Annotated in this window: 114 protein-coding genes, 3 tRNA genes and 1 pseudogene (1 of these 118 cut by a window edge); 66 read left to right on the top strand and 52 right to left on the bottom strand. The window is 63.4% G+C overall.

Annotated elements, in window-relative coordinates; genetic code table 11:
• Window positions 1-272 precede the first annotated feature (272 nt).
• Window positions 273-1,235, bottom strand: coding sequence for a helix-turn-helix transcriptional regulator (locus BM374_RS31120; RefSeq protein ID WP_092301606.1), 963 nt, complete (start codon window positions 1,233-1,235; stop codon window positions 273-275).
• Window positions 1,236-1,425: 190 nt separating this feature from the next.
• Here BM374_RS31120 and BM374_RS31115 point away from each other — a divergent pair, with 190 nt between their 5' ends.
• From BM374_RS31115 to BM374_RS31105, 3 genes are all read left to right on the top strand, one after another.
• Entirely contained in the window at window positions 1,426-2,946 is a 1,521-nt protein-coding gene (locus BM374_RS31115; protein ID WP_092301603.1) for a caspase family protein, read from the top strand.
• 84 nt (window positions 2,947-3,030) lie between these two features.
• Window positions 3,031-4,287 (top strand): FAD-dependent oxidoreductase, encoded by a 1,257-nt coding sequence (locus BM374_RS31110; protein WP_177248659.1) that lies wholly within the window; start codon window positions 3,031-3,033, stop codon window positions 4,285-4,287.
• 177 nt (window positions 4,288-4,464) lie between these two features.
• The gene (locus tag BM374_RS31105; protein ID WP_092301597.1) at window positions 4,465-5,232 is read left to right on the top strand and encodes an outer membrane protein; all 768 of its coding nucleotides are present in this window, start codon (window positions 4,465-4,467) and stop codon (window positions 5,230-5,232) included.
• A gap of 92 nt (window positions 5,233-5,324) precedes the next feature.
• Here the strand turns inward: BM374_RS31105 and BM374_RS31100 are convergent, their stop codons facing one another.
• From BM374_RS31100 to parE, 4 genes are all read right to left on the bottom strand, one after another.
• Window positions 5,325-6,095, bottom strand: coding sequence for an SDR family NAD(P)-dependent oxidoreductase (locus BM374_RS31100; RefSeq protein WP_092301594.1), 771 nt, complete (start codon window positions 6,093-6,095; stop codon window positions 5,325-5,327).
• A 21-nt stretch (window positions 6,096-6,116) separates the two neighbouring features.
• The gene (locus BM374_RS31095; RefSeq protein ID WP_092301591.1) at window positions 6,117-6,302 is read right to left on the bottom strand and encodes a hypothetical protein; all 186 of its coding nucleotides are present in this window, start codon (window positions 6,300-6,302) and stop codon (window positions 6,117-6,119) included.
• Window positions 6,303-6,758: 456 nt separating this feature from the next.
• A complete protein-coding gene (locus BM374_RS31090; protein WP_092301588.1) occupies window positions 6,759-7,547 on the bottom strand; it encodes an outer membrane protein in 789 nt (262 codons plus the stop codon).
• A gap of 418 nt (window positions 7,548-7,965) precedes the next feature.
• The gene (parE, locus tag BM374_RS31085; RefSeq protein ID WP_092301585.1) at window positions 7,966-10,014 is read right to left on the bottom strand and encodes a DNA topoisomerase IV subunit B; all 2,049 of its coding nucleotides are present in this window, start codon (window positions 10,012-10,014) and stop codon (window positions 7,966-7,968) included.
• Window positions 10,015-10,289: 275 nt separating this feature from the next.
• Here parE and BM374_RS31080 point away from each other — a divergent pair, with 275 nt between their 5' ends.
• The 4 genes from BM374_RS31080 (at window position 10,290) to argC (BM374_RS31065) (ending at window position 13,865) form a co-directional block, all read left to right on the top strand.
• The gene (locus BM374_RS31080) at window positions 10,290-10,820 is read left to right on the top strand and encodes a DedA family protein (protein WP_092301582.1); all 531 of its coding nucleotides are present in this window, start codon (window positions 10,290-10,292) and stop codon (window positions 10,818-10,820) included.
• Between the two features lie 286 nt (window positions 10,821-11,106).
• Window positions 11,107-11,790, top strand: a complete 684-nt coding sequence (locus tag BM374_RS31075; protein ID WP_092301579.1) for an FMN-binding negative transcriptional regulator — start codon at window positions 11,107-11,109, stop codon at window positions 11,788-11,790.
• Window positions 11,790-12,839 (top strand): N-acetyl-gamma-glutamyl-phosphate reductase, encoded by a 1,050-nt coding sequence (argC, locus tag BM374_RS31070; protein WP_092301576.1) that lies wholly within the window; start codon window positions 11,790-11,792, stop codon window positions 12,837-12,839. The genes BM374_RS31075 and argC (BM374_RS31070) overlap by 1 nt, the downstream gene beginning before the upstream one ends.
• Window positions 12,840-12,881: 42 nt before the next feature.
• A complete protein-coding gene (gene argC / locus BM374_RS31065; protein ID WP_092301573.1) occupies window positions 12,882-13,865 on the top strand; it encodes an N-acetyl-gamma-glutamyl-phosphate reductase in 984 nt (327 codons plus the stop codon).
• A gap of 128 nt (window positions 13,866-13,993) precedes the next feature.
• On the opposite strand, the gene BM374_RS31060 is transcribed toward argC (BM374_RS31065), so the two are convergent.
• Entirely contained in the window at window positions 13,994-14,392 is a 399-nt protein-coding gene (locus BM374_RS31060) for an MAPEG family protein (protein WP_092301570.1), read from the bottom strand.
• A gap of 62 nt (window positions 14,393-14,454) precedes the next feature.
• Entirely contained in the window at window positions 14,455-16,284 is a 1,830-nt protein-coding gene (locus BM374_RS31055) for a PHA/PHB synthase family protein (protein ID WP_092301567.1), read from the bottom strand.
• A gap of 253 nt (window positions 16,285-16,537) precedes the next feature.
• On the opposite strand from BM374_RS31055, the gene BM374_RS31050 reads away from it, so the two are divergent.
• From BM374_RS31050 to BM374_RS31030, 5 genes are all read left to right on the top strand, one after another.
• Window positions 16,538-16,813: a hypothetical protein gene (locus tag BM374_RS31050; protein ID WP_092301564.1), complete on the top strand. Its 276-nt coding sequence runs from the start codon at window positions 16,538-16,540 to the stop codon at window positions 16,811-16,813.
• Window positions 16,814-17,029: 216 nt separating this feature from the next.
• The gene (locus BM374_RS31045) at window positions 17,030-18,250 is read left to right on the top strand and encodes an LL-diaminopimelate aminotransferase (RefSeq protein WP_092301561.1); all 1,221 of its coding nucleotides are present in this window, start codon (window positions 17,030-17,032) and stop codon (window positions 18,248-18,250) included.
• 29 nt (window positions 18,251-18,279) lie between these two features.
• Window positions 18,280-19,596, top strand: a complete 1,317-nt coding sequence (locus tag BM374_RS31040) for a homoserine dehydrogenase (RefSeq protein WP_092301558.1) — start codon at window positions 18,280-18,282, stop codon at window positions 19,594-19,596.
• A gap of 138 nt (window positions 19,597-19,734) precedes the next feature.
• Window positions 19,735-20,736, top strand: coding sequence for a class II fructose-bisphosphatase (gene glpX / locus BM374_RS31035; protein ID WP_092301555.1), 1,002 nt, complete (start codon window positions 19,735-19,737; stop codon window positions 20,734-20,736).
• 123 nt (window positions 20,737-20,859) lie between these two features.
• On the top strand, window positions 20,860-21,579 hold the full coding sequence (locus BM374_RS31030) for a haloacid dehalogenase type II (RefSeq protein WP_092301552.1): 720 nt from the start codon (window positions 20,860-20,862) through the stop codon (window positions 21,577-21,579).
• Here BM374_RS31030 and BM374_RS31025 read toward each other — a convergent pair.
• Entirely contained in the window at window positions 21,576-22,217 is a 642-nt protein-coding gene (locus BM374_RS31025; protein WP_092301549.1) for a glutathione S-transferase family protein, read from the bottom strand. The two genes, BM374_RS31030 and BM374_RS31025, sit on opposite strands and share 4 nt — an antisense overlap.
• A gap of 112 nt (window positions 22,218-22,329) precedes the next feature.
• Window positions 22,330-22,995: a GntR family transcriptional regulator gene (locus BM374_RS31020; RefSeq protein ID WP_092301546.1), complete on the bottom strand. Its 666-nt coding sequence runs from the start codon at window positions 22,993-22,995 to the stop codon at window positions 22,330-22,332.
• A gap of 116 nt (window positions 22,996-23,111) precedes the next feature.
• Between BM374_RS31020 and BM374_RS31015 the strand changes: the two genes are divergently transcribed.
• The 10 genes from BM374_RS31015 to BM374_RS39580 all read left to right on the top strand — a co-directional run bounded on the left by BM374_RS31015 (window position 23,112) and on the right by BM374_RS39580 (window position 34,902).
• Window positions 23,112-23,906 (top strand): enoyl-CoA hydratase/isomerase family protein, encoded by a 795-nt coding sequence (locus BM374_RS31015; protein WP_092301706.1) that lies wholly within the window; start codon window positions 23,112-23,114, stop codon window positions 23,904-23,906.
• 9 nt (window positions 23,907-23,915) lie between these two features.
• Entirely contained in the window at window positions 23,916-25,175 is a 1,260-nt protein-coding gene (locus BM374_RS31010) for a CaiB/BaiF CoA transferase family protein (RefSeq protein WP_092301543.1), read from the top strand.
• 54 nt (window positions 25,176-25,229) lie between these two features.
• Window positions 25,230-26,222 (top strand): tripartite tricarboxylate transporter substrate binding protein, encoded by a 993-nt coding sequence (locus tag BM374_RS31005; protein WP_092301703.1) that lies wholly within the window; start codon window positions 25,230-25,232, stop codon window positions 26,220-26,222.
• Window positions 26,223-26,237: 15 nt separating this feature from the next.
• Window positions 26,238-26,720, top strand: coding sequence for a tripartite tricarboxylate transporter TctB family protein (locus BM374_RS31000; protein WP_092301540.1), 483 nt, complete (start codon window positions 26,238-26,240; stop codon window positions 26,718-26,720).
• 10 nt (window positions 26,721-26,730) lie between these two features.
• Window positions 26,731-28,269, top strand: a complete 1,539-nt coding sequence (locus BM374_RS30995; protein ID WP_092301700.1) for a tripartite tricarboxylate transporter permease — start codon at window positions 26,731-26,733, stop codon at window positions 28,267-28,269.
• Window positions 28,266-29,273: a 4-hydroxythreonine-4-phosphate dehydrogenase PdxA gene (locus BM374_RS30990; RefSeq protein ID WP_092301537.1), complete on the top strand. Its 1,008-nt coding sequence runs from the start codon at window positions 28,266-28,268 to the stop codon at window positions 29,271-29,273. Before BM374_RS30995 ends, BM374_RS30990 begins: the two co-directional genes overlap by 4 nt.
• Before the next feature lie 94 nt (window positions 29,274-29,367).
• Complete coding sequence (locus BM374_RS30985; RefSeq protein WP_244552759.1) at window positions 29,368-30,381, top strand: L,D-transpeptidase family protein; 1,014 nt, start codon at window positions 29,368-29,370, stop codon at window positions 30,379-30,381.
• Window positions 30,382-30,692: 311 nt separating this feature from the next.
• Complete coding sequence (locus BM374_RS30980) at window positions 30,693-30,914, top strand: hypothetical protein (RefSeq protein ID WP_092301534.1); 222 nt, start codon at window positions 30,693-30,695, stop codon at window positions 30,912-30,914.
• 639 nt (window positions 30,915-31,553) lie between these two features.
• Window positions 31,554-34,391, top strand: coding sequence for an adenylate/guanylate cyclase domain-containing protein (locus tag BM374_RS30975; protein WP_244552758.1), 2,838 nt, complete (start codon window positions 31,554-31,556; stop codon window positions 34,389-34,391).
• 67 nt (window positions 34,392-34,458) lie between these two features.
• Complete coding sequence (locus tag BM374_RS39580; protein WP_244552757.1) at window positions 34,459-34,902, top strand: hypothetical protein; 444 nt, start codon at window positions 34,459-34,461, stop codon at window positions 34,900-34,902.
• Window positions 34,903-35,031: 129 nt separating this feature from the next.
• Here the strand turns inward: BM374_RS39580 and ftsH are convergent, their stop codons facing one another.
• Both ftsH and BM374_RS30965 read right to left on the bottom strand, forming a co-directional pair.
• Window positions 35,032-36,879 (bottom strand): ATP-dependent zinc metalloprotease FtsH, encoded by a 1,848-nt coding sequence (gene ftsH, locus BM374_RS30970; protein WP_092301531.1) that lies wholly within the window; start codon window positions 36,877-36,879, stop codon window positions 35,032-35,034.
• Between the two features lie 384 nt (window positions 36,880-37,263).
• Window positions 37,264-38,340, bottom strand: a complete 1,077-nt coding sequence (locus BM374_RS30965; protein WP_092301528.1) for a methyl-accepting chemotaxis protein — start codon at window positions 38,338-38,340, stop codon at window positions 37,264-37,266.
• Window positions 38,341-38,617: 277 nt separating this feature from the next.
• On the opposite strand from BM374_RS30965, the gene recJ reads away from it, so the two are divergent.
• The 3 genes from recJ to BM374_RS30950 all read left to right on the top strand — a co-directional run bounded on the left by recJ (window position 38,618) and on the right by BM374_RS30950 (window position 42,203).
• Window positions 38,618-40,459: a single-stranded-DNA-specific exonuclease RecJ gene (gene recJ, locus BM374_RS30960; RefSeq protein ID WP_092301525.1), complete on the top strand. Its 1,842-nt coding sequence runs from the start codon at window positions 38,618-38,620 to the stop codon at window positions 40,457-40,459.
• Between the two features lie 43 nt (window positions 40,460-40,502).
• Entirely contained in the window at window positions 40,503-41,312 is an 810-nt protein-coding gene (locus BM374_RS30955) for an SDR family NAD(P)-dependent oxidoreductase (RefSeq protein WP_177248658.1), read from the top strand.
• Window positions 41,313-41,408: 96 nt separating this feature from the next.
• Entirely contained in the window at window positions 41,409-42,203 is a 795-nt protein-coding gene (locus BM374_RS30950) for an aldolase (RefSeq protein ID WP_177248657.1), read from the top strand.
• A 6-nt stretch (window positions 42,204-42,209) separates the two neighbouring features.
• Here BM374_RS30950 and BM374_RS30945 read toward each other — a convergent pair whose 3' ends face one another.
• Entirely contained in the window at window positions 42,210-43,439 is a 1,230-nt protein-coding gene (locus BM374_RS30945; RefSeq protein ID WP_092301516.1) for a lytic murein transglycosylase, read from the bottom strand.
• Between the two features lie 125 nt (window positions 43,440-43,564).
• Here BM374_RS30945 and BM374_RS30940 point away from each other — a divergent pair, with 125 nt between their 5' ends.
• Together BM374_RS30940 and BM374_RS30935 are read left to right on the top strand one after the other, a co-directional pair.
• Window positions 43,565-43,819, top strand: coding sequence for a hypothetical protein (locus BM374_RS30940; RefSeq protein ID WP_092301514.1), 255 nt, complete (start codon window positions 43,565-43,567; stop codon window positions 43,817-43,819).
• 60 nt (window positions 43,820-43,879) lie between these two features.
• Entirely contained in the window at window positions 43,880-44,131 is a 252-nt protein-coding gene (locus BM374_RS30935) for a hypothetical protein (protein ID WP_092301511.1), read from the top strand.
• A gap of 19 nt (window positions 44,132-44,150) precedes the next feature.
• Here the strand turns inward: BM374_RS30935 and BM374_RS30930 are convergent, their stop codons facing one another.
• Entirely contained in the window at window positions 44,151-44,681 is a 531-nt protein-coding gene (locus BM374_RS30930; RefSeq protein ID WP_092301508.1) for a MarR family winged helix-turn-helix transcriptional regulator, read from the bottom strand.
• Between the two features lie 54 nt (window positions 44,682-44,735).
• On the opposite strand from BM374_RS30930, the gene BM374_RS30925 reads away from it, so the two are divergent.
• Entirely contained in the window at window positions 44,736-45,203 is a 468-nt protein-coding gene (locus tag BM374_RS30925) for a carboxymuconolactone decarboxylase family protein (RefSeq protein WP_092301505.1), read from the top strand.
• Between the two features lie 15 nt (window positions 45,204-45,218).
• Window positions 45,219-45,722, top strand: a complete 504-nt coding sequence (locus tag BM374_RS30920; protein ID WP_092301502.1) for a cupin domain-containing protein — start codon at window positions 45,219-45,221, stop codon at window positions 45,720-45,722.
• Between the two features lie 60 nt (window positions 45,723-45,782).
• On the opposite strand, the gene BM374_RS30915 is transcribed toward BM374_RS30920, so the two are convergent.
• Window positions 45,783-47,402: a M23 family metallopeptidase gene (locus tag BM374_RS30915; RefSeq protein ID WP_092301499.1), complete on the bottom strand. Its 1,620-nt coding sequence runs from the start codon at window positions 47,400-47,402 to the stop codon at window positions 45,783-45,785.
• 18 nt (window positions 47,403-47,420) lie between these two features.
• The gene (gene efp, locus BM374_RS30910) at window positions 47,421-47,987 is read right to left on the bottom strand and encodes an elongation factor P (protein ID WP_092301496.1); all 567 of its coding nucleotides are present in this window, start codon (window positions 47,985-47,987) and stop codon (window positions 47,421-47,423) included.
• Window positions 47,988-48,149: 162 nt separating this feature from the next.
• On the opposite strand from efp, the gene epmA reads away from it, so the two are divergent.
• Genes epmA through BM374_RS30895 form a run of 3 tightly spaced genes read left to right on the top strand, consistent with a single transcriptional unit; the run spans window position 48,150 to window position 50,590 of the window.
• On the top strand, window positions 48,150-49,202 hold the full coding sequence (gene epmA / locus BM374_RS30905; RefSeq protein WP_092301493.1) for an EF-P lysine aminoacylase EpmA: 1,053 nt from the start codon (window positions 48,150-48,152) through the stop codon (window positions 49,200-49,202).
• Window positions 49,199-50,293, top strand: a complete 1,095-nt coding sequence (locus BM374_RS30900) for a lysine-2,3-aminomutase-like protein (RefSeq protein ID WP_092301491.1) — start codon at window positions 49,199-49,201, stop codon at window positions 50,291-50,293. Before epmA ends, BM374_RS30900 begins: the two co-directional genes overlap by 4 nt.
• Before the next feature lie 45 nt (window positions 50,294-50,338).
• Window positions 50,339-50,590 carry a hypothetical protein gene (locus tag BM374_RS30895; RefSeq protein ID WP_092301695.1) on the top strand — a complete coding sequence of 84 codons (252 nt, stop codon included), beginning with the start codon at window positions 50,339-50,341 and terminating at the stop codon, window positions 50,588-50,590.
• 69 nt (window positions 50,591-50,659) lie between these two features.
• Here the strand turns inward: BM374_RS30895 and BM374_RS30890 are convergent, their stop codons facing one another.
• The 5 genes from BM374_RS30890 to BM374_RS30870 form a co-directional block, all read right to left on the bottom strand.
• Window positions 50,660-51,745 (bottom strand): 3-deoxy-7-phosphoheptulonate synthase, encoded by a 1,086-nt coding sequence (locus BM374_RS30890; protein WP_092301488.1) that lies wholly within the window; start codon window positions 51,743-51,745, stop codon window positions 50,660-50,662.
• A 234-nt stretch (window positions 51,746-51,979) separates the two neighbouring features.
• Entirely contained in the window at window positions 51,980-52,558 is a 579-nt protein-coding gene (locus tag BM374_RS30885) for an HdeD family acid-resistance protein (protein WP_092301485.1), read from the bottom strand.
• Between the two features lie 69 nt (window positions 52,559-52,627).
• Window positions 52,628-53,668 (bottom strand): PrsW family glutamic-type intramembrane protease, encoded by a 1,041-nt coding sequence (locus BM374_RS30880; protein WP_092301482.1) that lies wholly within the window; start codon window positions 53,666-53,668, stop codon window positions 52,628-52,630.
• Window positions 53,669-53,917: 249 nt separating this feature from the next.
• Complete coding sequence (locus BM374_RS30875) at window positions 53,918-54,160, bottom strand: hypothetical protein (protein ID WP_092301479.1); 243 nt, start codon at window positions 54,158-54,160, stop codon at window positions 53,918-53,920.
• 104 nt (window positions 54,161-54,264) lie between these two features.
• The gene (locus BM374_RS30870) at window positions 54,265-54,891 is read right to left on the bottom strand and encodes a PilZ domain-containing protein (protein ID WP_092301476.1); all 627 of its coding nucleotides are present in this window, start codon (window positions 54,889-54,891) and stop codon (window positions 54,265-54,267) included.
• 407 nt (window positions 54,892-55,298) lie between these two features.
• On the opposite strand from BM374_RS30870, the gene BM374_RS30865 reads away from it, so the two are divergent.
• Window positions 55,299-56,744, top strand: coding sequence for a glycosyltransferase (locus BM374_RS30865; RefSeq protein ID WP_177248662.1), 1,446 nt, complete (start codon window positions 55,299-55,301; stop codon window positions 56,742-56,744).
• A gap of 24 nt (window positions 56,745-56,768) precedes the next feature.
• Window positions 56,769-58,412, top strand: coding sequence for a hypothetical protein (locus tag BM374_RS30860; RefSeq protein WP_092301471.1), 1,644 nt, complete (start codon window positions 56,769-56,771; stop codon window positions 58,410-58,412).
• A 10-nt stretch (window positions 58,413-58,422) separates the two neighbouring features.
• On the opposite strand, the gene BM374_RS30855 is transcribed toward BM374_RS30860, so the two are convergent.
• Window positions 58,423-58,497 (bottom strand) — tRNA-Glu (locus tag BM374_RS30855).
• 226 nt (window positions 58,498-58,723) lie between these two features.
• Here BM374_RS30855 and BM374_RS30850 point away from each other — a divergent pair.
• Window positions 58,724-58,978 (top strand): PilZ domain-containing protein, encoded by a 255-nt coding sequence (locus BM374_RS30850; protein ID WP_092301468.1) that lies wholly within the window; start codon window positions 58,724-58,726, stop codon window positions 58,976-58,978.
• A 52-nt stretch (window positions 58,979-59,030) separates the two neighbouring features.
• Entirely contained in the window at window positions 59,031-59,279 is a 249-nt protein-coding gene (locus tag BM374_RS30845; protein WP_092301692.1) for a hypothetical protein, read from the top strand.
• Between the two features lie 122 nt (window positions 59,280-59,401).
• On the opposite strand, the gene BM374_RS30840 is transcribed toward BM374_RS30845, so the two are convergent.
• The 7 genes from BM374_RS30840 to BM374_RS30810 all read right to left on the bottom strand — a co-directional run bounded on the left by BM374_RS30840 (window position 59,402) and on the right by BM374_RS30810 (window position 65,510).
• Complete coding sequence (locus BM374_RS30840; protein WP_092301463.1) at window positions 59,402-60,040, bottom strand: glutathione S-transferase family protein; 639 nt, start codon at window positions 60,038-60,040, stop codon at window positions 59,402-59,404.
• 319 nt (window positions 60,041-60,359) lie between these two features.
• Entirely contained in the window at window positions 60,360-60,812 is a 453-nt protein-coding gene (locus BM374_RS30835; RefSeq protein ID WP_092301460.1) for a VOC family protein, read from the bottom strand.
• A gap of 96 nt (window positions 60,813-60,908) precedes the next feature.
• Window positions 60,909-61,355 carry a pentapeptide repeat-containing protein gene (locus tag BM374_RS40330; protein ID WP_502689471.1) on the bottom strand — a complete coding sequence of 149 codons (447 nt, stop codon included), beginning with the start codon at window positions 61,353-61,355 and terminating at the stop codon, window positions 60,909-60,911.
• The gene (locus BM374_RS30825) at window positions 61,277-62,026 is read right to left on the bottom strand and encodes a pentapeptide repeat-containing protein (RefSeq protein WP_092301454.1); all 750 of its coding nucleotides are present in this window, start codon (window positions 62,024-62,026) and stop codon (window positions 61,277-61,279) included. The genes BM374_RS40330 and BM374_RS30825 overlap by 79 nt, the downstream gene beginning before the upstream one ends.
• A 384-nt stretch (window positions 62,027-62,410) precedes the next feature.
• Window positions 62,411-63,577, bottom strand: coding sequence for a hypothetical protein (locus BM374_RS30820; RefSeq protein WP_092301451.1), 1,167 nt, complete (start codon window positions 63,575-63,577; stop codon window positions 62,411-62,413).
• The gene (locus BM374_RS30815) at window positions 63,574-64,812 is read right to left on the bottom strand and encodes a hypothetical protein (RefSeq protein ID WP_092301448.1); all 1,239 of its coding nucleotides are present in this window, start codon (window positions 64,810-64,812) and stop codon (window positions 63,574-63,576) included. Before BM374_RS30815 ends, BM374_RS30820 begins: the two co-directional genes overlap by 4 nt.
• A gap of 44 nt (window positions 64,813-64,856) precedes the next feature.
• Complete coding sequence (locus BM374_RS30810; RefSeq protein WP_143270285.1) at window positions 64,857-65,510, bottom strand: hypothetical protein; 654 nt, start codon at window positions 65,508-65,510, stop codon at window positions 64,857-64,859.
• 84 nt (window positions 65,511-65,594) lie between these two features.
• Between BM374_RS30810 and BM374_RS30805 the strand changes: the two genes are divergently transcribed.
• Entirely contained in the window at window positions 65,595-65,804 is a 210-nt protein-coding gene (locus tag BM374_RS30805; protein WP_143270284.1) for a hypothetical protein, read from the top strand.
• Between the two features lie 404 nt (window positions 65,805-66,208).
• Entirely contained in the window at window positions 66,209-66,355 is a 147-nt protein-coding gene (locus BM374_RS38880; RefSeq protein ID WP_177248656.1) for a hypothetical protein, read from the top strand.
• Between the two features lie 235 nt (window positions 66,356-66,590).
• On the opposite strand, the gene BM374_RS30795 is transcribed toward BM374_RS38880, so the two are convergent.
• Window positions 66,591-67,214, bottom strand: a complete 624-nt coding sequence (locus BM374_RS30795) for a CGNR zinc finger domain-containing protein (RefSeq protein ID WP_092301436.1) — start codon at window positions 67,212-67,214, stop codon at window positions 66,591-66,593.
• A gap of 30 nt (window positions 67,215-67,244) precedes the next feature.
• Here BM374_RS30795 and BM374_RS30790 point away from each other — a divergent pair, with 30 nt between their 5' ends.
• Window positions 67,245-67,964 (top strand): AzlC family ABC transporter permease, encoded by a 720-nt coding sequence (locus tag BM374_RS30790; RefSeq protein ID WP_092301433.1) that lies wholly within the window; start codon window positions 67,245-67,247, stop codon window positions 67,962-67,964.
• Window positions 67,957-68,256, top strand: a complete 300-nt coding sequence (locus tag BM374_RS30785; RefSeq protein ID WP_092301429.1) for an AzlD domain-containing protein — start codon at window positions 67,957-67,959, stop codon at window positions 68,254-68,256. The genes BM374_RS30790 and BM374_RS30785 overlap by 8 nt, the downstream gene beginning before the upstream one ends.
• A 77-nt stretch (window positions 68,257-68,333) precedes the next feature.
• Here BM374_RS30785 and BM374_RS30780 read toward each other — a convergent pair whose 3' ends face one another.
• From BM374_RS30780 to BM374_RS30765, 6 genes and pseudogenes are all read right to left on the bottom strand, one after another.
• Entirely contained in the window at window positions 68,334-69,209 is an 876-nt protein-coding gene (locus tag BM374_RS30780) for an enoyl-CoA hydratase-related protein (RefSeq protein ID WP_210188609.1), read from the bottom strand.
• Between the two features lie 498 nt (window positions 69,210-69,707).
• Window positions 69,708-69,872, bottom strand: a complete 165-nt coding sequence (locus BM374_RS38875; RefSeq protein WP_177248653.1) for a hypothetical protein — start codon at window positions 69,870-69,872, stop codon at window positions 69,708-69,710.
• Window positions 69,873-70,033: 161 nt separating this feature from the next.
• The gene (locus tag BM374_RS40325; RefSeq protein WP_502689470.1) at window positions 70,034-70,573 is read right to left on the bottom strand and encodes a tannase/feruloyl esterase family alpha/beta hydrolase; all 540 of its coding nucleotides are present in this window, start codon (window positions 70,571-70,573) and stop codon (window positions 70,034-70,036) included.
• Between the two features lie 6 nt (window positions 70,574-70,579).
• A pseudogene (locus tag BM374_RS40320) lies at window positions 70,580-71,464 on the bottom strand (tannase/feruloyl esterase family alpha/beta hydrolase); the annotation flags it as partial.
• Window positions 71,465-71,852: 388 nt separating this feature from the next.
• The gene (locus BM374_RS30770) at window positions 71,853-72,170 is read right to left on the bottom strand and encodes a PilZ domain-containing protein (RefSeq protein ID WP_502689469.1); all 318 of its coding nucleotides are present in this window, start codon (window positions 72,168-72,170) and stop codon (window positions 71,853-71,855) included.
• Window positions 72,171-72,372: 202 nt separating this feature from the next.
• Window positions 72,373-72,594: a hypothetical protein gene (locus BM374_RS30765; protein ID WP_092301417.1), complete on the bottom strand. Its 222-nt coding sequence runs from the start codon at window positions 72,592-72,594 to the stop codon at window positions 72,373-72,375.
• A 136-nt stretch (window positions 72,595-72,730) separates the two neighbouring features.
• On the opposite strand from BM374_RS30765, the gene BM374_RS38870 reads away from it, so the two are divergent.
• A complete protein-coding gene (locus BM374_RS38870; protein ID WP_177248652.1) occupies window positions 72,731-72,883 on the top strand; it encodes a hypothetical protein in 153 nt (50 codons plus the stop codon).
• A 6-nt stretch (window positions 72,884-72,889) separates the two neighbouring features.
• Window positions 72,890-73,054 (top strand): hypothetical protein, encoded by a 165-nt coding sequence (locus tag BM374_RS38865; RefSeq protein WP_177248651.1) that lies wholly within the window; start codon window positions 72,890-72,892, stop codon window positions 73,052-73,054.
• A gap of 48 nt (window positions 73,055-73,102) precedes the next feature.
• Here BM374_RS38865 and BM374_RS30760 read toward each other — a convergent pair whose 3' ends face one another.
• Window positions 73,103-73,405, bottom strand: coding sequence for a hypothetical protein (locus tag BM374_RS30760; protein ID WP_092301414.1), 303 nt, complete (start codon window positions 73,403-73,405; stop codon window positions 73,103-73,105).
• Window positions 73,406-73,550: 145 nt separating this feature from the next.
• On the bottom strand, window positions 73,551-75,107 hold the full coding sequence (locus BM374_RS30755) for a carboxylesterase/lipase family protein (RefSeq protein WP_092301689.1): 1,557 nt from the start codon (window positions 75,105-75,107) through the stop codon (window positions 73,551-73,553).
• Window positions 75,108-75,202: 95 nt separating this feature from the next.
• On the opposite strand from BM374_RS30755, the gene BM374_RS30750 reads away from it, so the two are divergent.
• The 3 genes from BM374_RS30750 to BM374_RS38860 all read left to right on the top strand — a co-directional run bounded on the left by BM374_RS30750 (window position 75,203) and on the right by BM374_RS38860 (window position 76,943).
• Complete coding sequence (locus tag BM374_RS30750) at window positions 75,203-75,994, top strand: AraC family transcriptional regulator (protein ID WP_092301686.1); 792 nt, start codon at window positions 75,203-75,205, stop codon at window positions 75,992-75,994.
• Window positions 75,995-76,170: 176 nt separating this feature from the next.
• Complete coding sequence (locus BM374_RS30745; protein ID WP_177248650.1) at window positions 76,171-76,467, top strand: HU family DNA-binding protein; 297 nt, start codon at window positions 76,171-76,173, stop codon at window positions 76,465-76,467.
• 335 nt (window positions 76,468-76,802) lie between these two features.
• Window positions 76,803-76,943: a hypothetical protein gene (locus tag BM374_RS38860; protein WP_177248649.1), complete on the top strand. Its 141-nt coding sequence runs from the start codon at window positions 76,803-76,805 to the stop codon at window positions 76,941-76,943.
• 211 nt (window positions 76,944-77,154) lie between these two features.
• On the opposite strand, the gene BM374_RS40020 is transcribed toward BM374_RS38860, so the two are convergent.
• Both BM374_RS40020 and BM374_RS30735 read right to left on the bottom strand, forming a co-directional pair.
• Window positions 77,155-77,280: a hypothetical protein gene (locus tag BM374_RS40020; RefSeq protein WP_092301407.1), complete on the bottom strand. Its 126-nt coding sequence runs from the start codon at window positions 77,278-77,280 to the stop codon at window positions 77,155-77,157.
• Window positions 77,281-77,353: 73 nt separating this feature from the next.
• Window positions 77,354-77,584, bottom strand: a complete 231-nt coding sequence (locus tag BM374_RS30735) for a hypothetical protein (RefSeq protein WP_092301404.1) — start codon at window positions 77,582-77,584, stop codon at window positions 77,354-77,356.
• A gap of 284 nt (window positions 77,585-77,868) precedes the next feature.
• On the opposite strand from BM374_RS30735, the gene BM374_RS30730 reads away from it, so the two are divergent.
• Complete coding sequence (locus BM374_RS30730) at window positions 77,869-78,150, top strand: hypothetical protein (RefSeq protein ID WP_092301683.1); 282 nt, start codon at window positions 77,869-77,871, stop codon at window positions 78,148-78,150.
• A gap of 71 nt (window positions 78,151-78,221) precedes the next feature.
• Here the strand turns inward: BM374_RS30730 and BM374_RS38855 are convergent, their stop codons facing one another.
• A complete protein-coding gene (locus BM374_RS38855) occupies window positions 78,222-78,386 on the bottom strand; it encodes a hypothetical protein (protein ID WP_164933808.1) in 165 nt (54 codons plus the stop codon).
• Window positions 78,387-78,660: 274 nt separating this feature from the next.
• Between BM374_RS38855 and BM374_RS30725 the strand changes: the two genes are divergently transcribed.
• The 3 genes from BM374_RS30725 to BM374_RS30715 all read left to right on the top strand — a co-directional run bounded on the left by BM374_RS30725 (window position 78,661) and on the right by BM374_RS30715 (window position 80,891).
• The gene (locus BM374_RS30725; protein WP_177248648.1) at window positions 78,661-79,422 is read left to right on the top strand and encodes an SIR2 family NAD-dependent protein deacylase; all 762 of its coding nucleotides are present in this window, start codon (window positions 78,661-78,663) and stop codon (window positions 79,420-79,422) included.
• A gap of 199 nt (window positions 79,423-79,621) precedes the next feature.
• On the top strand, window positions 79,622-80,254 hold the full coding sequence (locus BM374_RS30720) for a cold-shock protein (RefSeq protein WP_177243663.1): 633 nt from the start codon (window positions 79,622-79,624) through the stop codon (window positions 80,252-80,254).
• A 151-nt stretch (window positions 80,255-80,405) separates the two neighbouring features.
• The gene (locus BM374_RS30715) at window positions 80,406-80,891 is read left to right on the top strand and encodes a DUF192 domain-containing protein (protein WP_092301401.1); all 486 of its coding nucleotides are present in this window, start codon (window positions 80,406-80,408) and stop codon (window positions 80,889-80,891) included.
• Between the two features lie 41 nt (window positions 80,892-80,932).
• On the opposite strand, the gene BM374_RS30710 is transcribed toward BM374_RS30715, so the two are convergent.
• The 3 genes from BM374_RS30710 to BM374_RS38850 all read right to left on the bottom strand — a co-directional run bounded on the left by BM374_RS30710 (window position 80,933) and on the right by BM374_RS38850 (window position 82,129).
• Window positions 80,933-81,009: transfer RNA gene (locus BM374_RS30710), tRNA-Pro, on the bottom strand.
• Window positions 81,010-81,138: 129 nt separating this feature from the next.
• Window positions 81,139-81,564, bottom strand: a complete 426-nt coding sequence (locus BM374_RS30705; RefSeq protein WP_092301398.1) for a hypothetical protein — start codon at window positions 81,562-81,564, stop codon at window positions 81,139-81,141.
• A 271-nt stretch (window positions 81,565-81,835) separates the two neighbouring features.
• Window positions 81,836-82,129: a hypothetical protein gene (locus BM374_RS38850; RefSeq protein ID WP_177248647.1), complete on the bottom strand. Its 294-nt coding sequence runs from the start codon at window positions 82,127-82,129 to the stop codon at window positions 81,836-81,838.
• A 229-nt stretch (window positions 82,130-82,358) separates the two neighbouring features.
• Here BM374_RS38850 and BM374_RS30700 point away from each other — a divergent pair, with 229 nt between their 5' ends.
• Window positions 82,359-82,553: a hypothetical protein gene (locus tag BM374_RS30700; protein WP_092301395.1), complete on the top strand. Its 195-nt coding sequence runs from the start codon at window positions 82,359-82,361 to the stop codon at window positions 82,551-82,553.
• A 16-nt stretch (window positions 82,554-82,569) separates the two neighbouring features.
• Here the strand turns inward: BM374_RS30700 and BM374_RS30695 are convergent, their stop codons facing one another.
• Both BM374_RS30695 and BM374_RS30690 read right to left on the bottom strand, forming a co-directional pair.
• The gene (locus BM374_RS30695; RefSeq protein WP_177248646.1) at window positions 82,570-82,995 is read right to left on the bottom strand and encodes a translational machinery protein; all 426 of its coding nucleotides are present in this window, start codon (window positions 82,993-82,995) and stop codon (window positions 82,570-82,572) included.
• Window positions 82,996-83,158: 163 nt separating this feature from the next.
• Window positions 83,159-84,337 carry an OpgC domain-containing protein gene (locus BM374_RS30690; protein WP_092301389.1) on the bottom strand — a complete coding sequence of 393 codons (1,179 nt, stop codon included), beginning with the start codon at window positions 84,335-84,337 and terminating at the stop codon, window positions 83,159-83,161.
• Window positions 84,338-84,619: 282 nt separating this feature from the next.
• Between BM374_RS30690 and BM374_RS30685 the strand changes: the two genes are divergently transcribed.
• Window positions 84,620-84,925 carry an ETC complex I subunit gene (locus BM374_RS30685; RefSeq protein WP_092301386.1) on the top strand — a complete coding sequence of 102 codons (306 nt, stop codon included), beginning with the start codon at window positions 84,620-84,622 and terminating at the stop codon, window positions 84,923-84,925.
• A 98-nt stretch (window positions 84,926-85,023) separates the two neighbouring features.
• Window positions 85,024-85,518 carry an Lrp/AsnC family transcriptional regulator gene (locus tag BM374_RS30680; RefSeq protein ID WP_092301383.1) on the top strand — a complete coding sequence of 165 codons (495 nt, stop codon included), beginning with the start codon at window positions 85,024-85,026 and terminating at the stop codon, window positions 85,516-85,518.
• 63 nt (window positions 85,519-85,581) lie between these two features.
• Here BM374_RS30680 and BM374_RS30675 read toward each other — a convergent pair whose 3' ends face one another.
• Entirely contained in the window at window positions 85,582-86,619 is a 1,038-nt protein-coding gene (locus tag BM374_RS30675; RefSeq protein ID WP_092301380.1) for an AraC family transcriptional regulator, read from the bottom strand.
• Window positions 86,620-86,788: 169 nt separating this feature from the next.
• On the opposite strand from BM374_RS30675, the gene BM374_RS30670 reads away from it, so the two are divergent.
• Genes BM374_RS30670 through BM374_RS30655 form a run of 4 tightly spaced genes read left to right on the top strand, consistent with a single transcriptional unit; the run spans window position 86,789 to window position 92,467 of the window.
• A complete protein-coding gene (locus tag BM374_RS30670; protein ID WP_092301677.1) occupies window positions 86,789-87,916 on the top strand; it encodes an isovaleryl-CoA dehydrogenase in 1,128 nt (375 codons plus the stop codon).
• Between the two features lie 25 nt (window positions 87,917-87,941).
• Window positions 87,942-89,546 (top strand): carboxyl transferase domain-containing protein, encoded by a 1,605-nt coding sequence (locus BM374_RS30665; RefSeq protein WP_092301377.1) that lies wholly within the window; start codon window positions 87,942-87,944, stop codon window positions 89,544-89,546.
• 4 nt (window positions 89,547-89,550) lie between these two features.
• On the top strand, window positions 89,551-91,554 hold the full coding sequence (locus BM374_RS30660; RefSeq protein WP_177248644.1) for an acetyl-CoA carboxylase biotin carboxylase subunit: 2,004 nt from the start codon (window positions 89,551-89,553) through the stop codon (window positions 91,552-91,554).
• Window position 91,555: 1 nt separating this feature from the next.
• A complete protein-coding gene (locus BM374_RS30655) occupies window positions 91,556-92,467 on the top strand; it encodes a hydroxymethylglutaryl-CoA lyase (RefSeq protein WP_092301370.1) in 912 nt (303 codons plus the stop codon).
• Between the two features lie 79 nt (window positions 92,468-92,546).
• On the opposite strand, the gene BM374_RS30650 is transcribed toward BM374_RS30655, so the two are convergent.
• The 3 genes from BM374_RS30650 to BM374_RS30640 are packed head-to-tail and all read right to left on the bottom strand — an operon-like array spanning window position 92,547 to window position 95,475.
• On the bottom strand, window positions 92,547-93,905 hold the full coding sequence (locus BM374_RS30650) for a TRAP transporter large permease (protein WP_092301368.1): 1,359 nt from the start codon (window positions 93,903-93,905) through the stop codon (window positions 92,547-92,549).
• On the bottom strand, window positions 93,902-94,456 hold the full coding sequence (locus BM374_RS30645; protein ID WP_092301364.1) for a TRAP transporter small permease: 555 nt from the start codon (window positions 94,454-94,456) through the stop codon (window positions 93,902-93,904). The genes BM374_RS30650 and BM374_RS30645 overlap by 4 nt, the downstream gene beginning before the upstream one ends.
• Complete coding sequence (locus BM374_RS30640) at window positions 94,453-95,475, bottom strand: TRAP transporter substrate-binding protein (RefSeq protein WP_092301361.1); 1,023 nt, start codon at window positions 95,473-95,475, stop codon at window positions 94,453-94,455. The genes BM374_RS30645 and BM374_RS30640 overlap by 4 nt, the downstream gene beginning before the upstream one ends.
• 312 nt (window positions 95,476-95,787) lie before the next feature.
• Between BM374_RS30640 and BM374_RS30635 the strand changes: the two genes are divergently transcribed.
• A complete protein-coding gene (locus BM374_RS30635; RefSeq protein WP_092301358.1) occupies window positions 95,788-96,024 on the top strand; it encodes a pentapeptide MXKDX repeat protein in 237 nt (78 codons plus the stop codon).
• A gap of 156 nt (window positions 96,025-96,180) precedes the next feature.
• Here BM374_RS30635 and BM374_RS30630 read toward each other — a convergent pair whose 3' ends face one another.
• On the bottom strand, window positions 96,181-96,528 hold the full coding sequence (locus BM374_RS30630) for a DUF6481 family protein (RefSeq protein WP_092301355.1): 348 nt from the start codon (window positions 96,526-96,528) through the stop codon (window positions 96,181-96,183).
• A 265-nt stretch (window positions 96,529-96,793) separates the two neighbouring features.
• On the opposite strand from BM374_RS30630, the gene BM374_RS30625 reads away from it, so the two are divergent.
• From BM374_RS30625 to BM374_RS30605, 5 genes are all read left to right on the top strand, one after another.
• Window positions 96,794-97,030, top strand: a complete 237-nt coding sequence (locus BM374_RS30625) for a hypothetical protein (RefSeq protein ID WP_092301352.1) — start codon at window positions 96,794-96,796, stop codon at window positions 97,028-97,030.
• Between the two features lie 67 nt (window positions 97,031-97,097).
• Window positions 97,098-97,334 carry a DUF2273 domain-containing protein gene (locus BM374_RS30620; RefSeq protein WP_092301349.1) on the top strand — a complete coding sequence of 79 codons (237 nt, stop codon included), beginning with the start codon at window positions 97,098-97,100 and terminating at the stop codon, window positions 97,332-97,334.
• Window positions 97,335-97,534: 200 nt separating this feature from the next.
• Window positions 97,535-98,317 (top strand): hypothetical protein, encoded by a 783-nt coding sequence (locus tag BM374_RS30615; RefSeq protein WP_092301346.1) that lies wholly within the window; start codon window positions 97,535-97,537, stop codon window positions 98,315-98,317.
• Between the two features lie 246 nt (window positions 98,318-98,563).
• Entirely contained in the window at window positions 98,564-98,716 is a 153-nt protein-coding gene (locus tag BM374_RS38845; RefSeq protein WP_177248643.1) for a hypothetical protein, read from the top strand.
• Window positions 98,717-99,239: 523 nt separating this feature from the next.
• Complete coding sequence (locus BM374_RS30605; protein WP_092301651.1) at window positions 99,240-100,517, top strand: hypothetical protein; 1,278 nt, start codon at window positions 99,240-99,242, stop codon at window positions 100,515-100,517.
• Window positions 100,518-100,569: 52 nt separating this feature from the next.
• Here BM374_RS30605 and BM374_RS30600 read toward each other — a convergent pair whose 3' ends face one another.
• Together BM374_RS30600 and BM374_RS30595 are read right to left on the bottom strand one after the other, a co-directional pair.
• Window positions 100,570-100,776 carry a hypothetical protein gene (locus BM374_RS30600; RefSeq protein ID WP_244552756.1) on the bottom strand — a complete coding sequence of 69 codons (207 nt, stop codon included), beginning with the start codon at window positions 100,774-100,776 and terminating at the stop codon, window positions 100,570-100,572.
• Window positions 100,777-100,971: 195 nt separating this feature from the next.
• Window positions 100,972-101,048 (bottom strand) — tRNA-Arg (locus BM374_RS30595).
• A 402-nt stretch (window positions 101,049-101,450) separates the two neighbouring features.
• Between BM374_RS30595 and BM374_RS30590 the strand changes: the two genes are divergently transcribed.
• From BM374_RS30590 to BM374_RS30575, 4 genes are all read left to right on the top strand, one after another.
• On the top strand, window positions 101,451-106,655 hold the full coding sequence (locus tag BM374_RS30590; protein WP_092301337.1) for an alpha-2-macroglobulin family protein: 5,205 nt from the start codon (window positions 101,451-101,453) through the stop codon (window positions 106,653-106,655).
• Window positions 106,656-106,792: 137 nt separating this feature from the next.
• Window positions 106,793-108,853: a penicillin-binding protein 1C gene (pbpC, locus tag BM374_RS30585; RefSeq protein WP_177248642.1), complete on the top strand. Its 2,061-nt coding sequence runs from the start codon at window positions 106,793-106,795 to the stop codon at window positions 108,851-108,853.
• A 50-nt stretch (window positions 108,854-108,903) separates the two neighbouring features.
• Window positions 108,904-110,646, top strand: a complete 1,743-nt coding sequence (locus tag BM374_RS30580) for an ArnT family glycosyltransferase (protein WP_092301332.1) — start codon at window positions 108,904-108,906, stop codon at window positions 110,644-110,646.
• A gap of 1 nt (window position 110,647) precedes the next feature.
• A protein-coding gene (locus BM374_RS30575; protein WP_092301329.1) for a phosphatase PAP2 family protein crosses the window boundary here: on the top strand, window positions 110,648-110,894 show its start. 599 nt of this gene lie beyond the right edge of the window; 247 of the gene's 846 nt are visible here — the first part of the coding sequence; its start codon is at window positions 110,648-110,650; its stop codon lies beyond the right edge, outside the window.

Here is a 110,894-nt window from a genome sequence, read left to right as displayed (position 1 = left end):
GTCGAAACCGCCGTTCGGAATCGAAGGTAAAAAGGCTGTCGCGTTCCACCCCGAAACGGCGCGCTCTCAAAGAAGCTGGGGGTGCTGACTCACGCGAACAAAGCGCAAGGCTCAGGAATCGCTCTTCGATCTGAGCCGCGTCGACCCGGAACATAGGGAGGAATCCGCCAAAGTCAATGGAGCGGGCGCGGGAAGGTCCTAAAAACCCTAAGGTTTTTGCTCAAATCACGGGCGCGGCTTGGCTTTTCGGCAGCAAGCGGCCAGGCGGGTGGTTAACGCGATCCTGCGGCCTTGGCCCGAAAATCGCCGGGCGCCATGCCATAGGCGGCGTTGAAGACCCGGTAATACGTCGCCAGGCTCTCGAAGCCGCAGGCGGCGGCGATATCGGCGATCCGCCGGTCCGGTGCTTCGCGCATCAAGAGGCGGCTTCGCTTCAGCCGCTCCTCGGTCACGGTCTGGGAGAAGCTGCGGTCGGCCGCCTCGAACAGCATGTGCAAGTGCCGCACCGAGACGCCGAGCAGATCGGCCACCCGCGACGGCGCCAGATCGGCGTCCTGCAAATGGCGCGCGATCAGGCGCCGCGCCAGCGACAGGCGGGCCGTCCGGAGCGCGGCCTGTCCGCGCCGGCTGCCCGGCCTGACGATACCGCGCTCGATCAACGCCAGATGACCCAACGCCTGCACCAGCGGCCCGGAGTCGGGAGAGGCTTCGTTCGCAGCCGCCTCGCCGAGATCGGCGAAGCAGGCATCGAGCAGGGCGTGTAGAGCGGGATCGTTGAAAGGTTTTGGCGCAAGCTCCCGCATGCGCCTGTCCTGGGTCGCGAGGCCGTGGACGGGAATCTTCAGGATCCGCAGGTGAAAGCCGGCAGCGCCCAGCGGTCTGGTGCGGTAGGGCAGGTCGGTATGGCTGGTGGCGAAGCTGCCATTGGCGATCGCGAAATCGCTGGAGCGCATGCCGCCGAACCAGCCACCGCCGCCGAGCTGTTGGTAGACGCAGATGCTGTCACCCGGCGCGCGGCCGATGTCGGCCTGGCTCCGTTCCACCGCGTATGGCGAAGCCTTCAGCTCGACCAATCCGCCGCCACCGACCTGGCTCAGCGAGAACTCACCATGGAAGTCGCCGCGCCGTTCGCGATCGAGTTCCGCCGTAACCCCGAACAACCCTTTGGCGCGGACCTCGCGCCAATAATCGAAGCGTTCGTGTGGCTCGACCTCGTCGGTGCACCAGCGATACACGGCGGCCCCTCGTCCCCAATACAATGCCCCTCAGAATGAGCAGATTCCGCGGGAATCTGCCATAGGCGAGATGGTGAATGGACAAGCTCCGGGCGGTTGAACCCTCGATGCGATTGGACCGACTATCACATCAACGGCGTAGGGTTCCGCTGGGGCTGCGGGGGGAGCCGTTCGGAAGGGGAATGTCACGATGACGCGGCGGTTTTTGAGGACTCTGGCAGCGCTTGGCCTGGCGGCGAGCCTCAGCGGTTTCGCAGGCATGGCCCATGCCGAAAAGCGCGTCGCGCTCGTCGTCGGCAACAATGACTACAAGAACGTTCCAAAGCTCCTGAAGGCCGTCAACGACGCCCGCACCATGGGCGATACGCTGAAACAGCTCGGCTTCCAGGTGATGGTGGCTGAGAACCAGAACCGTCAGCAATTCACCGAGACGCTGCTCGCCTTCGACCGGGCGATCGAGCCCGGCGACACCGCCTTCTTCTTCTATGCCGGCCACGGCTTCGAAATCGCGGGGCAGAACTATCTGCTGCCGACGGACGTGCCGGCGGCGACCGAAGGCCAGGAGGAGCTGGTGCGCGATGCCTCCATTCTGGCGGATCGCGTGGTGGAGCGTCTCCAGAACAAGAAGGCACGCACCTCGATCCTGGTGTTCGACGCCTGCCGCAACAATCCGTTCGAACGATCAGGCACGCGCGCGGTGGCCGGTGGCGGCGGGCTTGCGCCGATGACGCAGCTGCCCGAGGGCGTATTCTCGGTGTTCTCGGCCGGCCCGCGCCAGACCGCGCTCGACCGTCTCTCCAACGACGATTCCAACCCTAATTCCGTGTTCACCCGCACCTTCGCCAAGGAGCTGCTGCAGCCCGGCGAAAACCTCGTGCAGGTCGCACAGCACACGCGCCGCCTCGTCAGCGAGATGGCCGACACCGTCAAGCACAAGCAGGTGCCGGTTTATTTCGATCAGATGGTCGATGATGTCTTCCTCAGCGGTGCCGCCAAGGACGTAGCCGCCGCAGCGAGACCGGCCGATCCGCCGCCGCAGAAAGTCGCGGCGCTACCGCCGGTCTCGGTGCCGCGCGTGCCGCGGGAGGAGACCACCAACGCACCGATCGCGAGCTTCTCGCGCCACAATGGCGGCTGGAGCGTGACGTTCTCCTTCGCCGATCCCACCATCGGCATTTCCTGGCGCATGGCCGGTCACGGCGACTTCCGCGAGACCGGTTTCATCGACACGCTCGATCCGCGCACCCGCAAGCGGCTGCCGAACCCGTCGATCGAGCTGCCGCCGGATGCGCAGGCCGGCACCATCGAGGTTCGTTACGTCGATGCTTCCGGCGATATGCAGGGCCCGTTCCCGATCAAGTTCGATCCCGAAGCCGCGTTGATCCGCGATCAGCGCAAGATCCTCGACATGACGGCCACGAGCTGGCTGTCGTTCCGTCAGTTCAACGGACTACTGGTCTATTACACGCATCTCGTCTCGTATCGTTGCGCGATCCGCGAGGTGCGGATCGGCATTGACACGGCGGTGCCGGACAAGGTGCTGAAGATGCCGCCTTGCGATCTCAGGGATCCGACGGCGATCTCGGCCGGTATGCTGCTCTACGAGAAGCTGCCACCCGCGACGCAGTTCATGTCCGTCGAATTGACGTATCGCGACGGCAGCGTGTCGGAGGTCAAGAGCTTCCGCACGGCCAACCGCAGCAATAATTGAGCGGTTCCTCCCGATCGCATTGAGCCTTTGGCGTGGACGGGCGTTACAATCCCACGTTGGATCGAAATGCCAGGAATCCGGATCATGGACGCAGCCACGCCTCCACAATCCCCCTTACGTTCCATGAAAGTCCGCTGCTGCATCGTTGGCGGGGGACCTGCGGGCATGATGCTCGGCTATCTCCTGGGACGCGCCGGCATCGATGTCTTGGTGCTGGAGAAGCACGCCGATTTCTTCCGCGACTTTCGCGGCGACACCGTGCATCCCTCGACGCTGCAGGTGATGGACGAGCTCGGCCTGATCGACGGCTTCCTCAAACTGCCGCATCAGCGCCTGCAGACGATGGACGGCCTGATCGGCGGAACCAGGGTGCGGATCGCCGACCTTAGCCGGCTGCATACGAAGTACCCGTTCATCGCCTTCATGCCGCAATGGGACTTTCTGAATTTCTTGCGCGAGGCCGGCAAGCGCTTCGCCTCGCTCAAGGTGCTGATGAACACGGAGGCGGTCGACCTGATCCGCCACGGCGAGATCATCGCCGGCGTACGCGCCAAGACGGGCGACGGCATTGTCGACATCGAGGCCGATCTCACCATCGCTTGTGACGGCCGGCATTCGACGGTGCGCGAGCGCGCGGGGTTCAGCGTGGAGGAGATCGGCGCGCCGATGGACGTGCTGTGGTTCCGGGTGGGGCGAACGCCTGGCGAGACCGAGAATTTGTTCGCACGTGTCGAGCCCGGCAAGATGATGGTCACCTTCGATCGCGGCGACTATTGGCAATGCGCCTATGTCATCGCCAAGGGACAGTACGATGCGGTGAAGGCGAGGGGACTACAGGCGCTGCTCGACGACGTCGTGCGCATGGCGCCGATCCTCAAGCACGGCGTCGCCGATGTGAAGAGTTTTGACGACGTCAAATTGCTGACGGTCGCGATCAATCGCTTGAAGCGTTGGACGCGACCCGGACTCCTCTGCATCGGCGATGCCGCGCATGCGATGTCGCCGGTCGGCGGCGTCGGCGTCAATCTGGCCGTTCAGGATGCGGTCGCGACCGCAAACCTGCTTGCGGACAAATTGACACGCGGCTGTCCAACCGAGGATGAGCTCGATGCCATCAGGCGGCGCCGCGCGTTCCCGGTGAAGATGACGCAAGCGATGCAGGTCGTCGTGCAGAACAACATCATCAGCGGCGCGCTGAAGGGCGGCGATCGGCCGCTCAAGGTGCCGCTGATCGTGCGCCTGATCACCGCCCTGCCATGGCTTCAGAGCATCCCGGCGCGCTTCATCGCGATCGGTGTCCGGCCCGAGCACGTGCATTCGACCGCCGCGCGGCAATCCTAGCGCGGGGATTCGGTAGGGATAACGTCGGGTTAAGCTGCTCCTTTAGCGTTGCGCAGGTGCAACAGCATAAACGATTCAAGGGCCACCAGGGGGCAATCCCGCGCCTTAACTTTCTTGATTCAAATTTGAGTAAGAACTGCGTGTGAGCGTGCGCCCATCAAGGACACGGGGTGTACCATGCGTAACAAATTGATTGCTGCCTTTGCCTGCACGACTGCTCTGGTTTCGGCCGGCGCTGCTTCCGCCGCCGATCTCGCCGCGCGTCCCTACACCAAGGCTCCCGCTTATATCGAGCCGCTTTTCAACTGGACCGGTTTCTATGTTGGCGGCCACATCGGTGGCGCCTGGACCAACGAGCAGTTCATCAACAACGGCACGGGCGCTAGGTTCGGCGATCTGACGCCGGGCCAGGGCTATCGTCAGCGCAACTCGGGCGTCATGGGTGGCGCCCAGATCGGCTACAATTGGCAGGCCAACAACTACGTGTTCGGCATGGAAGGGACGATCTCCGGTCTCGACAACAAGGGCACGGTCGTGAACACCGCGTTCGCTCCGGCCGGCAACGTCTTCAGCTGGCGCGCCAACGTGCTCGCAACGGTGGTCGGCCGCGCCGGCTTTGCCGTGCAGAACAACCTGTTCTACATCAAGGGCGGCTATGCCGGCGTGAACAACCGTCTGTCGGTGACCGACACGGTCGGAGTGACCGGCTCGGGTGGTCAGACCCACTGGGCCAATGGTTGGACCGTGGGCGCCGGTTGGGAATACGGCATCACCCGCAACTGGATCGTCGGTCTCGAATACAATTACGCGGCGTTCGGCAGCCAGACCTATCAGCTCGGCGGCACCGCGGGCAACTACACCTTTGACGCCAAGCCGCGCGACATTCAGTGGGCTGTCGTGCGCGCGAGCTACAAGTTCGACGCACCTGTGATCGCGCGCTACTGAGCAACAAACGACCAATCAGAAAAGATCACGACCAGATTAAAAGCCCCGGCTTCCACCGGGGCTTCTTTTTTGCGCGCGGCCGAGGCTGCGCCTCAGGCCATCACCGAGAACCCGCCATCGACGGGGATCGCGGTGCCCGTGACGAAGTTCGAGGCTGAGGAGGCGAGGAAGACGGCAATGCCGGCGAAGTCGTCGATGTCGCCCCAGCGTCCCGCGGGCGTACGTGCCAGCACGCGCTCGTGCAGGCCCGAGACCTGCTCGCGCGCGCCTCGGGTGAGATCGGTGTCGATCCAGCCCGGCAGGATGGCGTTGACCTGGATATTGTCGGGCGCCCAGGCGTTGGCGCAGGCACGCGTGTACTGGACGATGCCGCCCTTGCTCGCGGCATAGGCGGTCGCAAAGCTCGCACCGAAGATCGACATCATAGACCCGATATTGATCACCTTGCCGTTGCCGGACGCCTTCAGCGCCGGATAGGCCAGCTTCGAGCAGACGAAGGCGCTGGTGAGGTTGGTGTCGATCACCTTGTTCCACTCGTCGAGCTCGAGTTCGTGCGGCGGCTTGCGGATGCTCATGCCGGCGTTGTTGATCAGGATGTCGATGCGGCCGAGCTCGCTGACGACGCAGTCGATCATGGCAGCGACCGCCACCTTGTCGGTGACGTCGGTGGTTACCGAGATCGCTTTCACGCCGCGTGCCCTAAGGTCCGCGACGGCTGCGGTCGACTTGGCTTCATTGCGTCCGACCACCGCGATATCGGCGCCGGCATCCGCGAGCCCGTGGGCGAGGCCGAGCCCGATGCCGCCATTGCCTCCTGTGACGATCGCGACCTTGCCGCGAAGATCGAACCGGTTGGATGTCATGCTTTCACGTCCTGGTTTCTTCTATTGGTTGCTCTGCCAGATCAGCACCAGCCCGAAGCCCGCCATGGCGGCGCCGTAGCCGGCCCATTGCAGCTGGTTGATCATGAAGCTCGATCGCGGCCAGGCGACGGTGCCGGTGCCTTGTCCGATCCAGAGCAGCCCGACGGCGAGGGCAAACAGGCCTGCGACAAGCAGAAATCTGCGCATTCATTCCTCCCCATTGGACGGCTTCTGTCGCGGCCCACGGCACAAACGATCGCCGCGGGTCGCGAAAACTTCCCGCGAGACTAGCCGTAGCTTCGGTTCAGATACAATGGCGGACGCAGGCCCGCGGAAAGGCAGCCTATCCGAGTCAAGAAGAAGCCGCGGACCAGGCCGGGGTTTCTACTGTTCAGGCTGAGGCGCTTCAGTACTTCGCGACCACCGGGCTGGCGTTGAAGCGATAGTCCAGCGCCGTGCTGATGGTCTGCACCCAGGGTCCGTCGAAATGGCTGTTACCGGCCGGCAACAAGACGAGAAGCGGGGTAGGGCTGTTGCGGCGTCTTTCGACTTTGCCCGCCTGTGTCATCACGGTGGGAGGGGGCGTTTCGGTTGTGCCTGTCGCAACAACGAAAAAGCCCCGGGGCGATGCCCGGGGCTTTGACGTCTGAAGTTTGGATCAGCTCAGTACTTGGCGACGACCGGACCGGTCCAGTTGAAGCGGTAGACCAGCGAGGTCGAGATCGTCTGGTTCCAGCTGTTGGCGCGGATGTCGCGGCCGACGAGGGCGTTGGTGCCGTCGACCAGCTCGTTCGAGGTCTTGGCGCTGTAGAAGGCCGAACGATACTCGGTCTTCATGAACCAGCCGGGCGAGGTAATGCCGAAGATGTTGAGGCTGTTCTCGACGCCGCCGCCGATGAACCAGCCGTTGCGGTTGTAGCTGTTGAGGTGGATACCGGCCGGAGCGCCAGCCAGCGTCAGGAAGTTGGTCTGGCCGAAATGAGCGCCAGAGTAACCGCCATTGACGTAGGACAGAACGTTCGGAGCAACCAGCCAGCCGAGGCGCACACCGGCAGCCCACGAGTCTTCCAGCTTCTGCGAACCAGTGAGGCCGCCAACAGCGACCGGATCCTGGATGGTGGCGCGGATGCTGCCGAACTGACCGTCAGCGAACACGCCGGCGACCCAGGTGCTGTTGAACTGCCAGTCGTAGCCGAGGCCGACGGTGCCGAACCAGCCCGAGCCACCCTGGCGCTGGTCGATGGTCAGCGGGATCGCGCCGACAGTCGTCTGGACATGCTGGTCAGCGTTCGAAAGACCGCCGCCGCCGCCGCCGAAGATGTAGAAGCCGGTCCAGTTGGCGACGGGTGCAGCCATCGGAGCCTTGACGTACGGACGGGCCGCGAGGTCGGCGGCCGAAGCCGAACCGGTCATTGCCGCGATCGCGGTCAGCGCGAGAGCAATCTTCTTCATGATAAGTCCCCAACCTTCATTCGTAGCAGCGCGAGCGCACTGAAGTCCGTGTCATCTGATGCCCGGACTATAGACGGTTCTCACCGAAATGCTGTTGCTGGGCAGGCACAGTCGCCGGAAAACGCCCGTTCGTCGCGTTTGGGAGTGTCACCGTCTGTTCAATAAAAATCGAAGTACTTTCAGTCACTTAAGTGAATTTCCGGTTCTCGCGTCCGAGTAGGATTTCGTTAGGAATTCGCGCTCGTTCGAAATGGAGGCAATCCTGCCCCAGCCCTTTCGCGTGACGCCGGCACCGTGAGTCGTTGGCCGAGTCGTGCCTTTGCGAGGCGGATTGATCGCACAAGTGGCGCTATCGTGGCCTCAAACGAAAAAGCCCCCCGGCCTCGGGCCGGGGGGCTTTTGAGCACAAATTGTGCCTTCAGACGTCCAGCAATTCCTCGTTGGCAAATTCAGCCTTGTCGGAAATGAAGGCAAAGCGCGCCTCCGCTTTGGTGCCCATCAACCGCTCGACCGAATCCGCGGTGGTGTCACGATCATCCGCAAGCAGCACCACCTTGAGCAGCGTCCGCTTGCTCGGATCCATGGTGGTTTCCTTGAGCTGCGCCGGCATCATCTCGCCGAGGCCCTTGAAGCGGTTCACCTCGACCTTGGCGTTGGCATTGAACGCGCTCTTGATCAGCTCGTCCTTGTGCTTGTCGTCGCGCGCATAGACCGATTTGGTGCCGTGGGTCAGCTTATAGAGCGGCGGCACGGCGAGGAAGAGGTGGCCCTCGTCGATCAGTCGCGGCATCTGCCGATAGAAGAAGGTGATCAGGAGCGAGGCGATATGGGCGCCGTCGACATCGGCGTCGGTCATGATGATGATGCGCTGATAGCGCAGGTCCTCCTCGCGATACTGCGCAAGCGTACCGCAGCCGATCGCCTGAACGAGATCGGAGAGCTGGGCGTTCGCCGTCAGCTTGTCCTTGCCGGCGGAGGCGACGTTGAGGATTTTGCCGCGCAACGGCAGCACCGCTTGCGTCTTGCGATCGCGCGCCTGCTTGGCGCTGCCGCCGGCCGAGTCGCCCTCGACGATGAACAGCTCGGAGCCTTCGGTGCCGGCATCGGTGCAATCGGCGAGCTTGCCGGGGAGGCGCAGCTTCTTGCCGGCGGTTTTGCGCGCGGTCTCTTTCTCCTGCCGCCGCCGCAGCCGTTCCTCGGCGCGGTCGATCACGAAGTCGAGCAGCCGGTTGGCCATGTGCGGATTGCCCGACAGCCAATGGTCGAACGGATCCTTCATCGCCTGCTCGACGATGCGCTGCGCTTCTGCAGTGGCGAGGCGATCCTTGGTCTGGCCCTGGAACTCAGGCTCGCGCACGAACACCGAGAGCATCACGGCCGCCCCCACCATCACGTCTTCCGATGTGATGGACGAAGCGCGCTTGCCCTGGCCGACTCGCTCGGCGTGGTCCTTCAGGCCGCGGAGCAGCGCGCTGCGCAGGCCGGACTCGTGCGTGCCGCCATCGGGCGTCGGCACGGTGTTGGTGTAGGAGGACAGGAAGCCGTCGGCGTCCGCGGTCCAGGCCACGGCCCATTCGCAGGCGCCGTGGGCACCGTTGCGGCCGGACTTGCCGGAGAAGATGTCGGGATGCACCAACGTGTCGGCGTGGATGGCGGCGGCCAGATAGTCCTTGAGGCCGCCGGGGAAGTGGAAGGTGGCTTCCGCCGGCACGTCCTCGATGCCTTTGAGCAACTCGGGTGCACAGTTCCAGCGGATCTCGACGCCGCCGAACAGATAGGCCTTCGAGCGCGTCATCTTGAACAGGCGCTGCGGCTTGAACACGGCCTTCGCGCCGAAGATGTCGGTGTCGGGCTTGAAGCGCACGCGCGTGCCGCGGCGGTTGTTGACCTTGCCGAGATCCTCGAGCTTGCCCTTTGGATGGCCGCGCTCGAAGGTCATGCGATGCAGCTTCTGTCCGCGCGCGACCTCGACCTCGAGACGTGAGGAGAGGGCGTTCACCACGGAGATGCCGACGCCGTGCAGACCGCCCGAGGTCTCGTAGACCTTGCTGTCGAACTTGCCGCCGGAATGCAGCGTGCACATGATCACTTCGAGCGCCGACTTCTTCGGGAACTTCGGATGCGGATCGACCGGAATGCCGCGACCGTTGTCAGTGACGGTCAGGAATCCGTCGGCGGAGAGTTCGACGCCGATGAAGGTCGCGTGCCCGGCAAGCGCCTCGTCCATCGAGTTGTCGATCACTTCGGCGAACAGATGATGCAGCGCCTTCTCGTCGGTGCCGCCGATATACATGCCCGGCCGGCGCCGAACCGGTTCCAGGCCTTCGAGCACCTCGATGTCGGCTGCGGTGTAGTCGGCTTCTCCGCCGCTGCCGCGCGGCGCCGCCTTCGCGCTGCTGCTGCGCCCCTTGGGCTCGTTGCCTTCGAACAAATCGTCTTTGGCTTTGGTTTTCAATTGCTTGGACATATATCTTGATGCGTTTTGAGGGTCGCGCAGGCGGCGAATCGGTTTCGCGCGACTATGCCATGGCTGGCCGGCAAAGGTCACCGCCGGGCCGCCAGTGAGGCGTCGTTGGGAGCCAATGCCGGCGATTTTACGCCGCAAGCCGAGCTATTCCCGGCAATTTGACGTCTCGGTCCGGTCAGGGCCGGATTTTGTGACTTGATGTCACACAAGTGCTTGGCTTACCAGTCATTTTCATCGAGCAGCACCTTGAGACAGGGCGGGAAGGCTATTTTGGAATGGAGCAATTTGCGCACGCCCTGGCCGATTTCGTGCGCGTTCACCAGGCCTGGGCGGCTCCGATCGTGTTCCTGCTCGCCTTCGGGGAGTCGCTGGCCTTCATCTCGCTGCTGATCCCGGCGTGGGGCGCCCTGGTGGCCATCGGCGCCCTGATTGGGGCAAGCGGCATCAGCTTCTATCCGGTCTGGATTGCCGGAGGCCTTGGCGCCGCGCTGGGCGACTGGGTCTCGTACTGGTTCGGTTATCGCTACAAGGAGCATGTCGCCCAGATGTGGCCGCTCTCGCGCTATCCGGAACTGCTGCCCAGGGGCGAGGCCTTCGTGCGGAACTGGGGGATACCCAGCATCTTCATCGGCCGCTTCTTTGGCCCGTTGCGCGCTTCGGTGCCGCTCGCGGCCGGCGTCTTCGAGATGCCCTATTGGAGCTTCCAGGCGGCTAATTTCGTCTCGGCCCTGGTCTGGTCGGCGGCCCTGCTGCTGTTCGGTGACGTGATCGCGAAGATCATGGAATGGATCTGGCGGGTGATCTAGGACCTGTCATTCCGCCGATTCGCGAAGCGGGTTCGATGCTCTGCATCGCCCCGGAATGACGGCCGTCACCTTGACGGGAACCGCATCTCGCCTTATAGCCCCGCGCCATGATCAACGCCGCGACCATCCTGTTCGCCCGTCGCCGCCGCCGCTCTTTAGCGGTTTGGGCGATCGATCGCGTTTGAGATCATCGTCTTTGCCGCTGGATCCGATCCGCGGCATTCTCTCTCCTGTCAGCGCGATCTGATCCGGCGGCTCCCAAAAGGAGGCCCAGCAGGAGACCACGATGTATACGCCACCTCATTTCAAGCAGGACCGCGCCACGAGCCTGAAATTCGCCGACGAGCGCGGCTTCGGCACCATGTGTGCCTTTGACGGCAACAAGCCGGTCGCATCGTCGCTGCCGTTCTATCTGAGCTATGCCGATGACGGCACGCCGCACGCGGCCTTTCATGTCGCCCGTCACAATCCGCTGGTAAAGCTGGCGGACGGCGCGACGTCCTGGTTGCTCGCGGTCAACGGCCCCGATGCCTATGTATCGCCGGACTGGTACGTGTCGCCCGATCAGGTGCCGACCTGGCTTTATCAGTCGGTGCATCTGACCGGGCCGGTGCGGCTGTTATCGGACCATGAACTGTCGGTGCAGGTCGATACGCTCAGCGACAAGTTCGAGACCTGGCTGCTGCCGAAGAAGCCATGGACGTCAGGGAAGATGACGGCGGGCCGGCTCGAGGCGATGAAGAAGGGAATCGTGGGTCTGGTCATGACGGTTGAAGAGGTCGAAGGCAGCTTCAAGCTCAACCAGCACAAATCAGAGGCCGACTACGCGGCGGTCGCGAATGCGCTGGGCTCGCAGACGGATGCGGACTCGCGCACGATTGCAGGCCTTATGCGCGAAGCGAGACCGTTGGCCTTCGCAACAGATGCAGTACAAGCACAACGAGCGGTTACGCGCGAAGGGGGCGTGTGATGAACACCAGGAAGAAGATCGGCATTCTCGGCGCGTCCGGCTACACCGGAGCCGACGCAGTGCGCCTGCTGGCGCGGCATGCGAATGTCGAGATCACGGCGCTCACCGCCAACACCCATGCAGGCAAGGCGATGAGCGAGGTGTTTCCGCACTTCTTCATGCTCGACCTGCCAAAACTCGTGGAGTGGGAAAAGGTCGACTGGACCAAGCTCGACGCGGTGCTCTGCGGGCTGCCGCACGGCACCACGCAGGAGATCATCGCGGCCGTGCTCAAGGCCAATCCTGAGATCAAGATCCTCGACATGTCCGCGGATTTCCGGCTGCGCAACGAGGACACCTATGCGGAATGGTATGGCCATGAGCATCGCGCGCTGGAATTGCAGGGCGAGGCTGTCTATGGGTTGACCGAATTCTACCGGGAGAAGATCACTTCCGCGCGGCTCGTTGCCTGTCCCGGCTGTTATCCGACCGCCGCGTTGCTGGCGCTGGTTCCGCTGGCGAAGGCCCGGCTTATCGACGTTGATGACATCATCATCGATGCGAAATCGGGTATCACCGGCGCCGGCCGCGGGCTGAAGCAGAACACGCTGTTCAGCGAAGCGGGCGAGGGGCTGTCGCCCTATTCGGTCGGCACTCACCGGCACGCGCCTGAAATTGAGCAGGAAATCAGCCTCGCGGCGGGCTCGGCGGTGAAGGTGAATTTCACGCCGCATCTGATTCCGATGGCGCGGGGCGAGTTCTGCACCTGCTACGTCAAGCTCAACGGTGCAACGCCCGACGATCTGCGGGCGGCGCTGCAGAATGCTTACGCCAACGAGCCGTTCGTGCATGTCGCCAAGAAGGGCGTGCTGCCGCAGACGCAGAACGTGCGCGGCTCCAACTATGTTCAGATCGGCGTCGTCGCCGACCGCATCAAGGATCGGGCGATCGTGCTTTCGACGCTCGACAATCTGGTGAAGGGCTCGGCCGGTCAGGCGATCCAGAATATGAACCTGATGTTCGGATTTCCTGAAACCACGGGCCTGGAGCAGGTCGCGCTGTTTCCATAAGGCGAGGAGCCACGACACGAACATGCTCGAAAGGAGCGTATCATGAGCCTTACGGACACCACCAAAGCCCCGACGGCCGCAGCGCCCAAAAGGCCCGCCACCGTCTTCGTCGACGGCGGCTCCGGCACCACGGGTCTTGGCATCAACGAGCGGTTGAAGCTCCAGAGCGACGTCGCCGTGAAGACGATTGCCGACGACCAGCGCAAGGACCCCGCGGCGAAGAAGGCGCTGATGGAGGAGGTCGATCTCGTCATCCTCTGTCTGCCCGACGATGCCGCCAGGGAGACGGTTGCTCTCGTCGACAGCATGGGCGCCTCTGCGCCGAAAGTGCTGGACGCCTCGACCGCCTACCGGGTTGCGCCGGACTGGGCCTACGGTTTTCCCGAGCTGGCTCCGGACCAGGCCGCCAAGGTCAAGGCCGCCAAGAAGGTCTCAAATCCCGGCTGCTATCCGACCGGCGCGATCGCGCTGTTGCGGCCGATCGTCGATGCAGGCCTGCTGCCTTCCGATTATCCCGTCACAGTCAACGCGGTGAGCGGTTATTCCGGCGGCGGCAAGTCGATGATCGCGAGCTTTGAAGACGGCAGCGCGCCGTCCTTCGAGATCTATGGCCTCGGCTTCGAGCACAAGCATTTGCCGGAGATGCAGCTCTATTCGAACCTCACGCGGCGGCCGATCTTCATTCCCTCGGTTGGCAACTACCGGCAGGGCATGCTGGTCTCTGTGCCGCTTCAGCTGGACACGCTGCCGGGCAAGCCCAGCGGTGCCGATCTGCAGGCTGCGCTCGCCAAGCGCTACGCCGGCTCGAAATACGTCTCGGTGATGGCGCTCCAGAACGAGGCGACCAAGGGCGGCCGGCTCGAGCCGGAAGCGCTCAACGAGACCAACATGCTCGAGCTCCACGTCTTCGCCAGCGACAAATATCACCAGGCCGTCCTGGTCGCCCGGCTCGACAATCTCGGCAAGGGCGCATCCGGCGCGGCCGTGCAGAACATGCGGCTGATGCTGGGTCTGCCGGAGGAGTAGGGCAGTCTCGTGCCCCGGACGCAGCGCAGCGCCTCTTGGCGGTGCGCTCGAGAGCCGGGGCCCAGGCTTCTTGCTCGTTTGCGGCATTCTGGGTCTCGGCTCGCGCTTCGCGCGTCCGGGACACGAGACTAAAACACCCCGAAGATCGCCAGCGCCAGCACGGCCTGCGCGAGAAAGCCAACGGTGAAGGCGAGGGTGCGGAACACCGGGATGCCGAGCGCATAGACGATCAGATGCGCGACACGCGCCCAGAAATAGACCGCGCAGGCGAGCACCGTCCATTTCGAGGAATAGTCGATCGCATTCAAAATCAGGACCAGCGGCGCGAAGATCACGAGATTCTCGACCGCGTTGTCATGCGCGAACATCAGGCGGTTGGCCCACTCGGCCTGGGGCTTGTCGCCGCGCGAGGGGTTGGCCATCGCGCCGCTGAGGCCCCGAACCTGGCAGCGGTTGATGGTGTAGGGAATCCAGAGGATCCCGGTCAGGATCACCGTGCACGTCAGCCAGAACAATTCACGCGTCATAACCCGATCCCCTTTGTCGTCGCTGCCTTGAGAGTGAGTTTATACAAGCGCGGGAGATTCTGCTACGCGCGGACCCTGACATAGCTGCCGGGCGCGTCCTCGATCGGGGGCAGCGCCTCGCTGCCGACGCTGCGCGCAGGCACTTCCTCCGGATCGAGGCTGCCCAGCCATTCGCGCCAATCCGGCCACCACGAGCCCTTGTGCTCCACCGCGCCTTTCATCCACTCGGCGACACTGGCAGCCTTGATGTTGTCGTTGGTCCAGTACTGGTACTTGTTCGAAGCAGGCGGATTGACGACGCCGGCGATGTGGCCGGAGCCGGACAGCACGTATTTCACGGGACCGCCGAAGAATTGCGAGCCGTACAGCACCGATTCCGCTGGCGCGATGTGGTCCTCGCGGGTGGCGAGATTATAGACAGGCACCTTGACCTTGGAGAGGTCGAGCAGGGTGTTGTCGAGCACCATCGTGCCCGTCGAGAGCCGGTTCTCCAGATAGCAGTTGCGCAGATAATAGGAATGGTTCGCCTGCGTCATGCGCGTCGCATCGGAATTCCAGTGCAGCAGGTCGAACGCGCTCGGTTGCTGGCCTTTGAGGTAGTTGCTGACCACGTAAGACCAGATCAGATCGTTTGAGCGCAGCATGTTGAAGGCCATGGCCATCTTGGAGCCTTCGAGCACGCCTGACGCTTTCATGTCCTGCTCGAGTGCTGCGATCTGCTCCTCGTCGACGAACACCAGGAGGTCGCCGGCATGGGTGAAGTCGACCTGGGCGGCAAAGAAGGTCGCCGAGCTCACGCGCTGGCGCCGCTTCTCGGCGAGCCAGGCCAGCGTGGTCGCGAGCATGGTGCCGCCGACGCAATAGCCGGCGGTGTGCACCTTCATCTCGCCGGTGACCTTCTCGATCACGTCCATCGCCGTGAGCGGGCCTTCCTTCATGTAGTCTTCCCAGCTCTTGGCGCCCAAGCGCTTGTCCGGATTGACCCATGAGATCACGAATACTGTGATGCCCTGGTCGACGCACCACTTGATGTAGGATTTCTCCGGCTTGAGATCGAGAATGTAGAACTTGTTGATCCAGGGCGGCACGATCAGCAGCGGCGTGCGCAGCACCTTCTCCGTGGTCGGAGCATACTGGATCAGCTGCATCATCTCGTTCTGGTAGATCACCTTGCCGGGCGTCGTCGCCATGTTGACGCCGACGACGAGGTTGTCCGGGTTGGATTGGCGGATCTTCAGCATGCCCTTGCCGGCAGCGATGTCCTCCGCCAGCATCGTCAGGCCGCGCGCGAGATTCTCGCCGCTGCTTGCGACGGTCTCGCGCAACACCTCCGGATTGGTCAGCACGAAGTTCGACGGCGAGATCGCGTTGGTGATCTGCTGGATGTAGAATTCGGCCTTGCGGCGGGTCTGCGCATCGAGCTCGGCGTCGCGCACGAGCTCGTGCGCCCATTTGGTCGTGAGCAGATAGAGCTGCATCATGAAGTCGAAGAACTGGTTCGACTTCCATTCCGGATCGGCAAAGCGCTTGTCGCGCGGCGAGGGCGTGATCGCGGGCGCGGCGTCTTGTCCGGCCATGCGGCGCGCTGCCGAGCCCCAGAGATCGAGATAGTCCTTGGCGAGCTTGGTTTGGAGGTCGGACGATCGCGACTGGTCGGACAGCCAGTATTCGGCGACCGAGGTGAAGGTCTTGACGACCTCGGTGAGCTCGGTCGGCGGACGGTCCTGCACCTCGCCGCTCTCGCGCGGCTTCAGATACGCGGCGAGCGCCTTGCCGCCGCTCTCCATCGCCCGCGCGACATTCATCGCGAAGGCTTCCGCATCGAACTTGGTTTCAGACTTTGTCCCGGACGTTGACCCGGGCTTGGGCGTGTCGGTCGTGACGGTACTCATGAAGAGGACAGTAACGATTCATTCCGTATTCGTCACCGCGAAGCTCGCTGGTTTCGCGTTAAACAGACGCGAAGATGTGCTGCACTGCGATAAGGCTTCTTGCTTTTGTCACAATCGAAGTGCACTTCTCATGCCGTGGGCCTTGGATGATTTCTCGCTCGTGCCATTTGTGGGCAGCAATGGTTTGAGCTTGGGCAGGTTGTTGATTAAGCTATCGGCAGCCTTGCGTTGGGACGAGTAGGGGATTTCCCAAGTGTTGGTGTTGTGGGACCTGCAAAAGACGCGGCTTGCGTGCTGCGCGCTGCTGATGGCTGCCTTTGCGTTGAGCGGCTGCTCGAGCCAGCTCGCGGATATGTCGGCCGCCGATACGCTTGGCCATCCCAGGGAGCCCGGAGGCTACCTCCCTGTGCACGACTTGCCCCCGGATCGTGACGAGGCAATCATCCCGCCCGACCAGCGCGCCAAGATCGAGGCAGAGCTGGCCGCCGCGCGCGACCGCCAGGCCATTGCTGCCAAGGACGCGAAGTAGCGCAGCGCAACGTAATCGCTGGCGCCCTCGTCTTGCCGTGCTAAAAGACCTCAGTTCAGCCGAGAGTCAGGGCGAACGACTTCAGTCTCCGTCGTCGCAAATCACTCTAAGTATCTGATTTTGAGTGATTTTGATGCGTGGGGCCGATGCCAGTCGGAATGGCCCAATTGGCCAGGTCGATTCTGTCCTGACCGGTTGCCCGGAGCCCAGAGAGCCATGGACGAATTTTACCGCATCCGCCGCCTTCCGCCTTACGTATTCGAGCAGGTCAACCGGGCCAAGGCGGCCGCGCGGAACGCCGGCGCCGACATCATCGATCTCGGCATGGGCAATCCGGACCTGCCGGCGCCGCCGCATGTGCTGGAGAAGCTGAAGGAGACGCTCGGCAAGCCGCGCACCGACCGCTACTCGGCGTCCCGCGGTATCCCCGGCCTGCGCCGGGCCCAGGCCGGCTACTACGCGCGCCGCTTCGGCGTGAAGCTCAACCCCGACACCCAGGTGGTGGCGACGCTCGGCTCCAAGGAGGGCTTCGCCAACGTGGCGCAGGCGATCACGGCGCCCGGCGACGTCATCCTCTGCCCGAACCCGAGCTATCCCATTCACGCCTTCGGCTTCCTGATGGCGGGCGGCGTGATCCGCTCGGTGCCGTCGGAGCCGACGCCGCAATTCTTCGAGGCGGTGGAGCGGGCGATCGTGCATTCGATCCCGAAGCCGCTCGCGCTCGTCGTCTGCTATCCGTCGAACCCGACCGCTTATGTCGCGAGCCTCGACTTCTACAAGGACCTCGTTGCCTTCGCGAAGAAGCACGAGATCCTGATCCTGTCCGATCTCGCCTACGCGGAAGTCTATTTCGACGAGAACAATCCGCCGCCCTCGGTGCTCCAGGTGCCCGGCGCGATGGACGTCACCGTCGAGTTCACCTCGATGTCGAAGACCTATTCGATGGCCGGCTGGCGTATGGGCTTTGCCGTCGGCAATGAGCGCGTGATCGCAGCGCTCGCCCGAGTCAAATCCTATCTCGACTACGGTGCCTTCACGCCGGTGCAGGTCGCAGCCACCGCCGCATTGAACGGTCCGGACGACTGCATCAAGGAGATGCGCGACACCTATCGCAAGCGCCGCGACGCGCTGGTGGAATCGTTCGGCCGGGCGGGCTGGGAGATTCCGCCGCCGGAAGCCTCGATGTTCGCCTGGGTGCCGCTGCCGGAAGCATTCCGCAGCGTCGGCAGCATGCAGTTCGCGACCCTGATGGTGGAGAAGTCAGGCGTTGCGGTCTCGCCCGGCGTCGGTTTCGGCGAGCATGGTGAAGGATATGTCCGCATCGCCATGGTGGAAAACGAGCAACGGATCAGGCAGGCCGCGCGCGGCGTGCGCCGCTTCCTTGAAAGCGGCATCGAAACGTTGCACAACGTCGTTCCGCTCGCCAACAGGCGCTGATTTCTCTTCGACAGGTTCACTCAAGCATCATGGTTGCACCCCTGAAAGTGGGCATAGCGGGGCTCGGCACCGTGGGCGCCGAAGTTGTCCGTTTGATTGAAACGCAGGCGCGCGTGCTCGCGGGCCGCAGCGGCCGCGGCGTGCGCGTCGTCGCCGTCACCGCGCGTTCGAAAGCGAAGAAACGCGGCATCGATCTGCGCGGCGTCGAATGGGCCAGGGATCCGCTGGCGCTTGCCACGCACCCCGAGGTCGATTGCTTCGTCGAACTGATGGGCGGTGCCGGCGATCCTGCGCTGTCCGCCGTCGAAGCCGCACTCGCCGCCGGCAAGTCGGTGGTTACGGCCAATAAGGCGCTGCTCGCCAAGCACGGTATCAAGCTGGCGAAATCAGCCGAAAAGCATGGCGGTGCGCTGAATTTCGAGGCAGCCGTCGGCGCCGCAATTCCTGTCATCAAGACGTTGCGCGAAGGTCTTGCCGGAACGGGCATCAACCGCGTCTACGGCATTCTCAACGGCACCTGCAATTACATCCTGACCCGCATGGAGCAGGAAGGCCTGTCGTTCGCAGAGTGCCTCAAGGATGCGCAGCGGCTCGGCTATGCCGAGGCCGATCCGTCCTTCGACGTTGATGGGCACGACACCGCACAAAAGCTCGCTATTCTCGCCAGCCTCGCTTTCGGCACGAAAGTTGCTCAAAGCGCGGTGTATGTCGAAGGCATCTCCTCCATCGCTCCGGAAGACCTGCGCGCAGCCGCGGATCTCGGCTACCGCGTCAAGCTGCTCGGCGTTGCCGTTCGCACCGCCAAGGGCATCGAGCAGCGCGTGCATCCGACCATGGTTCCCAAGACCTCGTCGATCGCGCAGGTGATGGGTGTCACCAACGCAGTCACGATCGATGGCGAGGGCATTCCGCCGATTACGCTGGTGGGGCCTGGCGCCGGTGGTGCGGCGACCGCGTCGGCCGTCGTTGCCGATATCGCGGATGTTGCGCGCGGCATCCGCGCCAATCCATTCGGCCGTCCGGTCGCCCAGCTCCGCGACACCAATAAGGCGCCGATGGAGCGTCACGAAGGCGGCTATTACATCCGCCTTCTGGCGCGCGATTTCCCGGGCACCGCGGCTGCGATCGCGACCCGGCTCGCAGAGCAGAAGATTTCGATCGAGTCGATCGTGCAGCGTCATCCCAATGGCGGCGTCGCGCCGGCGAACGGAAAAGCGGTGCCCGTGCCCGTCATCCTGATCACCTATGCCACACACGAGGACGCCGTGCGCCGCGCGCTCGCCGCCGTGCAGAAGGACAAGGTGATCAGCGGACGGCCGCAGGTCATCAGGATTGAGAAGAACTAGAGCATGCTCCCGAAAAGTGTGAAGCGGTTTTCGGGAAAGAGCATGCTCAAGACGTAAAACAGTTCGAACGAACTGTGGGTGTTACGAGTTGATGCGGACGGAGATGTCCGTCCCAAACTGTTTCGAAGGAGTTAGCCGATGTCGACCCATATTTCAGTGCCGCCGCAAGCATTGCTCGAGCGTATTCTCACGCTGGAGATCGTGCGCGTGACTGAGCGTGCGGCGGTGTCGTCGGCGCGGTTGCGCGGGCACGGCAACGAGAAGGCGGCCGACCAGGCCGCCGTCGATGCCATGCGCCGCGAGCTCAACAAGCTGCCGATCCAGGGCACGATCGTGATCGGCGAGGGCGAGCGCGACGAGGCGCCGATGCTCTTCATCGGAGAGAAGGTTGGCGTGAACGCCGGCCCCGAGGTCGACATCGCAGTCGACCCGCTCGAAGGCACCACGCTGTGCGCCAAGAACATGCCAGGCTCGATCGCCACCATGGCGATGGCCGACGGCGGCACGCTGCTGCACGCGCCCGACGTCTACATGCAGAAGCTCGCGATTGGCCCCGGCTACGACAAGGGCGTCGTCGAGCTCGATGCCAGCCCTGCCGAGAATGTCCGCCGCCTTGCCAAGGCCAAGGGCGTCAAGCCCGAGGGCATCACCGTGCTCGTGCTCGACCGTCCGCGCCATGCCAGCATCATCGAGAGCGTCCGATCGACCGGCGCTGCCGTGCGCCTGATCACCGATGGCGACGTCGCCGGCGTGATCCACACCGCCGATCCTGAGAACACCGGCGTCGACATGTATCTCGGCACCGGCGGTGCGCCGGAAGGCGTGCTAGCGGCGGTGGCGCTGCGCTGCATCGGCGGCCAGATGCAGTGCCGGCTGATTCTCGATTCCGGCGAGAAGGTCGAGCGCGCCGCCAAGATGGGCGTCAACGATCCCAAGATGATCTACGGCATCGAGGACATGGCGCGCGGCGACTGCCTGTTCGCCGCCACCGGCGTCACCACGGGCTCGCTGCTGTCAGGCGTGAAATTCCGCAAGGACGGCGTGATCGAGACCGAGACGGTGGTGATGCGCTCCGTCACGGGCACTGTGCGCTACATCAAGGCCGAGCATCGCGAGCTCGCCAAGTTCCATTTGGACTGATGTTCTCTGTCGTTCCGGGTCTCGCGAAGCGAGAACCCGGAATCGCGCGCCACAACTTCTGGATTCCGGGTTCGATGCCGCGCATCGCCCCGGAATGACAACAAGAACAACAGGGAAGCGCCCATGTCCGATCTCTCCGCCGTCAAAGCCCTCATCTTCGACGTGTTCGGCACGGTCGTCGATTGGCGCACCAGCCTGATCACCGACTTCATGTGGTGGGGAAAGCAGCGCGGCATCTCCGCCGATTGGACCGCGCTCGTCGACGGTTGGCGCGGCATGTACGTCGCGTCCATGGACGACGTGCGCAAGCATCCCGAGCGCGGCTATGTCATCCTCGACGATCTGCACCGCCGCTCGCTGGAAAAGCTGGTCGAGAAATTTGCCATCAAGGGCCTGACCGACGCCGACCTCGACCACCTCACCAAGGGCTGGCACCGCCTCAATCCCTGGCCCGACAGCGTCGCCGGCCTGACCCGGCTCAAGACGAAATTCGTGATCTCGCCGCTGTCGAACGGCAACGTCGCCCTGCTTACCAACATGGCGAAGTTCGCTGGGCTCCCCTGGGACCTCATCATGTCGGCAGAGTTGTTCGAGCACTACAAGCCCGATCCCGAAACCTACCTCGGCGCCGCAAAGTTGCTCGGCCTCAAGCCCGAGCAGGTAATGATGGTCGCCGCCCACAACGGCGATCTCGCCGCCGCGCAGAAGAACGGGCTCAAGACCGCCTTCGTGGCGCGGCCGACCGAGTACGGTCCGCATCAGAAGGTCGATTTTGAGGCCACCGGCGTCTGGGACATCGTCGCCAAGGATTTTGGCGGGATCGCCGACAAGCTCGGGTGCTAGACTTGCGGCAATCGCGGCATGGTGGCCGCGAACGCGGGTCTCGCCGAGAACTCTAACCACCAATCATTGAGCCTTCCATAATTCCGGAGAAGCGCTCCACCTTCGTCCGCCAGGACGAAGTAGCCAATCATCGGCGCGAGATGGATGTCGGCCAGTGACAGGTGATTGCCGCAGAGGTATCGCCCCCCGCCAGCAATTGTCTCCAGTGCCGCGAGCACTCTCGGCGCAGCTTCGAGTCCTCTTTGAAACTCGCTCGCATCCACGGGATGGCTCATGGCCGGTCTGAAAACCCCTTGAGAGAAAACTTGCCTCACGAGAGGCCAATAGGCGTAGCTGTCCGCGATCGAGACGATCTGATTGCAACGCGCTCGCGCTCTCGGCTCCACGGGTTGAAGCCTGGGGCCTTCGAAAGCTTCATCCACGTAGCGCGTGATGGCGCCCGTTTCGTAGAGGACGAAGTAAGCGTCAATTAGGGCCGGCACGCGCTTGAAGGGATGCGTTGCAAGGTAGCCTACGGGTATATTCTCGACGAAGGGATTTACCTCGACCCAACGGTACGCCACGCCCTTTTCATGGAGAGCCAGCCGGGCGATCCAGGAATAGACGCTGTATTGGTAGCCGTGCAGCTCGATCGTCATGCGCTGAGGTCCTGTCCTGCCACGGTCAGGATTGCCTGTTCTATGCAGGTTTACAAGCCGTCGCGACTTCTGGTGGCGGCAGTGGTCCGAAAGGGAGCGACAATGGTTTTCCTCACGCGATCTTCAGCGTGAGCTCGCTCCCTTCCGTCTCCGCAAAGCCCGCCTGCAACACCTCTTCTCGCTTGTGGCGCAGATGCGCGCGCAGGATGTGCGCGAGGCCGGTGCCGTCGCGCCGCTGCAGCGCGTTCAGGATGGCTTCGTGCTCGCTGACGGCCAGCGCCCAGCGCTGCGGCGTCATCGGCGTGACGTAGCGCGCGCGGCGGATGCGCGCGGTCACGGACGCGTAGAGCCCTGACAGCACGGGATTGCCGGCGGCGTTGACGATGCCCTCGTGAATGGCGCGGTTGCCGCGATAATACTGGATCAGGTCGCCGTCGCGATAATGCTGCACCATGGCCGCGTGGGCGGCGGCGATGTCAGCGATGTCAGCGTCCGTGATGCGCTCGCAGGCGAGTTCGCCGGCCAAAGCTTCCAGACCCTGGCAGACCTCGAACAAGTCGCGCATGTCCTTGTCGGTCAGCTTTGCCGCGCGCGAGCCGCGATGGGGCAGGAGCTGCACGAGGCCTTCCGCGGCCAACACCTTGAGCGCTTCACGCAGCGGCGTGCGCGAGACGTCGAGCCGTTCGCACAGCTCGCGCTCGGGAATCCGCGCGCCCGGCGGAATCTCGCCGTCGAGCAGAATGTCGCGGATGCGGCCGACGACCTCCTCATGCAGCATGGGCTATCTCAAATTTTGAATGCAAAAATGGTCCAGTAGACGAAAGTTAGACAATTATATCTTGAAAATCCAAAATTTTGCATTCAAAAATGCAAAAAACAGATGGGATCGAGGAAATGGACCAGGCCGTAGCGGCGGACGACCTTGTTTTTGAATGCAGGGACGGGATCGGGCGGATCACCTTCAACCGTCCGCAGGCGCGCAACGCCTTCACCTTCACCATGTACGAGCGGCTCGCCGCCATTTGCGAACAGGCGAACGGCGACCTGTCCATCAAGGTGCTGGTGCTGCGCGGGGCCGGGGACAAGGCCTTTGCCTCCGGCACCGACATCAACCAGTTCCGCGCTTTTAGGACGCCGCAGGACGCGATCGACTACGAGAACCGCATCGACCGGGTGCTGACCACGCTCGAGCAATGCCGGGTGCCGACGATTGCCGCCATTAACGGGTTCTGCACCGGCGGAGGGGCGGGCATTGCCGCGGCCTGCGACCTGCGCATCGGCACGCGCAGTGCGAAAATCGGATTTCCCATCGCGCGGACGCTCGGCAATTGCCTGTCGATGTCCAATGTCAGCCGTCTCACGGCGCTGATCGGCGCGGCCCGGGTCAAGGACCTCATCTTCACCGCGCGCCTTGTCGATGCGGCGGAGGCCGCCAGCGTCGGCTTGCTCGGCGAAGTCGTCGACGATCTCGCCGCGCTCGACCAGCGCGCTGACGAGATCGCGCGCCTCGTCGCCGGCCACGCGCCGCTGACGCTGAACGCGACCAAGCAGGCCGTCGCCCGGTTGCAACGGCGGCTGACGCGGGACGAGGGCGAAGACCTCATCCTGATGTGCTACACGAGCCAGGATTTTCGCGAAGGGCTCGACGCTTTCCTCAGCAAGCGCGCCCCGCAGTGGCGCGGTCAATAGGACGCTCCGATGCCAAGCGATCGATCGCAATCCACCTCGCGCCGCTCCGGTCCGCTCGCCGGCCTCAAGGTCATCGATCTCACCCATGTCATGGCGGGGCCGACCTGCACCTTGATGCTCGCCGATATGGGCGCCGACGTCATCAAGATCGAGAAATGGCCAAACGGCGATGACACCCGCCATTCGGTGCCGCCGAAGATCGGCGATGAGGCCGCGTCCTTCCTGATGATGAACCGCAACAAGCGCGGCATCGTGCTGGATCTCAAGACCGAGGGCGGCAAAGAGGTGCTGCGGCGCCTGATTGCGGACGCCGACGTGCTGGTCGAGAACTTTGCGCCGGGCGCGATGGAGCGCCTGGGTTTTGGCTACGAGGAGCTGCACAAGCAGTATCCATCGCTGATCTACTGCTCGCTATCGGGCTTCGGCCGCACCGGACCGTACAAGGATCGCCGCGGTTTCGACCTCGTCGCGCAGGCCATGAGCGGCATCATGAGCTTCACCGGCGAGCGCCCCGATGGACCGCCGGTGAAATGCGGCCCGCCGCTGTCGGACATCACCGCCGGCCTGCTCGCGAGCATGGGCATCCTCGCCGCCTACACGCACCGCCTCAAGACCGGGGAGGGGCAGTGGGTCGAGACCTCGCTCTACGAGGCGGCGCTGGTGCAGACCTATTGGCAGTCGACCATTGCGCTCGCCGCCGGGACGGCGCCGCGTGCCATGGGCTCGGCCCACCCGCTCAACGCGCCATACCAGGCGTTCGAAGCCTCCGACGGCTGGCTCGTGGTCGGCGGCGCCAACAAGAAGCACTGGCTCTTGATGCTGGAGGCGCTCGGCGCGAGCGAGCTTGCCGCCGATCCGCGCTTCGTCACTGGCGCCGACCGCATGGCCAATCTGAAGGAGCTCGAAGCGGTCCTGAGCCAACGCTTCCGCACCCGAACGCGCGCGCATTGGCTCGTCGCGCTGGACGAGAAGGGCGTCCCGTGCGGCCCCGTGCACGACATGCTGGAGGCGCTGAGCGATCCGCAGACGCTGGCGCGCGAGATGGTCGTCGAGGTCGAGCACTCCACGCTCGGCCCGGTCAAGACGATCGGGCTCCCGATCAAGTTCTCGGAAACGCCGGGCAAGGTCGCATCAGGCGCGCCTGTTTATGGCGAGCATACGCGGGAGGTGCTGGCCGAGCACGGGTTCGACCAGAAGCAAATCGAAGCGCTCGAGCAACAAGGCGCAATCGTCTCGGCGTCAGGGAGGCGTGAGGAGCGCGTCGCCTGAGCGAACTTCGGCACGACTGATCAAGCAAAACAGAAAAATCGATTGGAGGACATCATGCGTGGGACATCTCTCTTCCTGTTGTCGGTCAGCGTGGCCGTGCTCGCAGCGAATGCGCCGGCATGCGCGGCCTGGCAGCCGCAGAAGCCGATCGAGTTCGTGGCAACCGCGGGGCCGGGCGGCGGCACCGACAATCTCGCCCGCGCGGTGCAGAACGTCATCGCCAAGCACAAGCTGACGGATCAGCCGATCGTCGTCGTCAACAAGGGCGGCGGCAGCGGTGCGGAGGGCTATGTCTACGGCAAGGCCTCCGCCGGCGATCCCTACAAGGTGATCTTCGGCACCTCGAACGCCTGGCAGCAGCCGCTCGTCTCCAAGGTCGCCTTCAACTACACCGATCTCACCCCGATTGCGGCGATGGCGCAGGACGAATTCCTGCTCTGGGTCAAGCAGGACGCGCCCTACAAGACCGCGGGAGACTACCTGAAGGCGGCCGCGAGCGGCCAGTTCAAGATGGGCGGCGCGCAGTCCAAGGACACCGACGAGGTGCTGACGCGCATGATCGAGAAGGTCGGTCACGTCAAGCTGACCTACATCCCGTTCAAGAGCGGCGCCGAGGCCGCCGTGCAGCTCGCCGGCGGGCACATCGATTCCCACGTCAACAATCCCAGCGAAAGCCTCGGGCAATGGCGTGGCGGCACGCAGCGTCCGCTCTGCGTCTTCAGCCCGAAGCGGCTGCCTGAGGGACCCAAGATCACGGCGACCGAAGGCTGGAGCGACGTTCCGACCTGCGTCGAGCAGGGCCTCGACATCAAGCAATACGAGCAGCCGCGCACGGTCTGGCTGCCCGGCAAGGTCACGCCGGAGCAGGCCGCCTATTACGTCGACCTCATGAAGAAGGTGCAGGCGACGCCGGAATGGAAGGACTACATCGAGAAGACCTCGCAGGTCGACACGTTCCTGACCGGCGCCGAGTTCGACAAGTTCATCAAGCAGGATCTCGAACACGTCAAACAGGTCGCGAGCGAGCAGGGCTGGCTGGTCAAGTAGAGCGGGCACCACGTCATGATCTCACGCCGCGCCCTCGAACTTGCCACCGCCATCCTCACCGGCGGTTTTGGGGTGGCGGTGGTGGTCCAGAGCCTGGACAACGGCATCGGCTGGTCCAGCGAGGGCGTTGAATCAGGCACATTCCCTTTCCTGACCGGCATCATCATCATCGCCGGCAGTCTCTACAATCTGGCGCGCGGAATCGTGCCGGCCGGGACATTGGCGAATGTCCCCATCGCGATCACGTCGATTGAGCTGCGGCGGCTGGCCGGCCTGTTCTTGCCGGCCGCGATCTTCGTGGCGGTGATCCCGCTGCTCGGGATGTACGTTGCCTCGGCGGTCTACATTTTCGCGGTGCTGGCCGTCCCCGAGCATCAATCCGTGCTGCGTTCGGCGGCCACGGCCGCGGCAACGGCGCTGGCGCTCTACGTCGTGTTCGAACGCATGTTCCAGGTCAGCCTGCCGCATGGCGCGCTCGCAGCAGCGCTCGGGTTCTGAGGAAGGGGCGATGGACAATCTCTCAGAGCTCCTGCACGGCTTCAGCATCGCGGTCACGGTGCCGCATCTCGTGCTGATGGCCGTCGGCGTGCTGCTCGGCATTCTCGTCGGCGTGTTGCCGGGGCTGGGCGCACCGAACGGGGTGTCGCTGCTGCTGCCGCTGACCTTCGGCATGCAGCCGGTCTCGGCGATCATCCTGCTCTCCAGCATGTATTGGGGTGCGCTGTTCGGCGGTTCGGTGACCTCGATCCTGTTCAACATTCCCGGCGAGCCGTCCTCGGTCGCGACCACCTTCGACGGTTATCCTATGGCGCGCGATGGAAGGCCGACCACGGCGCTCGCCACCGCGTTCGGCTCGGCGGCGTTCGGCGCGCTTGTCGGCGTCATCCTGATCACCTTCCTGGCGTCCTGGGTGGCGCAGGTCGCGCTCGCTTTCGGCCCACCGGAATATTTCGCGGTCTATTTCCTCGCCTTCGCAAGCTTCGTCGGCATGGGCGGCGCGGCGCCGATCAAGACCGTGGTGGCGCTTGCAATCGGCTTTGCGATCGCCGCGATCGGCATCGATACGGTCTCGGGTAGCGTGCGTCTCACCATGGGAATCGACGAGCTGGTCAAGGGCGTGAATTTCGTCGTCGCTGTCATGGGCCTGTTCGGCATCGGCGAGCTCTTGGTTGCGGTCGAAGAGGAGTTTCATGCCCGCGCCGTGTCCTCCAGGATCGATTGGGCCGAAGTATTTCGAGCGGTCGTCCGGTTGCCGCGCCATGGCGTTGCGCTGCTGCGGAGCGCCGCGATCGGCTGCTGGATGGGGATCACGCCGGGTGGTCCGACCGCGGCCTCCTTCATGAGCTACGGCATCGCCCGCCGCTTCTCGCGCCGCGGCCGCTATTTCGGCACCGGCGAGGTCGAAGGCATCATCTCGCCGGAGACTGCCGACCATGCCGCCGGCACCAGCGCGCTGCTGCCGATGCTCTCGCTCGGCATTCCCGGCTCCGCGACCGCCGCCGTGATGATGGGCGGACTGATGATCTGGGGCCTCAATCCCGGGCCGATGCTGTTCGTCGACCAGAAAGATTTCGTCTGGGGCCTGATCGCCTCGATGTATGTCGGCAACATCGTCGCGGTGGCGCTGGTGCTGCTCACAGTGCCTGTGTTCGCCGCCCTGATGCGGATTCCATTCGTCGTGATCGCGCCACTGATCGTGATCATCTGCGTCGTCGGCGCTTATTCGGTCTCGAACTCCTATCTCGACGTGGTGATGATGCTCGGCTTCGGCATCGTCGGCTATCTCTTCAAGAAGCTGTTCTACCCGTTGGCGCCCTTGGTGCTCGCCATCGTCATCGGCGACAAGGCGGAGGATGCGTTCCGGCAGTCGATGCTGATGTCGAAGGGATCGCTCGGGATCTTCTTCGCCAACAAGCTGGTGACGTGCCTGGTGATCGCAGGCATCGCGCTGTTGCTGCTTCCACTGGTGTTGCAGCTTGCACGGCCCTTCCGCAAATCCACGTCGCCCACGGCCGAGGCGCCGGCCCAGGAAAAGGTAATCATATGACCGCAAAGCCGCTCATTGCTCTCGCGATGGGAGACCCCGCCGGTATCAGCCCGGAGCTGACGGCAAAACTCGTGTCGCTCGACGAAATCCGCGCCCGCGCCCGCCTCGTCGTGATCGGCGACCGCCGTATCTTCGATGAGGGCGCGAAGATCGCGCGTGTCACGCCGGACCTGACCGCGGTGGAGCAGGGCGCCGATTTCGATGAGCTGCCTGATGATGCGCTATTCCTCGATCTCGGCCACCTCGCTCCCGCGCGGGTCGAGCGTGGCGTGGCGAGCCTTGCGGGCGGGCAATTTGCGCTGGCCAATTATCAGCGGGCGCTCGAATTCGGCAGGGATGGCCGCGTCGATGCCGTCTGCTTCACGCCCTTCAACAAAGCCGCCATGCGCCTCGCCCGTGCCGACTATGACGACGAGATCGCGTTCTCCGCGGAGGTCGTCGGTCTGAGGACGCCGGCCAGCGAATTCAACGTGCTCGGAGAGCTCTGGAATGCGCGCGTCACCTCGCACATTCCGCTGCGGGACGTTGCTGCCAAGCTGTCCAGCGAGCGCATCCGCCGCGCGCTCATGCTGACGGATGCCTGCATGCGCAAGGCGGGCTTTGCGCGGCCGCGCATTGCCGTGGCGGGCCTCAACCCGCATGCCGGGGACGGCGGCAATTTCGGCCGCGAGGAGATCGACGTCATCGCGCCGGTGGTCGAAGCCGGCAAGCGCGAGGGCATGGCTGTGGAGGGACCGTTCCCCGCCGACACCGTGTTCCTGCGCGCCAAGGCCGGCGCCTTCGATGCGGTGCTGACCATGTATCACGACCAGGGCCAGATCGCGATGAAGCTGATGGGGTTTGATCGCGGCGTGACCCTGCTCGGCGGCTTCCCGTTCCCGATCTGCACGCCCGCGCACGGCACGGCCTACGACATCGCGGGCCAGGGGCTTGCGTCGCTCGGCGCCAGTCGCGCTGCCGTGCTGCTCGCGGCGGAGATGGCCGTGCGTCGGGCCGCCTGGTAGGTCGCCGCGCTTTCTCCCTTCAGGAAAAACTGGAAACTTCCAGCCTCGAATCGAGTTGCCAAGGCGTCAAACGTTTCCACGTCGGAGCTGGACCATGGCCGAGGCGAGGCCGCTGCCTGCGGCCGCAAAGATTGCATTTGTCGTCACGCTGCTCGCCTTGACGGCCACCCCAGGGCTCGCCGCCGGGATGGATCCGGCCGCCATCGCGTCTGCCCAGCCATCGAAGAAGACCCTTTCGAAGGACAAGCCGACCCCGGCGGGGGTGCACTTGCAGGTTCTGCTGGACCGGGCCCATTTCTCGCCGGGCGAGATCGACGGCAAGTTCGGCGAGAACGCCAGGAAAGCGCTGCGCGCTTTTGCGGAAGCGCGGCAATTGCCTGCTTCGGACGAGGTCACCGATGATCTCTGGAAAGCCCTTCAGACGGACGACCGGCCGCCGACGACCACCTACACCATCACCGACAAGGACATCGCAGGCCCGTTCCTGCGCAAGCTTCCGGCCAAGATGGAGGACATGAAGGACATTCCGAAGCTCGGTTACACCAGCCCGCGCGAGGAGTTGGCCGAGAAGTTTCACATGAGCGAGCAGCTGCTGACGGCCCTCAACCCGGGACGCCATTTCGACCGTGCCGGTGAGACCATCGTCGTCGTCGATACCAGCGACGGCGGCAGCGCTCCGCCCATCAAGGCCGACAGGGTCGAGATCGACAAGGCGAGGCAAACCGTCAAGCTGTTCGACAAGTCGAATGCGCTGATCGGTTTCTATCCGGCGAGCGTCGGCAGCGAGGAGAAGCCATCACCCTCAGGCACGCTGAAAGTCACCGAGATCGATCAAAACCCGACCTACCGCTATAATCCCGCCTATCATTTCAAGGGCGTTCATGCCCGAAAACCCTTCAAGATCATGCCCGGCCCGAACAACCCGGTCGGGACGGTGTGGATCAACCTCTCCGCCGACGGCTACGGCATCCACGGTACGCCGTCCCCGCAAAATATCTCCAAGGGCCAATCGCATGGCTGCGTGCGGCTGACGAATTGGGACGCTCAGCGCGTGGCCGCAAGTGTCTCGAAGGGCACGCCGGTCGTCTTCGTCGAGGGCACCAGTTGAGTCCCGGGCGAGAGTGCGTGCGACAGAGCTGTTCCTCGCAACAGATGCCGTGGAACGAGCGTAGGGCATTTGCGCGTCTGAGCGCGCGCCTCCCTTCGAGACGACTGCGCCGCAGTCTCCTCAGGATGAGGCTAAGCGGCCTCGGTGCCCGCTGAAACTGCTGCCGTGCACGCGATCGTCATCCTGACGGCCCGCCAAAGGCGGGCGTCTCGAAGGATGGCCGCAGGCGAGAAATCCTCATATGCGATTGTCCTGGAACGGAGCGGGACGGACGACGTTCTCTGCTCCGGCAGCTTGGGTGGGCGACATCAATGGACGACTATCGTGATCTCGTGACGACCGCTCTTGTGCTGCTCTGCGCCGGCATCATGCTGGTGGCGGGCCAGCTCTATGTCGAGCACTATGCGCCGGACTTCGGGCGCAAGGCGATCGAGACCCCGGCCCAGCCCGCAGCGCCGCCCATGGTCTCGCACGCTCCGCAGCAGAACATCAGCGAGCCCGCTCAGGCTCTCGCCGGAAGGCGACCGACGTGAAGCTGTAGCCTGGACGGGCTGCACCAACAGTATGGCCCCGTCGGTGTTTACGTTGCCCGGAATGCTCGCGCGCTATTTCCTAACGGTTGGTCAACAAAATCAGCTTCGCAGCGGTGGCCACCTCAACGCAAGCGTTGCGAATTCTCGATGTTATCGTCCGCTCCGCCGTTGTCCTTAGTCAGAAAAGCGCTTGGTCGATTTTGCTCCAGCCGCCGAGGATCAGCGATAGCTACTGACGGCGCTGGACAATCGGCCGTTCTGCCGGCTTGTGCTCGCGGCCCAGGTAATTTCTTCATGTTGACTCAGGCGAGCCAAATCAGCTCGGCGTTTGCCGCGATTGGCACATCAATCTCTCAGCTGCGTGTCTCCAAATAAGAGCATTCAGATTGCCGAGCGTTCTATTGCTCGGGGAAAACAGCCTCGTGTCGCGTCGGTTGAACCCAGCAGGGTTACGCGCGCGTTCGTAAGTTGCGCATTCCGACGAACTCGGCCGTGGATTCCGAGCGAAGCTGGCCGCCTGTACCGATCGAAGCCGGTCGGCGCTACGTGCTGACGTGATCGACCCAAAGCGGTCATTTCCGTAGACAGGCTGCCTCGCCCGGGGAATGATGGAGCGCCAGGCGAACCCGGAGCGCCGTCATGGATCTCGGAGGTTGGCTGCGGAGGCTGGGCCTCGAACAATATGAGGCGGCATTCCGCGAGAATGAGATCGACGATACGGTCCTGCCGAACCTGACGGCGGAGGACTTGAAAGACCTTGGTGTCGGACTCGTCGGGCATCGCCGTAAGTTGCTCGACGCCATCGCCGCCTTGCGTGCTGAAGCGGGCACACCTGCGCCCCTATCCGACGCTCGTTCGGCAACCTGCAAAACCGCCAAGGACACCGCCGAGCGCCGCCAGGTCACCGTGATGTTCTCGGACCTGGTCGGTTCGACGTCGCTTTCCGCTCGTATGGACCCGGAGGACCTGCGCGAGATCATTTCGGCGTATCAAACGTGCGTCGCCGATACGGTGCGCCGCTTCGGGGGCTTCGTTGCGAAGTATATGGGCGATGGCGTGTTGATCTATTTCGGCTATCCGCAGGCTCACGAGGACGACGCTGAGCGAGCCGTTCGCGCAGGATTGGAAGCGATTGGCGCGGTTGGTGCGCTCGAGTTTTCAGTTCCGATGCAAACCCGTATCGGTATCGCGACCGGCCTGGTCGTCGTCGGCGACTTGATCGGCACGGGATCGGCACTGGAGCAGGCGATCGTCGGCGAGACCCCAAATCTTGCTGCACGGCTTCAGGGCGTCGCCAAACCGAACGCCGTGATCATAGCTGAGAGCACGCGAAGACTGCTCGGGAACCTGTTCGATTTGGCGGACCTCGGATTGCAGGACCTCAAGGGCATCGATGCGCCAACGCGAGCCTGGGCAGTGCTGCAAGTGAGTTCGGTGGAAAGCCGTTTCGAGGCGCTCCACGGAAGCGGGTTGACCGAGCTGGTCGGACGGCAAGAAGAACTCGATTTGCTGTTACGGCGATGGCGGCGGGCGGCGAGCGGTGAAGGTCAGGTCGTGCTGCTTGCTGGCGAGCCGGGTATCGGCAAGTCGCGATTGATTGCGGCGCTCCAGGAGCGACTTCAAACCGAGCTGCACATCGGCCTTAGGTACTTTTGCTCACCGCAGCGCGTCGACAGTGCGTTCTATCCGATTGTTACGCAGCTGGAGCGCGCTGCCGGATTTCTACGCGAAGATACGCCCGAGGCGCAGCTTGACAAATTGGCGGCGCTGTTGGTGTCGGCCTCAACGCAGCAAGAGGATCAGGCGTTGCTGGCTGAGCTGCTGTCAATCCCGTTCAAAGGCCGTTTTCCACCTCTCCAGCTAACGCCAAGGGGCAAAAAGGAAAAAACTTTCGCGGCGCTGCTTCGGCAGCTCCACGGTTCAGCGCGGCAACGACCAGTGTTGATGCTCTTTGAGGACGTGCACTGGATCGATCCCAGTTCGCGCGAGCTGCTCGACCTTGTCGTCGAACGGGTCCAGCATCTACCGGTGTTGCTCGTCATTACATTCCGTCCCGAGTTCGAGCGGATCTGGGCCGCGCAGGCGCACGTCACAATGCTGTCTCTTAGCCGGCTCGACCGGCGCGAGGGCGCTGCCTTGGTTCAGCGGGTTATCGGCGAGGGGACGCTAGCGAGCGATGTCGTTTCAGAGATTGTCGAGCGCACGGATGGGGTGCCGCTATTCCTCGAGGAGCTGACAAAGGCGGTGCTGGAGGCAGATGATCGCGGCGCCAGAACCGCGCACTCGCGTGTTTCGAGGACGGCGCTTGCCATTCCGGCCACTCTGCAAGCCTCGCTGATGGCGCGCCTTGATCGGCTCGGTTCACCCGCCAAAGAGGTGGCGCAGGTGGGCGCGGCCATCGGTCGGGAGTTCTCCCACGAACTGCTACGGGCCGTAGCGCAGCGGAACTCAGCCGAGGTGGATGAAGCGTTGGACCAGCTGGTATCTGCCGAATTGATTTTCAGGCGCGCAATGCCAGCAGACGCGGAATACAGCTTTAAGCACGCCTTGGTGCAGGATGCGGCCTACGGCACGCTGCTGCGGGGAGCCCGTCACAAACTACATGCAGGTATTGCCAAAGCGCTCGAACGGCTCTTTCCCGAGCGTGCCAGCATCGAACCCGAGTTGCTGGCGTACCATTTCACAGAGGCCGGACAGGCAGAGACCGCCATTTCATATTGGTTGAAGGCCGGGCGCCGTGCGGCGGAGCGCTCCGCCGACGAGGAGGCCGTGCGTCATCTCAGACGGGGCCTGGAGATGTTAATGACGCTGCCGCATTCGATCCAGAAGGATCAGCAGGAACTCGAATTCCAGCTCGCCTTGGGCACGCCTTTGGCGGCTCAGCACGGGTATGGCAACCCACTCGTCGGAGCTGCACGCGATCGCGCCATTGCCTTGTGTGAGAAGTTAAGCGACACGGAGCACCTGTTGCCGAGCCTCTACGGGCAGTATGGCTATTGCATAGCGAGCGGCAGGATCCCGAAGGCACTTGAGTATTCGCGGCGCTGCCAATCACTGGCCGCGCACACCGGCGACCGCGTGGCGCGACTGATCGCGCACCGCGCCATGGGCGCATCGCTGCTTGAAATGGGCGAGTTCGAGGCCGCGAAAGCCCAGCTGGGGCAGATCCTTGCAATCGACAGGGTCGAAACGGACCAAGCTCTTTCGGTGCTTTACCTCGCGGATCCGCACGCGACAGGTCTTGCCTATCTGGCCCTGAGCCTGTGGGCCTTGGGATACCCCGACCAGGCAGTCGCAGCGCGCCAAAAGGCAATCAAACATGCCCTCGACGCAAACCACGCGAATACGAGCGGCATCGTTGGCATCTATGCTGGCGCACAGTTGTCCGTGTTGATCGGCAAGATGGCCGACGTCAAGAATTACGTTGAAAACCTGAACGCACAACTTGGATCGCGCGTGCCACTCCTGGGCTATTAGTTGTGGTCAAATACTGAGCGGTTGGGCGATCGGGTGTGAAGGGAAGCTAGAGGACGGCATTGCTCTGATGAAACAGGGAATACATGTCGCCGAACAGCAGGTTCGATTTCATTCGCCGCACTACCATTCACTCCTTGCGGTTCTGCAAGCACGCGCTGGAGATATGCAGGGCAGCCTGAGCGCGATCGGAAACGCCAACGACTTGATAGCCGAAACAGGCGAATATCTCTGGCAGGCCGACGTGCTCAGAATTGAAGGTGAACTCCGGTTGCTTTTCGGAGCATCCATGGAAGCGGAAGCAAGCCTTGTTCAAGCTCTCGAAATCGCCCGCAAGCAGCGGGCAAAATCGTTTGAGCTGCGCGTCGCTATGAGCATGGCGCGGCTCTGGCGCGATCGAGGCAAGCGGAATGAGGCGCGCGAGCTGCTCGCGCCGATCTACGGTTGGTTCACCGAAGGCTTCGATACCCGCGATTTGAAGGAAGCGAAGGCGCTGCTCGAGGAACTCACGTGAAAGGCGACGGCTTGCGAGTCTAATGATGCCCCATTGCGAAGATCGCGGTGCGGCCGGGAAGTCGGCACTTGAGACAAGACCGGAAATGCACGCGAGGAGCCAAAGTCGACCTCCGCGATGTCCATGGGTCTACACCGCCCGCAGGCCGTCCTTGGACATCTCCTTGGGCATCTCGCGGATCAGCGCGTCGATATCGCTCTGCTCCAGCGTCTCCTTCTCCAGCAGCTTCTTTGCGGCGCGGTCGAGGATGGATCGCCGCATCGTCAGGAGGCCCTGGGTTCGCTGGAACACATCGTCCACGATCACCCTGACCTCGCCATCGACCGCGGCTGCGGTCTCCTCGGCATATTCGCGCTCGCGGGTGGGGTAGGGCCGGTCGGCGCCGGCCAGGAAGTTACCGGGATCGCGTTCATAGGCGATGCTGCCGAGCCTCTCGGACATGCCGTAGCGCGTCACCATGCTGCGGGCGATGTCGGTGACGCGGCGCAGGTCGTCGGCTGCGCCCGTCGAGAGATGACCGAACACGATCAGTTCGGCGGCGCGGCCGCCGAGCAGGACCGCCATCTTGTTCTCCAGTTCCTCCTTGGTCATCAGGAAGCGATCCTCGATCGGCCGCTGAATGGTGTAACCGAGCGCGCCCACGCCGCGAGGGATGATCGAGACTTTGTGGACGGGATCGACCCCGGGCAGCGAGAGCGCGATCAGCGCGTGACCCATCTCGTGATAGGCCACGATCTCGCGTTCCCTGGGATTGAGCAGGCGGTTCCGCTTCTCGAGGCCAGCGACCATCCGTTCGACGGCGTTGTTGAAGTCGCTCATGCCGACGGCCTGTGCGCCCCGCCGGGTGGCCAGCAACGCCGCCTCGTTGACGAGGTTCGCGAGGTCGGCACCGGTGAATCCCGGCGTCAGCGCGGCGACCGCATCCGCATCGACATCGGCAGCGAGGCGCACCTTGGTCATGTGCACCTTCAGGATCTCGATTCGGCCCTTCTTGTCGGGGCGATCGACCAGCACCTGGCGATCGAAGCGGCCGGCGCGGAGCAGGGCGGGATCGAGGATTTCGGGACGATTGGTCGCGGCGAGGATGACGAGGCCGGAGCGCGAGTCGAAGCCGTCGAGCTCGACCAGCAGCTGGTTGAGCGTCTGCTCCTTCTCGTCATGGCCGCCCGCGAACGGACCGATGCCGCGCGCCCGGCCCAGCGCGTCCAGCTCGTCGATGAAGATGATGGCAGGCGCCTTCTCATGCGCCTGCTGGAAAAGATCGCGCACTCGCGCGGCACCGACGCCGACGAACATCTCCACGAACTCGGACCCCGAGATCGAGAAAAACGGCACCTTCGCTTCGCCCGCGACCGCCTTGGCCAGCAGGGTTTTGCCCGTGCCAGGCGGTCCCACCAGCAGGATGCCCTTTGGCATACGTCCGCCGAGCCGGCCATAGTCGCCGGGCGCTTTGAGAAAGTCGACCACTTCGCGAAGCTCGTCCTTGGCCTCGTCAACGCCCGCGACGTCGGCAAAGGTGACGCCGGTGTTGGATTCGACATAGACCTTGGCCTTGCTCTTGCCGATCTGCATCAAGCCGCCGCCGAGGCCGCCGGCGAAGCGGCGGCCGATGTACCACCACACGCCGAAGAACAGCAGCATCGGCATCAGCCAAGACAGCAGGTCGCGGAAAAACGTGCTTTCGATCTGGCCGGTGAAGCGCACGTTGTGCTTTTCGAGCTCCTGGGCGATGTCCTGATCGACGCGCGTCGTGATGAACTGCTTCTGGCCGCCCTTGAGCGGCTCCTTCAGCGTACCCTGCAAGGTGCGGTCGGAGATGCCCACGCTCTCGATCTTGTTGTCGCGCAGCAGTTGCTGGTACTCGCTGTAGGGGATCACCGCGATCTGGCTGGCGGTCGCGATCAGGTGCTGGATGACCAGCACGGCAAAAACGGCGGCGAGGGCGTAGACGATGTTGAAGCGGGTTTTCGTCGTCATGCGAGAGCTCGGGATGACGGGAGGAATCGGGCGGACCGCCATTGGAACGACCGGACGGTTCCGGAATAACCGGCTGGCGCAGGCTTGGTTTCAAGGCAGTGGCGAATGATCGTTCGCGGCCGAGGCACCGTCGGTGCAGGCTCTCTCGGCGGTGCAAGAGCGTGGCTCTTACAATGGTGCGATGATGCTAGTTTGCCAATGTTTTGCCCGACGTGTCAAACGCCCCGCCGGTGCGATCTTGTTGCATCGGGCTGTCGCAATCAGCCAGCCGTGCAGTGCTTTGTGCCGACGCGTTCAACGACGGCCATTCGAAAAAAGCTTGTCGCTGCAACGGCCCGGCTACTGTGCATGGGGTTGTTTTTGCAAAGCTCGGCCGGCGCCGGCTCACGCCCCGCAGACGATCACGCCGTACCAGCCGAGCCCGCGATACGTCTCGTAGCCCGGCGTTGCATGGAAGGCGATCATCGTGCCTGACCTGTCGTGATAGAAGCCGGAGCGCTGGCCGTTCAGTGACAGCGCGATGCGCTCGCTCAAAATGCCCTGGCCGTCGGAGGCGGCGATCACGCGGAAATTCGAGTCGACCAGCAGCACGCGGGCTTTGTCATTGTCGCCGACGCGCACGCCTTGCACGATCGCACGCGCCTGCGGCTCCCAATCAAAATGGATGGCGAGCACGCCGATCGGCACGCCGTGGGCCTGACCGCCGGCGCGGACGCTGGCGCAATAGGTCGCGACCTGCGCGTTGCCGAGCAGCGGCTGGTTCTCGACGTCGCCGGCGACATAGTCGTCGCCGGAACGCAAGCTCTTCGCCTCGCGAAACCACTTGGTGTGGGCGACGTTCTGGCCGACCACACGAAAACGATCCGCGCGGCCGTTGGCGATGACGTTGCCGTCGAGGTCGCAGAGCCAGAGGTCGAGATAGACGGTGTAGGCGCCGAGGATGACGCCGAGCCGCTGCGAGGCATAAGTGACCGCCGCCGGCGTCGGCGAGGCCGCGCAGTCGACCACGGCTGAGTCCGTCGCCCACCAGCGCACATCACAGGTGCGCTCATAGAGGTTGCGGTCGATCAGCTCGATCGCGTTCAGGTACAAGTCCATCATGCGCTCGCCGCGCGAACGCTGGCTCATGCGCTCGATCGACGCGACGAGGTCGCCGGTGCGCTTGGTCAGCTGCGTCTCGAGCTCGCGGGCAATGGTCTCGACCTGCTGGCCGACACCGCGCACCTCCTGCGCCACCACGGCGAATCCCGCGCCTTGTGCGCCGGCGCGCGAGCTCTCGATCAGCGCGTTCAGCGCCAGCATCTTCATCTGGTTGGTGATCTGCTGGATCGACCGGGTCTTGTCGACCGCAATCTGGTTGACCTCCGCGGTCAGGCGGTTGATCAGCGCGGAGACGTCGGAATCATCGTCCGCGGGTACGGTGGTAACAGGTTTGATTTTCAGACCCAGCGCAGCAGACATCGGGGCCTTCCCTTGGCAATGAGGTCTGATCTGCAATGAACTGGGAACAACGACTTACAGATCGAATATGAGTCATTTTCGGAGATTCCAGCTAACGCCCACTTAATTTGCTGTCCGCGCGACTGCTCAAATGGTAGTCAACCCGCTCAGCCTTTCAGCAATCCACCGCTTTGTGGGCCGCCGACATTGCAAATGGCCAGGGATTCCCGGTGAATCCCGCGATCGGATGCGGCCATGGCGCCGCTGCTTCTGCCCGGACCACGTGAATCCACGAATCATGACGCCACCCGCCATCGCCTTACCCGCCGAAATGCCCCAGGCCTTTCTGGGTGTGGCGCGCTCGCTCACCGACAAGCTCTGGCGCACCCGGCTGGATGCGCGCGGCGCCTCCACGGCGCTCGCCATCGTGCAACGCCACCAGCTGCCGGAACTGCTGGCGCGGGTGCTGGCCGGCCGCGGCGTCGATATCGACGCCGTGCCTGATTTCCTCGATCCGACGATCCGCAAGCTCATGCCCGATCCGTTCACGGTGACGGAGATGGAGGTCGCCGCGAAACGCATCGCCGATGCGGCCGCGAAGGGCGAGACCGTGGCGATCTTCGGCGATTACGACGTCGACGGTGCGACGTCGGCGGCGCTGCTCGCCTGGCACCTGCGTCATTGCGGGCTCGATCCGCTGATCCACATTCCCGACCGCATTTTCGAGGGCTATGGGCCGAACGTCGAAGCCGTGCGCGGGCTGGCGGCCAAGGGTGCCACGCTGCTCGTCACCGTCGATTGCGGCACCACCAGCATCGAGCCGCTGGCAGAGGCGAAGCGTCTCGGCATGTCCGTGGTCGTGATCGACCATCACCAGGCCGGCGCCGAGTTGCCCGAGGTGGATGCTTTGGTCAATCCGAACCGGCTCGACGATCTCTCCGGCCTCGGCCATCTCGCCGCTGTCGGCCTCGTGCTGGTCACGCTGGTCGCGGTCAACAGAGAGCTGCGCCAGCGCGGCTTCTGGACCGCGGAGATGCCCGAGCCCGATTTGCTCGGCATGCTGCATCATGTCGCGCTTGGCACCGTCGCGGATGTGGCGCCTCTGATCGGCCTGAACCGCGCTTTCGTCGCCAAGGGTCTGATCGCGATGCGGCGGCGCGACCATGTCGGTCACACCGCGCTGATGGACGTGGCGCGATTGAACGGACCGCCGGAAGCCTGGCACCTCGGCTTCATGCTGGGGCCGCGCGTCAACGCCGGCGGCCGCATCGGCCGGGCCGATCTCGGCGTGCGGCTCTTGCTGGAAGGCGACAGCGTCGAGGCTGCCCGGATCGCCGCCGAGCTCGACCGCCTCAACAGCGAGCGCCGCGTGATCGAGCAGGCGGCCGAAGCGCAGGCCGAGGCCGAGGCGCTCGCCGCGATCGGGCTGGAGGACAAGCTCGGCGTCATCGTCACCGCGTCCGAAGGCTGGCATCCCGGCGTGGTCGGCCTCGTCGCCTCGCGGCTGAAAGAGAAGTTCTCGCGACCGGCTTTTGCGATTGCTCTGGAGCCCGGCGGCATCGGCACCGGATCGGGCCGCTCCATTGCCGGCGTCGATCTCGGCAAGACGGTTCGGCAAGCAGTCGCCGATGGCATTCTTCTCAAGGGCGGCGGCCACGCGATGGCCGCAGGCGTGACGCTGCGGAAAGAGAAGCTCGCCGAATTCCGTGCCTATCTCGAGAACGCGCTTGCGCAGGATGTCGCCGAGGCGCGCCATGTCAACGAGCTCTATATCGATGGCGCAGTCTCGGCGCGGGCGGTGACGCCCGAGCTTGCGGCCACGCTCAATCGCGCAGGCCCCTTCGGCAGCGGCAATCCGGAGCCCGTGCTGGCGCTGCCGGCGCATCAGCTGGTTTTTGCCGACGAGGTCGGGCAGGCGCATCTGCGCCTCCGTTTCAAGTCGGGCGACGGCGCCATCGTCAATGGCATTGCATTCCGTTCGGTCGGGCAAAAGCTCGGCAATGCTTTGCTCGCCAATCGCGGCCAGCAACTGCATGTCGCGGGATCCTTGTCGGTCGATCGCTACCAGGGTGCCGAGCGCGTGCAGTTTCGCGTCGCCGACGTCGCGCTACCGGACCAAGGGCCATCCGTGATCAGATGACGACCTCGAACGGCCGAAACAACAAAGAAGAAAGGGAGTGAACATGGCAGGGCAGGTTGAGGGCAAAATCGCGCTGGTAACAGGCGGCGCCTCTGGTATCGGCGAGGCGATCGTCGAGCTGTTCGCGCGCGAAGGTGCGACTGTCGTCATCACCGACATCGACGAGCTGCGCGGGCCCGAACTCGCCGTGCGCGTGACAAAGGCCGGCGGCAAGGCGATCTTCCTGGAGCAGGACGTTACCAGCGAGGAGCGGTGGATCGAGATCGTTGCCGAGATCGCAAAGCGCTACGGCCGGCTCGACATCATGGTCTCCAATGCCGGTGTTGGCATTGCCGTACCGTCGATCGTCGATATGACGCTGAGCGATTGGCGCAAGCAGAACGCGATCAATCTCGATGGCGTATTTCTGTCAGTCAAGCATTGCCTGCCCTTGATGCGCAAGCATGGCGGCGGCTCGATCGTCATGATGTCCTCGCTCGCGGGTCTGCGCGGCGCGCCGGGGTTGTCGGCTTATTCGGCCACCAAGGGTGGCGTGCGATTGTTCGCCAAATCGATCGCGATGGAGTGCGCGGCTGCCGGCGACGGCATCCGTGTCAATTCGGTCCATCCCGGCATCATTGACACGCCGATCTGGGGCAAGATCCCGACGGGCGCCACCGGCGCAGGTCAGAACGCTCCGATCGATCCCGAGGAGAGGGCCAAGATTGCGACCCCACTCGGCCGCGCCGGGCAGGCGGCGGAGATAGCCTCCGGCGTGCTGTATCTCGCCTCCGATGCCTCTCGCTACGTGACCGGCAGCGAGCTTGTCATCGATGGCGGCATGAATGCCGGCGGCGTGCCGCGGCGCGCGTGAGCTGCGCAAGGCAGGGTGGCAGCCGCGGGGGCTGACGCGCGGGCGCGGCCCCTGTACAACGTCGGTGACCTCCGACCGACAAAGGTGTCCTTCGCCATGGCGCACAGTCTTCACTCGTCTTCATCAGCCGCGCCATTCCGCTCGAACCGGCCGGACCTCGCCACGGAAGCGATCCGCACCGCGCGCGAGGACCTGGCCGCCTGTTTCCGCATGGCCGCGCGCAACGGATTTGAGGAGGGCATCTGCAATCACTTCTCGGCGGTGGTGCCAGGTCATGACGATCTGTTTCTCGTCAACCCTTACGGCTATGCCTTCCGCGAGTTGACGGCGTCAAAGCTCCTGATCTGCGACTTCCATGGCAACGTGCTCGACGGTGAGGGCGTGCCCGAAGCAACTGCCTTTTACATCCATGCCGAGATGCACAAGCGCCTGCCGCGCGCGAAAGTCGCCTTCCACACCCACATGCCCTACGCCACCGCATTGTCGATGACCGAGGGCGATCCCTTGATCTGGGCTGGCCAGACCGCGCTGAAATTCTACGGCCGCACTGCCGTCGACCGCGACTACAATGGCCTCGCGCTCGACGTCAGCGAAGGCGCGCGCATCGCCTCCGCCGTGGGCGAGGCCGACATCGTCTTCATGAAGCACCACGGCGTGATGGTGCTGGCGCCGACGATCGCGGAAGCCTGGGACGATCTCTACTATCTCGAACGCGCCGCAGAGGTGCAGGTGCTGGCGATGTCGACGGGACGGAAAGTGCTCCCGGTCGATCCCGCCATCGCCGCCGCAACCTACAAGCAGATGCGCGAAGGCGATTCCGAATCCGCGCGGCTGCATCTCGCCGCGATCCGCCGTCAGCTCGATGCGGAGGAGCCGCAGTACCGGCACTGAAGCTGCTTAAGATCCCTGTCGCAGCTTCGCGAGCACCTTCAGCCCGCCATAACCATCTGCCGGCGTGATACCGGCCCGCAGCTGAAAATCCTTGATCGCCTTCATGGTGTCGTTACCGACCCGGCCGTCGGTGCCGCCGGTGTCAAAACCGGCCTTGGTCAGCCGCGTCTGCATCTCCTGGACTTCGGCCAGCGTCAGCACGCGCTCGGAGCCGGGGAACGGCTGGATGAAAGGCGGCGCGCCGAGGCAGCGATCGCCCAGATGGCAGATCGCCAGCGCATAGTTCATCGAGGGATTGTAGCTCTTCACTGCGTAGAAATTCGGCCCCAGCAGGAAGGTCGGTCCGCCCGGGACCGGCGTCCACATCTGCGCCGATGCGTTCGGCTGCGGAAAGGCCTGGCCGTCGGCGCGGGTGATGCCGGCCGCCTGCCATGCCGCATAGGTGCGGCTGCCGCTCATCTCGCCCGGCGCGCGCACCTCATAGCCCCAATGCTCTCCGCGGTGCCATTTGCCGCGATTGACGAGATATTTTGCGGTCGATCCCAGCGCGTCGTCGGGCTTGCCGAACGGCGAGACCTTGCCGTCGCCGTCGTAGTCGATGCCGACATTGAGCCAGACCTCCGGCATCCATTGCGAATGTCCCATCGCGCCGGCCCATGAGCCGCGCATCTCCTCGGGCGTGCTCCAGCCCTTGTCGACGATGCGCAGCGCATTGATCAGCTCGGCCTCCCAATAGGCCTTGCGGCGCGGTTCGTTCCAGGCGAGCGCGGCCAGCGAAGGAAACACGGGCGTCATGTGGTTCTGCTGCACCAGCGGATCGCCGTAAGCCGACTCCACGCCCCATAGCGCGAGCAGCGTGCCGCGCTCGACGCCGAAATCGCGCTCGATCCGCGTGAACAGCGCCTCGTTGTTCTTCAGCGCGATCTTGCCGTTGACAATGCGCCAGTCCGAAACGCGGCGGTTGATGTATTGCCAGACCTGCTCGTGGAATTCGGGCTGATTGCGCATCTGCTTGAACACGCTCATATCGGGCTCGACGCGCGCCATCGCGCGTTGCCAGGTCGCGGTCGAAATGCCCTTGGCCATTGCGCGTGCGCGAAAACCCTCACGCCATTCGTCGAAGCCGGGAGGCGAGGCGAGGACGCGTGTCGGAAAAGTCAGCAGCGCGGCTGCACCGAGGGCGGATTGGAGCAGGGCGCGGCGGGTGCGAGGGGTCGAGGAATCAACGTGTCTCATGGAGCCAGTCTAGCGGGAAACAGCGCGCTTGGGAGCCGGTTCCTGGAACGTGAGGAACAGCTGTTCCTCCGGAACAAACTGTCGCACTGCTGCATTCCCTCCGCACGAGACTGGAGGAGAATGAGATGAGGAAATATCTGTTTGCCGCTGCTATGATCACAGCTATCGCGGCGCCGGCGTTTGCCGATGAAGTTGGTGTTCACGCCGGTCCGGTCGGTGCCGGCGTCACGGTCGGAGAGTCCCACGAATATCGTGACCGCGATCGTGACCGGACCACCGTCATTAAGGAGCGCCAGCCCGCCGACCGCACCACTGTGATCAAGAAGGAAGATGAGTTCGGCAACCGCAGCAAGACCGTGATTCATCACGACAACGATTGACGGAGCTGGGCCCCGGCCGAACGCCGGGGCCCGCCTTGTTCAACGCGACTTCGGGGTTGAATGAAGATACGCGCGCATGCGGAAAGTCACGTCGTCGAGCTCGACGACGGATCGTGCTGGCAGATTTTTCCGGGCGATCTTGCGGCCACGCTGAGCTGGAAACCTGAAACCGATCTGTATCTGGAGCCGAGTGGCGACCGGGTGAGTTCGCATGTGCTGATCAACGATACGGACCACAGCCGCGTTCGCGTGATCGCCGCCGGCAAAGGCTGGCCCGACGGTGAAGTCAAGAAAGTCTTGAAGGGCGAGTAGGGAGGCGATCAGGCTCGCCTTAGTCCTCCTGTAACTCCGTCGCAACGTTGGCAAGCCAGCGGCGAATATTTGCCTCCGCCTTGGCATCGAGGCCGCTGGCCAGACGCTTCTCCAATTCGATCACGCGTTCCCGACACGCCTTCAGCAACGTCGCGCCACGCGATGTCAGCGTCCATTGCTGGATACGACCGTGGACGGGATGAGGTGTCATCACGATTGAACCGTCTCGCGCAAGATTGCGGATGATCACCCCGACCGTCTGCGGGGTCAGGAAGGTGAGACGGGCGACGTCGGCACCCGATAGTCCAGGATAAGCATTCAGCATGGTCAGCACGGCAAATTGCGGCGAGGTCACGCCGAGATCGGCCAGCGTGCGCTCCATCTTTAGGCGCACCGCGGCGTGGGCCTGGCGCAGGAGATAACCGAGATAGCCCTGCTCGCCGCGCTTGCCTTCGCCGGGGGCGGGCAGGTGCACCGGGCTATCCTTGGCGGGGCCGGGCGTTTTCCGTCCCGGTTGCGATCTTGTGATGCTGGCAGGCTTGCGTAACATATAAGAGCTCTTATAAGGTATAAGTATACGTACAATAACACGAGGTGAACGGCCATGTCACACGCCCGCAGCGAATACGAGGATTTCAAGAGGATCGCGCCGGATGCATATGATCTGGTGCTGGCGCTGGGACAGGTCGCAGCCAAGGCTGGTCTCGACAAGCAGCTTCTCGAGCTTGTGAAGCTGCGTGCCTCGCAGATCAATGGCTGCGCGTTTTGCGTGCAGCATCACGTGCTCCTCTCGGAGCGGCTCGGGGTCCCCATCGACAAGCTTCATCTTGTGGCTGTCTGGCGCGAGGCGCCGATCTACTCGGCGCGGGAGCGCGCGGCGCTGGCTTGGGCCGAGGCTTTGACCCTGCTTCCTGACGGCTTCGGCGACGAGGTGTATGCGGAGGTGCAGCGCGAGTTCTCCGAGACCGAGCTGATGTACCTGACATCCGCAATCGCCTCCATCAACGTTTGGAACCGGTTTGGCGCCGCCTTCCAATGGACGCCGACGAAGCGACCGGCCGCGGCGTCCTGAGCAAGGGAGGTTGTCATGACTGCCATGAATTTGGCTACGCCGCTGCGCCCCATGCCGTTGCGCTCTGTGGCGCTTGCTGTTGTTGGCGGGCTGGCCTTCGCGCTCGCGATCGGCAAGGCGCTGCCCGTGACGATGGACACCGTCACGGGCGCACTCGCGCCACTGTGCGCCACGGCCGCGGAAAGCTCGCCGCTCGACAAGGTCGAGCCGATCGCTTCCTATCCGCTGCCCAATGTGCCGGGAAAGCGTGTCACCGTCGTGCGCGTGTTCTATGGCCCAGGCGGGTTTTCGCGGCCGCACCGGCATGCCGGCTCGGTGACTGCTTACATCACAAAAGGCGAGATCCGCTCCCAGCTCGGCGGCGGCCCCGTCGAGACGTTTGGTGTCGGCCAGTCTTTTTTCGAGCCGCCTGGCGCCACGCATCTGATCTCGGCCAATGCCAGCACCACGGAGCCTGCCGAACTGATTGCCGTGTTCGTGGCCGATGAGGGCGCGCAGCTGACGACCTATCTGGAATAGTCGACATCGGTGTCCCGGATGTTGCGTAGCTCATCCGGGCTTACCATCGCATTGTCCGCCTCAATTCTCTTCGCCGCTCGATCCCTCGCGCAGATCCGGCTTGACCACATCCTCGGGCAGCGCATGGGCGACCGGCTGCGGGGTGCTTGCGACCTCCGGGCCGATCTCGCGACCGCGGGCGCGGATCAGACGCTCGTAAGCCGAGACCAGCGTGGTGTAGGGACTGACCCAGATCCAGCCGTCTCGGGTGAACACCTGGACGTCGAAATGCAGATGCATCGAAGTGCCGGCGGGATGATCGAGGTAGTTCGAGACCACGCCGATCTTTTCGCCTTCGGTGACGTTGCGGCCATTGAGCACGCCGTCGGCGTTCAACGCATGCGGGTTCATGTGCATATAGCGAAAGCGGATGTGCTCGGTCCGGCTGTTGACCTCGAGCGTCACTGCCTGATCGCTGGGCGTGCGGATCACGACAGCGTCGCGTACCGCAACGACTCCGCGCTGCTTGGGATCGCAGGGTTCGTGACTATCACCGGGGCACTCCGCGGCCCGGATGTCCTCGCCCTGGTGGCCATAGCCGCCGGCGCACTGCCACACCTCGAAGCTGCGCGACTCGCAGAAATTGTCACGCCAGGGATAGGCGGTCGGCCCGTCGACCTTGTCGCGCTTGGCGTAGGATTGCGAATGTACGAAGGCCGGCGCCTTCTCGAGCGGAAAGCGGACCTGCGCGTAGGCCATCACGTCGGGGTGGCCGCCCTGTTTGCGATAGCCGGTATTGGGGATGATGTCGCCGCTCGGCCGGTAGCTGAAATCCGTCGACCGGTCGGCGGGACGATCGATCAATTCGGAGGCAACGTCCATGAGCGGCCGCATGCGCTGGCCGCCAGTGACGTGCAGCGCCTTCAGGAAACGCTCGGCAACAGGGTAGGCCTCCTTGCAGGCAAGTCGCCGCGGCTTTGCGACGCTGTCCAGGCATTGGATCGACACCACATAAGCGGCGCCGAACCGCGTGAAGGCATAGCGCAGATAACCCTCACGGATGAACCTGCGCAGATCCGGATAGATGGTCGCAAGCGGCTTGACCGGCTCACCCTTGCCGCCGCTGGGATCGGCGATGTCGTAGACCAGTGCCGATCCCGTGATCTGAACCTCGACTGGTTTTGCGAAGATGCGTGTCGGCATGCCGTCGCCGGCGCCAGGCTCGAGTGAAAACGTGGCGCTGTAGCCGGCAGGGCCGGCGTCGAACAGGTCGACGGGATTGAAATCGGCCTGGTAGCGCGACAGGGCGAGCGTCGTGCCCGCAGCGCTACTGCGTTGCGCCTCGAGATAGGCGGCGGCATCGAACGGCAAGAGCACGGGAACCGAGCTGCGGGTAATGCCGGTGAAAAATCGCGAGGAAACCGCGTTGAGCTGCACGAGTGCCGGCACTGCGCGGGGATCGAAGCGCGCCACCGAACGACGCGGCACGAAGGTGAAATCCGCTGCGACCTGGGGGCGGCTATTGATCTCGGTGCGGAGCTGGTCGAGCGCTGCTCGCCAATCGACGCGCAGAGCCGTGAGCGACGGGCTGCGGATTTCGTCCGCAGCCAGCGGAGTGATGACCAACAGCGACAGCGACGCCAGGAGCAGCGAGACGAAGCGGAACCTGTTCCCAACCACTGTCTCGCCCCCCGGCGGCACCTGCTTTGATTCCTAGGCTTAGTCCTTGGCGCGCTCGGAGTAGGAGCCGTCTTCGGTCATCACCACGATACGGGTGCCGACCGAGATGTGCGGCGGCACGGTGGTGCGGACGCCATTCGAGAGCACAGCCGGCTTGTAGGAGGAAGAAGCGGTCTGGCCCTTGGTCACGGGCTCAGTCTCGACCACTTCCAATGTCACGCGCTGCGGCAACGCGAGCGAGACGACGTTGACGTCGTGCAACGACAGCTTGACGGTCATATCTGGCTGAAGATACGCGGCAGCGTCGCCGACGACGTCCTTGGACACCTGAACCTGATCGTAGGTCTCGGGGTTCATAAAGTGGAAGCCGTCGCCATCTTCATACAGAAAGGTGTAGTTGCGCTCTTCGATCGTGGCCTTTTCGACCTGATCGGTGGTCTTGTAGCGTTCGGAGATCTTTACCCCATCCGAGATTCGGCGCATTTCGATCTGGCTGACCGGAGTACCCTTGCCGGGATGGATGTTCTCGGCGCTCACGACGACATAGAGCTTGCCGTCTTGCTCGATCACGTTGCCCTTGCGAATAGAACTGGCGATGACTCTCAAAGCTATATTTCCTGCTTGCTTGGCCCGGCACCGGCCAGGACGTGGTCAAATCGATGGGGGACTTGGGGCCTCAAATCAGACCTCGGCGCCCGTTTCGGGCCGCAACATACTGATTTTGCCGTTGGATGCCAGCACTTTGCTGGCTGGCGGGGCGGTCGGTTAATGGCTGGGGACAAGCCGATCTCGCCGTTCTGGTCACCCGGAAGGCACCTCGACCGGCGGCCCTTCCTTCAGGCCAGGGGCGCCATTAGCGGGGCTATCAGGGGCTTTTTCGCCGAGCAGGGTTTCGTCGAGGTCGAAACTTCCGTGCTCCAGGTCTCTCCCGGCAACGAGACCCATCTGCACGCGCCCCGGACCGAGATCATGCGGCCGGACGGCAGCCGTGCCAGCCGGTATTTGCGGACCTCGCCCGAATTCGCCTGCAAGAAGCTGCTGGCAGCCGGGGAAGAGCGGATTTTCGAATTCGCCCGGGTCTTCCGTGACCGTGAGCGCGGCGACCTGCATCTGCCCGAATTCACCATGCTCGAGTGGTACCGGGCCGACACCCCCTATGATGCCATCATGGCCGACACCGTGGTCGTCATCGCGACGGCCGCGCAGGCTACCGGGATCGGGACTTTCTCGTTCCGAGGCCGGACCGCCGACCCCTTCGCCGAACCGGAACTGCTGACTGTTGCGGGCGCCTTCGGCCGGTTCGCCGGGATCGACCTGCTGTCGACAATCTCGGGCAACGAGGGTAACCGTGACGCGCTCGCCCAGGCGGCCGGCGGTAAGGTCCGTATCGCCGAGGACGACACCTGGTCAGACATTTTCAGCAAGGTCCTGGTCGAGCATGTCGAGCCGCATCTGGGGCAGGGGCGTTTGACCATTCTGTTCGAATACCCATCTCCCGAGGCGGCGCTGGCGCGGGTGAAGGCTGGCGATCCCAGGGTCGCCGAGCGGTTCGAGGTCTACGCCTGCGGCGTCGAGCTCGCCAACGGCTTTGGCGAACTCACCGACGCCGAGGAGCAGCGCAAGCGCTTCATGGAGGCCATGACGGAGAAGCAGCGCCGCTACGGCGAGACCTATCCGCTGGACGAGGACTTTTTGGCCGCGGTCGCCGCCATGCCGGAGGCGAGTGGCGTCGCGCTCGGGTTCGACCGGCTGGTGATGCTGGCAAGCGGCGCAACACGGATCGATCAGGTGGTGTGGACGCCGCCTGCGGGTGAGAGATGACGAAAACCAATCTTGCACGAACATTGCGTGAGCCGGCCGAACTCGTAGCCACGGACCTCGCGCCCGCGACTTCACTGCCCGCGCTCGAGCGAGTTGCTGCGCGTTATGCGGTTGCGATCACGCCTGCGCTGGTCGAACTGATCGACACCTCGGATCCCGACGACCCCATTGCCCGTCAGTTCGTTCCGACGGCCGCGGAGCTCGAGATGCAACCGGGCGAGGACGCCGATCCGATCGGAGATCATCCGCATTCGCCGGTTCCAGGGATCGTGCATCGTTATCCCGACCGTGTGCTGTTCAAGCTCGTTCACGTCTGCGCGGTCTACTGCCGTTTCTGTTTCCGCCGCGAGATGGTGGGCCCCGGCAACGAGAACGCACTCTCGGACGGCGCCTATCGCGCGGCGATCGACTACATCCGCGCGCATAGCGAGATCTGGGAGGTGATCCTGACCGGAGGGGATCCCCTGATGCTGTCGCCACGTCGGATGAGCGAGATCATGGCTGATCTCGCTGCGATCGAACACGTCAAGATCATCCGTCTTCACACCCGCGTGCCTGTGGCTGAACCCTCGCGCATCTCTGACGAGATGGTGGCTGCGCTGAAAGTCGAGGGCGCCACCACCTGGGTCGCGCTGCATGCCAACCATGCGCGCGAGCTGACGGGGCCGGCCCGCGCCGCCTGCGCGCAACTGGTCGATGCCGGCATTCCCATGGTGAGCCAGTCGGTGCTGTTGCGCGGCGTCAATGACAGCGCCACGGCTTTGTCGGATTTGATGCGGGCTTTCGTCGAGTGCCGCATCAAGCCGTACTACCTGCATCATGGCGATCTCGCGCCGGGTACCGCGCATCTGCGAACGACCCTGGCGCATGGGCAGGACTTGATGCGGGAGCTGCGTGGACGGGTGTCAGGACTGTGTCAGCCGGAATACGTGATCGATATCCCCGGCGGCGCCGGCAAATCCCCGGTGGGGCCGAATTATGTGTTGGCGGCACAAAATACCGCAGCCGATGGCGGTGATGCGGTGACCGAAACGCGCTATCGTATCATCGATTATTGCGGCGACGTTCATCTCTATCCGCCCGAGACCTGAATGGTCGCGGAGGACACGTCGGGCTTGAGGAATGGAGGATCGAACATGAAGAAGATCATGGTGGCAGCATCGCTCGTGGTCTTGCTCGGCGGTATGGCGATTGCCCAACCCGCCACCAAGGGATCGCCCTCGGGCGGGGCCACGTCGGGAACGGTGCCGCAGGCGCCTGTCGGTCATCGCCAGCCGCGCGCGGGCGATGTGCCGAGCGAAAAGACTCTGAGCGATCCGAACAATCCCGTGAACAAGGAAGACGCTCTGCTCGACAAGAAGATCAAGAGCATCTGCCGCGGCTGCTAGACCAGAGCGCGAATTCGGAGCGACGGGCAGGGCGCGAACAGCATCGCCCCGCCCCCCTTTGACCCCGTTCTATGCAGAGCGCTCGTGTCGTCCGGCGCGCGCGGCGTTGCGACGGATCTCGACGGAATCGGCGAGCTGCTCGAGCACGCCTGCAGTGGTCGCCCAATCGATGCATCCATCGGTGATGCTCTGGCCGTACACGAGCGGCTTGCCCGCCACGACATCCTGGCGGCCGGCGACGAGGTTGCTCTCGATCATCACACCCATGATGCGGTTCTCGCCGCCGGAGATCTGGCCCGCGATGTCAGCACTGACCAGCGGCTGGTTCTCCGGCTTCTTGCTCGAATTGGCATGGCTTGCATCCACCATCACCAGCGGCGCGACGCCGGATTTTGCGAGCTCGTTGCAGGCCGCCGCGACGCTCGCCGCGTCGAAGTTCGGCTTAGCTCCGCCGCGCAGGATGATGTGACAGTCCCCATTGCCCGCGGTCGAGGCGATCGCTGAGCGGCCGAGTTTTGTGACAGCCATGAAATGATGCGGATGCGAGGCCGACTTCACCGCATCCGCGGCGATACGAACATTGCCATCGGTGCCGTTCTTGAAGCCGACCGGGCAGGACAGCCCCGAAGCCAGCTCGCGGTGAATCTGGCTTTCGGTCGTGCGCGCGCCGATCGCGGCCCAGGAGACGAGATCCGCAATGTATTGCGGCGTCGTCATGTCCAGGAATTCGGTGCCGGCGGGCAGGCCGAGATTGTTGATGGCTGACAGCACGTTGCGCGCGAGCCGCAGGCCTTTGTTGATGTCGAAGCTGCCGTCGAGATCGGGATCGTTGATGAGGCCCTTCCAGCCGACCGTGGTGCGAGGCTTCTCGAAATAGACCCGCATCACGATCTCGAGCTGATCGGCGAGATCCTCGCGCAATTTGGCAAGACGCTCGGCGTAGTCGAGCGCAGCCCTGGGATCATGCACCGAACAGGGGCCGACCACGACCAAAAGCCGGTCGTCCTGGCCATTGAGAATGGCGTGAATGGCGTTACGGGCTGCCATCACCACGCGGGTGGCCGTGAGGGTGCGCGGGACTTCCCGCATCACATCCTCAGGCGTGCTCAGCTCTTTCAGTTCGCGGATACGAAGATCATCAGTCGTGCTCAGCACGGCGGGCTCCTGTCATTTTGAGGACCTGCCGGCCAATAAAAAAGCCGCCAGGTCTGGCGGCTGTTCGGACGTTTGCTTCAATATTTCAGATTGAGCGCGATCCTCCTGCCGCCAGCGAGCTGTCGTAGCTAAAGTACCAAAAATAGCTGGTGGCGACGGTGATCATGGCAGCCGATATAGCGCGCCATTGGCGCCTTGTCACCCCCCAATCGGCGTGAGGTGCTCCGGAGCACCTCAACTGTTGCTTTTGCGCGCGGCCAGGGCCATGCCGATCATGGTGGCGCCGCCGAACAGCAGATTGATACCGACGAGCACGCCGATGGCCCATTCCGCCGAGCTCGGCAGTCCCATGATCACCATGAACGCAATCGCGATGTCGACGAGGCCCGAGATCAGGAGCCACGACCAGCGGCCGCTGAGCTCGCGACGGTGCTCGAGCGCATACATGATGGTGGTGACGCCCTCGGCGAGGAAATAGGCGCCGAGCACGATGGTCAGCGTCAGCACGGCCTGCATCGGGCGAGCCAGGAGGAGCATGCCGGTCAGCGTTGCAAGGGCCGCCGAGACCAGCGACCACCAGAAGCCCGGTGCGTGGCGCGCCCAATAGGTTGCGATCAGTCCGCCGATGCCGCTGACCAGAAACATCCAGCCCAGGAAGATCGCGGTCGCCAGGCTTGCGAGCGGCGGCAGGATCAGCGCGGCAACACCGAGGATGGCGAGCAAAATGCCCTCGAACAGGAAGGCTTTCCAATGCGCCTTCACTGTCTGGCTCATCGCAGATTGCAGCCGTGAAAAATCTTCAGGCGATGTCATGACCAGACTCCGGATCGAAATGTGTGCGTTCAATCTAGCGTGCGCACACTGCGGTTGCCATGCCGTGGATCAACCGCTGCCGTGCGCTGACGAAAATCCTTCCCCAGTGGTGCGGATGCGATTGCGGCCGAGAATGTAGATCGCGGTCGTGACGACCAGGAGCGCAAGGCCGAGCAGGATCGAGACGAAGCCTATCGGGATCAATGCCAGCGTCAAATTGCGCTCGGGGTTGATGAGCCAGTGGTGGATCGAGGTCAGCACGAAGGCGAGACCAAGGAAGCCGATGCCGCCGCCGGCGAGCAGCAACGCCCACATTCGCCGCAATTGGCTAAGCCTTTCCCGCGCGATATCGGTCCGCGGCGCGTGGTGACGCGCGACGCGGCGCACCAGGCGGATGGCAAAGGCGATCGAGCTGAAGCCGATCAGCAGGCTAGCGCCGCCCAGCCACATCCGCAGCGTCGGATCGAGATCCGGCATCTTTTGCAGGGCGAGCAGCGGGAAGTCGAAGGCCGAATGCAGCGCCAGTGGGCCCGCGAAGATCAGCAGCCGGCTGGAGAGGCGGGCCCAGTCGCGGTGATGGCGGTTCGCACCCAGCGCCGTGCCGGCGCGCGCAATCGTCAGATAGGCTCCAGCGATGATGCCGAGCGCGCCGTGGAACGGGACGGTGAGCACGCTGCGCAGTGCCGCCAGCGACCGCCACATCTCGGCGTGCTGCACCAGATAAGCGAGGTTTTCGTAAGCCGCAAAGCCCAGGCCGACGGCAGCGCCATAGACCACGGTGTCCATCGGGTTGGCGAAGGTCCGCCGCTTGGTCGAGGAGACCAGCACGATCGCGATGACCTTCACGGCCTCCTCGGGCAGCGCGACGCCGAAGACGGAATGCATGGCGAGCGCCGTCCAGGGATTGTCGGGCGCTGCCACCATCTTGGCGAAAGGGGCCCGGGCAAGGCCCAGCAGTGAGATGGTGGCCGCGCCAAGCAGGAAGGCAGTCCAGACCTGGGCCGGTGGACCAGGGCGTTCTTCGGCGGCAATGACGAGCCACAGCATCAATAGTGCCGGGGCGATGGCGGCCGTTCCGATGACGGTGGGCAATGCTTCAATCAGGTACATCGGCGCCGAAAATAGGTTCCCTTGGTCCGGTTATCTACGTCCACCGATGCGACCATGTGTCATGCACTCGCTGTCCCCTCGCTTAACAAGCGCGACAGCTCGCGTTCATCAATCCCGGCCGTTGGGGCAGAATGCAAGCACAATCAATCGTATGGCAGAGCCTCTTCGCTATCCATGGTAGCGATCGCCGCCGTGCCTGCAGACGGCGATTGCCAAGTCGGATCAACGAAATACGCAGGCTTCTTCGATTTAGTGGGCGGTGAGGGGCGACGGTGCGTCGGGCGCAACATCGAAGGCGCCGAGACGGAATTCCTCGCCGATCAATTCATCGGGGGCATCATGTTGCGCGACCAATGTGAACGCCGCCTGCGGGTATTGCTTCCAGATTTCGAGATCGCCGGCTGTGATGGTGAGCCAGCCGAACGTGTACATGTAGCGCCCGGGCTCGGTGACCCGGCCGACCCTGTCCCAAGTGATTTTGTTGACTGCCATTCGGTCCCCCGATCGCAAGTCAGCGATGGCGCCCGCCGGTGGCGCGGACGTGCTTCAAGGCTGATCCCGCAATGGGGCGGCGGTAGGGCAGCGTTGGGAGGGGCTTAGGCGGACTGCAGCAAGGGCTGGCGCACGATCAGGCGGACAAGGTCTTCGCGCTGCTGCTTTTCGGCGAATTTGACCGCAAAGCCATTGTCGAATTTGCGGATGACGCGCCCGACGCAGGCCCCGACCGCCAGCGCCGTTCCGATCGGCGGATCGTATTCGCAGGAGATCGCGACGCCGGCCGTGGAGACGTCAATGATGAAGCAGGAATAGCTGCTGCCGTCGGCGAGTGTCAGGACGCTGTGCGAGGCTTGTGGGACGAAGCGCGAGTCGCGTCGCAGCTCCCGGACGCTGTCGTCCTTCTGCTTTTTTTCGAGCCAGGTCAGCTTTTCCGACATCCAGGCGCGACGCGCGCGCGTCATTTCGAGCTCCATCAGGAAGCCCGACTTTAGTGTCGCACTGATGGTGCATTGGAATTCGCCGAAATCCTGGAAATAGGAGGTCACGCGCTCGCCGATTTTGCCGACGACCGGTACGTCCACGATCATGCGGAACGGCGAAACGCGCTTGGTGCGGCACGCGAAATTTCGCAGCTTGCCCTCGCAATCGTACCAGCGATGCAGCGAATAGCTGCCGCTCACGCTTACGTCCACTGCACGCTGCCTGAGGAACTCTGCGACCGACATTAAGCGCCAATTCGTGGTTCTGATTGTTTCCGTAGTTTCACGGTAGCGGTCAAATTCTAAGCAAATGATATCGGCGCTCAGGAGCGGGGGTAAATTTCCGGTTAATGGAGCGAACGATAGGGGTCCCGGGGGGCGGCGACAAAACGTCCCGGTTACTAGGCGCGTAGAGCCAGGTCATTGCGCCCGCTTCAGCAGTTGCGGCCTGGCCAGATCGCACCCGGCGTATCCGGTACCCCTTCGACGGTCCCCTGTTGATCTCGCTGCCCAGTTGCGCTTGAGTACCGCGGGGTCTGGGGGACCATGTTGATGTCTGTTGTCTTGGCTGCGGCGTCTTGCGCCGCCGCGTTCGATTTTTTGATTGATTTCAGTTCGAGCAGGCTCGGCGAGGCCTGCGTGTTGCCATGGACATGACCGTCATGTCCGGCTGCCTGTCTCCGCGGAAAGCAGGCATTCTCGATCACGCTGACCGGATCGCCGCGGATCGCGCGTCATGGCGCGAGAAGAACAGTTTTTTCCATGACGAGGATGAACGCTATCTCCGGTTTCTGATCCCACCGGGAAGTCGCGTCCTCGACATCGGATGCGGCATTGGCGATACGCTCGCAAGCCTCGCGCCGTCGCAGGGCGTCGGGGTCGATTTTTGTGGCAAGCAGATCGCGATCGCGCGCCAGCGCCACCCCGATCTCACTTTCGTCGAAGGCGATGCCGAGGATCCCCTAACGCTCGATGCGCTGCAGGGTCCGTTCGACTATATCCTCGTCCTCGATACGATCGGTTCGTTGGAGGATTGTCAGAGGTTCATCGCCCTGCTGCATCCGCTCTGCACGCGGGATACGCGGCTGGTGATCGGTTATTTCTCGCATCTCTGGTATCCCTTGTTGAAATTCGCCGAGCTTGTCGGTTTGCGGATGTCTCAGCCGGATCAGAACGTGCTGTCGCCGTCCGACTTGCGCGGTCTCGCCCGACTTGCGGATTTCGATCCGGTGAAGTCGGAGCAGCGTGTGCTCTCGCCGGTGCGGATGTTCGGGTTCGGGCGCTTCCTCAATCGTTTCGTCAGCGTGCTGCCGGGAATCCGCCAGCTGGCGCTTCGGCACTATCTGGTGGCGCGCTCCAACCGCAAAGCGAGCGAAGAATTCGCTTCGGCCACAGTCGTCATCCCGGCGCGCAACGAGCGCGGCAATATCGAGCCTGCGGTCCAGCGCATCCCCGACTTTTGCAGCGATATCGAGATCATCTTCATCGAGGGCCATAGCCGGGACGGGACCTTCGAGGAGATGGAGCGGGTCAAGCAGGCGTACCCGTCCAAGGACATCAAGGTGATGCGCCAGCCCGGCAAGGGCAAAGCCGATGCCGTCTTCACCGCTTTCGACGCAGCCCGTGGTGACGTGCTGATGATTCTCGATGCCGACCTGACGATGCCGCCGGAGCAGCTTCCGAAATTCGCCGAAGCGCTGCTGTCGGGCAAGGGCGAGTTCGTCAATGGATCGCGTCTGGTCTATCCCATGGACGACGGCGCGATGCGTTTCCTCAACCTGCTCGCCAACAAGACCTTTTCCTATCTGTTCTCCTGGCTGCTCAATCAGCGCTACACCGATACGCTATGCGGCACCAAGGTCCTGCGCCGCAGCGACTATCAGCGCCTGAAGACCGGTAAGGCCTATTTCGGGGATTTCGATCCGTTCGGCGATTTCGACCTGATCTTCGGCGCATCGAAGCTCAATCTGAAATCCGTGGATCTCCCGATCCGTTACGCTGCGCGCACGTACGGTGAGACCCAGATCTCCAGGTTTCGCCATGGCTGGATGCTGCTGAAGATGGTGGCTTTTGCCTTCCTCAAGATCAAGGCGATCTAGAGAAGCGGAAGCCACGGTACGACAATGATCTCACACGCTTCCTATTTCGCCGACGTGCGCACCAAACGGTGGGTGAGAACGCTACTCGTCCTCATCGTGCCGTCGCTGTATCTGGCGGCGACGCTGCTCTATTCCGACTGGCAGGCAGTGTGGGGTGTCCAGGTCGATCCGGAATCGGCCTACACCATGAACGGGCTGGCGGCGGCGGCCGGATACGGCTCGCTGAAGTTCGATCACCCGGGAACGACGACGACGCTGCTCGTCGAATTGATCGTCAGGAGCTGGAGCCTGATCGCCCGGGCCGACGATATCGTTGCGTTCGGGCTCCGACACTACGACGCAATCACGTGGGTGGCGCGCACCAGCGAGGCGCTGGTGCTTGCCGGCGCGTTGCTTGCGGGCGGGCTCATGGTCGAGAGAACAACACAGGGCGCGATCGCCGCGATGCTGTTTCAGGCCGGCGCGTTCGTGCACCCCGATACGTTTCATTTCCAGACGGTGCTTGCGCCGGAAAGCCTGATGGCCGCCATCGCGCTATTCGGGATGGCGATCGTGATCAAGGCTGCGCTCGATACCAATCCGCCGACGACCGGCCTCGGTGTCGTGTCCGGATTGACCTTCGCGCTCGGGTTCTCGACTAAATATCTCTATCTGCCGCAGGCGCTGTTCGCCGTGTGCCTGCTGAGAAACAGGCGGGCTTTCGCTGCCGCCATGATCACCGGGGCGATCGGCTTTGTTGGCTTCAACCTGATCTTCAATCCAGGAACGATTACACGCGGGTTCGGGTGGCTTGTACAGATCGCCACCCACAAGGGCCATTACGGCGAAGGCGAGGCGGGTTTCATCGATTTCGGAATGTTCTGGTCGAACATGCGCGAGCTTGCCGTTTCGGCGCCGCTCGTGCTCGGCGTATACGTCGCAGCGGCGGGCACTACGCTGGCCTGGTGCGTCAAAAGCAGGAGCTGGCGCGATCCGGTCAGCCTGACGCTCGGGGCCGCCGTCCTGATCTATGCCGCGTACCTCGTGGCGACGTCGAAACATTATGCGCTTCACTACATGCTGGTGCCGTGGGTCCAGACCGGGGGCGTGCTGGTCCTGGTCGTGGTGCAGCTCAGGCGGCTGGCTCCGATGGCTTCCCCGGCGGCGCTGAACCTCGTTGCGGGCAGCCTGTGCGCAGTCACGGGCGCGGTGACCCTGATCGACGCCCGCGCTACGGCGTTGCAGTCGTCTGCCTTGAACGCGATCGGCGCGAGGCTCTCGAAGGCCGTGGTCGCGGCCGGTCCGGCCTGCGCCAATGTCTCCGGCATGTTCGTGCGCGCGCCGGAGAACGACATGAACCACGGCTGGGACATGACGCTGCAGCTCTGGGGCGACCGGGCGATGCGGGAAAGGTTTTCCGTGGCCTATGCCCGCGCCTTCACGGTGCCGCTGCTGGACCACAACACCTATACGCACGTGTTGAAGAACAACTTTCGTCCTTACACCTACGCGAAGCTCGCTGCGGACTATCCCTGCATCGTTGTCCGCTCGGCGGTGGCGCTCGACGCCGAAAATGCAATCGGGCTGCTGGCGCTCAATCCGGACCATTGCGTGATCGAGGGGATCCACGTCTACACGGTCGGGCTCGCCTGCGCGAAGGTGCAGGGCAGCTTCCTGGGGGAACGGTGACGGGACTGCGTGGCGCTCCCTAGCGGAATCGAACCGCTCTCTCCACCGTGAAAGGGTGGCGTCCTAACCGATAGACGAAGGGAGCAAACGCCGGGCCTGATAGCACGTGGCGACAGGCCCGCTGGCCGTCCGAGTCGTGCCGGCGGCTTGCAGCGGGCGAACGTATAGTGGCCTTTGGCCCCTTGGGCAAGCCGTTCCGGAACGCTCTTTGCGCGACGGTGGATAGCCTGCCCCCGGGACTATTCGGGCCGTGATTTCAACCGTTTCTTAGGGTTCCCTGGGCTAGCGCTGGCGCGGGAGATTTTTCGCCGATGCCACCGCCCAAGAAGCGCGCAGCCCGCAAATTGCTGTCGCAGCACGCCTGGATCACGCTCGACGGCGGATTCGCGGCGCGGCATTGCCTGGTCCAGGACATCTCGGACTCGGGCGCCCGGATCACCATGGACGAGGATGCGAGCCAGCTTCCGGGCGTGATCCGGATGGCCTTTGCGCGGGACGCGCGGACCGGGCGGAGCTGCCAGGTGATCTGGCGCCGCGGCAAATCGGCCGGCGTCCGGTTCCTCTAAGGTCCAGGCCGTCCGGATGGCGCCTTCTGCCGGTCCGGGCTACAAGGCGGGCATGCGCCTTGCCATCCTCGCCCTGATCTCTCTCGCACTGACCGCCGCGGCCGGAGCCGAGACCTTGCGGCTGCCACCGACCGCCCAAGCGCAGTCCGGCAAGACGCTGCCGCTCAAGGGCGCCGGCTCGGGGTCTGCGAAGGCGAACAGCTGCGCCTCCTATGGCCGGGGCTTCACCATGGTCGAGGCCACCGGGACCTGCGTGAAGATCGGCGGCTCGATCAGCGCCGACACGGCGATCCGGCGCTGAGACAGGGTCTGATCCCAAAAACGCGAAAACAACCCCATGCACAGTAGAAGCCGGGTGCGGCCGATTTGCGCGGCCAGAGCGATTCCGCACGCTCCCACCGCACCTTAATGCGCGTCAGCGGTTCACGACATCGGCGGCGCCACGTGCTGGGCAAATCCGGGCCGCTTGCCGAGCTCGGCGAGCCAGCGCGTCAGGTTCGGCTGCGCCGGCCGGGTGATGCCCTCGACACCGAGCCAGCGCCGCGCATAGGCGCCGACGGCGATATCGGCGAGGGTGAACGCATCGCCCTCCATGAACGGTCGGGTGGACAACAGGCGGTCGGCGATCGCCCAGACCTCGGCGGCGGCGTCGGCATCCTGCTGCACCTTGATCATGTCGCGCTCGGCGGGCGCGGTGCGCACGATGCCCCAGAACACCGGGCGGTCGACCGGCTGCACCGTCGAGAGCGTCCAGTCGAGCCAGCGGTCGACGCCGGCGCGCAGCTTCGGGGCCTCCGGGTAGATCGGCGTGCCGCGTCCGTGCGCAAGGCACAGATAGCGCATGATCGAATTGGATTCCCACAAGCTGAAGTCGCCCTCGACCAGCGTCGGGATCCGCGCATTGGGGTTCATCGCGAGATAGTCGGCCTCGCGCGTCTTGCCGTATTGCATGCCGGCGTCGATGCGCTGATAGGGCAGGCTGAGCTCGGCGAGGCACCACAGCACCTTCTGCACGTTGACCGAATTGGCGCGGCCCCAGATCGTCAGCTGTGTGTCCGGCATCGAGCGTCTCCCGCGACGTTGATTGGCCGTGGGTGATAGCGGAAATCGCTGCAAGCAGGCATGCGCCTTGCCGCGCCCCTCTCATGCAAAAAGCTCCGCTTCGAGGAGCGGAGCTTTCATTGCAGAGCAACCAGCGCGACATCAGCAAGATGCGTTTGCGCTGATATCAGTGGCCGAAGAACAGCCACAACAGAATGATCACCGGGATCGGCACACCCAGCAGCCACAGCAAAATTCCGCGTCCCATCGCGTTCTCCTCCATCAGCATTTGTCGGAGGGACAACACGGGCGAGGCGGCCTTGTTCCTGTGGCGCGGCCGTTACCAATGGCCGGTGTTGGGCATCGAGGCCCACGGCTCCTGCGGCGGCTTCGGCTCGCCCTTCTGCAACAGCTCGATCGAGTGCAGATCGGGCGAGCGGACGAAGGCCATGTTGCCGTCGCGCGGCGGCCGGTTGATGGTGACGCCGGCCTTCTGCAGCTTCTCGCAAGTGGCGTAGATGTCGTCGACCTCATAGGCGAGATGGCCGAAGAAGCGGTCCTCGCCGTATTTCTCCTCGTCCCAATTATAGGTGAGCTCGACCAGCGGCGCGCCGCGCGTCGGCGGCTGCTTCTTCAGCGCCTCGAGATCGTCCGACGAGCACAGGAACACCAGCGTGAAGCGCCCCTTGTCGTTCTCGATCCGCCGCACCTCCTTCAGCCCCAAGGCATCCTGGTAGAACTTCAGCGCGACATCGAGATTGCGCACGCGCAGCATGGTGTGGAGATAACGCATGTTTCTTGCTCCCTTGGTGGACGGAGGGTTTTGCTTTGGGCCGGATCGGCGGGGGAGAGATAGCAGGAAAGTGGGGCGAGGGGCAGGGGGTAGGCGCTATTGGAGCGTTGCTCCCGCTTCAACTGGATTAAACCCTTTTGGCCAAATCGTTCCTGCGTTGTATTTGGCCGCGTTCAGATTCGCTCCGGATAGATTAGCATTAGCGAGGTTTGCCCCAGAAAAATCCGCGCCGAACAAATTTGCATTCTGAAAATCGATATCATTCAGATTGGCGCCACGGAATTTTGCAAACGTTGCGCTGACATTCATAAATTTGCTTGATCTACCTGACATAAGCGTCCGTAGTTCGCCAACGCTGTCGTCGTTGGATGCGCGACCTCGAGCGCGTTGTACCGCATAACAGTCAAATCGCCCCAAATTCGCATTGTCAAAGACCGTAGTGTCAAAGTTTGCATCGGTCGCATCTACGCCGCGAAGGTCCGCATCGACAAATTGAGTTGAGTTCTCATCTTCCGAGAAAACATTGGCCCTAACTCCGCGCAGGTCCGCATCTTTGCGCCAGTAAAATCTGCACCTCCAATTGACGCGTTGGAGAGACGCGCTGATCTCAACCTCGAATTCCGAAGCGATGCAGCAACAAATTGAACTTCTGCAGCGCTTGCGTAGCCTAAATCCGCATCGTCGAGATTAACAAGCATCAGATCCGCTGCCGTTAATCGAGACTCTCTGAGATCAACTCGGAATTTGTCGTGCCCACAGGTGGCAGGTTCACATTGCGCGAAGAATGAGATCGCCCAATTCGAAAGAAGCAGCCGGTTTAGGCGGTGCGATTGATACCAACTTCCCACGCGCCAAAAAGAAGGCGCCTCATAGCTAGGAGCGTTCTGGACGGTGGCAAAATCATTTACGGCTGCTACGAACGCCGGCCGCTGCCCGCCAACCAGGGTAACAAAGCTGGTAAGGCGGAGTGATGCATTGGTCTCACCTCTTTGATAGGCCTCATTGGCGAGCGAGTATATGTAAGCGTATCCGCTTGCGATGATGCTCACAGCAGCCACGGATTTAGAAACGCCTACTGCGACACGCTTCTTCCACCGTGATTGGGCGAACCTCAATGAGCAAAATGTCGACCATGCAGCGCCGGTGGGACGACGGGATACTAGGGCGAGTACGCACGCAAGAATTAGGACTAGTAGCCCGACGATGATCTGCATTGATGGATTTCCTCAGGAAGTTCGACAAGACTCAGCCTGACCGTCAAAGGGTGAAGTATAGCAGTGCGTTCTGCCAAGACGTTGTCCGGGGTGGTCCAGAATTATACGGGCGGCGACAGCGAATCCGCCCGTTGAGGGCCGTCGAACTACGATGACGGTGTACCAAATGCCTGATGCTTATCCGTCTTCATCGGCCCAAAGCCTGCAGGGTGGCGATGGCGGGCAGATTTAGTGCACTGTCATCGTGATCGGAGATGAAGGCTGCCTGCAGCCAGGCCAACGACCATGAGTAAGCAACAACAGCGTGATTGCGTATGGACAGATCTAATGCTGCTTGCGGTGGGCTGGGCAGCGCTCGGCGCCTGCGGCTGGCATCACGGGTACTCAGCTAGGCTGTGTCTGTGGCGGCGTGGCCTGCCGCGACCGCATCCGAACGCGGGCCATCTTCGCCTCCCGGTGGGCGCGGTACTCAGCCTCAGTGACCAGTACGGTTAGGAGAGCGTCCTCGATGTCGCCTTGATTTGCGGTCAAGTCGAACCGCTCTCGCGACCATTCCGTTCCCTGAATGCTCGAAGGCTCTGGCAGGTTCAAGAACCCTGTAAGCAACATGCGGTAAAGCATGGGCGCGTAGGAGAACAGGTTTCGCCGGGACCGCTTGACGATGAGACTATTCGCGGCAACCGGCTCCCCGTGAATGAAGTGGTTTCGGACGCGGTAAATTTCGCCGTAGATCCAGCACCCGAGATTGCGCTTCACCTGTGAATGATGAGGGCTGAACACCTTCCGTTTGGTCTTCTTACTCCGCCAAGGTGCTCCGCCGACCTTGTCGTAGACGTGGGCTAACCGAAGCTTCTCCTGGCCGGTATGGGTCAAGATCTCGAAGGCGCTCACCCAGAGGCCCAAGTTGCGCCCCAAGTCGAAGTTGGTCACGTCAGCGCCGGCCGGCATCTTTGACGCAGCCATGGCCATGTTGAGGGATCGGAAGAGAGCGCGGTCGGCCCACTCGGGCTTTAGGGTCGAATAGCGGATACACCATCGCGCCATGAGAGCTTTTAGGAGCGGGGCATCGACGTCAATGCGGTTGAAATCGAGGGCCGAAAGGATTGGCGAAGACTGTCCCTTGAAGGCGCTGACCTCGTGTAAGCCGACGAGACCCGGTGTGTTGCAAACGAGATGCCCATTCTGGTCGTTGAAGGTCCACGGATAAAAGTCGAAATAGTCCGAATACTGGATGTGATGGGAGTGACCGTGGATTATCCCCCGGGCCCTCTGCAGGGGTACGACAGAGAGGGTGAGAAGGTCGCGGAAACTGGATACCGCCTCGATTGTTCGGAACGTAGGTGGTGCGTTTGTGTTGAGCAGCAGAATGCCTGGCGCGATGCGTCTCCCGAACGGATCGGTGAACTTGCGGACGAAGCGGCGGAAATCCGGGAACTGCTTTGCATATTCAGTGATGCGTTCATCGTCTACAGGGACGATGGCCATCTCGTTGGCGATCAGCTCATGGCCGACGCGGAGATTGGGCATCAAGAATATCGGGACCCAGGTCATTCATCACTCGGGTTGGGGACGTTCACCGCCATGACAGTCAAAATGATCTGCCGCGCGGGATCGTCCTTGCTGGCGAAGACGTAACGGTACCGGGTCTCCGTTTCCTGAACCGGATCGCGTTTGCAACTCGGATGCTCGCTCGAGGTCTCCACCATCTTCTTGACCATGGCGGTGAAGTTCTTGTTGCGGTTGAACATGATTAGCGCGGCTTTGGTGTCGCGCCAGGTTAGATAACCGAGGAGCTGGTCGAGGGCGTCCGTTAGCGTTTGGGGGCCATGCCAGTACTTGCATTCAGCGATGAATACATTGCGGTTGTTTTCCCGGATCAGGATGTCCGTCTTGCCGCTGGCGTTGAAGGTCTCGCCCGTCGCGCGGCCCTCGTAATGGCCATTGAGGACGACAAGATAAAAATCCCTGAGGTGCTCTTCCTCCAAGCGCTCGAACGCCGTGGGGCTGCGCTCCATCATCACCGACATGTCGTCGATGATCTTGAGGATGTGCTGGTACTCCGCCTCTTCAAGGGCGGGCTCGGGGGTGTAGGTCGAGGTCTGGGGAGGAAGCGACGGTCTGATCCGGCGCCGCATTTGAGCAGGGACATGGGTCATGGGGACGTGACCGGCGCGCACCATCGGATAGCCTAGGGACTCGGCGATATTCCGGGCCGCCAAAATGCCCTTCTTGCGCTCCTCCACGAGATTGCGGACCTTGGGCCTCAGCGCCTCGTTGAACGGCTTTACGACCTTCTCCTGGCCGCTCAGCCTCAATTTGATGGCGTCAATGACCTTTTTGAAGTGAGCCTGCAGCTCGTCCTTGGTGAGGTTGTAGCCCGAGGCCGTGAGGGTGATTCCATCTTCGTTGGCCTTCGCCCGCGGCGAGTCGCCGATTGACAGCGAGGAGGAATGCCGGAACAGCCCAAGGTGCCCTTCGAATGGGACTGTAATCCTATACTGAAAGCCCTGGACGCCGACCATTTGGCCATAATCCCGGACCTGCCGCGTCACCTCACGTGGGTCGGCCTGATAGGTCTTGTCTTCCAGCAGGACAGGGACTTCGAGATGGCAAACGTCGTAGGCCTGCTCGACGATGTCCTCGGTCGGTGTCGACAGCAAGGCATCGCTGCCGTATTCCGCGACGACGTTCTCAGCGCGGCCGTTTTGCATGTCGATGAGTGCTGACAGGGATCGGTCGCTGAACAGCGTTTCACTGACGGGTTCTTGGTCGAGGAAAAAAGGCATAGGTCATCCAGAAATCTAGAGCGCCAATACCACCTTTACCACGTTCAAAACAGGGTTTCTGGCCTACGCCTTTGAACGCTGGCTAGGATCAATGTGAAGGGCATCGGCGGTAAGGGCGGGACTTTGGAGACGACCATCATTCCGGCCTCCAAAGCGGCACGGTGGACTTCGGACGCTATATAATTCGATAGCATGTGGCCGAAATCAAAGTACTCGTTTAGGTCATCAGCCACCTGTCTTATTTCCTCTAGCGAGGATCGAATTATGTTGGTCGTTCCCTTCCTGGATATTGAATAGATCGCCGTCTGATCCTTCCATGCCTCGACCATGTTCGAGTGAACCAAAACATTCCTGTTCGTCGTCAATATGCCCATCGCCTTGAGGTAGTGCTTGATGGCCGCTAGCGCCTCATCAGACCATTCCGCATGAGTTATGAACGTTTCGATGAGCTTGACGCGATCGCTCGGGTTGGTGCGCGCTGATATCACCGCAGCTTGGCGCTCCTTCATGTTGCCGACGGCTGCTAACATCCACACGTGCGTTAATTCGAATCTGGCGTAGTTGATGCTAACAACACCGAGTGCGTGGACGCTGTCAAAGGGCGCAACACGGTACGAGGCCAACTCATTTTCAATCTCCAAAAGCCGGGTTATACTCCCGGTTGAGATGACAAAAAAGCTTGCACGGCGTCCCGCCACTGTAATTATCGTGTCTCACTTGCGGAGGGCCATTAGATCTCGCCTCATGGACTATGTAGGCCGTCTTCGCACATGGCGCGTTTCATGGACGAGCATCAGGAGAAGCTCCACGACCTCATGGAGAGGCTCGACTGGGAAGCACTCGACGCCCTGATGCAGCAAGAGCAAGCACCTGTCGGCGACGTGGGCAGGTCGCTGTGGCACCAGCTTAAGGGCTGCGGTTCATCGAGTCCCGGCTACGCGACATCCACGACACCTCCCAGAGCATCCAAAAGCAGACCCTTGCAGCTCTGAAGGAGGTGCAGTCGATCCTGCGAGGGCTGCTCTGGTTGGTCTTCATAGAGGGGGCCATCCTAATCTACCTGCTGTGGCCCCGCAGATAGCGATCGGCATTAGTTTAATGGGTGGTCGCGTAAGTAGAGCAGATGGCTGGTTATGCGTTCGACTGGACTTGTCCCCAGTTTTGTAAAAGCCTTCTGGGTGGGGTTACCCTGTGAAACGAGACTCGAAAAATCACAGTGATTCCAACACTTAGTCTCAATGCTGTTAACACCCCTTGGAAAATCAAATTTTTTGATGCCCAAGTGTGAATCAATCTCGTTGCGAGCCTCGAAATTTTAGGTCTTATGAATCTTAGTCCGAAAGGGCAAAGGGAGCTGAGGATACAGCTGATCCAACTTCAATGGAGAGCTGTGTTCATGTCAGACCTGCCCGAGCTTCAAATCAAATACCGCAACCTGAGTCTCAGCGCTAAAGGCGCCCTGGGCATCATTGCCGCCATCATCATTGCGGTCGGCTTTTTCGTCTTCCTCGCTGCTTACTGGTTTCGTTTGACGCATGGCTGACGTCGGCGCACCATTTCGAGCATGCAGATATCTCAATCTTTGAAGCGCGGAGGTCAGCGCACCGGTGCTGGCCGGCCGAAGAATAGTGGTCGCTACGGCGAACCCACCCTTGCTCTTCCGATTTCGGTGATGGTGCGTTGAATTCACGCTTTCTGTCAGGCGGGCCCACGGCAGTGATGCGTGGGCTTTTAGTGCACTGTCCCGAATTTCGTGGTGGCCAATTCCCCTCAAGGACTCAGCCTCCCTTGCCGGCGACTTTCTTTCTGCGCTTGGCATACGCCCGTCGTGCCCGCTCGCGATTTCCGCAGACTTCGCTTGAACACCACAGCCGGGTTCGGTTTGGGCTTTCGTCGACATAGAACCAGCCGCAACCGTTGGCCTGGCAGCAGCCGATGCGCGAGGCATCGGCCGAGGTTAGAACCGCCGTCAGGGACCACAGGATGGGCCAGAGCGGTTCGGAGAGAGTCTTGCCCGAAAGGTTGTGCAGATACGAGCCGCCGGTGCGAACGAGAGGCGGCTGTGGCGGGGCTTGTGCGAGCAGCGCATTGACGACTGCCAGGTCGGTTCGCTCGCTACGGCGGAGCGCATCGCAGATGCTCCAGATCTCTGCACGCAGCGACAGCAGCTCGGCTTGCGCGGCGGCGGCGGCATCCGGCTTCTTCCGGGCGATGAGTTCGAGCGCCGTGATCGCCTGAGGTGACAAGGTTCTCCGGCGGCCGCACCAGCCGAGAAAGGCGGCGTAGTCGGGGATCAGCTCCTGCGGATCAGCAGATGTCCGCCAATCCAACGTATTGGCGAAATCGAGACAGACTCGTCCGCCGAAAAATTGCGTCGCTGCGCGCTGGGGATCTCTTGACATAGTTGAGCCTGCCGGGCCTATATAACGGTCATGACCATTACAACGCAACCGGCGTCGTCGGCCAAGGCCATCTGCTCACGCGCGGGGGTTCGGCGCGGTCTGCTCGCGGCGCTTCCGTTTCTGCTGAGCAATGGCGTGGCTGGCGTGGTCATGGGTGTCGCCTATCGCGGTGTCGGGCTTGGCTTCGTGCCTTCAGTGCTGTTTAGCGTCGTCGTCTACTCTGCCACGGCGCAGGCCGTCACTCTCGGCCTATGGGCCCCGGTCCCGCCGATCATCCCGATGGCCGTAGCCTGTATCGCGACAAATGCGCGGTATCTCGTCATGGGCGCTCACCTCTACCAGATCTTCGGCAAACTCAGAAAGCGCATCACGCTGCCAATCCTGTTTCTGCTGGCGGACGCCTCCTGGCTCATGACTTCAGCGGACGCAGAAAGCAATGATGCTGATATCGGCTATCTCTTGGGCGCGAACGTGCCCATGGCTGTCGGCTGGATGGGCGGGACCGCCCTTGGCTACGGCCTGCCGCTGGCGCCTGGTGGCCCGATTTCGGTCGCCGCGGCTTTGCTCCCTGCAGCGTTCATCGTGACCCTGCTGCCGACCCAGTGGCGTGGCGCGCGTTCTGTTCTGCCTTGGCTGCTGTCGGCTGCGGGCGCGCTTCTTGTCGGCAGCCTGGTCTCGCCGAATTGGGCCATGCTGGCCGGCGGCGCTGTTGGCACCAGCTTCAGCATGATGCGCGGCGACAATGCCTGAGTGGCACACCCTGGCGGCGATCGGTGTGCTGGGGCTCGTCAGCTATGCCTTGCGGTCAGGAGGGTTTCTCGCAGGGAGTTTGATGCGAGAGGGCAGTGCATTGGCAAGGTTCTTCCAACTGGCCCCCGGGAATCTCTTCGTTGCCTTCGTGGCAGCAGCCTGCCTCGAAGGTGGGCTGGCGAGCATCGTCGGCTGCACGGCTTCGCTGACCGTGATGATCGTGACGCGCAAGGAGTGGGCGGCGTTGGCTGTTGGCTTCGCTGCTGCCGCGCTCGTCGCCGGCGCGCGGTGACAGTGCGCTCGATCTCCTCGCGGCTGGCACTGACCGAAGCCGCATGAGGCGGTTGCCGCGAATGAATCAGTACAAAGTCAGCGTCCATGGAAGACAGGGGCGCGTTTCTCCCTTTGCGCGCGGAAATATTCTTCGTGGTCGTCGCTCTGGGCAAGGTGGGCAAGTTCGGGAAACAGCGCCGCATATGCCGCCTCCTGACCCTCGCTGAGCGCACGGTGCGCCGAATTCATGGTGGCACGAATGCCAAGCGGAGCTGCTGCGGAGATCTTGCGAGCGACCTCGATGGCGCGATCGAGTTGCTTTCCGGGCGGCGTCACGAATTGCACGAGACCCATTCGGTAAGCCTCGTCGGCACCCCATTCGTCGCCCGTCAGCATGTAACGCATCGCATTCGCCCAGCCCGCTTCGCGGACAAACGTGATCGGCGCGCCACCGGCCGGGAAGTGGCCGCGGGTGACTTCAGGTTGTGCGAAGACGGTGTTGCTGGCGGCGACCCTGATATCGGCGGCGAGGAACAGCTCGTGGCCTGCGCCTTGGCATTTGCCCTGCACGGCGACAACAAGCGGCTTCTCTCGCCGCGGCGGGATGGTGCCGACCGGATTTACGAATTGGGGAATTTCCGGGAAGCGGCCAGTCCGCAGCACGGGTGCCCAGCTGTCGGCGTCCAAGATGCCGCCGATGAAGTCGGGACCCTGGGAATAGAGCACCGCGACACGCAGGGCGTCGTCGTGATCGAGCATGTACATCAAACGGCCCAAGCCGATAACACTCGACAGTTCGACACGGTCACCGTCCTGGCGAATGCCGATCGTGAGAATCGAACCGTCCAGCCGTTCCACCCTGACATTGCCCGGCATTGCCGCCTGGACGGTCGGAGCAGGCGCAACCGGCGGCTGGTTCTGCGCGAAGCTCGGGCTGGCAGCGAGGGCCGTAGCGGTTGCGCCGGCGGCCAAGAATGCCCGCCGATGTAGTCCCTTTGTGTTCGTCCCGGAGCTTTGGTCAGCGACCTGCCGCGGATCAACTTGCTTCGACACGTCACTGCGATGGTTGGATTTGCCAAGGTCGCCGGTCATTGTGGTGCTCCTCTTCTCTGCTTGGTGTTGCGAAGAGGAGGTACGACGGCATTCCGCCAGCAACTATCCTGTATAACCTTCATGAGCCATGAAGCAGAACTTCACAGTCCAGCAAGGCGCACACGCGGCTAAATTCAGCGCACCGTGATTGTCCCCGGCCAGCTTAGGTGTGGGCTTTCTGAATATTTCGGCGTGAAGCCGGCGATCGGGGGAGATCTCCGAACTCGGGAGAGGCGTAATCCCGGCCTTCCGGGGTTACGATGTGAACGTCGTAGCAGCCTGATTTGGCAAGCTCTCGAGCCTTCTTAAGCGCAGCTTCGGGCGTGCTGCGGCGATGTGCCAGCTCTCCGTGCTTGCACCTGCCAATGACGGTAAAATTCATTTCTTCTTCTTTTGCTTCTTCTGCTTTCTTATGGTTTCGGCCTGAGCCCGGAAGGCCTCGGCCAGGCTCTTCATCTGGTCGGCCACAAAAGCGTCAGCCGTTCGGGCGGCCGCCTGTTCGGCCACGACAGCCTGCTTTTTGATTTGCTTCACCACACCCATGGGGACTCAATGTCCTGGCTGTTGTGTTGTTCCCTTCCGCAATTACGGCGACAGTGAACCTAAGTGCCTCAGGCTCCGCCCCAGGTCGCGTAAAGGTCCTGGCACGTGCGCCAATTCGGACATTGAGTTCTATGGTTCGCATTTAACCGCGCACATCTTTCCTACTTGCACTCAAAACTCGCCGCGCTCTCCGGATCGCCTTGCCCCTTGTACTGCGCATGTTGCGGATAGGCGCAAAGCGGCCGACTGCGGCCGGGGAAGGCTGGTCCCGTTGCGACCACCGCATCGGGCGCCTTGCCGTCTTCCACCCAGTTCACGACCGCGCTGAGGAGATCGAACTGATCGAGCGTTGCGCCGCTCGAGCAGTGACCCATGCCGGGCACCAGGAAGGCCCGGCTCGATGTCTCCCGCACCATCTCCATGCCGCCGGAATCCGCCGCCATGCGCTCGTAGTAATTCACGGTGTCTTCAGCCGAGAACCAGGGATCGCTCACACCGTGGTAAAACAGCAGCTTGCCGCCATGGCCGAAATAACTCGAAAGGTTGGTCCAGTAGGCGGTGTTGGCGAGGCGATCCAACCCGCTCGCGTTGACGCGGTCTTCGAGTTGATCGACGTTGATGCTGTCCCAAACAGGCGGTCCGACCGGACTGCGCGCGCCTGTGGTCAGGATACCGGGAATGGCAACGCCTTCGGCTGCCACGCCGCTGTCCCACGGGAACGGCGGGTAGACCTGTGCGCCCCGTGAATTCTTCGGTCCGGCAAAAGCTTTCCTGAGGGCATCGACCTGCGGCGGCGCCAGGCAGGACTCCTTGATGTTGCCCTTGCAGGTGAGGACCGCGGGATCGAATTGACAGGCTTTGCGGTCGAAGATCAGGCCATCCTTGATGCCGTCCTTGGCGTCGCAGGCATCGAGGATCGCGTTCGTGATCAGCTTGCGCTCATCAGCGGAAAAGGTCTTGGCGGGCTCCGGCTTGCCGGACGCATCTTTCGGCGCGATCTGGCTGAAGGCAGCGTTGGCCCAGGCCAGACCGATATTGGAGTTGCCGGTGCGCATCGCAGGCGCGCCGGCGACGACGCCGTCGAATTGTTCGGGATAGCGCGCCGACGCCAGCATGCCCTCGCGGCCCCCGGTGGAGCACCCCGTGAAATAGGATCGTTTTGCGGGCTGGCCGTAGTAGTGCGCGACGATCGCCTTGGCGGCAATTGTCACCTTGCCGACGGATGCAGTGGCGAAGTTGAGCGCGGCTTCCTGATCCCTGAGGAACGAGGCATCGAACACCGCGCCCTGATGACCGCTATCGGTTGAGACCACGGCAAAGCCGCGCGCCAGCGCCGGCACCTCGCCGGCCGCCTGGTAACCCAGCGGCGGCCGGATCGTGCCGTTCAAACCGCCGCCGCCCTGAAACAAAAACCGGCCGTTCCAGCGATCGGGCAGGGCGACGGCAAAGCCGATCGCGTAAGGTTTGCCATCGACGCCCACGCGCTGATCGATGACGCCATCGACGCGGCAGTTCGGCGGCAGCGCCACCGATACGGTGGCCGGCGCCGGCGGCGACGGCTGCACGGTCCCCGGCGCCGCCTCCGGCACCATTTCGGCCTTGGTGATCGTTGCAGTCGATCCCGGCATCTTCCAGCCGGTCAAGTCAGCGCATTTGAGCGCGGGTGATATGTTGGCTGAATCGTCGGCGCTTGCCGGCGAGATCGCAATGATCATGATGGCCGCTATGAGAGCCGGGCAAGCCATCGCAGCATCAAGCGCCACGTTTCTTTTTCGCTGCATCGTTCTTCCCTGCCGTTTTTGAGTTTTATTGCGGTGCACGTTACTCACGCCGGCCACTGACGAGCTGGTGCATTGACATTGAAACCATCTTGTCTTGTTCGGGAGGTGCAGTCCAGCGGCGCAGGCTTTCAACCGCTCTCGCCGTTCGCCCTTGCCGATGAATGAGCTGGTCTGCGCTGCAGCGCGCGCGATCGGCTTGCTACTTCACCAGCGTCTCGCCGCGGCGCGCTCGCTTCGCTGCTCTGCCGCGATTGATGAACTGAACGCCGATGAACTCGCCATTGATCCAGGCGAGCTCGCAGTGTCGGTAGGCGAGGCCAATGGGGGATAGCACCAGGAAAAATTCCTTCTGGCCGATATCCGTCACGGCGCCGTCGATCACCAGCTTCGCCCCCATCTCGGAGACGTCGTGAATCTTGCAGGCGCGCTGCCAAGTGCCGTCGATCGCCATGACGCGGGCGTCGATGGGTCGCTCGAACGCGACCCGCCTGTCGTTGCGTTGTTCCCCCTCACTCATCAAGCCCCCCGCTGATGATCCCCAGGCAGCCGTCCAGATTAAAGTAAGAAGCTTGATATCCGGTGAACGGGGGCGGAGATGTCTCTCGTCATGCACGGCCAACCCTGCGGCGCGGGGAGCAAGCCGCAATCGCGGCTCGCAAACAAAGAGGCCGCCAACGCGGCGGCCTCCGACTTGCGCGGTGATGACAGGAAAAACGACATCACAGCGGCGGCTGGCCCGGTCCCGACCCTGAACCGAACGGGCCGGGAAAACAGCCTGGGCCCCGCAAGCCGCCGGCGATGATGCCGCCGACCCACTCGACGGCATGGACGATGGCGTTGCCGATGGCGCGGAAGGCATCGCCCAGCCAGTTGCCGCCGACGACCGACTCGAGCTCGGCATCCGTCAGCTCGATCATTCCCGGATAATCACTGTTCTGCATGGTATCTGCTCCTGATGAAGATCGGACGGCGGACCATTCCGCCGTCGACGGGGAGCGTGCTCCCCTTGCACCTGTGATCGCAGGAGTACGCCGAACGGGGGATCGCGTGCTGTGACCGCCGTCACAAAGCAAATGGATGGCCCGAACCCTCACGAGGCTCGCGGCGACCAATGGCTATCAACGGGGGCATTTCGCCGTGAGCTGGTTCAAACGATATCAGGTGGGCGGCGTTGTCGGCGACGCAGAGCACGGCATCGAATACGGCAAGAAATACGGCAAGGCGGGGTGAGCGGCCATGCTCGACGCCTTGCTCGGCTTCATCTTCGAACTGGTCCTCAATCTGGTCGGGACCGCCATCGTCAAGCTGTTCGGCGTGGACAACGCCGCTGAAGTTGCGGGCGTCATCATCGGCCTCGGCATTCTCGCGCTCGGCTTCATGGTCGCCGTGTGGGGGCATTGAAGCGCGACCGCCCGCGAGACGATCGCTCGCTGTCGCCACACTGACTGCTTACGCCGCGACCCGCTGTTCGACCGGCGCCGTCAGGTACTTCAACACTTCGGCATGCTCGAGATCGGGAACCGCGATCGCCGTGTGGCTGTAGGTCGCGTGGCTGCGCGACTTTGCGATCTTGTCCAGGATCTCTTTGCCCTTGATGACGTGCAGGCCCATGCCGTCTCCGGAGGGGAAGATCGCCAGCACGACGTCATAGGCGGCGATGACGGTTCTGAGCGCCGCGGCCTTGTCCTCGGCGACATCGACAAACACGCGAACATCGGCTGCGAGTTCACGCAGCTCGTCAAAATTCAGCACTTTTTGGGTACTCCAACGCAACAGGACTGCATGGAGAGTGGCGGCGTTGGGTTACCAGAGTCTGAACAACATCGTTCGAGATGAAAGTTTCACGATGAGGTGAGGCATCGTGTGGAAAACTTCCCCTGGGAAGTCACGGGCCCTCTCAGTTGGCCACGTCACCTCGCCAGCGCATGGGCAGCACGCCGTTCTCCCTGAAGCTGCCGAGGAAGCGGAAGCGCTTCGCGTGCGGATTGGGCCGGGCTTCGATGGTGTTTCCGAGGATCTGCACGATGTCGCTCTCGTCATAGGCCGGCCAGAACGGCAGGCCGGGCCCATTCGGATCGCCTGATCTTGCGAAGTTGACCCAATAGCTCATCATGGTCTGCGCCAGCACGCGGTCGGCTTCGTCAGGCGGCGCGGCGCAGCCGATCACCCGTTGCGGCGTCAGCGTGCCGAAGAGGAAGGGGATCTCGGTCACGTGCGAGGCAATCGGCGTGTAGGGCGAGGTGTAGACGAAGTGGTAGCCGTAGACCGGCGCGCGCGTGCTGCTGCGATGCAGACGCAGCGCCTGCCAGCACTGCTCGCCGATCACCATGTCGCCGGCGAGCGCAGCGGCGGACGCCTTGGCCTGCGCGTCGGTCTCGGCGGGATAGTGGCTGAGAAAGTCCGCCATCCGGTCCGTGCCGAACAGCGCTTCGGCCGCCGCGCGAAAGGCCTGCGCCTGATGATGGGGAAGCGCTTGCGACATGAAGGGGAATTCTTCCGCGCTGTTCCAGCCCGCGAGCAGGGGAATGTGCATCTGCTCGCCGCGCAGGAAGCGTCGCGCAGGCGCGTCCGGCACCAGATGATGATCGATGCTGGGTGAGAACGCTTGCGTGACATGGTCGTGCGCAAAACTCCAGGGCGCGGCTGCATTCAGTTGCTCGGCCGGCATAGTGCGCAGGGCTGCGATCGACGCACCGCCTTGCCGGCGCGCAAACGCGAGGCCACGCGCGCGAGCTTCATCATGAGTTTGCAACGGCCCGCGTCGGCCATCCCAGAACGCGCCGCTCTCGGCGATGGCCTTGTGGAACAGCCCGCGCGCGAGCGGCGATGCCATCAGGAGGCCGACGGCCATGGCGCCGGCGGATTCACCGAGCAGGGTCACGTTATCGGGGTCACCGCCGAATGCGGCGATATTGGCCTTGACCCAGCGCAGCGCCGCGAGTTGGTCCTGCAGGCCGTAATTGCCCGATGGCGCTTCCGCATCGAGCTCGGGATGGGCGAGGAAGCCGAAGATGCCGAGGCGGTAGTTGAAGCTGACGACAACGACGCCCTTGGCCGCTAGCAGGGCGCCATCGGTGGCGGGATTGGCCGAGGAGCCGAATTGAAAGCCGCCGCCGTGGATCCACACCATCACCGGCCGCTTCTCGTCAGCGTCTTGCGCGGCGGTCCACACATTGAGCGTGAGGCAATCCTCGGCGCGTGGTCCCGGCCGCGGATCGTTTTCGAGCGAGGACAGACTTGCAGCGCCAAAGGCGCGCGCATCGCACACGCCGCGCCATGGCGTTGGTGGTTGCGGCGCGCGCCAGCGCAACGGGCCGACCGGAGGCGCGGCGTAGGGGATGCCCTTGAATGCGAGCACGCCGCTCTCGTCGCGCGGCTGGCCGCGCACCGCGCCGGCTTGGGTGCGGACCTGTCGGCTGAGCCGTGTTGCTTGCGCGCTTATCGAGCCATGCACGGTCACGTCTCCTTGGGTGGGGTGACCCAAATTATCGATTTTGCGGTTGGATGAATTTGCGTATAACTTCGATCGATAGCTAAAAACGGTCAATGATCAGGCAAAAGCTCAGATATCCCTGGGTTGATCTGGATGTGGACGAGCCGTCCGCGCCTGTCATTGCCGTGCGTGTCGATGCCGACGGGACCAAAGAGGAGGTGCCCGAGCACAGCCACCGCAAGGGACAGCTCGTGGTGTCGCTTGGAGGCGGGGTGACGTGTCGCGTTCCAAGCGGATTGTGGATGGTGCCGCCGCATTGCGCGGTCTGGATTCCGAGCCGCATGCCGCACAGCAATCGTGCCACCGCGAATGCGCGGCTGTTCTTCGTCTATATCGAAGCGGAGCTGGTCGATCTGCCGGATCGCTGCTGCACGATCTCGATCTCGCCGCTGCTGCGCGAATTGATCGTCGAGCTGTCCGACGGCACGCAGCATGACGAGGCGAGGCGGCAGCGCCTGATCGGCGTGCTGCTCGGCGAATTGCCGCGCATGCCCGTGCAGCAATTGCATCTGCCGCTCTCGCGCGAGCCGCGCGTCAAGCGCATCGCGGCCGCGCTGGCGGACAATCCCGCCGACCGCCGCACGCTGGCGCAATGGGCCGATCACGTCGCGCTCAGCGAGAGCAGTCTTGCGCGGCTCGTAGCCAGGGAGACGGGGCTGACCTTCGGCCGCTGGCGACAGCAACTGCATCTGATCGTCGCGATCCGCGAGCTCGCATCGGGCGCGAGCGTGCAGCAGGTCTCCGCCGATCTCGGCTATGAATCGGTCACGGCCTTCATCACCATGTTCAGGAAGGCGCTGGGCAAGCCGCCGGCCAGATATCTCGCCGGTATTGCCCAGCAGAAATAGCTAGACGTCACGGAACTCGCGTCGAACTGCTGCTTGCGTTTTCGGCCTCAATGGGTTCTAAGCCCGGCTGCTTCATGGCCACCGGCCTGAACCGACGCGCTGCCCGCGTAGTTTTACCCCGTCCGGACAAAGCTACACCGCAGCTCGCGTGCACCCAATTCAGAGGAAATCCAGATATGGCGAAGATGACCAAGACCCAGTTGATTGATGCAATTGCGGAAGGCACGCAGCTTGCGAAGAACGACGTGAAGTCGGTCATCGAGTACATGGCGACGGTCGGTTACAAGGAGCTCAACGAGTCCGGTGAGTTCGTCGTTCCCGGCTTCGTGAAGATGTCGGTGGTCAACAAGCCCGCGACCGAAGCCCGCATGGGCGTCAACCCCTTCACCAAGGAGCCGATGCAGTTCGCGGCGAAACCGGCGAGCAAGTCGGTCAAGGCCTCGCCGCTGAAGGTGGCGAAGGACGCCGTCTGATCCGGCCCTGACGCGCACCTGCGCGATTTTCCAAAAGAAAACCCCGCGCTTGCGCACGGGGCTCTCTTGCCGACGGCATTGGGATTTCAGCGCCTGGCCGTCAGCGGCAGACTTTAACGTAAGGTTGAAAATCCAAAAAGCAACAGCGCCGCGGTGACGGAATATGTTCGTCCCTCGCGGCGCTGCTGTATTGACTGGGCGCTGAAATCCCCCAGCTTCCATGCGTCTCTTGCGCGCCGAAAGTTGCAAGGCAACATGCATGGGAAATCCAGTCCGAGGGCTGGACTTTTTGTTCTCATTTTGTTCTAGTGAGTCATCCGCTTGGGAGGTGACTCATGACCATCGAGAAACAACGCGAAGTGGTCAGGCTCTGGAATCAACTCCGGAAGGTCGAGGGCCCGGCCGCAGAAGAGCTTCGCATCCAGATCCTGGAATGCTTTTCGGAGAAGAGGACCGCCAAGCGCGCTGCGGCTTGAGGCGCGAGACGGCGAGGGCGTACTGGCGGCGTTGCTTCATCGATGGCGAGGTGACGCTCCGCTTGCCGCGTCTCGGCGCTCATTCGCACGCAAACGATTTGTTAAGACGTGCTGGGAATTGATTTCGTCAATTCCGATTCGTTCTGCGCGAACGAAACGGAGGCGAAGCTGGAACAAACGAGGTCGGCAGAGGCAAGCCGCCGCATGCCAGTTAACGCTTGCCGCCGTAGATCTCGTCCTCGGAGGATTCCCTGGGGCACGCGACGCCGCTGGTCGCAAGCGCCACGAAGCCGGCGTAGCCGGACAGGTTGAGCAAGACTTCGAGCCAAACGGGCATGACAAGCCTCTTCGCACGGGAAGGTAGCAACGCCCGCCTGAGATGCTTGTTCCCCCTCTGAAAAGAATCGCGTTCAGAGCCGCGAGGTGGGATCGAGCCGGCGGCCCAACGCTGCAACCGATTCCGTCGAGGGCGACTCCTTGAGGAACTCGGCGATGGCGCGCGCGAGCTCGCCGTCACTCATTGGAGTCGGCGGCGGGCGCAGCGCGCCGACACCGAAACTGCGAACGATCTCGTCGTAGTGCTGCGCATTGTTCTTGGGAACAAGCCTGCGTATGCGGGCCAGCAAAGCGGATATCGGCACTCTCTCTCCTCCTCGACCTCCGCCCCTTGGCAGCGATACACGTCGCCTGCCATTATTTGTGGTTCGAAACTGAAAACCCCGCCAGCACCGCGGAGATGCTGACGGGGTCTTCGTGCTGTCGCCTCGACCGGATGGCGGAGGCTCCCGCACTTGTAGGTCCAATCCACGTTTCCGGACATTGTTCCCTTCGTGGTGGGATTTTTCGTCGCGGTTCCAGGATGCGAAGAGACGCGAACCATTGGGAAGGGTCCGCGTTGTCTCCGGGAGATGCGAAGGAGGAGATCATGACGAAGACACTCGCAGTTCTGGCGACCGTTGCGGCTGTCGGCGCGACCGCGGTCGCGGCACCTGCGCAGGCACGCGGCGTCGGTCCGGGCTTGGCATTCGGTCTCGCCGCCGGCGCGATCACGGCGGGCGCTATCGCTGCGTCCCATCCGTACGGCTATTACGGTCCGGGCTACGGCTACTACGGCGGCCCCGTGTACTATGATGACTACGGCCCTGGCCCGTACGCCTATTATGGCCGACCCTATTATCGCCACCACTACTACTATCGCCACTGGTAACAGCTGACGAATCGAAAAGCCCGGAGCGATGCTCCGGGCTTTTTCGTGCCTACAAATGTCTGCGCGATGTCTCACGGCCAGAGCGAGGGCCGTTCCACCTTGCGGGCGTTCTCGAGCGTCGAGACGAAATACTCTTCGCGCTCGCGCTTGAATTTTTCCTGCGTGGCACGGAAGGCGGCGACTCGGGCGGCGATCTCTTCGCGTTCACGGATTTTGCGTTGTTCGTCTTCGGTCATGTCAAATCCCCACTACACCGGAAGTATGTGTGCGCTTCTGAACTCAAGCACTGCCGCCGCAATCACTTTGAGTCGCGTCAACACATGCATTGGCGCTCCTGATTGGGGCGTCAATGGGGAGGAGGCATTGCAGGATTGTGATAAGCGAGGGCCGGAAAAAATTGCCGGCCGATCGCGGCTCACCGGCTTGCGCGGCGGTGGATAACAGCGTCAAGAATCTTGTCGTTTGTACTGGTAGCATAGCAGGCGTGAAATTGAATCGGGGAGGCGGCGCGTGATTGCAGAGGACCTTCAGAGCGGCGTCGAACAGCTTGGCGACATGATCGCGCGAGCCAAGATCATCGTGCCGTTCACCGGCGCCGGCATCTCGACCGAATGCGGCATCCCGGACTTCCGCTCGCCGGGCGGAATCTGGACGCGCAACCGCCCGATCGAGTTCGGCGAATTCGTCGCCAGCCAGTCCGCCCGGGACGAATCCTGGCGCCGCCGTTTTGCCATGGAGGAGGTGTTCGCCGCCGCGAAGCCCGGCCGCGGTCATCGCGCGCTGGCTTCACTGCACCGCGCCGGCAAGATCCCCGCGGTCATCACCCAAAACATCGACAATCTCCACCAAGCCTCGGGCTTCGCTCCCGACCGCGTGATCGAACTTCATGGCAACACGACCTACGCGCGTTGCATCGGATGTGGGCAGGTCTATCAGCTCGACTGGGTGAAGCGCCGGTTCGACCAGGACGGCGTCGCACCCAACTGCAGCGCATGCGACGAGCCGGTCAAAACCGCAACGATCTCATTCGGTCAGGCGATGCCCGAGGATGAAATGCAACGTGCGACCGAGTTGTCACGGGCTTGCGATCTCTTCATCGCCATCGGTTCCTCGCTCGTGGTTTGGCCGGCGGCGGGTTTTCCGATGATGGCAAAGGAAGCCGGTGCGCGTTTGGTGATCATCAACCGCGAGCCCACCGAGCAGGACGACATCGCCGATCTCGTCATCCGCCATGACATCGGCGAAACGCTTGGGCCCTTCGCCGGCAATTGAGGCATTAGTTTGATTCGCGGCTGTGCAAGCTGTTCATAGGTTCCGGCGAATCTCTTTTTTGTCTATGCGCCGCAACCGGTAGTGTTATCTTTTGAGTCGGAAGATTCGCGTCGCGTCGAAGTGAGAAGATTCTCTTAAGACGCGTGATTCGAGCGCCGCCAATGTGGCGGGTTGCATGGCATGTGTGGGGTCCGGGGTTATGGGGTCGTCGGACGGATTTGAGTCCAAGAAGCTGGGAGTTCCCGCGTCGGGTGAGCACGGCGCCGGTCGCGATAGCGCGCTCAGTCCCTTCACCGGGTTAGGTGAGGGCAGTGCCAACCTCGTCGAGGTTCATGGCGTCATCAAATGGTTTGATGCCTCAAAGGGCTACGGCTTCATCGTTCCCGACAATGGCTGGCCCGACGTTCTCCTGCACGTTACCGTGCTTAGGCGCGACGGCTTCCAGACTGCCTACGAGGGCGCCCGCATCGTCGTCGAGTGCATCCAGCGCGCCAAGGGTTATCAGGCCTTCCGCGTGGTCTCGATGGACGAATCGACTGCGATCCATCCCGCGCAGATGCTGCCGCCGCGGACCCACGTCACAGTCACCGCAACCAGTGGGCTCGAGCGGGCACAGGTCAAATGGTTCAATCGGCTGCGCGGCTTCGGCTTCCTGACATGCGGCGAGGGAACTCCCGACATCTTCGTCCACATGGAGACGCTGCGTCGCTTCGGCATGACCGAGCTGCGGCCGGGCCAATATGTGCTGGTACGGTTCGGGCCCGGCTCCAAGGGCATGATGGCGGCCGAGATTCATCCTGAGACAGGCTCGCCTGGCCTGCAGTCGCACTAGCGGCTTCAAATTATCGTATTCGTGAGCAGAAGCGCGCGGCCAGGGTCGCGCGCTTCTGGCTTTTCGGACGGTGGCCGCGTAAGGATGTCGCAGTCCGAAGCCGTTAGACCAGTCCTTGTCGTTCAGAATTTCCCTGCCGAGTTTCCCGCCCATGCACTTTAACCGAAAGGCCGCCTGGTCCCGCGCCCAGGGCTGGCTTGCCGCCGTTCTCATTCTTGTCGGATTGGCTGTCACGTGCGCGCCTGCTCGCGCCGCAAGCTTCCAGCCGCTCGAAATCGTCACCAGGAACGGCGTGCAGGTGTTCTCGGTGGAGATGGCGACCACGGAAGAGGAGAAGCAGACCGGGCTGATGTACCGCAAGGAATTGGCCGACGGCAAAGGCATGCTGTTCGACTTCAATCCCGAGCAGGAAGTGTCGATGTGGATGAAGAACACCTACGTTTCGCTCGACATGATCTTCATTCGCGCCGACGGCCGCATCCTGCGCATCGCGGAAAATACCGAACCGCTTTCGACCAAGATCATCTCGTCACGGGGGCCCGCCCGGGCCGTCCTGGAGGTGGTGGCGGGAACAGCGCAGAAATACGGCATCCGTGTCGGCGATCGGGTCGGCCACCCGCTGTTCGGCAATAAATAAGGTCCTGATGGTGCCGGGTTAGCCGCTCTGACGGCTGGACGTGGTCGGGGCAGCTGGATTCGAACCAACGACCTGCAGTACCCAAAACTGCCGCGCTACCAGGCTGCGCTATACCCCGAATGTCCGGCGAGCCTCGTCGATACACGCTTCCAGGAGAGCCAGCAAGCGCCGCGTCCGGCAGGGACAATCCGGAGCTTTCCTGACAAAGAAGCCGGCCGAGGTATCGCCGGCGAGATGGAAAGCCGGTTCAGCGCCGGCGCGCGTCCGCGTAAGGCTCATGCGCACCGAAATGGGCGAAGCGGTAGGTGCGTCCGTTGGTGTTGGGGTCGGAATTGTCCGAGGTCGAGAACACCAGGATTCGCCCCTCCTGCGGGTCGCTCCAGTAGCGATAACGGCCAGAGCCGTTGTATGTGATCTCGGCGAACTCGGTGTGGCCGGGCCCGAGGGGATGTCCATCCTCTAGGACGACAAGGGTCGCCGCACGAGGCGCGTCCTGACTGTCCGCCAGCAAGCCCGGAACCAGCGGGCGCGCGAGCCAGGAATGGAGCCCCTGATGCGCGAACGGGCGCTTCAGCAGCCCCTCATCCTCCACGACGGGCTGTCTCGCAAAATAGAACGCAAACGGCGCGTAGACCGCCAGCACGGCGGTCACCGCCAACACGCGAAGCTTCATGATTTCTTCTCAGACCCCACACCCAACGCCAGCATAATAGTTGCGAGGAGCGCGGGGATCAATCGCAGGTAAGCAGATCTCAATCCGATCACCGGCTTTGCGGTCGATCCAAGCGCGTCCGTCATGCGGAGGTGTCGGGGAGCCGCCGCGGCCAGACTTGCCTCGATTTTCACGAGAATCTAAGCCGGTCAGGCGCAGAATCACCAATCTTCATCGAACCTTTGGGTGTCGCCATAGACACATGAGTATTGGGGATTTCAGCGCCCAATGCCTAAACGGACGCCGCCAAGCGATGATACTCCGCTTGCGCGGCGTTGCGCTTTTTCCGGCTCAGTTCGAGGCGTGCCAGCCCGCCGGAAACGGGATCAGCGGCCAGACCGGATAATCGTCGTTGGCAGCCTTCGGCCTGTCGTGGATTGGCTTGGCAATAGGTGCCGGGGGCGGCGAAATCATCACCAGACGCAAATAGGCACATTGGAAATTCATGATCGTCAACCAGCGCGATGAGCTTCTCAAAATGCAGGCCGAGTTCAAAATCACCAGGCAAGCTCTTCGCAAGCGGCATGCCCGTTCTCAAATTGCACGAATATCTTAGGAAAACTGGGCAAGCCTTTCAACCGGCAAGGCGGCTGCAGGTCGGCGGGTAAGGTTGATCGGTTAGGTTAAACGCGGGCTGTCGTTGCGGCCGTTTTGATGGCTGCTATCCAAGCGGTCCCGGCATGCGACGACGCCAATCTGTGGCTCAGACGAGATCACGTTCGTCGCGGCTTTTAGTTTCGCGCGAGTTGTCCGTCATGACTTTCGATCTCACCTCGAAGACTGTCCGCCAGCGGTCGAATTGGACCGAGATCTGGCACCTCTGGACGGTCATCGTGCCGCGCCGCTCGATCAACGGGCAGCTCGTTTACGGCAAGGTCTGGCGACGCCACGACGGCCGTAACTGGATCTACAAGAAATTCACCGAATATGACGGCGAGGCGGCGGCCTGAGCTGGAGGCTCCGCCATTAACCAGTGTGTCGCTCGCCTGCGGTCGCTCCCGGCGCCTGAATGCGTGGCAGCGGCAATTTGAAATGACGTTTTGCGTAGGCGACGATCTCGTTGTCCGAGGGATGATCGGCCGCTTCCACTGCGGCAATCCGCTTGGCGACATCGGGCGCATGGGCGCGGATGTGGCTGGCGAGCTCCGTCTTCGCGCTTGCCGGACCGATGATGAGGATCTCGCCGGCATCGGTGATGGCCTTGGTCACTTCGGTATAGAAAGCCTTGTCGGGCGCGGCATGACCGCTGCCGATGGCGTTGGCCTTGTGATGAAGGTGCCGCGTCGCCAGCTGCGGGTGCAACGTGACTTCGTCGGAGCCGCTCAGGCCGAGATGGAAGATGCGGGCCTGCGAATGGTCGATCCACACGACGGCGTGAAAATGAGAGGGCATGTGCTTGGGCCTTGTCCGAGAGGAAGGCCGCCGACATTGCGGCGGCGTGTGTCCCAGCGACATTAGGCCCGGAGGCGTCGCCCCCGGTTGACCCACGTCAAGCCGATCCCGGACAAAGCACGTTGCAATGGCAGTTCGACGCTCGCTTGAAAAAGCGGGCGTCTCAGGCGGCTTTGGCTGCCGGACTGGCCGCGGGCTTCGCCGGTGGCGGCTTCAGCGGTTTGTCCTGCCGCTTCGACCAGGAGATGTAGTAGGCGACCGTCGTCATGATCGCGATGCCCGCGATGGAGACGAAGAGTTGCGCGAACAACGAGCCCGAGCTCATCGACAGCTCGAAATGGCCGACGAACGACAGGAACACGCCGACGCAGAACACGGCGAGCGACTGCTGGCCGCAGACGATCACGGGATCGAAGATCTTCCATTCCAGGCCTGGCCAGTCCTTCGGCACGAAGCGGATCACCATGATCACGATCACGACGAAATGGATGAAGCGGTAGGGGGCGAGGTTGGTCTTGTCATTCGGATTGAACGTCGAGAACAGCCATTCCGGGAACATGCCGCCGAGGGTGGGGAAGCGGCCGGCCATGGTCATGACCAGCGCGAACAGGAGATAGCCGAGGCAGACCCACAGCGTGATCGGCGAGTTGATCAGCGTCATCGAGCGGCGAGCGCCGCCCATCGCGCACCAGGCGCCGAACACGAACAGCACCTGCCAGCAATATGGATTGAAGTACCACTGGCCGGCCGGGTAGGCGTTCAGGTTCAGACTGAAATGACGCGCAGTCAGCCACAGGATGATGGATAGCACCATCGTCAAATCGGGCTTGCGCAGCATGAACCAGAGCACGGGCGGAAACAGGCCCATCAGCACGATGTAGAGCGGCAGCACGTCGAGATTGAGCGGCTTGAAACGCAAAAACAGGCCCTGGCGCAGCGTCTCGGTGGCGTTGTCGACGAGGCCGGCGACGTTGAACTCGTTGATCATCTCGGAATCGCCGAAGCGCAGCGCCAGATAGCTGATCGAGGCGATGTAGATCACGAACAGGATGATGTGGGCGACATAGAGCTGCCAGACCCGCTTGGTGAGGCGCGTGGCGCCGACGATGAAGCCGCGCTCCAGCATCATGCGCGCATAGACGAACGTGGCGGTGTAACCGGAGATGAAGACGAACAGGTCGGCGGCGTCGGAAAAGCCGTAATTGCGCGTCGTGACCCAGTTCACGATGTTGTCAGGGATGTGGTCGAGGAAGATCGCCCAATTGGCGATGCCGCGGAACAGGTCGAGCCTGAGGTCACGGCCCTTTTCGGGCAGCGTGGCATTGATGTTCAGAAAGGCCATGCGACGGAAGCTCTCGAAGGGGACGGATCTGGTGTCGGCGAGGCAGATGTTAGCAAGGCAGATGTTAGCAAGGCTTGGCCGCCGGCTCGGATTCCCGGGCGGAAGGCGGGTACGCAATTGTCACAGTGCAGCATAATGACTATACCCATCGATGAGGACCCGGGAGGGCCGGAATCACCGATCAGTTCCCGAAAGGTGTCTCTATACTATGCCCACGGTTTCCACCAATCGCTACCGTGACGCACTAAAATCGAACGAAAAGACGAAGAGGCCGGACCGCCAATGACCGCACGCATTTTCAAGCCCGCCAAGAACGCGATGCAATCCGGCCGGTCCAAGACCCGCGAATGGCAGCTCGATTACGAGCCGGAGCAGCCGCGAGCGGTCGAGCCGCTGATGGGCTGGACCTCGTCCGGCGACATGAAGCAGCAGATCACGCTGCGCTTCCACACCAAGGACGAGGCGGTCGCCTATTGCGAGCGCAAGGGCATCGCCTACCAGGTGATCGAGCCGAAGGAATCTCTGCCGCGCCAGATTGCCTACGCCGATAATTTCTCCTTTCGCCGCGGCGAGCCCTGGACGCATTGAAGGGCTCGTCTTCGACCGTCCCTCCGGAGAGCCCTTGGCACCCCTTCCGCCGCGTGCTTCGCTACCTCGCATGACAGGACCATGACGAGGGCAGGGGGATGGCCGGGCGTGACCAGCTCGACGGCGTCGATCTGAAGATACTTTCGGAGCTGCAGCAGGACGGGCGGGTTCGCAACAACGAGCTGGCGCTACGCGTCGGCGTCTCCGCGCCAAACTGCCTGCGGCGGCTGAAATCTCTGTTCAGCCGCGGCGTGATCCGCGCGGTGCGCGCCGTCATCGACGAGCGGCTGCTCGGCTACGAAGTGGTGTCGTTCGTCTCGATCCAGCTCGGCAGCCAGGCGCAGCCGGTGTTGGAAGCGTTCGAGGTGGCGATATCAGCAATCCCGCGGATCCAGCAGTGCTGGCGCATTTCGGGCGACACCGACTACCTCCTCAAATGTGTGGCGCCGAGCGTCGAGAGCATGCGCCAACAGCTTCTGCATTTCGCCGCCATGCCCAACGTGAAGAACGTCCGCAGCTTTCCGGTGCTGGGCGTAGCGAAAGACGTGCCGCTGCCCGTGCCGGAGATCGCGTCTGTGGCGCCGGCAGGATAGGATCCGCACGAGGGTTACCGTGCGCCCCTCGGGGCCGCCAATCATGGCGGTGACTGCGCGCCCTCAGCGGTACCGTCCCCGAAACTCGCGCGGGCTGGTGCCGGTCCAGCTGCGGAAAGCACGCGAAAAGCTCTTCTCGTTGCGGAAGCCCGCGATCTCCGCGATCCGCTTGATCGGGGTGCGGCCGCGCATCAGCTCCAGCTTGGCGAGCTCGAGCTTGGCTTCCTCCTTGAGGTCGCGCAGCGAGGTCGCCTCCTCGCGCAGGCGGCGATGCATGGTGCGGGTGGAGAGCGCGAGCTCGCTGGCGACATCCTCGGCGCCGAGACTGCGTCCGCGCGCCGCACGCAGCACGCGCCGGACGCGCTCGACCAGGAGCCGGTCGCGGCGATAGGGCCGGTAGGGCAGCACAGTCAGGCGCAGCGCGCCCTTGAGCATGCTGTCCAGATCGGCCGCACTGCGCGTGAGCGGCAGCGAGAGATAGTGCCTGTCAAAGCAGATGCTGGCGCGGTCCGCGCCGAAGCGGACTGCCTTACAAAAAATCGTCGGGTAGACCGAGACGTGGCCCGGCTCGGCATAGGGAAATTCCGCCGCGCGCAGCGCGATCGTGGAATCGATCGCCCAGCAGGAGAAGCCGAGCACGTAGCGGAGCAGGGTGACGAGGCAGAACTCGCGGAGCTCGCCGAGCTCGCGCTGCTCGCGGATCGAGATGGTCGCGGTCTCCTCGCCGACTGCCAGCTCGAACAGCACGTCTTCGGTCAGCAGACGATGATGCCGGCACCAGCGCTTGAGCGCAACTTCCAGAGTGGGCGCGGTGATCGAGGCGCGACATAGCATGCCATAGGTGCCGAAAGGCAGCCGGCGCGAGAACCAGCCGAGTGCCTCATCGTCGAGCTCGCGCATGGCATGGCCGGCCAGTGCCTCGAACTGGGCGGCCGTCACCCGGCCATCCCTGGATTTGACGAGGTCGGGGAGGACCTGACCCTTGCTCAGCGCCTCGGCCGGATCCCTGCCGTAGCGGGCATAGGCCGCGACCACGCCCCGGACGAAGGCGGCAGGGGTCATGGCGCGGCGGGGTGCGGCGGTTGCGGCCTGAAAGGTCATCGAAAAATCCCTTGGAAAATCCTCGCCAAACTTGGCGGAAAATGCAACCTTTTCGACCGCCCCGGTGCCCGGGCGGGGGTAGGTTCGGGCCGACAAGCACTTGCAAGATCCAGGAGGAATCGCCTTGAACATCCCGAGCATCGATTTCGATCTGGGCGAAGACATCGGCATGCTGCGCGACACCGTGCGCGCCTTTGTCGAAGCGGAGGTGGCCCCGCGCGCGGCCGAGGTCGAGAAGGCCAATCTGTTTCCGGCGGACCTCTGGAAGCGTTTCGGCGATCTCGGGCTGCTCGGTATGACCGCGCCGGAGCAATATGGCGGCTCCAACATGGGCTATCTCGCCCATATCGTCGCCATGGAGGAGATTTCGCGCGGCTCGGCCGCGATCGGCCTGTCCTACGGCGCCCATTCCAACCTCTGCGTCAACCAGATCCGCCGCAACGGCAATGACGCGCAGCGCCAGCGCTATCTCCCGAAGCTGATCTCGGGCGAATATGTCGGCGCGCTCGCGATGTCCGAGCCGGGCGCCGGCTCCGACGTCGTCTCGATGAAGCTGCGCGCCGACAAGCGCGGCGATCGCTACGTGCTCAACGGCTCGAAGATGTGGATCACCAATGGCGGCGATGCCGACGTGTTGGTGGTCTATGCCAAGACCGATCCCGAAGCCGGCCCACGCGGCATGACCGCCTTCCTGATCGAGAAAGACTTCAAGGGTTTTACGCATGGCCAGCATCTCGACAAGCTCGGCATGCGCGGCTCCAACACCTATCCGCTGTTCTTCGATGAATGCGAGGTGCCGGAAGAGAACGTGCTGGGGAAGGTGGGCGAGGGCGTCAAGGTGCTGATGTCCGGCCTCGACTATGAGCGCGCGGTGCTGTCGGGCGGACCGCTCGGCATCATGGCCGCCTGCATGGATGCCGTGGTGCCCTATATGCACGAGCGCAAGCAGTTCGGCCAGCCGATCGGCGATTTCCAGCTGATGCAGGGCAAGCTCGCCGACATGTATTCGACCTGGCAGGCCACGCGGGCCTATGTCTACGCCGTCGGCAAGGCCTGCGATCGTGCCAACCACGCGCGCACGCTGCGCAAGGATGCGGCGGCTGCAATCCTGTATTCCGCAGAGAAGGCGACCTGGATGGCGGGGGAGGCGATTCAGGCGCTCGGCGGCGTCGGCTATACATCCGAGTTTCCGGTAGGCCGGCTCTGGCGCGATGCCAAGCTCTATGAGATCGGCGCGGGGACATCAGAGGTCCGCCGCATGCTGATCGGCCGCGAGCTGATGTCCGAGACGGCTTAAAACCTTTCACCTCATTGGAATCAACATGCCGCTCCATTCCAGCATCGATGCCTCGTCGTCTGATTTTGCGCGCAATGCGGACGCCATGCGCACACTCGTCGCGGACTTGCGCGAGAAGCTCGCCCAGGTCGCCGGCGGCGGAGGCGAGGTCTCACGCAACCGTCACACCGCGCGCGGCAAGATGCTGGCGCGCGAGCGCGTCGATCTGCTGCTCGACCCCGGCACCTCGTTCCTGGAGCTGTCGCCGCTGGCGGCTCACGGCCTCTATGGCGGTGATGTGCATTCGGCGAGCATCGTCACCGGGGTGGGGCGGATTTCGGGCCGCGAATGCGTCGTGGTCGCCAATGATGCCACCATCAAGGGCGGCACCTACTATCCCATGACCGTGAAGAAGCATCTGCGCGCGCAGGATATCGCGCGGCAGAACAATCTTCCCTGCGTCTACATGGTTGATTCCGGCGGCGCCTTCCTGCCGCTCCAGGACGAGATTTTTCCGGACGAACGGCATTTCGGCCGAATCTTCTACAACCAGGCGCAGATGTCCTCAGCTGGCATTCCGCAGATCGCGATCGTGATGGGCTCCTGCACCGCCGGCGGCGCCTATGTGCCGGCGATGTCGGACGAGAGCATCATCGTGCGCAATCAGGGCACCATCTTCCTCGGCGGCCCGCCGCTGGTGAAGGCGGCGACCGGCGAGGTCGTCAGCGCGGAAGAACTCGGCGGCGCCGACGTGCATTCGCGCCAGTCGGGCGTGACCGACCATTACGCTCAGAACGACGCTCATGCGATCGGCATTGCCCGCCGCATCGTCGCTACGCTCAAGCCATCGGCGCGGCCGAACCTCAACATGCATCCGCCGCGCGATCCGCTATTTGCCGCGGAAGAGATCTACGGTGTGGTACCGGTCGATGGCAGAAAACCTTTCGACGTGCGCGACATCATCGCGCGCGTCGTCGACGGCTCGGAATTCGATGAGTTCAAGAAGCTCTACGGCACCACGCTGGTGTGCGGCTTTGCCCATATCTGGGGCTATCCGGTCGGCATCATCGCCAACAACGGCATTCTGTTCAGCGAGAGTTCGCTGAAGGGCGCGCATTTCATCGAGCTGTGCTGCCAGCGCGGCATTCCCCTTGTTTTCTTGCAGAACATCACCGGCTTCATGGTCGGCAAGAAATACGAGGCCGGCGGCATCGCGCGCGACGGCGCCAAGCTGGTGACGGCGGTGGCGACCGCCTCGGTGCCGAAATTCACCGTCGTGATCGGCGGCTCCTATGGCGCCGGCAATTACGGCATGTGCGGCCGTGCCTATTCGCCGCGCTTTCTCTGGATGTGGCCGAATGCGCGCATCTCGGTGATGGGCGGCGAGCAGGCCTCGATGGTGCTGAGCCAGGTCCGCCGCGACAATATCGAGGCCAAGGGCGAGAGCTGGTCCAGGGAAGAGGAAGACCAATTCCGCGAGCCGATCCGCGCGCAATATGAGAGCCAGGGACATCCATACTATGCGACCGCGCGTCTCTGGGACGACGGCGTGATTGACCCAGCCGACACGCGCCTCGTGCTCGGCCTGGGTCTCTCGGCGGCATCGAATGCGCCGATCGAGCCGACGAAGTTCGGCCTGTTCAGGATGTGATGCGATGGACCGTTCAAAGCTCTACCGTCGTTTTCGTACCCTCCTGATCGCCAACCGCGGCGAGATCGCCTGTCGCGTCATCCGGACCGCCCGCGCCATGGGCCTGCGCACCGTCGCGGTTTATTCCGAGGCCGACCGCGATGCGATGCATGTCGCGCTTGCGGACGAGGCCGTGCTGCTCGGGCCCGCGCGCGCCCGCGACAGCTATCTCAATGTCGAGCGCCTGCTCGAGGCCGCCCGCAAGACGGGCGCGGAGGCTGTGCATCCCGGCTACGGCTTCCTGTCGGAGAATGCCGAGTTCGCGCAGGCCTGCCTTGAAGCTGGTCTCGTCTTCGTCGGCCCGACCGCCGAGATGATGACGGCGATGGGCTCGAAGTCAGGCTCGAAGGCCCTGATGGAGAAGGCCGGCGTGCCGCTGGTGCCCGGATATCACGGCGAGGCCCAGGACGATGCGACGCTGGCGAACGCCGCAAACAAGATCGGCTTCCCGATCCTGGTGAAGGCCTCCGCGGGCGGCGGTGGCCGCGGCATGCGCATCGTGCGCTCGACGGACGAGCTTGCGCCTGCGATCGTCAGTGCCAAACGGGAGGCCAAGGCGGCGTTCGGCGACGACCGCATGCTGATCGAGAAGTATGTCGACAATCCCCGGCACATCGAGGTGCAGATCATCGGCGACAGCCACGGCAATCTATTGTCGCTGTTCGAGCGCGAATGCACGCTGCAGCGCCGCCACCAGAAGGTGATCGAGGAGGCGCCGTCCCCGACGCTCAATGCTGCCCAGCGCGAGACCGTCTGTGCCGCCGCGCGCAAGGCGGCGGGCGCCGTGAACTATGTCGGCGCCGGCACCATCGAGTTCGTCTCCGACGGCAAGGACGTGTTCTTCATCGAGATGAACACGCGTCTCCAGGTCGAACATCCCGTGACCGAGCTGATCACGGGCATCGATCTCGTCGAATGGCAGCTACGCGTCGCCTTCGGCGAGGCGCTGCCCTTGAGGCAGGACGAGATCAAGCTCAACGGCCATGCGGTCGAGGCACGCGTCTATGCGGAGAACCCGACCAGGAACTTCATGCCATCGGTCGGCAGGATCTCGACCTGGCGACTGCCGGCGGAGACCGGCGGCCTTCGCATCGACGCCGGCTACCGCGAGGGCGATACTGTCTCGCCGTATTACGATGCGATGCTGGCAAAGATGATCGCGTGGGCGCCGACGCGCGATATCGCGATCGACCGGCTCAATCGCGGGCTGTTGGACTCCGACGTCCGCGGCATTGTCACCAACATTCCGTTCCTGTCCGCGCTGATCACGCATCCGAAGGTGCGGGCGAATGCGATCGACACCGGCTTCATCGAGCGTGAGCTGGCGGACTTGACGCAGAGCGCGCCGGCACCGGGCGAGCTCGAGCTCTGTGCCGCGGTGGCCGCGATCGTCGATGACGAGCGAAAGGCGGCGCAGACCGATGCGAGTTCTCCGTGGCAGACGTTCGGCTGGATGCCGGTCGGCCGCCGCCAGCGCAGCTTTGCGTTCCGCGTCGGGCATGGGCCGGAGCAAAAGATCACGCTCAATTACGGCAGCGGACCGTCGACGCTGGCGATTGGCGAGCGCGAGCTGGCGTTCACGGTCGTGCCGAAAGAGGGCGGGTTCGACCTGACGCTCGATGGCGTCAAATCTTCGGTCGCTGCCGTGATCGACGGCCACGAGCTGTATCTTCGCACGCGAAACGGCCGCTTCGACCTGCATTGGGTCGACCCGTTCGGCGGCGAGAGCGAGGAACATGTCGGCGAGGACAAGATCGCGGCGCCGCTGCCAGGCACCGTTGTCGCCGTGCTGGCCGAGGAGGGGGCGAAGCTCGAGAAGGGCGCGCCGATCCTCACTCTGGAAGTCATGAAGATGGAGCAGACGCTGCGCGCGCCGTTTGCGGGCGTGCTGAAGTCTATCAGGTGCAAGGTCGGCGACATCGTGCAGGAAGGCGTCGAGCTTGCCGTGGTCGAGCCGTCTGGAGAGTGACATGAGCGACACGGTGCGCATCATCGAGATGGGGCCGCGCGACGGTCTCCAGAACGAGAAGACACCAGTCAGCGTCCAGGCCCGCATCGCCTTCATCGAAGCGCTGGTAGCGGCCGGGCTCGATACGGTCGAGGTCGGCGCCTTCGTATCGCCCAAGGCCATCCCGCAGATGGCGAGCTCTGATGCCGTATTGCGTGGCGTCGCCCATTTGAGCGGGGCCGAATTCCACGTGCTCGTGCCGAACGAGAAGGGCTATGAGGCCGCGCGCGCTGCGGGCGCGAAAGTCGTCTCGGTGTTTGCCGCAGCCTCAGAAGGCTTTTCCCGCGCCAACATCAATTGCACGGTCGCGGAGTCAATCGAGCGGTTCAAGCCGGTTTTGGCGCGCGCCAAGGCTGACGGCGTGAGGGTGCGCGGCTATATCTCCTGCGTGCTCGGCTGTCCCTTTGACGGCGAGATCAAGCCGAAGGCGGTTGCCGATCTCGCCGGCAAGCTCTGGGAGCTCGGCTGCTACGAGATATCGCTCGGCGACACCATTGGCGTCGGCACGCCCGCCAAAGCCAAGGCGATGCTGCGCGCGGTGGCTGCCAACATTCCCGCCACAAAGCTCGCGATGCATTTCCACGATACATATGGACAGGCGCTCGCCAATCTCTATGCAGGGCTTGAGGAGGGCGTTCGCGTGATCGATGCCGCCGCTGGCGGCCTCGGCGGCTGCCCTTACGCGCCGGGCGCCACAGGCAATGTCGCGACTGAAGATGTCGTCTACATGCTCGAGGGCATGGGCGTGAAAACCGGCGTCGATATGGCGAAGTTGCTGACGGCGACGAACGCGATGAGCGTCGTGCTCGGCAAGCCGCCGGTGAGCCGCGTGGCGACGGCGTTGAACGCGAAGAAGAAGCGGGCACTCACCTAGTTCTCCGTCATTGCGAAGCAATCCAGACGGCGGGATTTTGGATTGCTTCGCTGCGCTCGCAATGACGGTGGAGAGAGCGTCACCTGCTCCCATCCGGCCCCATCACCACGTCCGGCAACCAGGTCGATATCTCCGGCACCAAACACAGCAGCAGCACCGCGCCCATCATCAAGAGCACGAAGGGCAGCGTGCCCCAGATTACCTCGCTCAGCGAAATGTCGGGCGCGACATTGCGGATGACGAATATGTTGAGGCCGACGGGTGGATGGATCAGCCCCATCTCCATCACGATGGTCATGACGACGCCGAACCAGATGATGTCGAAATTGGCGGCACGGAGTGGCGGCAGGATGATCGGCGCGGTCATCAGGATGATCGAGACCGGCGGCAGGAAGAAGCCGAGCACGACGACCATGACGAGGATCGCAAACAGCAGGCCCCAGCGAGGCAGGTGCATCGCGACGACAGATTCGGCCGCCGATTGCGAGATGTGCAGATAGCTCATCACGTAGGAATAGAGCAGCGACATGCCGATGATCATCATCAGCATGGTCGATTCCCGGATCGTCGATTTCATGATCGGGCCAAGATCGCTCGGCCGCCACACGCCATAGATTGCCGCGATCAGCCCCAGCGCCAAGAGGCCGCCGAGACCGGCCGTCTCCGATGGTGTGGCATAGCCGCCATAAAGCGCCGCCATCACGCCTGTCAGCAGCAGCACGAACGGAATGACGCGCGGCAGCACGCTGAAGCGTTCGGCGAGCGTATATTCGTCGCGGGTCAGAATGGCAGCTTCCGGGCCGCCCTTCTTGTAGGCGGCTTCAGCCGCGGCGTATTCCTGGCGGAAACGGATCACCGCATAGCCGCCGAACAGCGTGACCAGCAGCAATCCGGGGCCGATGCCGGCGAGGAACAGGCGTCCCAGCGACTTTTCCGCGGCCACCGCGAACAGGATCATGGTGATCGAGGGTGGCAGCAGGATTCCGAGCGTGCCGCCGGCGGCGATGATGCCGGCCGCGAAACCGCCGGAATAGCCGCGCTTGCGCATCTCGGGAATGCCGGCGGAGCCGATCGCCGAGCAGGTTGCGGGCGAGGAGCCAGCCATCGCCGCGAACAGGGCGCAGGCGAACACGTTGGCAACGCCGAGGCCACCGGGCACGCGATGCAGCCAGGCATGCAGCGCCGAATAGAGATCCTGGCCGGCGCGCGATTTGCCGATCGCCGCGCCCTTCAGGATGAACAGCGGGATCGACAGCAGCGTGATCGATGCCATCTCCTCGTAGACGTTCTGCGTCACCGTATCGAGTGATGCCGAGGGCATGTAGATGCCCATGAACACGACCGCGACGGCGCCGAGCGCGAACGCGATCGGCATGCCCGAAAACATCACGAGCAGCGTCGCGACGCCGTAAGCGATACCGATGCCGAACACGCTCATGGACGCCTGGCTCCAGCGAAAGGCAACGCCAGCTGCACGAGGATCTGGACGCAGAGCAGGCTCATGCCAAGCGCCATCAGGGAATAGGGAATGGCGAGCGGCGGGGACCACATCGAGTTCGAGACCTGGCCATCGACGTAGGCTTCATGCGCCAGCGTCCACGACTTCCAGGTGAAGAACGCGCAGAACAGGAATGTCGCGACATCGACGATCCAAAGCCGGACCCTGTTCGCCAGCGGCGACAACAGGCCGACGAAAGCCTCGATGCCGATGTGACCACGGTTCTGCTGCACATAGGCCGCCGTCATGAAAGTGGCGCCGACCAGCAGAAACACGGCGGCTTCGTCCTGCCAGTAATTGGCCGCCTTGAACAGCGCGCGGCTCAGCACGCTGTAGCTCAGGATGCCGCAGGCCGCGACCAGCGCCAGTGACGCAAACACGACGATGACGCGATTGAGGATGGCGAGGCCACGATCGAGCGCTGCCGCAAGGCCGGTCCTTGCGGTAGCATTCGCCTGATCGTTCCGATCCGGAAGCGGACCGTGGCTCATGCAGCGACGTCGGAGGCGAGCTTGAGCAGGTTCGCAGCGGTCGCAGTCTTGGCGCCGTAATCCTTCCACGCGGTGTCGCGGGCGATGTCGCGCCACTTGCCGACGGTCGCGGCATCGAGCGCCGAGACCTTGGCGCCCGCCTTCTCGTAGACCTTGGCAACTTCGACGTCGTCATCCTGCGCGCCCTTGCGGCCGAAGGCCTCGAGCTCTGCGCCCACAGCGACGAGGATGTCCTGCTGGTTCTTCGGCAGCTTGTCGAAGATTGCCTTCGACATCATCAGCGGCTCGAGCATGAACCAGTAGGACGCGCCCGCACCCGAGGTCAGCGACTTCGCGACCTCTTCGAGGCGGAACGAGATCAGGCTGGTGGAGGAGGTGATGCCGGCGTCGCAGGCGCCGGTCTGCATCGCCGCGTAGATTTCGTTGGACGGGACCGAGAGTACCGAAGCGCCGGCGGTTTGCAGCACCATGTCCATCTCGCGCGAGCCGCCGCGCACCTTCATGCCCTTGGCATCTTCCGGTGCCACGATCGGCTTCGAGCGGCTGGCGACGCCGCCGGCCTGCCATACCCAGGTGAGCAGGATGATGCCCTTGTCGGCGAGGAAGTCGGTCAGCGCCTTGCCGACAGGCTCCTTCTTCCAACGCATGCCCTGATCGTAAGTGGTGACGAGGCCGGGCATCAGGCCGATATTGGTCTCGGGCAATTCGCCACCGGCATAGGGCATCGGATATAGAGAGATGTCGAGCGCGCCCTTGCGCATCGCGGAGAACTGCGCGTTGGTCTTGATCAGCGAAGAGTTCGGATAGATCTCGGCCGCAATGTCGCCGTTGCTGCGCTTGGCAACTTCGGCCGCGAACATGCGGCAGAGCCGGTCGCGGAAATCGCCCTTGTCGATGGTGCCGCCGGGGAATTGGTGCGAGATCTTCAGCGTGGTCGCGGCATGCGCGGTGCCAATGCCGAAGCGGAGAACGGCGGGGGCGGCGACGGCGGTCGCGAGCAGATGGCGGCGCGTGAACATGGTGTGATCCCTTGGACGATGCTTGTGGTTGGTCGGGCCTCGTGAGACCGGGCGCGTAGGCCCATCCTAGCCGGTCCTTCGCCCGAAATTCTCTCATCTGATAGTTCGAGATCGAATGCCGCGGCAAGTGTCGGCTGTGCTGCGCTGCACACTTCCGTTCCCGAATGCGCGCGCCGGCCCACGCCGAATGCTGGATGGCGTAGGCTCGCAAAAATTTATCGACGAGCGCGTAACAGCGCGGGCTGGCGAACCGTCGAGACTGGATAGCGGCGTCCGTCGCTGACAAATGCAATCTCGAAGGGAAGATGAACCATGACCATTCGTACCCGCATCGTGCTCGGCGCTTGCACTGCCGCTCTCACGCTCAGCCTGGGGCTCGCACAGTCCTTCGCCATGGATGACATGAAGAAAGACACGATGAAGAAGGACACAATGTCGAAAGATGGCATGATGAAGAAGGACACCATGTCCAAGGACGACGGCATGAAGAAGGACACGATGTCAAAGGATGGTATGAAGAAAGACGACGGGATGATGAAGAAGAACTAATTCGATACCCATCATGCCGGGCGCGTTGACGAGGCGAGCCCGGCATGCGGCGCTTGCCGCCCAGGCTCGATCGTCGCGCCGCGCGTTGCGCTGACCCGGCTCTCGGTCTTGAATTGACCTGACGCGTGTGGGCGCCAGGTCAAATTTTGTTGACGCTTACTTCCGCTTGGCCTTGCGGGCGGCGTAGCGCGCGTCGCGCTTGGCCTTCTGCTCGGCCTCGAGTGCAGCTTGTCTGGCGATCGCTTCTTCAGCTTCGCGGGCGAGCCGTGCGGCTTCGGCGGCCTTGGCTTCTTCCTCCAGGCGCTTCTGTTCGGCCTTTTCGGCTTCGCGCGCAGCCTTCGCTTCGGCGCGCTTGGCCGCAAGCGCCTCGCGCTCGGCGCGCTTCGCCGCGACAGCAGGATCGTCAGGGCCCGGCTGCGACTTGAATTTGTTCAAAAGATTTTTGCGGGCTTCCAGCGCCGCCTTTTGCCGGTCTGCGAAGCCGGGTTCCCTAAATCCACTCATTCGACGAGCCTTGTCTTCCTCGCTTTCGATCCTACATCACTGCCTGTTGGTACGTCGGCTGGGCACAAGCAGGCGCCACGCGACGCAGAAGCGTGTACATCGCCGCGCGCCGTGAAGCCACCCATAATCGCAGCCGATCAGGTCAACGAAATCGCTTACCCAGCCGATCCTTCGTAGCCCGGAAAAACTGCCGAATTGTGATGTCCCTCATAAGGGCACCCAGCGGCGGCGCCTAGCGTCCGCCCCAACGAGACGGAGCACGGGCATGATCTCTTTCCGGCTGAGCCCGAAGGCCCTTGCAATCACGGCCGCCGCAGCGGCGGTTGCCGGCACGCTGCTGTTGGCCGGCCGCCCGCAGCCCATCGAAAGCGCCTTTTTGGGTGCCAATTGGGAGTGCACCCAGACCGCGTTCATCCTCACGAGCTGTGCACCCCGTGCGCAGCATGCAATCCCGGCGGTCGAGACCTCGCGCAAAGAGGCGATGAAGCCGACCAGGGGCTGACGGCTGCGTCTGATGTGACGGGACGCCGCAGAGATGATACAGGGCCTCACCGAGCGACAAGGCTCCTATGTCGAAGCCAGACTCCAAGCCAGATTCCAAGTCCGACCCTACCGAGACGCCCAGCGCGCCGCCGAGGCCCCAATCCGGCGACAGCCGCCGCGGCGCAATCGCAGGGCTGATCATTGCTGCCGTTATCCTGGGTATCGGTTTGTGGCTCGCCCGCGACCTCACCGCGGCCAGCAAGATGCAGGACTGCCTGATGTCCGGGCGCAGCAATTGCAACGTGATCGAGCCGGCCCGCTAGACTGGTGTTGGTCGGCGGCCGCCGAACGAAAAATTGCCGTGATCTTAATCGTTTGTAACGGGACACAGCCGGATTGGCAGGTCAATTTTGACGGGCCATTTGGGCAGGTCAGTTATGTCAGCCGGCATCAGCCAGGTGCGATCCGAATCGTCTATCGCGCGTGGGACACGGCAATTTCTGAGGGTAGGGGGTAGGCACCCATGAGTGCGTCCAGCCGCATGAAGATCATTATTCCCATGGTCTCAGCCATGTCCTTGCTCGCGCTATCAGCGCAAGCGCAGGACGCAGGTCCGCCGAAGGGTGCTGCCCAGCCACCGGGGCAGGACGCCGGCACGTCGCCCCAGACCAACCAGAATACGCGCAAGGGACCTCCGCCGCAGCAGGCCGCGCGGCCCGCGCCCCAGCCCGGTGGCCAGGCCCATGTGGCACCAGCTCCCGGCCACCACGCAGCCGGCGGTCCGGCTCCGAGACCCCGGCGCTACGTCGCTCGCGGCCCCGCACCGACGCGCGACTGGGGCGGACATGCCTACCGTGGCAATCTTGCCTGGGAGGGCGGACGCTGGCGTCATGAGGTCCACAATGGCCGCTCCGGCTGGTGGTGGGACGTCGGTGGCGTCTGGTACTATTATCCGCAGCGGATGGATGGTCCGCCCGCTTACATCTCCGAAGAGTATATCGACGACGTGCCGGTGGCCTACGCACCGCCCGGTCCGCCAGTCGCCTATGAGCCGCCGCCCCCACCGCCGCCGGCCGATCCCGGCGCAAGCGCGCTGGGTGGGGCCATCGTCGGCGGCGTGCTCGGTGGCTTGCTGTCCGGCAACGCCACGGGAGCAGCCGCTGGCGCCGTCATCGGCGGCGCGACAGGCGCAATCGCAGGTGCTACCGCCGCTTCGCGCCCCGGCTACTATTGGGCCGAGGGCACTTGCTATTATCGCTATCCGAGTGGCCAGTATGTGCAGGCCGATCCGCGCGCCTGCTACTGACCCTTTAGCGCAATCCAACAGAAACGAGGCGGGCCCGGTGCCCGCCTCGTTTCGTTGAAGGAGCCGGAATTGCTCCGGAATGAGGAAAATACGAAGATCGGCGGCGCTGTGCTCTCGCGCCGGTCGCGCGCAAAATTCATCGCGGTAATATCGTGCGGAAGCGCAGCGATGCCACTTTTGCCCTCCGCAATCATACGGACGAATTTGCCACGCACTTGTCCATATCGGCCGGCTAGAGTCGCGTCGATGTGCACGAAGTACGACCCACAGTTTGAAGCCGAGGCGGCGATGAAACGTGCGGCGGCGTCCGAAGGCGCCGACCGGCAGCGACTCATCGAGCTGGCGCTGGCTTGGCATCAGCTCGCCCGCGATCGTCGCGACGACGAGCGGAGAGACTGAGTTTCGCCTAGCAGAAAGGTTTGCCCGGTTCGGGCCTTGTGACCAGTCATGAGAAAGCCCCGTGCTTGGGGGGATACGCACGGGGCCCTTCAAAGCCGACCGGGGCTGGCGGGTCGGCACCACTTTATTCACCGCAAACAACACGCTGGTTGCGATCCCGTTCCACGCGATCTTTGCATGTTGCCGACTGGCTCTCGTCGCGGCCGGCAGAGGTTTCGCTTCGCCGAGGCTCGGAATAGGAACATCTGTTCCCCGGCCGACGTTGGCCTGACATGACTGACCTTGAACTACGTGCACAGTCTTTTGAGATCGCCTGGAAATATCTCGACCAGTCATGATCAACTCGAACCGCGGAAACGCGGCATTAAGACTTCTCCGGGTGGCGATTTCGCCGTCTCGATTCGCGCTGGGGGAACGAAGCGGAGTCGGATCGTGAACGAACAAAAAGCCGCCGTTGGACCTCCAGCACACGCCAGGCGTTGACGAGCGATGGAAGCTTTCCGATCGTTGCATCAAGACGCGCATGGAGACCATTGAAGCCTATCTCGATCGCAAGCACAGGGAAATCGGGCTGCTGAACGATTGCCTGAAGAACCCGCGGCGCTTGCCCCGTCCACGATCGGTGGACGAGGTGATCAAGGCAAAATTCCAGCTCGCCGCAATGTTGCATGCGGAGCATGCGCTGCAGGACTGGAAAGCGACGGAGACAGCGTGGTCGGGCTCGGCCTGTCCCACCAGCGGTCCGTTCGCCTTCAGTTATGACTACCAGCGAGCAGATCTCACTGTGACCGGCCCTTCGTTCTATGAACTCGAGCACGGCTGCATCAGCGGGACGATCTATTCCGCGTCGGGCATGGCCGCGATCTCGACGCTGCTGCTGGCATCCGCATCAAGTTTCGCCAATGGAGATATCCTGGTGCTGCCCGGCTCCTACGGCGAGACGCTGGAGCTGATCGAGCGCTTTGTCCCGAGCTTGCGTCTCGTCCCCCTGAAACTGCCGCTGCCGGACGCCTTTGCCCGGATTGGCACGCCGCGAATCCTGCTGCTGGATTCGTGCGTGTCTGCCGGCGCGTTCGAGGCCGTTCTGCGCCGTGACGGGGCTGGGCTCGATCTTCTGGTGTTCGACACGACGTGCTTTGCCGGGCGGTCGGGGCGCATCCGGCGCGTGCTGCGCTGGACGAAGCGGTGCAAGCTTCCGGTCGTGATGGTGCGAAGCCACAACAAGCTGGATTCGCTTGGTGCGGAATACGGACGGCTCGGTTCTGCGGTTTTCGTCAGCTGGAGCGAGCAGGGCGCTGATCCAGGTCGCTCGATGGTCGAACGGCTTGCAGCGGACACAAGCAATGCGGTTCGGCTCCTCGGCGGTGCGGCGCTGCCGGCGCACTTCCCACCTTATGTCGGCAGCGATGCCTATTGGGCGTTAACGAAGGCGCGTGTCGCAGCCATCCTGCGCAATGGTCGCCACGCGGCCCGGCTTTTTGCGCGCGAGCTTGCTTCGCTCGCGGCCGAACTCCACTTCACCCACGGTCTCTACGTCACGCTCCGTGCCGGCCATGCTTTTGATGAGGCCAGTGCGCGGCAAGCCGCCGAAGCCATGAGCCACGATCTAAGCCGGAAGGGACATCCCATCCGCCACGCCGGCAGCTTCGGCTTCGACTTCGCCGCGACCGAATGGTTTCACGACGCGACCACGGGCCGGTACAGCGTCCGGGTCGCGGTCCCAGATCTGCCGACCGAGCCGTGGAGTGACCTTGCGGCGGCGATCGCTGAATGGTGGAGATCGAATCAATGCCGGCTCTGATCGTCGGATCGTCATGCGGCTGATGGTAACGCCGCTCGTTGCCGCGCCGGAATCACTCGATCGCCGATGGCTGCTTCTGATGGTCGCGACGCGTCCAGGCCTCGACGGCAGAGGCGAGGTCATGATGGCTCATGGCAACATGGACAATGGACGCCTGTGCCGTTTCGATGCGCTGTTTGATTGCGCCGGAGTTGAAGTCCACTGCATCGAGCGCCAGAAACGACATTGCAACGACCGCCACCGCGAGGGCAATTCCCATTCTCGTTAGTTCAGTTCGCGGCATTAACAGTCCTTCTCGGGCACACCTTGCCCGCAGCGCATATAGGGCGCTTCCGTCTGGTTCAAAGCCCGGGACGATCCAACCCACGCGTTCGTGAAAGACATGGGATCGGCAAGGCAGGGCGAGTGGCGCGTTAATGATGAACGCCGTCGCTCGTCGACAAGACCGAGGTTTTGGCGATCCCGGCAGGAATCGAACCTGCAACCCTCAGAGTAGAAATCTGATGCTCTATCCAGTTGAGCTACGGGACCGTCCTGGGCCGCCCCACCTTGGGGCCGGCTGTTCGTATAGCATGCCAATATGAAAAATCCGGCGTTTCGCCAAGTCTGAACCGAACCGTTTTCCTCTGTACCACGACAAACGGAACGGTGAAGTGTCAGGGTGCCGGGTTGAGCGGCAGCGGACTGGACGACGGATCACGTCGCCGGCAACGCTGGTTAGCTTCCGGGACACGGTCGCCGATCGACAGGTCAGGTATTGGCCGCGCCCCAGGACGGCGTGCGTGGCGGTATCTTGATCGGTCTTCTCTGGGCGTGCCTAGCCATGGCGAATGCGACGTTTTGCACCTCTGGTTCCATCGCCTTGAGTCTGTCACCTTTCCGCGCACTTTATCGCCGCCGCGGCACTCGTCCGCGATTTCCGGGAGTCCATTCATGATCGGTCTGGTTCGCGCCGTTACACTTTGCGCCGCGCTGGCGTTCGGCCTGAACGCCACGCACGCCGCTGAAAAAGCCTTCAAGCGTGACGATCTGGCCGATTCCGCCATCAAGCTGGAGGCGCAGATCAAGAGCGAGGCGGGCCCTGTCGCCAAGACCAATGCAACGCTGCGCACAGACGCCGACGCAGCCTTCAAGCGCTTCGATTTCCGCACGGGCCTGTCGGTGCTCGGCCAAATCGCCGCGACCACGCCGGAGGATGCCGGCAACTGGTTGCGGCTCGCCAAAGCCATCTTCCAGATCATGCCGAAGAGCTCGAGCGAGCAGACCTTCCTGCTCGAACGCGCCTCGACCGCGGCGTACATCGCCTACATGCGCGCCGGCAACCCGGGCGAGGAGGCCGATGCGCTGGCCGTGCTCGGCAGGGCGCTGGCCGAACGGCATTTGTTCCGGCCGGCGCTGGATTCGCTGCGACTGTCGCTCGATACCAAGGAGGTCGCCGACGTCCGCGGCCAATATGAGAAGCTCCGCGACGAGCACGGTTTCCGGCTGCTCGACTATAGCGTGGACTCGGATTCGGCGAGCCCGCGTGCCTGCTTCCAGTTCTCCGAGGAGCTCGCCAAGCGCACCGACTTCGCGCCGTTCCTGGCGCTGGCGGGCCAGGACAAGCCGGCGCTGTCGGCCGAGGGCAAGCAGCTCTGCGTCGACGGGCTGAAGCACGGCGAGCGTTACAATATCAATCTGCGCGCCGGCCTGCCGTCGACCGTGAAGGAGGGTTTGCCGAAATCGGCCGAGTTCAACATCTATGTGCGCGACCGCAAGCCGTTCGTGCGCTTCACCAGCCGCGCCTATGTGCTGCCGCGCACGGGCCAGCGCGGCATTCCCGTGGTCAGCGTCAACACGCCTGCGGTGAACATCAATGTTTTCCGCATCGGCGATCGCAATCTGATCAACACGGTGGTCGACAGCGACTTCCAGAAGACGCTCTCGAAATACCAGCTGAGCGATCTCGGCAACGAGCGGGGCGTCAAGGTCTGGTCCGGCGAGCTGGCGACCGCGATGACGCTGAACCAGGACGTCACCACCGCATTCCCGGTCGACGAAGCGCTCGGCGAGCTCCAGCCCGGCGTCTACGTGATGACCGCCGCGGCCAAGGGGCCTGGCTCGGACGACGATTACCAGCTCGCCACGCAATGGTTCATCGTCTCTGATCTTGGCGTCACCGCCTATTCCGGCAATGACGGCATCCACGTCTTCGTCAACTCGCTGGCGTCGACCGACCCGGTCGGCAAGGCAGAGGTTCGGCTGGTCGCCCGCAACAACGAGATTTTGGCGACCCGCAAGACCGACGAGTCGGGCCACGTTTTGTTCGAAGCGGGACTCGCACGCGGCGAGGGCGGCCTGTCGCCCGCGATGCTGACCGTCACCGCCGAGAAGGCCGACTATGCCTTCCTCAGTCTCAAGACCTCGGCCTTCGACCTGTCCGACCGCGGCGTTGCGGGGCGCCCGGTGCCCGCCGGCGCCGACGCTTTCGTCTATGCCGAGCGCGGCGTCTACCGCTCCAGCGAGACCGTCTATCTCACCGCACTGCTGCGCGACGGGCAGGGCAATGCCGTCAATGGCGGGCCGCTGACACTCGTGATCGAGCGCCCCGACGGCGTCGAATTCCGCCGCGCCGTCCTGTCCGACCAGGGCGCCGGCGGCCGCACGCTCGCCGTGCCCCTCAACTCCGCCGTCCCGACCGGCACCTGGCGGGTCCGCGCCTTCACCGATCCGAAGGGCTCTTCGGTCGGCGAGACCACGTTCATGGTCGAGGACTACGTCCCTGACAGAATCGAATTCGACTTGTCGGCCAAGGACAAGCTGATCAAGGCCAACACTCCTGTAGAGCTCAAGGCGGCCGGCCATTTCCTTTATGGTGCGCCGGCGGCCGGCCTCCAGCTCGAGGGCGACATGCTGATTGCGCCGGCTGCCGAGCGGCCGGGCTTTGCCGGCTACCAGTTCGGCGTCGACGACGAGCAGACCACCTCGAACGAGCGCACGCCGTTGGAGAACCTGCCCGAGGCCGACGCCAATGGCGTTGCGACCTTCCCGGTGACGCTGGACAAGCAGCCGGCCTCGACGCGCCCGCAGGAAGCGCAGATCTTCATCCGCATGGTCGAGACCGGCGGCCGCGCCGTCGAACGCAAGCTGGTGCTGCCGGTCGCGCCCGCGACCGCGCTGATCGGCATCAAGCCGCTATTCGGCGACAAGAACGTCGCGGAAGGCGACAAGGCCGAGTTCGACGTCGTGTTCGTCTCGCCCGAGGGCAAGACGCTTCCCCGCGACGGTCTGCGCTATGAGCTCCTGAAGATGGAGTCGCGCTATCAATGGTATCGTCAGAACAATTACTGGGAGTACGAGCCGGTCAAGTCGAGTTCGCGTGTCGCCGACGGTGACGTCACGATCGCCGCCGGCAAGCCGTCCCGCATCTCCCTGGCGCCGCGCCCTGGCCGGTACCGGCTGGATGTGAAGTCGAACGATGCCGACGGCCCCGTGACCTCGGTGCAGTTCGACGTCGGCTGGTATTCGGACGGCAGCGCCGATACGCCAGACCTGCTCGAGACTTCGATCGACAAGCCGCAATACGCTTCGGGCGACACCATGACGGTGTCGGTCAATGCCCGCACCGCCGGCAAGCTCACCGTCAACGTGGTCGGCGATCGCCTGCTGACGACGCAGACCGTCGACGTCAAGGAAGGGACCGCGCAGGTGAAGATCCCGGTCGGCCAGGACTGGGGCAGCGGTGCTTATGTGGTGGCGACGCTGCGCCGACCGCTCGATGCAGCCGCCCAGCGCATGCCGGGTCGCGCGATCGGCCTGAAATGGTTCGGGATCGATAAGCAGGCCCGGACGCTGCAGGTCAAGCTTTCGCCGCCGGATTTGATCCGGCCGAATGCGATGCTGAAGATTCCGGTCAAGCTCGAAGGGCTCAATCCAGGCGAGGACGCCAAGGTGGTCATTGCCGCGGTCGATGTCGGCATCCTCAATCTCACCAATTACAAGCCGCCGGCGCCGGACGATTATTATCTCGGCCAGCGCCAGCTCTCCGCCGAGATTCGCGATCTCTATGGGCAGCTGATCGACGGCATGTCGGGTACGCGCGGCCAGATCAAATCCGGCGGTGACGCCGGCGCGGGCGAGCTGCAGGGCTCACCGCCCGCGCAGAAGCCGCTGGCGCTTTATTCGGGCATCGTCACCGTCGGCGCCGACGGCAGCGCCGAGGTGAGCTTCGACATACCTGAGTTCGCCGGCACCGCCCGCGTGATGGCGGTGGCGTGGACCGCAACCAAGCTCGGCCGCGCCAACACCGACGTCGTGATCCGCGACCCCGTCGTGCTGACGACGACGTTGCCGCGCTTCCTGCTCAATGGCGACCACGGCACGGTCAATTTCGAGATCGACAATGTCGAGGGGCAGGCCGGCGACTACGTCATCAAGGTGAAGACGGGCGGCCCGGTGAAAATGACCGGCAATCCTGCCACCACCGTCAAGCTCGCTGCCAAGCAGCGCAACTCGTTCTCGCTCGCGCTCGAAGCGACCGCGGCGGGGCAGGCGACGCTCGACGTCGACATCAAGGGGCCGAACGGCCTGGCGCTGGCGCGTCACTACGCGTTCGACGTCAAGGCGGCGACGCAGGTGCTGGCGCGGCGCTCGATCCGGACGCTGGCGAAGGGCGAGAGCCTGACGCTGACCTCGGACATGTTCTCCGACCTCGTGCCGGGCACGGGCAGCGTCTCGGTTTCGGCGAGCCTGTCGACGGCGCTCGATGCGGCGACGATCCTCAAGGCGCTCGACCGCTATCCCTATGGCTGCTCGGAGCAGATCACCAGCCGCGCGATGCCGTTGCTCTACGTCAACGAACTCGCGGCCGGAGCGCATCTCGCCATGGATACCGAGGTCGACCAGCGCATCCGCGACGCCATCGAGCGGCTGTTGGCCCGTCAAGGCTCCAATGGCTCGTTCGGCCTGTGGTCGGCCGGCGGCGATGACGCCTGGCTCGATGCCTACGTGACGGATTTCCTCACCCGCGCCCGTGAAAAGGGTTTCGTGGTGCCGGACATTCTGTTCAAGAATGCGCTGGATCGGATCCGCAACTCCGTCGTCAACGGCAACGAACCGGAGAAGGACGGCGGCCGCGATCTCGCCTATGGCCTCTACGTGCTCGCGCGCAATGGCGCAGCGCCGATCGGCGATCTTCGTTACCTCGCGGACACCAAGTTGAACAACCTCGCAACCCCCATTGCGAAGTCTCAGCTTGCGGCCGCGCTGGCGCTGGTCGGCGACCGCAGCCGCGCGGAGCGGGTCTATGGCGCAGCGCTCGACAGCCTCGCGCCAAAGCCGGTGCTCGAGTTCGGCCGCAGCGACTACGGCTCGCAGCTGCGCGATGCCGCGGCGCTCGTCTCGCTCGCGAGCGAGGGCAATGCGCCGAAGGCGACGCTGTCGCAGGCCGTGGCGCGGGTCGAGACCGCGCGCGGGCTCACGCCCTACACCTCCACGCAGGAGAACGCGTGGCTGGTGTTGGCGGCGCGGGCGCTCGCCAAGGAGAACCTCTCGATCGAGGTCGACGGTCAGCCGGTCAAGACCGCGCTCTATCGCAGCTACAAGTCGGACACGCTGAGCGGCAAGCCGCTGAAGATCACCAACACGGGCGATGCGCCGGTGCAGGCGGTGGTCTCGGTGTCCGGCTCGCCGGTGACGCCTGAGCCGGCCGCGTCCAACGGCTTCAAGATCGAGCGGAACTACTTCACGCTCGACGGCAAACCCGCCGATATCGGCAAGGTCAAGCAGAACGAACGCTTCGCCGTGGTGTTGAAGATCACGGAGGCAAAGCCGGAGTACGGCCACATCATGGTGTCCGATTATCTGCCCGCGGGTCTGGAGATCGACAATCCGAAGCTGGTCTCGTCAGGCGACAGCGGCACGCTGGACTGGATCGAGGACGGTGCGGAGCCCGAGAATACCGAGTTCCGTGATGACCGCTTCACGGCGGCTGTCGATCGTGCCTCCGATTCCAAGGCAGTGTTCACCGTCGCCTACGTCGTGCGCGTGGTCTCGCCTGGCAAATACGTGTTACCGCAGGCCTATGTCGAGGACATGTACAATCCCTCGCGCTACGGTCGCACCGGTACGGCCACCGTCGAGGTGCGGGCGGCGAAGTGAGTGATAGAATGAGCGACGGCGACATTTGTTATCGTCATTCCGGGATGGTCCGAAGGACCAGACCCGGAATCTCGAGATTCGGGGTTCGGTTCTTCGAACCGCCCCGGAATGACGGTAGCGGAGCGCGGCGCAGAAGCATGCGCCTCCTCTCGGCCCTCGCGTTCACCTTTATCCTCGCCATCATCGGTTTCGTCGGGTGGGTCTACGCCCTCGGACCTCTCCCGCTCGATGACGCGCGCCGTGTTTCCACCACGGTCGTCGACCGCAACGGCAAGCTGCTGCGCGCCTACGCTATGGCGGACGGGCGCTGGCGGCTGCCGGTCGATGCCAAAGCCAATGTCGATCCGACTTATCTGAAGCTGCTGTTCGCCTATGAGGATCAGCGCTTCTATGCCCATGACGGCATCGATCCGCTGGCGCTGGGCCGCGCCGCGATCCAGCTTGCGACGCGCGGCCACATCGTGTCCGGCGGCTCGACCATCTCGATGCAACTCGCTCGGCTGATGGAGCCGCGGCGGCAGCGCTCGCTCTACGCAAAACTGCACCAGATCGTCCGCGCCATCGAGCTGGAGCGCAGCTTGAGCAAGGACGAGATCCTCAATCTCTACCTCGCGCTCGCGCCCTATGGCGGCAATCTCGAAGGCATCCGCGCGGCATCGATCGCCTATCTCGGCAAGGAGCCGAAGCGGCTGTCGCTGGCCGAGACCGCACTGCTGGTGGCGCTGCCGCAATCGCCGGAAACGCGCCGGCTCGATCGCCATCCCGACACCGCCCGTATCGCGCGAGATCGTGTGCTCGACCGTATGGTCGAGGAAGATGTGGTGAGTGCGGAGGACGCCAGGCAGGCGAAGTCCGTGCCCATTCCAAAGCTACGCAAGCCGATGCCGATCCTGGCACCGCATGCCTCCGACACCGCGATGGCAACCGTCAAGGACTCGCCGGTCATCAAGCTGACCCTGGATTCCAATCTCCAGAAGGTGCTGGAGCCGCTGGCGCACGACCGGGCCATCGCGTTGGGACCGAACGTCTCGGTAGGGATCATCGTCGTCGACAACGACAGCGGCGACGTGCTCGCCCGTGTCGGCTCGGCCGATTATTTCGACGAGAGCCGGGCAGGGCAGGTCGACATGACCCGCGCCATCCGCTCACCGGGCTCGACGTTGAAGCCGTTCATCTATGGCCTCGCCTTCGAGGATGGTTTTGTTCACCCTGACAGCCTGATCGACGACCGTCCGGTGCGCTTCGGCTCCTACGCCCCGGAAAATTTCGACATGACTTTCCAGGGCACCGTGCCGGTGAAGAAGGCGCTGCAGATGTCGCTGAACGTGCCGGCGATCGTGCTGCTCGACCGCGTCGGCTCGAGCCGTCTGGCCTCGCGGCTGCGCCAGGCGGGCGGCAATCTGGTCCTGCCCAAAGACGAGGCACCAGGGCTCGCCATGGGCCTTGGCGGCGTCGGTGTCACGCTCCAGGATCTCGTGCAGCTCTATGCAGGTTTCCCCCGGCTCGGCACCACCAAGCCGCTGCGCGAGATCATGATGGCCAAGGACGATCGCGAGCCGCTGCGACTGCTGGATCAGGTCGCGGCCTGGCAGGTCGGCAACGTGCTGCTGGGAACCCCACCGCCGGAAAACGCCGTCCATAACTGCATCGCCTTCAAGACCGGTACCTCCTACGGCTATCGCGATGCTTGGTCGGTCGGCTTCGACGGCCGGATGACCATCGGGGTCTGGGTTGGTCGGCCCGATGGTGCGCCGGTTCCCGGCCTGATTGGCCGCGTGGCCGCGGCGCCCATCCTGTTCGATGCCTTCGCACGCAGCGGCAAGACGCTGGTTCCGCTGCCGAAACCGCCCAAAGGAACCCTGGTGGCCAGCAACGCGAAGTTGCCGTTGCCGTTGCGGCGGTTCCGACCCGTCGGGGAGCTTGTTCGAACCGGAGGGGAGCAGGCACTCCATATCCAGTTCCCGTTGAACGGCACCCGGATCGACGTGGATCGCTCAGGCGGCACTGAGGCCGCAGCCATGCCGGTCAAGGTCGCCGGCGGGGTATTGCCGATGACGGTCATGGTCAACGGCGCCGCGCGCGGCGAGATCGACGGACGGCGCCAGCGCCTGATCGATCCGCCCGGCCCGGGCTTTGCAAGGCTGACCGTGATCGATGCCACGGGCGCCGCGGACACAGTTGTCATTCGAATTCAATGAGAGCGGCTTAAGCGGTTGTGGCGATGGCGGTTTCAGCGTAAGCGGAACCAATGGCCGAGACCTACCCAATTCCCCGTTTTGGAGCGCCCCGAGAGCCGAAAACGCCCGTAGATCCGGGCAGCCGGCTCGTGCCGATGCTCGACTTTGTCACCGCCAGCCACGCCCGTGCCGTGGGCTTCCTGGTGTTATGCGCGCTGCTGCTGTTCCTGCCCGGCTTCTTCACCATCCCGCCAGTTGACCGTGACGAGGCGCGCTTTGCGCAGGCCACCAAGCAGATGGTCGAGAGCGGTGACTATGTCGATATCCGCTTTCAGGAGGACGTCCGTTACAAGAAGCCGGTCGGCATCTACTGGTTGCAATCCGCGGCTGTCGAAGTCGCGACGGCGCTGAAGCTGCCGAAGGCTGAATTGCGGATCTGGGTCTATCGGTTGCCCTCTCTGATCGGGGCGATCGGCGCGGTGCTGATGACCTATTGGACAGCGCTCGGCTTCGTGACGCGGCGCGCTGCGGTTCTTGCCGCGCTCCTGATGTCGGCCTCCGTGCTGCTCGGTGTCGAAGCGCGTCTCGCCAAGACTGACGCCGTCCTGCTGTTCACGGTGGTCGCCGCCATGGGTGCGATGGCGCGGGCCTATCTGTCCTGGCAGCGCGCCGAGGACGAAACGCATCCGCCGTGGAGCTGGCCCGCGATCTTCTGGACCGCGCTCGCTGTCGGCATCCTGATCAAGGGCCCGCTGATCCTGATGTTCGCAGGCCTGACCATCGTCGCGCTCGCGATCCAGGACCGCGACGCCTCCTGGCTGTGGCGCCTGCGTCCGGTCTGGGGCCTGATGTGGATGCTGGTGCTGGTGTTGCCCTGGTTCGTTGCCATCTTTTGGCGCGCGGGCGATGCCTTCTTCGCCGATTCCGTCGGTGGCGACATGCTGAGCAAGCTCGCTGCGCAGGAATCGCATGGCGCGCCGCCCGGACTTTACCTGGCGCTGTTCTGGATCACATTCTGGCCCGGCGCGCCGCTCGCGGCGATGGCGGCGCCTGCCGTGTGGCGGGCGCGGCGCGAGCCCGGCGCGCAGTTCCTGCTGGCTTGGCTGATCCCGTCCTGGATCGTGTTCGAGGCGGTCTTGACCAAGCTGCCGCACTACGTACTGCCGCTCTATCCTGCGATCGCGATCCTCACCGCCGGTGCGCTGGAGCGGAACGTGCTGTCGCGCTCCTGGTTGGCGCGCGGCTCGGCCTGGTGGTTTGCGGTCCCCGCAGGTGGCTCCATCATCGCGGTGGTCGGCGCCGTCATGTTGACGCGGCAGCCGGCTTTCATGGCCTGGCCGTTCATCGCCGCCTCGCTGATCTTCGGCCTGTTCGCCTGGTGGCTCTACGACAACAACCGCGCCGAGCGCTCGCTGCTCAACGCGCTGGTTGCCGCACTGATGCTGGCGGTTGTGGTCTACGGCATCGTGCTGCCGTCGCTGACGCCGCTGTTTCCGAGCATCGAGGTCGCGCGTGCCTTGCGTAACGTGACCTGCGTCGGGCCGAAGGCGGCGTCGGCCGGGTATCACGAGCCGAGCCTCGTGTTCCTGACGGGCACCCAGACGCTGCTGACCGATGGGTCTGGTGCTGCCGATTTTCTCAGGCAGGGGAGTTGCCGGTTTGCGCTGATCGAGCAGCGCTCGGAACGCAGCTTCGTGCAGCGCGCCGAGGCGATCGGGCTGCGTTACAAGGTCGGCGCGCGGATCGACGGCTATAATTTCTCGCAAGGACGCGCGATCTCGATCTCGATTTTCCGCTCCGAGGGCACCGAATAGGATGTCGGGCTCTACCTCCATCGTGCCGCATGCGAGCTATCCCGCGCAGCTGCTCACGGTCGCCGGGCACGCGCTAGCGCAGTTGGTGCGCACCCCCTCGCATTCGCGCCGCGCCGCGGCTGCGCGAAAGCTGGCGCGGCATTCGCTGTGGCTCAGCGCAGCGGGCGCAGCCCTGGTCATCGTGTTGATGCTTGCGTTCGATCGAGCCGAGATCCAGTTGATGCCCGCGCGCGGCACGCCGGCGCTCT

This window comes from Bradyrhizobium sp. Ghvi (genome assembly GCF_900115265.1).
Taxonomy (GTDB): Bacteria; Pseudomonadota; Alphaproteobacteria; order Rhizobiales; family Xanthobacteraceae; genus Bradyrhizobium.
The sequence above is the reverse complement of the archived record's forward strand: the minus strand, read 5'-3'. Positions and strand labels throughout refer to the sequence as shown.

Bases quoted from the DNA above. Each gene is read 5' to 3' on its own strand.
- BM374_RS31115 (WP_092301603.1), top strand. From the start codon at position 1,426: ATGACGCGGCGGTTTTTGAGGACTCTGGCAGCGCTTGGCCTGGCGGCG.
- BM374_RS31110 (WP_177248659.1), top strand. From the start codon at position 3,031: ATGGACGCAGCCACGCCTCCACAATCCCCCTTACGTTCCATGAAAGTC.
- BM374_RS31105 (WP_092301597.1), top strand. From the start codon at position 4,465: ATGCGTAACAAATTGATTGCTGCCTTTGCCTGCACGACTGCTCTGGTT.
- BM374_RS31100 (WP_092301594.1), bottom strand. From the start codon at position 6,095: ATGACATCCAACCGGTTCGATCTTCGCGGCAAGGTCGCGATCGTCACA.
- BM374_RS31095 (WP_092301591.1), bottom strand. From the start codon at position 6,302: ATGCGCAGATTTCTGCTTGTCGCAGGCCTGTTTGCCCTCGCCGTCGGG.
- BM374_RS31090 (WP_092301588.1), bottom strand. From the start codon at position 7,547: ATGAAGAAGATTGCTCTCGCGCTGACCGCGATCGCGGCAATGACCGGT.
- parE (WP_092301585.1), bottom strand. From the start codon at position 10,014: ATGTCCAAGCAATTGAAAACCAAAGCCAAAGACGATTTGTTCGAAGGC.
- BM374_RS31080 (WP_092301582.1), top strand. From the start codon at position 10,290: ATGGAGCAATTTGCGCACGCCCTGGCCGATTTCGTGCGCGTTCACCAG.
- BM374_RS31075 (WP_092301579.1), top strand. From the start codon at position 11,107: ATGTATACGCCACCTCATTTCAAGCAGGACCGCGCCACGAGCCTGAAA.
- argC (WP_092301576.1), top strand. From the start codon at position 11,790: ATGAACACCAGGAAGAAGATCGGCATTCTCGGCGCGTCCGGCTACACC.
- argC (WP_092301573.1), top strand. From the start codon at position 12,882: ATGAGCCTTACGGACACCACCAAAGCCCCGACGGCCGCAGCGCCCAAA.
- BM374_RS31060 (WP_092301570.1), bottom strand. From the start codon at position 14,392: ATGACGCGTGAATTGTTCTGGCTGACGTGCACGGTGATCCTGACCGGG.
- BM374_RS31055 (WP_092301567.1), bottom strand. From the start codon at position 16,284: ATGAGTACCGTCACGACCGACACGCCCAAGCCCGGGTCAACGTCCGGG.
- BM374_RS31045 (WP_092301561.1), top strand. From the start codon at position 17,030: ATGGACGAATTTTACCGCATCCGCCGCCTTCCGCCTTACGTATTCGAG.
- BM374_RS31040 (WP_092301558.1), top strand. From the start codon at position 18,280: ATGGTTGCACCCCTGAAAGTGGGCATAGCGGGGCTCGGCACCGTGGGC.
- glpX (WP_092301555.1), top strand. From the start codon at position 19,735: ATGTCGACCCATATTTCAGTGCCGCCGCAAGCATTGCTCGAGCGTATT.
- BM374_RS31030 (WP_092301552.1), top strand. From the start codon at position 20,860: ATGTCCGATCTCTCCGCCGTCAAAGCCCTCATCTTCGACGTGTTCGGC.
- BM374_RS31025 (WP_092301549.1), bottom strand. From the start codon at position 22,217: ATGACGATCGAGCTGCACGGCTACCAATACAGCGTCTATTCCTGGATC.
- BM374_RS31020 (WP_092301546.1), bottom strand. From the start codon at position 22,995: ATGCTGCATGAGGAGGTCGTCGGCCGCATCCGCGACATTCTGCTCGAC.
- BM374_RS31015 (WP_092301706.1), top strand. From the start codon at position 23,112: ATGGACCAGGCCGTAGCGGCGGACGACCTTGTTTTTGAATGCAGGGAC.
- BM374_RS31010 (WP_092301543.1), top strand. From the start codon at position 23,916: ATGCCAAGCGATCGATCGCAATCCACCTCGCGCCGCTCCGGTCCGCTC.
- BM374_RS31005 (WP_092301703.1), top strand. From the start codon at position 25,230: ATGCGTGGGACATCTCTCTTCCTGTTGTCGGTCAGCGTGGCCGTGCTC.
- BM374_RS31000 (WP_092301540.1), top strand. From the start codon at position 26,238: ATGATCTCACGCCGCGCCCTCGAACTTGCCACCGCCATCCTCACCGGC.
- BM374_RS30995 (WP_092301700.1), top strand. From the start codon at position 26,731: ATGGACAATCTCTCAGAGCTCCTGCACGGCTTCAGCATCGCGGTCACG.
- BM374_RS30990 (WP_092301537.1), top strand. From the start codon at position 28,266: ATGACCGCAAAGCCGCTCATTGCTCTCGCGATGGGAGACCCCGCCGGT.
- BM374_RS30985 (WP_244552759.1), top strand. From the start codon at position 29,368: ATGGCCGAGGCGAGGCCGCTGCCTGCGGCCGCAAAGATTGCATTTGTC.
- BM374_RS30980 (WP_092301534.1), top strand. From the start codon at position 30,693: ATGGACGACTATCGTGATCTCGTGACGACCGCTCTTGTGCTGCTCTGC.
- BM374_RS30975 (WP_244552758.1), top strand. From the start codon at position 31,554: ATGGATCTCGGAGGTTGGCTGCGGAGGCTGGGCCTCGAACAATATGAG.
- BM374_RS39580 (WP_244552757.1), top strand. From the start codon at position 34,459: ATGAAACAGGGAATACATGTCGCCGAACAGCAGGTTCGATTTCATTCG.
- ftsH (WP_092301531.1), bottom strand. From the start codon at position 36,879: ATGACGACGAAAACCCGCTTCAACATCGTCTACGCCCTCGCCGCCGTT.
- BM374_RS30965 (WP_092301528.1), bottom strand. From the start codon at position 38,340: ATGTCTGCTGCGCTGGGTCTGAAAATCAAACCTGTTACCACCGTACCC.
- recJ (WP_092301525.1), top strand. From the start codon at position 38,618: ATGACGCCACCCGCCATCGCCTTACCCGCCGAAATGCCCCAGGCCTTT.
- BM374_RS30955 (WP_177248658.1), top strand. From the start codon at position 40,503: ATGGCAGGGCAGGTTGAGGGCAAAATCGCGCTGGTAACAGGCGGCGCC.
- BM374_RS30950 (WP_177248657.1), top strand. From the start codon at position 41,409: ATGGCGCACAGTCTTCACTCGTCTTCATCAGCCGCGCCATTCCGCTCG.
- BM374_RS30945 (WP_092301516.1), bottom strand. From the start codon at position 43,439: ATGAGACACGTTGATTCCTCGACCCCTCGCACCCGCCGCGCCCTGCTC.
- BM374_RS30940 (WP_092301514.1), top strand. From the start codon at position 43,565: ATGAGGAAATATCTGTTTGCCGCTGCTATGATCACAGCTATCGCGGCG.
- BM374_RS30935 (WP_092301511.1), top strand. From the start codon at position 43,880: ATGAAGATACGCGCGCATGCGGAAAGTCACGTCGTCGAGCTCGACGAC.
- BM374_RS30930 (WP_092301508.1), bottom strand. From the start codon at position 44,681: ATGTTACGCAAGCCTGCCAGCATCACAAGATCGCAACCGGGACGGAAA.
- BM374_RS30925 (WP_092301505.1), top strand. From the start codon at position 44,736: ATGTCACACGCCCGCAGCGAATACGAGGATTTCAAGAGGATCGCGCCG.
- BM374_RS30920 (WP_092301502.1), top strand. From the start codon at position 45,219: ATGACTGCCATGAATTTGGCTACGCCGCTGCGCCCCATGCCGTTGCGC.
- epmA (WP_092301493.1), top strand. From the start codon at position 48,150: ATGGCTGGGGACAAGCCGATCTCGCCGTTCTGGTCACCCGGAAGGCAC.
- BM374_RS30900 (WP_092301491.1), top strand. From the start codon at position 49,199: ATGACGAAAACCAATCTTGCACGAACATTGCGTGAGCCGGCCGAACTC.
- BM374_RS30895 (WP_092301695.1), top strand. From the start codon at position 50,339: ATGAAGAAGATCATGGTGGCAGCATCGCTCGTGGTCTTGCTCGGCGGT.
- BM374_RS30885 (WP_092301485.1), bottom strand. From the start codon at position 52,558: ATGACATCGCCTGAAGATTTTTCACGGCTGCAATCTGCGATGAGCCAG.
- BM374_RS30880 (WP_092301482.1), bottom strand. From the start codon at position 53,668: ATGTACCTGATTGAAGCATTGCCCACCGTCATCGGAACGGCCGCCATC.
- BM374_RS30875 (WP_092301479.1), bottom strand. From the start codon at position 54,160: ATGGCAGTCAACAAAATCACTTGGGACAGGGTCGGCCGGGTCACCGAG.
- BM374_RS30870 (WP_092301476.1), bottom strand. From the start codon at position 54,891: ATGTCGGTCGCAGAGTTCCTCAGGCAGCGTGCAGTGGACGTAAGCGTG.
- BM374_RS30865 (WP_177248662.1), top strand. From the start codon at position 55,299: ATGACCGTCATGTCCGGCTGCCTGTCTCCGCGGAAAGCAGGCATTCTC.
- BM374_RS30860 (WP_092301471.1), top strand. From the start codon at position 56,769: ATGATCTCACACGCTTCCTATTTCGCCGACGTGCGCACCAAACGGTGG.
- BM374_RS30850 (WP_092301468.1), top strand. From the start codon at position 58,724: ATGCCACCGCCCAAGAAGCGCGCAGCCCGCAAATTGCTGTCGCAGCAC.
- BM374_RS30845 (WP_092301692.1), top strand. From the start codon at position 59,031: ATGCGCCTTGCCATCCTCGCCCTGATCTCTCTCGCACTGACCGCCGCG.
- BM374_RS30840 (WP_092301463.1), bottom strand. From the start codon at position 60,040: ATGCCGGACACACAGCTGACGATCTGGGGCCGCGCCAATTCGGTCAAC.
- BM374_RS30835 (WP_092301460.1), bottom strand. From the start codon at position 60,812: ATGCGTTATCTCCACACCATGCTGCGCGTGCGCAATCTCGATGTCGCG.
- BM374_RS30825 (WP_092301454.1), bottom strand. From the start codon at position 62,026: ATGCAGATCATCGTCGGGCTACTAGTCCTAATTCTTGCGTGCGTACTC.
- BM374_RS30820 (WP_092301451.1), bottom strand. From the start codon at position 63,577: ATGACCTGGGTCCCGATATTCTTGATGCCCAATCTCCGCGTCGGCCAT.
- BM374_RS30815 (WP_092301448.1), bottom strand. From the start codon at position 64,812: ATGCCTTTTTTCCTCGACCAAGAACCCGTCAGTGAAACGCTGTTCAGC.
- BM374_RS30805 (WP_143270284.1), top strand. From the start codon at position 65,595: ATGGACGAGCATCAGGAGAAGCTCCACGACCTCATGGAGAGGCTCGAC.
- BM374_RS38880 (WP_177248656.1), top strand. From the start codon at position 66,209: ATGTCAGACCTGCCCGAGCTTCAAATCAAATACCGCAACCTGAGTCTC.
- BM374_RS30795 (WP_092301436.1), bottom strand. From the start codon at position 67,214: ATGTCAAGAGATCCCCAGCGCGCAGCGACGCAATTTTTCGGCGGACGA.
- BM374_RS30790 (WP_092301433.1), top strand. From the start codon at position 67,245: ATGACCATTACAACGCAACCGGCGTCGTCGGCCAAGGCCATCTGCTCA.
- BM374_RS30785 (WP_092301429.1), top strand. From the start codon at position 67,957: ATGCCTGAGTGGCACACCCTGGCGGCGATCGGTGTGCTGGGGCTCGTC.
- BM374_RS38875 (WP_177248653.1), bottom strand. From the start codon at position 69,872: ATGGGTGTGGTGAAGCAAATCAAAAAGCAGGCTGTCGTGGCCGAACAG.
- BM374_RS30770 (WP_502689469.1), bottom strand. From the start codon at position 72,170: ATGAGTGAGGGGGAACAACGCAACGACAGGCGGGTCGCGTTCGAGCGA.
- BM374_RS30765 (WP_092301417.1), bottom strand. From the start codon at position 72,594: ATGCAGAACAGTGATTATCCGGGAATGATCGAGCTGACGGATGCCGAG.
- BM374_RS38870 (WP_177248652.1), top strand. From the start codon at position 72,731: ATGGCCCGAACCCTCACGAGGCTCGCGGCGACCAATGGCTATCAACGG.
- BM374_RS38865 (WP_177248651.1), top strand. From the start codon at position 72,890: ATGCTCGACGCCTTGCTCGGCTTCATCTTCGAACTGGTCCTCAATCTG.
- BM374_RS30745 (WP_177248650.1), top strand. From the start codon at position 76,171: ATGGCGAAGATGACCAAGACCCAGTTGATTGATGCAATTGCGGAAGGC.
- BM374_RS38860 (WP_177248649.1), top strand. From the start codon at position 76,803: ATGACCATCGAGAAACAACGCGAAGTGGTCAGGCTCTGGAATCAACTC.
- BM374_RS40020 (WP_092301407.1), bottom strand. From the start codon at position 77,280: ATGCCCGTTTGGCTCGAAGTCTTGCTCAACCTGTCCGGCTACGCCGGC.
- BM374_RS30730 (WP_092301683.1), top strand. From the start codon at position 77,869: ATGACGAAGACACTCGCAGTTCTGGCGACCGTTGCGGCTGTCGGCGCG.
- BM374_RS38855 (WP_164933808.1), bottom strand. From the start codon at position 78,386: ATGACCGAAGACGAACAACGCAAAATCCGTGAACGCGAAGAGATCGCC.
- BM374_RS30720 (WP_177243663.1), top strand. From the start codon at position 79,622: ATGGGGTCGTCGGACGGATTTGAGTCCAAGAAGCTGGGAGTTCCCGCG.
- BM374_RS30715 (WP_092301401.1), top strand. From the start codon at position 80,406: ATGCACTTTAACCGAAAGGCCGCCTGGTCCCGCGCCCAGGGCTGGCTT.
- BM374_RS30705 (WP_092301398.1), bottom strand. From the start codon at position 81,564: ATGAAGCTTCGCGTGTTGGCGGTGACCGCCGTGCTGGCGGTCTACGCG.
- BM374_RS38850 (WP_177248647.1), bottom strand. From the start codon at position 82,129: ATGCCGCTTGCGAAGAGCTTGCCTGGTGATTTTGAACTCGGCCTGCAT.
- BM374_RS30700 (WP_092301395.1), top strand. From the start codon at position 82,359: ATGACTTTCGATCTCACCTCGAAGACTGTCCGCCAGCGGTCGAATTGG.
- BM374_RS30695 (WP_177248646.1), bottom strand. From the start codon at position 82,995: ATGCCCTCTCATTTTCACGCCGTCGTGTGGATCGACCATTCGCAGGCC.
- BM374_RS30690 (WP_092301389.1), bottom strand. From the start codon at position 84,337: ATGGCCTTTCTGAACATCAATGCCACGCTGCCCGAAAAGGGCCGTGAC.
- BM374_RS30685 (WP_092301386.1), top strand. From the start codon at position 84,620: ATGACCGCACGCATTTTCAAGCCCGCCAAGAACGCGATGCAATCCGGC.
- BM374_RS30680 (WP_092301383.1), top strand. From the start codon at position 85,024: ATGGCCGGGCGTGACCAGCTCGACGGCGTCGATCTGAAGATACTTTCG.
- BM374_RS30675 (WP_092301380.1), bottom strand. From the start codon at position 86,619: ATGACCTTTCAGGCCGCAACCGCCGCACCCCGCCGCGCCATGACCCCT.
- BM374_RS30670 (WP_092301677.1), top strand. From the start codon at position 86,789: ATGCTGCGCGACACCGTGCGCGCCTTTGTCGAAGCGGAGGTGGCCCCG.
- BM374_RS30665 (WP_092301377.1), top strand. From the start codon at position 87,942: ATGCCGCTCCATTCCAGCATCGATGCCTCGTCGTCTGATTTTGCGCGC.
- BM374_RS30660 (WP_177248644.1), top strand. From the start codon at position 89,551: ATGGACCGTTCAAAGCTCTACCGTCGTTTTCGTACCCTCCTGATCGCC.
- BM374_RS30655 (WP_092301370.1), top strand. From the start codon at position 91,556: ATGAGCGACACGGTGCGCATCATCGAGATGGGGCCGCGCGACGGTCTC.
- BM374_RS30650 (WP_092301368.1), bottom strand. From the start codon at position 93,905: ATGAGCGTGTTCGGCATCGGTATCGCTTACGGCGTCGCGACGCTGCTC.
- BM374_RS30645 (WP_092301364.1), bottom strand. From the start codon at position 94,456: ATGAGCCACGGTCCGCTTCCGGATCGGAACGATCAGGCGAATGCTACC.
- BM374_RS30640 (WP_092301361.1), bottom strand. From the start codon at position 95,475: ATGTTCACGCGCCGCCATCTGCTCGCGACCGCCGTCGCCGCCCCCGCC.
- BM374_RS30635 (WP_092301358.1), top strand. From the start codon at position 95,788: ATGACCATTCGTACCCGCATCGTGCTCGGCGCTTGCACTGCCGCTCTC.
- BM374_RS30630 (WP_092301355.1), bottom strand. From the start codon at position 96,528: ATGAGTGGATTTAGGGAACCCGGCTTCGCAGACCGGCAAAAGGCGGCG.
- BM374_RS30625 (WP_092301352.1), top strand. From the start codon at position 96,794: ATGATCTCTTTCCGGCTGAGCCCGAAGGCCCTTGCAATCACGGCCGCC.
- BM374_RS30620 (WP_092301349.1), top strand. From the start codon at position 97,098: ATGTCGAAGCCAGACTCCAAGCCAGATTCCAAGTCCGACCCTACCGAG.
- BM374_RS30615 (WP_092301346.1), top strand. From the start codon at position 97,535: ATGAGTGCGTCCAGCCGCATGAAGATCATTATTCCCATGGTCTCAGCC.
- BM374_RS38845 (WP_177248643.1), top strand. From the start codon at position 98,564: ATGTGCACGAAGTACGACCCACAGTTTGAAGCCGAGGCGGCGATGAAA.
- BM374_RS30605 (WP_092301651.1), top strand. From the start codon at position 99,240: ATGGAGACCATTGAAGCCTATCTCGATCGCAAGCACAGGGAAATCGGG.
- BM374_RS30600 (WP_244552756.1), bottom strand. From the start codon at position 100,776: ATGGGAATTGCCCTCGCGGTGGCGGTCGTTGCAATGTCGTTTCTGGCG.
- BM374_RS30590 (WP_092301337.1), top strand. From the start codon at position 101,451: ATGATCGGTCTGGTTCGCGCCGTTACACTTTGCGCCGCGCTGGCGTTC.
- pbpC (WP_177248642.1), top strand. From the start codon at position 106,793: ATGCGCCTCCTCTCGGCCCTCGCGTTCACCTTTATCCTCGCCATCATC.
- BM374_RS30580 (WP_092301332.1), top strand. From the start codon at position 108,904: ATGGCCGAGACCTACCCAATTCCCCGTTTTGGAGCGCCCCGAGAGCCG.